The 113,665-nt window shown below is 74.8% G+C and carries 84 protein-coding genes, 1 tRNA gene, 2 rRNA genes and 1 pseudogene (1 of these 88 cut by a window edge); 49 read left to right on the plus strand and 39 right to left on the minus strand.

Going from position 1 to position 113,665, the window contains the following annotated elements; all coding sequences use genetic code 11:
- Positions 1 to 39, plus strand: partial view of a peptide-methionine (R)-S-oxide reductase MsrB gene (msrB, locus tag QSK52_RS08895; protein ID WP_285735374.1) — the final stretch only. The gene continues 366 nt to the left of window position 1, outside the view; the window shows 39 of its 405 coding nt (coding positions 367-405); the start codon falls outside the window, past its left edge; its stop codon occupies positions 37 to 39.
- Positions 40 to 111: 72 nt separating this feature from the next.
- Here msrB and QSK52_RS08900 read toward each other — a convergent pair whose 3' ends face one another.
- Positions 112 to 921 (minus strand): alpha/beta fold hydrolase, encoded by an 810-nt coding sequence (locus QSK52_RS08900; RefSeq protein WP_285735375.1) that lies wholly within the window; start codon positions 919 to 921, stop codon positions 112 to 114.
- Positions 922 to 1,085: 164 nt separating this feature from the next.
- Here QSK52_RS08900 and QSK52_RS08905 point away from each other — a divergent pair, with 164 nt between their 5' ends.
- Entirely contained in the window at positions 1,086 to 3,239 is a 2,154-nt protein-coding gene (locus tag QSK52_RS08905) for a restriction endonuclease (RefSeq protein ID WP_285735376.1), read from the plus strand.
- A gap of 521 nt (positions 3,240 to 3,760) precedes the next feature.
- On the opposite strand, the gene QSK52_RS08910 is transcribed toward QSK52_RS08905, so the two are convergent.
- On the minus strand, positions 3,761 to 4,681 hold the full coding sequence (locus QSK52_RS08910; protein WP_285735377.1) for a GNAT family N-acetyltransferase: 921 nt from the start codon (positions 4,679 to 4,681) through the stop codon (positions 3,761 to 3,763).
- 199 nt (positions 4,682 to 4,880) lie between these two features.
- Here QSK52_RS08910 and QSK52_RS08915 point away from each other — a divergent pair.
- From QSK52_RS08915 to QSK52_RS08925, 3 genes and pseudogenes are all read left to right on the plus strand, one after another.
- A pseudogene (locus QSK52_RS08915) lies at positions 4,881 to 6,150 on the plus strand (DUF692 domain-containing protein).
- Between the two features lie 221 nt (positions 6,151 to 6,371).
- A complete protein-coding gene (locus tag QSK52_RS08920) occupies positions 6,372 to 7,439 on the plus strand; it encodes a TIGR04222 domain-containing membrane protein (RefSeq protein ID WP_285735378.1) in 1,068 nt (355 codons plus the stop codon).
- 138 nt (positions 7,440 to 7,577) lie between these two features.
- A complete protein-coding gene (locus QSK52_RS08925; RefSeq protein ID WP_285735379.1) occupies positions 7,578 to 8,339 on the plus strand; it encodes a TIGR04222 domain-containing membrane protein in 762 nt (253 codons plus the stop codon).
- 75 nt (positions 8,340 to 8,414) lie between these two features.
- Here the strand turns inward: QSK52_RS08925 and QSK52_RS08930 are convergent, their stop codons facing one another.
- From QSK52_RS08930 to hemG, 3 genes are all read right to left on the minus strand, one after another.
- On the minus strand, positions 8,415 to 8,813 hold the full coding sequence (locus QSK52_RS08930; RefSeq protein WP_285735380.1) for a bleomycin resistance protein: 399 nt from the start codon (positions 8,811 to 8,813) through the stop codon (positions 8,415 to 8,417).
- A 139-nt stretch (positions 8,814 to 8,952) separates the two neighbouring features.
- Entirely contained in the window at positions 8,953 to 9,663 is a 711-nt protein-coding gene (gene hemQ, locus QSK52_RS08935) for a hydrogen peroxide-dependent heme synthase (protein ID WP_285735381.1), read from the minus strand.
- A complete protein-coding gene (hemG, locus tag QSK52_RS08940; RefSeq protein WP_285735382.1) occupies positions 9,660 to 11,063 on the minus strand; it encodes a protoporphyrinogen oxidase in 1,404 nt (467 codons plus the stop codon). Before hemG ends, hemQ begins: the two co-directional genes overlap by 4 nt.
- 184 nt (positions 11,064 to 11,247) lie before the next feature.
- Between hemG and QSK52_RS08945 the strand changes: the two genes are divergently transcribed.
- Positions 11,248 to 12,309 carry a DUF4349 domain-containing protein gene (locus tag QSK52_RS08945; RefSeq protein WP_285735383.1) on the plus strand — a complete coding sequence of 354 codons (1,062 nt, stop codon included), beginning with the start codon at positions 11,248 to 11,250 and terminating at the stop codon, positions 12,307 to 12,309.
- 35 nt (positions 12,310 to 12,344) lie between these two features.
- Here QSK52_RS08945 and QSK52_RS08950 read toward each other — a convergent pair whose 3' ends face one another.
- A complete protein-coding gene (locus QSK52_RS08950; protein ID WP_285735384.1) occupies positions 12,345 to 12,674 on the minus strand; it encodes a hypothetical protein in 330 nt (109 codons plus the stop codon).
- 71 nt (positions 12,675 to 12,745) lie between these two features.
- The gene (locus tag QSK52_RS08955) at positions 12,746 to 14,614 is read right to left on the minus strand and encodes an ABC transporter permease (protein ID WP_285735385.1); all 1,869 of its coding nucleotides are present in this window, start codon (positions 14,612 to 14,614) and stop codon (positions 12,746 to 12,748) included.
- 129 nt (positions 14,615 to 14,743) lie between these two features.
- Between QSK52_RS08955 and QSK52_RS08960 the strand changes: the two genes are divergently transcribed.
- Positions 14,744 to 16,054 carry a sensor histidine kinase gene (locus QSK52_RS08960; protein ID WP_285735386.1) on the plus strand — a complete coding sequence of 437 codons (1,311 nt, stop codon included), beginning with the start codon at positions 14,744 to 14,746 and terminating at the stop codon, positions 16,052 to 16,054.
- Entirely contained in the window at positions 15,982 to 16,656 is a 675-nt protein-coding gene (locus QSK52_RS08965; protein WP_285735387.1) for a response regulator transcription factor, read from the plus strand. The genes QSK52_RS08960 and QSK52_RS08965 overlap by 73 nt, the downstream gene beginning before the upstream one ends.
- 22 nt (positions 16,657 to 16,678) lie before the next feature.
- Here QSK52_RS08965 and hemE read toward each other — a convergent pair whose 3' ends face one another.
- A complete protein-coding gene (gene hemE, locus QSK52_RS08970) occupies positions 16,679 to 17,758 on the minus strand; it encodes a uroporphyrinogen decarboxylase (RefSeq protein ID WP_285735388.1) in 1,080 nt (359 codons plus the stop codon).
- Positions 17,759 to 17,942: 184 nt separating this feature from the next.
- On the opposite strand from hemE, the gene QSK52_RS08975 reads away from it, so the two are divergent.
- The 6 genes from QSK52_RS08975 (at position 17,943) to QSK52_RS09000 (ending at position 25,572) form a co-directional block, all read left to right on the plus strand.
- Positions 17,943 to 18,596, plus strand: a complete 654-nt coding sequence (locus QSK52_RS08975; RefSeq protein ID WP_285735389.1) for a DUF3000 domain-containing protein — start codon at positions 17,943 to 17,945, stop codon at positions 18,594 to 18,596.
- Positions 18,597 to 18,969: 373 nt separating this feature from the next.
- Positions 18,970 to 19,710 carry a response regulator transcription factor gene (locus tag QSK52_RS08980; protein WP_285735390.1) on the plus strand — a complete coding sequence of 247 codons (741 nt, stop codon included), beginning with the start codon at positions 18,970 to 18,972 and terminating at the stop codon, positions 19,708 to 19,710.
- Between the two features lie 225 nt (positions 19,711 to 19,935).
- Positions 19,936 to 21,171, plus strand: a complete 1,236-nt coding sequence (locus QSK52_RS08985) for a ribonuclease D (RefSeq protein ID WP_285735391.1) — start codon at positions 19,936 to 19,938, stop codon at positions 21,169 to 21,171.
- 136 nt (positions 21,172 to 21,307) lie between these two features.
- Entirely contained in the window at positions 21,308 to 22,525 is a 1,218-nt protein-coding gene (locus QSK52_RS08990; protein ID WP_285735392.1) for a thiolase family protein, read from the plus strand.
- A 2-nt stretch (positions 22,526 to 22,527) separates the two neighbouring features.
- Positions 22,528 to 24,654: a 3-hydroxyacyl-CoA dehydrogenase NAD-binding domain-containing protein gene (locus tag QSK52_RS08995; protein WP_285735393.1), complete on the plus strand. Its 2,127-nt coding sequence runs from the start codon at positions 22,528 to 22,530 to the stop codon at positions 24,652 to 24,654.
- 120 nt (positions 24,655 to 24,774) lie between these two features.
- Positions 24,775 to 25,572: an alpha/beta fold hydrolase gene (locus QSK52_RS09000; protein ID WP_285735394.1), complete on the plus strand. Its 798-nt coding sequence runs from the start codon at positions 24,775 to 24,777 to the stop codon at positions 25,570 to 25,572.
- Here QSK52_RS09000 and QSK52_RS09005 read toward each other — a convergent pair.
- From QSK52_RS09005 to QSK52_RS09030, 6 genes are all read right to left on the minus strand, one after another.
- Positions 25,559 to 27,076, minus strand: coding sequence for an ArnT family glycosyltransferase (locus QSK52_RS09005; protein WP_285735395.1), 1,518 nt, complete (start codon positions 27,074 to 27,076; stop codon positions 25,559 to 25,561). The genes QSK52_RS09000 and QSK52_RS09005 overlap by 14 nt on opposite strands.
- A 135-nt stretch (positions 27,077 to 27,211) precedes the next feature.
- A complete protein-coding gene (gene dxs / locus QSK52_RS09010; protein WP_285735396.1) occupies positions 27,212 to 29,113 on the minus strand; it encodes a 1-deoxy-D-xylulose-5-phosphate synthase in 1,902 nt (633 codons plus the stop codon).
- Positions 29,114 to 29,314: 201 nt separating this feature from the next.
- Positions 29,315 to 30,568: a sugar ABC transporter permease gene (locus tag QSK52_RS09015; protein WP_285735397.1), complete on the minus strand. Its 1,254-nt coding sequence runs from the start codon at positions 30,566 to 30,568 to the stop codon at positions 29,315 to 29,317.
- A complete protein-coding gene (locus QSK52_RS09020) occupies positions 30,565 to 31,353 on the minus strand; it encodes an ATP-binding cassette domain-containing protein (RefSeq protein WP_285735398.1) in 789 nt (262 codons plus the stop codon). The genes QSK52_RS09015 and QSK52_RS09020 overlap by 4 nt, the downstream gene beginning before the upstream one ends.
- Before the next feature lie 158 nt (positions 31,354 to 31,511).
- On the minus strand, positions 31,512 to 32,609 hold the full coding sequence (locus QSK52_RS09025; RefSeq protein ID WP_285735399.1) for a sugar ABC transporter substrate-binding protein: 1,098 nt from the start codon (positions 32,607 to 32,609) through the stop codon (positions 31,512 to 31,514).
- A gap of 180 nt (positions 32,610 to 32,789) precedes the next feature.
- Positions 32,790 to 33,959 carry an ROK family transcriptional regulator gene (locus QSK52_RS09030; RefSeq protein ID WP_285735400.1) on the minus strand — a complete coding sequence of 390 codons (1,170 nt, stop codon included), beginning with the start codon at positions 33,957 to 33,959 and terminating at the stop codon, positions 32,790 to 32,792.
- A 163-nt stretch (positions 33,960 to 34,122) separates the two neighbouring features.
- Here QSK52_RS09030 and pepN point away from each other — a divergent pair, with 163 nt between their 5' ends.
- A complete protein-coding gene (pepN, locus tag QSK52_RS09035; protein ID WP_285735401.1) occupies positions 34,123 to 36,687 on the plus strand; it encodes an aminopeptidase N in 2,565 nt (854 codons plus the stop codon).
- Positions 36,688 to 36,739: 52 nt separating this feature from the next.
- Here pepN and QSK52_RS09040 read toward each other — a convergent pair whose 3' ends face one another.
- Positions 36,740 to 38,161, minus strand: coding sequence for a sensor histidine kinase (locus QSK52_RS09040; RefSeq protein WP_285735461.1), 1,422 nt, complete (start codon positions 38,159 to 38,161; stop codon positions 36,740 to 36,742).
- Positions 38,162 to 38,286: 125 nt separating this feature from the next.
- Complete coding sequence (locus QSK52_RS09045) at positions 38,287 to 38,997, minus strand: response regulator transcription factor (protein WP_285735402.1); 711 nt, start codon at positions 38,995 to 38,997, stop codon at positions 38,287 to 38,289.
- Between the two features lie 172 nt (positions 38,998 to 39,169).
- Here QSK52_RS09045 and QSK52_RS09050 point away from each other — a divergent pair, with 172 nt between their 5' ends.
- Genes QSK52_RS09050 through QSK52_RS09060 form a run of 3 tightly spaced genes read left to right on the plus strand, consistent with a single transcriptional unit; the run spans position 39,170 to position 41,735 of the window.
- Positions 39,170 to 40,525 (plus strand): ferredoxin reductase family protein, encoded by a 1,356-nt coding sequence (locus QSK52_RS09050; protein ID WP_285735403.1) that lies wholly within the window; start codon positions 39,170 to 39,172, stop codon positions 40,523 to 40,525.
- 12 nt (positions 40,526 to 40,537) lie between these two features.
- Complete coding sequence (locus tag QSK52_RS09055; RefSeq protein WP_285735404.1) at positions 40,538 to 41,008, plus strand: FMN-binding protein; 471 nt, start codon at positions 40,538 to 40,540, stop codon at positions 41,006 to 41,008.
- Between the two features lie 7 nt (positions 41,009 to 41,015).
- Positions 41,016 to 41,735 carry an FAD:protein FMN transferase gene (locus QSK52_RS09060; protein ID WP_285735405.1) on the plus strand — a complete coding sequence of 240 codons (720 nt, stop codon included), beginning with the start codon at positions 41,016 to 41,018 and terminating at the stop codon, positions 41,733 to 41,735.
- Between the two features lie 108 nt (positions 41,736 to 41,843).
- On the opposite strand, the gene psbW is transcribed toward QSK52_RS09060, so the two are convergent.
- Entirely contained in the window at positions 41,844 to 42,065 is a 222-nt protein-coding gene (gene psbW, locus QSK52_RS09065) for a photosystem II reaction center protein PsbW (protein WP_285735406.1), read from the minus strand.
- A gap of 21 nt (positions 42,066 to 42,086) precedes the next feature.
- Positions 42,087 to 44,240, minus strand: coding sequence for a 4-alpha-glucanotransferase (gene malQ / locus QSK52_RS09070; RefSeq protein WP_435053199.1), 2,154 nt, complete (start codon positions 44,238 to 44,240; stop codon positions 42,087 to 42,089).
- Positions 44,241 to 44,537: 297 nt separating this feature from the next.
- On the opposite strand from malQ, the gene QSK52_RS09075 reads away from it, so the two are divergent.
- Positions 44,538 to 48,362, plus strand: a complete 3,825-nt coding sequence (locus QSK52_RS09075) for a beta-N-acetylglucosaminidase domain-containing protein (RefSeq protein ID WP_285735407.1) — start codon at positions 44,538 to 44,540, stop codon at positions 48,360 to 48,362.
- A gap of 89 nt (positions 48,363 to 48,451) precedes the next feature.
- On the opposite strand, the gene QSK52_RS09080 is transcribed toward QSK52_RS09075, so the two are convergent.
- The gene (locus QSK52_RS09080; protein ID WP_285735408.1) at positions 48,452 to 49,063 is read right to left on the minus strand and encodes an HNH endonuclease; all 612 of its coding nucleotides are present in this window, start codon (positions 49,061 to 49,063) and stop codon (positions 48,452 to 48,454) included.
- A 310-nt stretch (positions 49,064 to 49,373) separates the two neighbouring features.
- On the opposite strand from QSK52_RS09080, the gene QSK52_RS09085 reads away from it, so the two are divergent.
- Positions 49,374 to 50,441 (plus strand): mechanosensitive ion channel family protein, encoded by a 1,068-nt coding sequence (locus tag QSK52_RS09085; RefSeq protein WP_285735409.1) that lies wholly within the window; start codon positions 49,374 to 49,376, stop codon positions 50,439 to 50,441.
- 27 nt (positions 50,442 to 50,468) lie between these two features.
- On the opposite strand, the gene QSK52_RS09090 is transcribed toward QSK52_RS09085, so the two are convergent.
- Positions 50,469 to 51,302: a LysR family transcriptional regulator gene (locus QSK52_RS09090; RefSeq protein WP_285735410.1), complete on the minus strand. Its 834-nt coding sequence runs from the start codon at positions 51,300 to 51,302 to the stop codon at positions 50,469 to 50,471.
- Between the two features lie 90 nt (positions 51,303 to 51,392).
- On the opposite strand from QSK52_RS09090, the gene QSK52_RS09095 reads away from it, so the two are divergent.
- The 7 genes from QSK52_RS09095 (at position 51,393) to QSK52_RS09125 (ending at position 59,200) form a co-directional block, all read left to right on the plus strand.
- Complete coding sequence (locus QSK52_RS09095; RefSeq protein ID WP_285735411.1) at positions 51,393 to 52,118, plus strand: SDR family NAD(P)-dependent oxidoreductase; 726 nt, start codon at positions 51,393 to 51,395, stop codon at positions 52,116 to 52,118.
- 208 nt (positions 52,119 to 52,326) lie between these two features.
- Positions 52,327 to 53,520, plus strand: coding sequence for an ROK family transcriptional regulator (locus QSK52_RS09100; RefSeq protein ID WP_285735412.1), 1,194 nt, complete (start codon positions 52,327 to 52,329; stop codon positions 53,518 to 53,520).
- A 93-nt stretch (positions 53,521 to 53,613) separates the two neighbouring features.
- A complete protein-coding gene (locus tag QSK52_RS09105) occupies positions 53,614 to 54,972 on the plus strand; it encodes an ABC transporter substrate-binding protein (protein WP_285735413.1) in 1,359 nt (452 codons plus the stop codon).
- A 1-nt stretch (position 54,973) separates the two neighbouring features.
- Complete coding sequence (locus tag QSK52_RS09110; protein WP_285735414.1) at positions 54,974 to 55,930, plus strand: carbohydrate ABC transporter permease; 957 nt, start codon at positions 54,974 to 54,976, stop codon at positions 55,928 to 55,930.
- Positions 55,931 to 55,936: 6 nt separating this feature from the next.
- Complete coding sequence (locus tag QSK52_RS09115; protein WP_285735415.1) at positions 55,937 to 56,830, plus strand: carbohydrate ABC transporter permease; 894 nt, start codon at positions 55,937 to 55,939, stop codon at positions 56,828 to 56,830.
- Positions 56,830 to 58,119 carry a 6-phospho-beta-glucosidase gene (locus QSK52_RS09120; protein WP_285735416.1) on the plus strand — a complete coding sequence of 430 codons (1,290 nt, stop codon included), beginning with the start codon at positions 56,830 to 56,832 and terminating at the stop codon, positions 58,117 to 58,119. The genes QSK52_RS09115 and QSK52_RS09120 overlap by 1 nt, the downstream gene beginning before the upstream one ends.
- Before the next feature lie 61 nt (positions 58,120 to 58,180).
- On the plus strand, positions 58,181 to 59,200 hold the full coding sequence (locus QSK52_RS09125; RefSeq protein WP_285735417.1) for an N-acetylglucosamine kinase: 1,020 nt from the start codon (positions 58,181 to 58,183) through the stop codon (positions 59,198 to 59,200).
- A gap of 101 nt (positions 59,201 to 59,301) precedes the next feature.
- On the opposite strand, the gene QSK52_RS09130 is transcribed toward QSK52_RS09125, so the two are convergent.
- Positions 59,302 to 61,968 carry a DUF7507 domain-containing protein gene (locus QSK52_RS09130; RefSeq protein WP_285735418.1) on the minus strand — a complete coding sequence of 889 codons (2,667 nt, stop codon included), beginning with the start codon at positions 61,966 to 61,968 and terminating at the stop codon, positions 59,302 to 59,304.
- 209 nt (positions 61,969 to 62,177) lie between these two features.
- Here QSK52_RS09130 and QSK52_RS09135 point away from each other — a divergent pair, with 209 nt between their 5' ends.
- A complete protein-coding gene (locus QSK52_RS09135) occupies positions 62,178 to 63,284 on the plus strand; it encodes a MerR family transcriptional regulator (protein WP_285735419.1) in 1,107 nt (368 codons plus the stop codon).
- A gap of 27 nt (positions 63,285 to 63,311) precedes the next feature.
- Here QSK52_RS09135 and QSK52_RS09140 read toward each other — a convergent pair whose 3' ends face one another.
- Complete coding sequence (locus tag QSK52_RS09140; RefSeq protein ID WP_285735420.1) at positions 63,312 to 65,672, minus strand: Orn/Lys/Arg decarboxylase N-terminal domain-containing protein; 2,361 nt, start codon at positions 65,670 to 65,672, stop codon at positions 63,312 to 63,314.
- Positions 65,673 to 66,088: 416 nt separating this feature from the next.
- On the opposite strand from QSK52_RS09140, the gene QSK52_RS09145 reads away from it, so the two are divergent.
- Complete coding sequence (locus tag QSK52_RS09145) at positions 66,089 to 66,694, plus strand: hypothetical protein (RefSeq protein ID WP_285735421.1); 606 nt, start codon at positions 66,089 to 66,091, stop codon at positions 66,692 to 66,694.
- An 89-nt stretch (positions 66,695 to 66,783) separates the two neighbouring features.
- Here QSK52_RS09145 and QSK52_RS09150 read toward each other — a convergent pair whose 3' ends face one another.
- On the minus strand, positions 66,784 to 67,356 hold the full coding sequence (locus tag QSK52_RS09150) for a nucleosidase (protein WP_285735422.1): 573 nt from the start codon (positions 67,354 to 67,356) through the stop codon (positions 66,784 to 66,786).
- Between the two features lie 362 nt (positions 67,357 to 67,718).
- Here QSK52_RS09150 and QSK52_RS09155 point away from each other — a divergent pair, with 362 nt between their 5' ends.
- The 10 genes from QSK52_RS09155 to QSK52_RS09200 all read left to right on the plus strand — a co-directional run bounded on the left by QSK52_RS09155 (position 67,719) and on the right by QSK52_RS09200 (position 80,776).
- On the plus strand, positions 67,719 to 69,116 hold the full coding sequence (locus QSK52_RS09155) for a hypothetical protein (RefSeq protein ID WP_285735423.1): 1,398 nt from the start codon (positions 67,719 to 67,721) through the stop codon (positions 69,114 to 69,116).
- A gap of 14 nt (positions 69,117 to 69,130) precedes the next feature.
- The gene (locus tag QSK52_RS09160; RefSeq protein WP_285735424.1) at positions 69,131 to 70,081 is read left to right on the plus strand and encodes a glutamate ABC transporter substrate-binding protein; all 951 of its coding nucleotides are present in this window, start codon (positions 69,131 to 69,133) and stop codon (positions 70,079 to 70,081) included.
- 236 nt (positions 70,082 to 70,317) lie between these two features.
- On the plus strand, positions 70,318 to 71,670 hold the full coding sequence (locus QSK52_RS09165; RefSeq protein ID WP_285735463.1) for a hypothetical protein: 1,353 nt from the start codon (positions 70,318 to 70,320) through the stop codon (positions 71,668 to 71,670).
- Complete coding sequence (locus QSK52_RS09170; RefSeq protein WP_285735425.1) at positions 71,663 to 74,020, plus strand: serine/threonine-protein kinase; 2,358 nt, start codon at positions 71,663 to 71,665, stop codon at positions 74,018 to 74,020. Before QSK52_RS09165 ends, QSK52_RS09170 begins: the two co-directional genes overlap by 8 nt.
- A 2-nt stretch (positions 74,021 to 74,022) precedes the next feature.
- Positions 74,023 to 75,237 carry a PP2C family serine/threonine-protein phosphatase gene (locus tag QSK52_RS09175; RefSeq protein ID WP_435053200.1) on the plus strand — a complete coding sequence of 405 codons (1,215 nt, stop codon included), beginning with the start codon at positions 74,023 to 74,025 and terminating at the stop codon, positions 75,235 to 75,237.
- Positions 75,238 to 75,311: 74 nt separating this feature from the next.
- The gene (locus QSK52_RS09180; protein ID WP_285735426.1) at positions 75,312 to 76,637 is read left to right on the plus strand and encodes a vWA domain-containing protein; all 1,326 of its coding nucleotides are present in this window, start codon (positions 75,312 to 75,314) and stop codon (positions 76,635 to 76,637) included.
- 43 nt (positions 76,638 to 76,680) lie between these two features.
- Positions 76,681 to 78,081 carry an FHA domain-containing protein gene (locus QSK52_RS09185; protein WP_285735427.1) on the plus strand — a complete coding sequence of 467 codons (1,401 nt, stop codon included), beginning with the start codon at positions 76,681 to 76,683 and terminating at the stop codon, positions 78,079 to 78,081.
- A 163-nt stretch (positions 78,082 to 78,244) separates the two neighbouring features.
- Positions 78,245 to 79,162 (plus strand): ABC transporter ATP-binding protein, encoded by a 918-nt coding sequence (locus QSK52_RS09190; protein ID WP_285735428.1) that lies wholly within the window; start codon positions 78,245 to 78,247, stop codon positions 79,160 to 79,162.
- Positions 79,159 to 80,286: an ABC transporter permease gene (locus QSK52_RS09195; protein WP_285735429.1), complete on the plus strand. Its 1,128-nt coding sequence runs from the start codon at positions 79,159 to 79,161 to the stop codon at positions 80,284 to 80,286. The genes QSK52_RS09190 and QSK52_RS09195 overlap by 4 nt, the downstream gene beginning before the upstream one ends.
- Before the next feature lie 79 nt (positions 80,287 to 80,365).
- Complete coding sequence (locus tag QSK52_RS09200; RefSeq protein ID WP_285735430.1) at positions 80,366 to 80,776, plus strand: globin; 411 nt, start codon at positions 80,366 to 80,368, stop codon at positions 80,774 to 80,776.
- Between the two features lie 21 nt (positions 80,777 to 80,797).
- Here QSK52_RS09200 and QSK52_RS09205 read toward each other — a convergent pair whose 3' ends face one another.
- From QSK52_RS09205 to QSK52_RS09225, 5 genes are all read right to left on the minus strand, one after another.
- Positions 80,798 to 81,487 carry a hypothetical protein gene (locus QSK52_RS09205; protein ID WP_285735431.1) on the minus strand — a complete coding sequence of 230 codons (690 nt, stop codon included), beginning with the start codon at positions 81,485 to 81,487 and terminating at the stop codon, positions 80,798 to 80,800.
- Positions 81,488 to 81,570: 83 nt separating this feature from the next.
- The gene (locus tag QSK52_RS09210; RefSeq protein WP_352230276.1) at positions 81,571 to 82,014 is read right to left on the minus strand and encodes an acyl-CoA thioesterase; all 444 of its coding nucleotides are present in this window, start codon (positions 82,012 to 82,014) and stop codon (positions 81,571 to 81,573) included.
- Positions 82,015 to 82,129: 115 nt separating this feature from the next.
- Positions 82,130 to 83,794: an energy-dependent translational throttle protein EttA gene (gene ettA / locus QSK52_RS09215; RefSeq protein WP_285735432.1), complete on the minus strand. Its 1,665-nt coding sequence runs from the start codon at positions 83,792 to 83,794 to the stop codon at positions 82,130 to 82,132.
- A 222-nt stretch (positions 83,795 to 84,016) separates the two neighbouring features.
- Positions 84,017 to 85,387, minus strand: a complete 1,371-nt coding sequence (locus QSK52_RS09220) for a Cys-Gln thioester bond-forming surface protein (protein WP_285735433.1) — start codon at positions 85,385 to 85,387, stop codon at positions 84,017 to 84,019.
- Positions 85,388 to 85,703: 316 nt separating this feature from the next.
- The gene (locus tag QSK52_RS09225; RefSeq protein ID WP_285735434.1) at positions 85,704 to 86,342 is read right to left on the minus strand and encodes a single-stranded DNA-binding protein; all 639 of its coding nucleotides are present in this window, start codon (positions 86,340 to 86,342) and stop codon (positions 85,704 to 85,706) included.
- A gap of 659 nt (positions 86,343 to 87,001) precedes the next feature.
- Between QSK52_RS09225 and QSK52_RS09230 the strand changes: the two genes are divergently transcribed.
- A tRNA-Arg gene (locus QSK52_RS09230) sits at positions 87,002 to 87,074 on the plus strand.
- 42 nt (positions 87,075 to 87,116) lie between these two features.
- On the opposite strand, the gene QSK52_RS09235 is transcribed toward QSK52_RS09230, so the two are convergent.
- Positions 87,117 to 87,728 (minus strand): TetR/AcrR family transcriptional regulator, encoded by a 612-nt coding sequence (locus QSK52_RS09235; protein ID WP_285735435.1) that lies wholly within the window; start codon positions 87,726 to 87,728, stop codon positions 87,117 to 87,119.
- A 58-nt stretch (positions 87,729 to 87,786) separates the two neighbouring features.
- Between QSK52_RS09235 and QSK52_RS09240 the strand changes: the two genes are divergently transcribed.
- Together QSK52_RS09240 and QSK52_RS09245 are read left to right on the plus strand one after the other, a co-directional pair.
- Complete coding sequence (locus QSK52_RS09240; RefSeq protein ID WP_285735436.1) at positions 87,787 to 88,404, plus strand: GNAT family N-acetyltransferase; 618 nt, start codon at positions 87,787 to 87,789, stop codon at positions 88,402 to 88,404.
- 74 nt (positions 88,405 to 88,478) lie between these two features.
- On the plus strand, positions 88,479 to 89,324 hold the full coding sequence (locus QSK52_RS09245) for an enoyl-CoA hydratase/isomerase family protein (protein WP_285735437.1): 846 nt from the start codon (positions 88,479 to 88,481) through the stop codon (positions 89,322 to 89,324).
- A gap of 8 nt (positions 89,325 to 89,332) precedes the next feature.
- Here QSK52_RS09245 and QSK52_RS09250 read toward each other — a convergent pair whose 3' ends face one another.
- On the minus strand, positions 89,333 to 90,550 hold the full coding sequence (locus QSK52_RS09250; protein ID WP_285735438.1) for an acyl-CoA dehydrogenase family protein: 1,218 nt from the start codon (positions 90,548 to 90,550) through the stop codon (positions 89,333 to 89,335).
- A gap of 147 nt (positions 90,551 to 90,697) precedes the next feature.
- Here QSK52_RS09250 and QSK52_RS09255 point away from each other — a divergent pair, with 147 nt between their 5' ends.
- Both QSK52_RS09255 and QSK52_RS09260 read left to right on the plus strand, forming a co-directional pair.
- Positions 90,698 to 91,318: a TetR family transcriptional regulator gene (locus QSK52_RS09255; protein WP_285735439.1), complete on the plus strand. Its 621-nt coding sequence runs from the start codon at positions 90,698 to 90,700 to the stop codon at positions 91,316 to 91,318.
- Positions 91,319 to 91,424: 106 nt separating this feature from the next.
- The gene (locus QSK52_RS09260) at positions 91,425 to 92,615 is read left to right on the plus strand and encodes a glycoside hydrolase family 5 protein (RefSeq protein WP_285735440.1); all 1,191 of its coding nucleotides are present in this window, start codon (positions 91,425 to 91,427) and stop codon (positions 92,613 to 92,615) included.
- Positions 92,616 to 92,740: 125 nt separating this feature from the next.
- Here the strand turns inward: QSK52_RS09260 and QSK52_RS09265 are convergent, their stop codons facing one another.
- Complete coding sequence (locus tag QSK52_RS09265) at positions 92,741 to 94,768, minus strand: M3 family metallopeptidase (protein WP_285735441.1); 2,028 nt, start codon at positions 94,766 to 94,768, stop codon at positions 92,741 to 92,743.
- Positions 94,769 to 94,942: 174 nt separating this feature from the next.
- Between QSK52_RS09265 and QSK52_RS09270 the strand changes: the two genes are divergently transcribed.
- Complete coding sequence (locus tag QSK52_RS09270; protein WP_285735442.1) at positions 94,943 to 96,631, plus strand: bifunctional 3'-5' exonuclease/DNA polymerase; 1,689 nt, start codon at positions 94,943 to 94,945, stop codon at positions 96,629 to 96,631.
- 71 nt (positions 96,632 to 96,702) lie between these two features.
- Here the strand turns inward: QSK52_RS09270 and QSK52_RS09275 are convergent, their stop codons facing one another.
- A complete protein-coding gene (locus QSK52_RS09275; protein ID WP_285735443.1) occupies positions 96,703 to 97,884 on the minus strand; it encodes a PP2C family protein-serine/threonine phosphatase in 1,182 nt (393 codons plus the stop codon).
- 127 nt (positions 97,885 to 98,011) lie between these two features.
- Here QSK52_RS09275 and QSK52_RS09280 point away from each other — a divergent pair, with 127 nt between their 5' ends.
- The 3 genes from QSK52_RS09280 to QSK52_RS09290 all read left to right on the plus strand — a co-directional run bounded on the left by QSK52_RS09280 (position 98,012) and on the right by QSK52_RS09290 (position 101,717).
- A complete protein-coding gene (locus tag QSK52_RS09280; protein ID WP_285735444.1) occupies positions 98,012 to 98,962 on the plus strand; it encodes a PrsW family intramembrane metalloprotease in 951 nt (316 codons plus the stop codon).
- Positions 98,963 to 99,167: 205 nt separating this feature from the next.
- Positions 99,168 to 99,386 (plus strand): heavy-metal-associated domain-containing protein, encoded by a 219-nt coding sequence (locus QSK52_RS09285; RefSeq protein WP_285735445.1) that lies wholly within the window; start codon positions 99,168 to 99,170, stop codon positions 99,384 to 99,386.
- A gap of 69 nt (positions 99,387 to 99,455) precedes the next feature.
- Positions 99,456 to 101,717: a heavy metal translocating P-type ATPase gene (locus tag QSK52_RS09290; RefSeq protein WP_285735446.1), complete on the plus strand. Its 2,262-nt coding sequence runs from the start codon at positions 99,456 to 99,458 to the stop codon at positions 101,715 to 101,717.
- Between the two features lie 6 nt (positions 101,718 to 101,723).
- Here the strand turns inward: QSK52_RS09290 and QSK52_RS09295 are convergent, their stop codons facing one another.
- The 5 genes from QSK52_RS09295 to QSK52_RS09315 form a co-directional block, all read right to left on the minus strand.
- The gene (locus tag QSK52_RS09295; RefSeq protein ID WP_285735447.1) at positions 101,724 to 102,443 is read right to left on the minus strand and encodes an SDR family NAD(P)-dependent oxidoreductase; all 720 of its coding nucleotides are present in this window, start codon (positions 102,441 to 102,443) and stop codon (positions 101,724 to 101,726) included.
- Positions 102,444 to 102,905: 462 nt separating this feature from the next.
- Positions 102,906 to 104,195 carry a citrate synthase gene (locus QSK52_RS09300; protein ID WP_285735448.1) on the minus strand — a complete coding sequence of 430 codons (1,290 nt, stop codon included), beginning with the start codon at positions 104,193 to 104,195 and terminating at the stop codon, positions 102,906 to 102,908.
- 233 nt (positions 104,196 to 104,428) lie between these two features.
- Complete coding sequence (recD2, locus tag QSK52_RS09305; protein ID WP_285735449.1) at positions 104,429 to 106,627, minus strand: SF1B family DNA helicase RecD2; 2,199 nt, start codon at positions 106,625 to 106,627, stop codon at positions 104,429 to 104,431.
- 146 nt (positions 106,628 to 106,773) lie between these two features.
- The gene (locus QSK52_RS09310; RefSeq protein WP_285735450.1) at positions 106,774 to 109,728 is read right to left on the minus strand and encodes a hypothetical protein; all 2,955 of its coding nucleotides are present in this window, start codon (positions 109,726 to 109,728) and stop codon (positions 106,774 to 106,776) included.
- Positions 109,725 to 112,166, minus strand: coding sequence for an ABC transporter permease (locus QSK52_RS09315; protein WP_285735464.1), 2,442 nt, complete (start codon positions 112,164 to 112,166; stop codon positions 109,725 to 109,727). Before QSK52_RS09315 ends, QSK52_RS09310 begins: the two co-directional genes overlap by 4 nt.
- Here QSK52_RS09315 and QSK52_RS09320 point away from each other — a divergent pair.
- Positions 112,141 to 113,139 carry a hypothetical protein gene (locus QSK52_RS09320; RefSeq protein ID WP_285735451.1) on the plus strand — a complete coding sequence of 333 codons (999 nt, stop codon included), beginning with the start codon at positions 112,141 to 112,143 and terminating at the stop codon, positions 113,137 to 113,139. The genes QSK52_RS09315 and QSK52_RS09320 overlap by 26 nt on opposite strands.
- A 155-nt stretch (positions 113,140 to 113,294) precedes the next feature.
- On the opposite strand, the gene rrf is transcribed toward QSK52_RS09320, so the two are convergent.
- Both rrf and QSK52_RS09330 read right to left on the minus strand, forming a co-directional pair.
- Positions 113,295 to 113,411, minus strand: a 5S ribosomal RNA gene (rrf, locus tag QSK52_RS09325).
- 84 nt (positions 113,412 to 113,495) lie between these two features.
- Positions 113,496 to 113,665 (minus strand): 23S ribosomal RNA (locus QSK52_RS09330); the annotation flags it as partial.

Genomic DNA, 113,665 nt, shown 5'->3' on the forward strand with positions numbered 1-113,665 from the left:
ATCAACTCGATCTCGCTGAAGCTGAAGCCCGCCGAGTAGCGGCCGCCTCCCGCCCGCCCGAGGGCCCTCCCCGACTGCCGGGGAGGGCCCTCGGCGGCTTCGGGTGCGCGCTCAGGCCGGGAGCCAGGTGCGGAGGAAGTCCAGCAGCGCGGCGTTGAAGCGCTCGGGCTGTTCGGCGCCCGGGAGGTGCCCGGCGTCGGGGACGACGGTCAGCACGGCGTGCGGGACGAGGGCCCGGATCGCCTCGGCGTCGGTGACGGGGGTGTAGACGTCGTCCACGCCGACCAGGAGCAGGGTCGGGACGGTGACGGTGCGCAGGGTGTCCCGGTAGTCGGGGCGCTCGGCCCGGCCGCGGAGCGCGGCGGCGGCGCCGCGCGGGTCGGTGCCGCGCATCATGCCCAGGACGCGGGCCGCGGTCTCCGGGAGGGCGGTGACGTTGTAGGGGGCGAGCATCTTGTCGATCACCTCGTCCGCGTAGCCGCCCATGCCCTCGGCGAGCAGCCGGTCGGCGAGGCGGTTGCGGAAGGCCCGGCCCTCCTCCGTCTCGGCGGGGGCCGAGGTGTCGGACAGCACGAGCGCCAGCACGCGCTGCGGGTGGCGGAGGTGGAACTCCATGGCGATCTGGCCGCCCATCGAGACGCCGCCGACCACCGCGCGCCCGATGCCCAGGTGGTCGAGCAGGGCGGCGGCGTCGTCGGCGAAGTCGGCCAGCAGCACCTTGCCGGGCGTCACCTCGCTCCCGCCGTAGCCGCGCAGGTCGGGGGTGACCACCCGGTACCCGGCCGCGGCGAGCGCCCGGACCTGCGGGTCCCACAGCGTGCGGTCGAACGGGTGCCCGTGGAGCAGGACCACCGGCGTCCCGTCGGCGGGCCCGGCCTCGTCGTAGTGCAGCGTGGCGCCGTTCACCGTCGTGCGGCTCATCGCGGGCCTCCCCCGTCTCGCTCCCCCGTGCCGCGGTCGGCCGGGGTGTCCGGCCAGGGTACGGCGGCGGGTGCCGCGGGTACCGTCCGCGTGGAAGACTGATCGTCTTCCGAACGGACTTGGACGTGGGTGGGGCGGGCGTGGCGCGGCGGCGGTCTTCCGGGGTGTGGTCGGTACTGGCCGAGGCGCAGCGCGAGCAGCACCGGCGCGCCGAGGCGCAGCGCAGGGCGGCGGCCGCCGCGCAGCGCGAGAACGAGCGGGCGCAGCGGGAGGCGCAGCGGGCCGCGGCCCGGGGCGAGCGGGAGGCGCTGAAGGCGTACCAGCAGGGGCGGGAGTCGGACGCGGCCCGGCGGAGCGCCGAACTGGACGCGCGGGTCGCCGAGTTGCGCGGGGTGCTGGCGACCGGGCTGGCCGGGCCCGGGTTCTCGACGGCCGCGGGGGGCCGTCCGGCGGTGCCGCCGTTCGACCCCGGTCCGCTGGGCGTGCCGGTGCCGATGCCGGACCAGAACTGGTACCTGGTGCCGCCCCCGACGGGCCCGCAGGCGTACCACCCGGGGGCGCGGCGGCAGTGGGAGGAGCAGTCGGCGCAGGCCCGGGCCGCCTTCGAACGGGACTGGCAGGCGGCCTGGGCGGCCGAGCAGCAGCGGCAGTACCGGCTCGCCGAGTACCGCGCCCAGTACGAGGCGTGGGCGGCCGAGCGGCACCGGCTGCTGGCCGGGCAGGCGGCGCAGGCCGGGCGGTTGGCGGCGCGGCTGCGGGCGGGCGAGGCGGCGGCGGTCGCCGAGTACTTCGAGGCGGTCGTCGACTGGCGCGAGGACTGGCCGGACGGCTTCCCCGCCGACGGCGAGACCTCCTGGGACGCGTCGGCCCGGCGGCTGGTGGTGCGCTGGGAGCTGCCGCCGTACGAGGTGGTGCCGCCGGTGGGCCGGTACCGGTACGTCCGCTCCGAGGACCGCGAGGACGAGGTGGCCCGGCCGGTCGGCCAGCGCCGGGAGCTGTACCGCGAGGTGCTGGCGCAGTGCGCCCTGCGGGTGCTGGCGGAGGTGTTCCGGGCCGACGCCGACGGGCTGCTCGCCTCGGTGGGGCTGAACGGGGTGGTGGTCGCCACCGACCCGGCGACCGGACGGGAGGGCGAGCGCTGCCTGCTGGCCGTGGAGGTCGACCGGGAGGTCTTCGCGGGCCTGGCCCTGGACCGGGTCGCCCCGCTGGACTGCCTGGTCGACGCCCTCGGCGGGCGGATCGCGGCCCGGCCGGACAAGGGCGGGACGGTGGCCGAGGTGCCGACCTCCGCGGCCGGGGCCCCCTCCCCCGCTCCCGTCCCCTCCCCGGTGGTGGACGGCGAAGGACCCGACCTGTTCGAGATGGACCCGCTGGAGTTCGAGGAGCTGATCGCCGAACTGTTCCGCCGCCGGGGCCTGCGCACCAGCACCACCGCGCGCAGCGGCGACGAGGGCGTGGACGTGCTGGCCGAGGACCCGGACCCGATCACCGGCGGGAAGATCGTCATCCAGGCCAAGCGCTACCGGAAGACCGTCCCGCCGAGCGCCGTCCGCGACCTGGAGTCCACCATGCGGCGGCAGGGCGCCAACCGGGGCATCCTGGTCACCACGGCGGGCTTCGGACCGGGCTCCCGCAAGCACGCCGAGGGGCAGCCGCTCACCCTGGTCGACGGGCCGATGCTGCTCGCCCTGCTGCACGAACAGGGCCTGCCGGGGCGGCTCGGCCCGGCTCCGGCTCCGGCTCCGGCTATGGCCTCGGCTCCGGCTCCGGTTACGGCTGCGGCTGCGGCGATACCCGTGCAGCGGAGCGCCTCCGCCGTTGCCGTCGAACTGGCTCCGGGGCAGAACCTGGTGCTGCCGGGCGAGGAGGTGCGCGTCCGGTTCCGGTCGGGCGGCGCGGAGGCCGACCTGACGCTGCTGCTGCTCGACGCGGACGGCCGGGTCCGCCGTGACGAGGACTTCGTCTTCTACCACCAGCCGACCGCGGAGGACGGCGCCGTCACCCTGCGCCCGGACGACCGCAGCGCGACCGTGCGCACCGGCCGGCTCCCGGACGCGGTACGGCGGGTGGCGATCTCGGTCAACCTGGACGCGGACGGCGACGGCACCTGCGCGGACCTGGTCGACCCGGCGGTGGAACTGGTCTGCGGCGGCGGCCACTGGGTCTTCCGTCCGCCCGCTGACCCGGCGGTCTCCGCGATGCTGGTCGCCGAGGTCTACCGCCACCCGGCGGACGGCTGGAAACTCCGCGCAGTGGGCCAGGGCTGGTCCGACGGCCTGGCGGGCCTGGCCCGCGACCACGGCGTGGACGTCGCGTAACCGCGGAGAGCGCAGCCCACCCAGTGGCGCGGGGAACTGCTGCGCACACCCGGCAAAGCCAGGAACCCGGGACGACCTGCCGCGCACACCCGGCGAAGCCAGGGGCGCGGGGAGACCTGCCGCGCACACCCGGCGAAGCCAGAGGCGCGGGGAGACCTGCCGCGCACACCCGGCGAAGCCAGGAACCCGGGAAGACCCGCCACGCACACCCGGCGAAGCCAGGAACCCGGGACGACCTGCCGCGCACACCCGGCGAAGCCAGGGGCGCGGGGAACTGCGCGAGCAACCAGGCACCCGCCGCAAGATCGCGAGCGGACATCAACTCACCGCCCTCCCCGCGACCTTGCTGGCGTTCACCTGCCGCTGCGCGCAGTTCCCCGCGCCCCTGGATGCACCATCCCGCCGACGCGGCAGCCCTCCCCGCCCCTGGTTGCACCATCCCGCCGACGCAGCAACCCTCCCCACGCCCCTGGTTGCACCATCCCGCTCGCCAAGTCCCGCGCCCCTGCGCGGTTGCGCGGCTACGCGTCGAGCGCCCGGGTGTGCTTCCACTCCGCCGCGCACTCGCGGTAGCCGAGCCAGGCGTTGATCGCGAGCATCGGGGCGTTGCCCGCGTCGTTCTGGGTGTACGCGGCGGTGAGGCCGCGGGCCTTGGCGCGGTGCAGGGAGTGGGCCTTGGCGAGTTTGGCCAGGCCGCGGCCGCGGTGGGTGGAGCGGGTCGCGGTGAAGGCGGACCAGTAGGTGCGGTGGCCGTCGGTCTGGGCGGCGGAGAAGGCGACGGCCTCGCCGTCCACCAGGACGACCGCGGTGAGGGTGTGGTCCTGGTCGGGGCGCTGCCAGATCTCGGCGAGCCAGCCCTCGTACGGCTGGTCGTCGAGGACGAGGTCGCCCGGCTCGGCGCGGGCGCCGTCGATGTCGACCAGGTAGATCGGGTACGGGTCGTCCAGGAAGTCGGCGGCGGTGCGCAGTTCGACGCCGGGCGGGGTGGGCGGCAGCGGGGGCAGTGGGGCGGTGAGGTCGAGGCCGGAGAAGCGGCCGGCCCGGCCGCTGCGCCGGTAGCCGCGGGCGGCGGCGAAGGCGAGGGCCTCGGGGGTGTCGTCGACCCAGCTGTGCGCGTCCCGGACGCCGAGGGCGGTGAGGTCCCGTTCGGCGGCGGTGAGCAGCGCGGTGCCGATGCCCGCGCCGCGGTGCTCGGGGAGCACGCTGACGTTGAGGAAGCCCTGGTGGGGGGTGGTGCTCTCGGGCACCGGGCCGAACCGGGCGGTGCCGACGACCCGGCCGGCCCGCTCGGCGACCAGCAGGTGGTAGTGCGGCAACTCGGCCTGCCAGGCGACCACTTCGGGGGTGGTGACCAGGTGCGGGCGACCGGCCCGGTAGGCCGCGGCGGCCCCGGTGGCGTCAGCGGGTGCGAACGGGCGGATGCGGTACGGCGTCGAAGTCATAGGCATGTCACGTTAGCCAGTCGTTCGTCCGTGCGCTGCTGAATTTCCCCCCACCCGGGCGGGAGTTCGTTCAGCGAGGGTGAAACCTCAAGTTCAGCTCTGAGTTTCCGGTGTCCCGCTTGGCATCGGCGCGCCGCGGATACACCCTCGGCAACGGGGGATCCGGGTGACCGGAAAACCCCGCGAAAGGGGGTGGAATATGTCTTCGTCCGATATTCCGCGATTGGGCACCGGGCTGGGCTGGCGCCCGGAGATCGACACCGCGGTGGAGCGGATGCCCGGCCTGGACTGGGTGGAGGTGGTCGCCGAGAACGTCTGCGCCGACCATCTGCCGCCCTCGCTGGTCGAGCTGCGCGCCCGCGGCGTCAGGGTCGTCCCGCACGGCGTCTCGCTCGGCCTCGGGGACGCCACCGTCCCCGCCCCGGCCCGGCTGGCCCGGCTGGCCGCCGTCACCGAGGCGCTCGGGGCGCCGCTGGTCAGCGAGCACCTGGCGTTCGTCCGGGCGGGCGGCCTGGAGGCCGGACACCTGCTGCCGGTGCCGCGCACCCGGGAGGCGCTGCGGGTGGTGGTCGCCAACGTCCGGATCGCCCAGCAGGAGCTGCCCGTACCGCTGGCCCTGGAGAACATCGCCGCCCAACTCGCATGGCCTGGTGACGAGTTGACGGAGGCGCAGTTCCTCGCCGAACTGGTCGAACGCACCGGCGTCCGCCTGCTGGTGGACGTCGCCAACCTGCACACCAACCACGTCAACCTGGGCGTCGACCCGGCCGCCGAACTCGACCGGCTGCCGCTGGAGGCCCTCGCCTACGTGCACGTCGCGGGCGGCGTCGAGCGGGACGGCGTCTGGCACGACACCCACACCCACCCCGTCACCGCGCCCGTGCTGGACGTGCTGGCCGCGCTCTGCGCCCGCACCGACCCGCCCGGGGTGCTGCTGGAACGGGACGGCGCGTACCCGCCGCCCGCCGAACTGTCCGCCGAACTCGACGCCATCCGCCGCGTCCAGCACCTCCACCGCAGGGAGACCGCCCGTGTCTGAGCAGCACGAGTACCTGATCCGCGACCGTGCCGACGCCGAACTCGCCCTCGCTCGAGTCCAGTTGGCCCACCGACAGGAGCAACTGCTGGCCGCCCTGGTGGCGGGCGGTCCCGCCCCCGCGGGCTTCGACCCGGAGCAACTGCGCGGCCAGGCCGAGGGCCTGCTGGCCAAGCGCCGGGAGACCGTCGGCCACCTGCTGCCCGAGCTCCCCGACCTGCTCGGTCCCGACTTCGCCCCGCTGTTCGCCCGCTACGCCAGCGGCCGACCGCTCACCGGCGGCCACCGCGCCGACGCCCGGGCCTTCGCCGCATGGGCCCTCGACGCCGCCCCCGACGCCCCCTGGCACCCCGCACTGCGCCGCCTGCTGCACCCCACCGCCTCCCGCTGGAGCCGCCTGCTACCGCGCCGGACGGCGAAGGCGCACCCGTAACCGGCCCACCGCCCGCGGCCACACTTCGCTCAGCGCCGCACCGTCCCGCGCGGCCACACTTCGTCCCACGTCACACTGTGCCGCGCCGCCACACTTCGCTCCGCACCGAACCATCCCGCGCCGCCACACTTCGCTCCGCGCCGCACCGTCCCGCACCACCACACTTCGCGCAGCGCCGCACCGTCCCGCGCCGCGCCGCCCACAGAAGGGATCCACGGGGGATGTGGAACTTCCGGTTCTTCCTGGCCTTCGCGCTCGTCGCGCTCTCACTCGCCGTCGCCGCCGTCTTCAACTGGCGCAGCCGTCGGGTCACCGACCCGAAGGGGCTGCCCGGACGCGGCCAGCCGCTGTTGGACGTCGCCTTCCTGGCCGGCGGCCCGGCCCGGGTCGTCGACACCGTCCTGGTCCGGATGGAGCGCGAGGGACGGGTGGTGATCTCCCGGGCCCGCCGGGTCACCGTCACCTCCGAGGGGACGTCCGACCCGGTCGAGCGCGTCCTGGTCACCGCCGTCGGCGGCCGGGCCGGGCGCGACCTGTCGGTGCTGCGCACCTCCGTGACGGGCAGCCCCGAGGTACAGCGGATCGGCGACGCGCTCGCCGCCCGCGGCCTGATGCGCCACCCCGCCGCGCTGAAGGCCGCCTGGCGGGCCCGCAAGCTGGTGGTGCTGGCGCTGCTCGTGACGGTGGTGCTCGGCGTGGTCTCCACCGTCCAGTGGCTGGACGACCCCAAGTGGGACACCACCGCACCGCCGTTCCCCCCGTACGGCGTGCTGGTGCTGTTCACGGTGATCAGCCTGATCGCCACCCGCCCCGCGAGGAGCCGGATCACCCCGGCCGGGCGGCGCCAGTTGCTGCTCGTCCGCGGCAGCACCCCGTGGCGGCCGTACGAGGTCGCCGCCGAGCACGCCGAGTTGGTCGGCGCGTTCGCCCTGGACGGCACCCTCGCGCTCCGCGCGTCCGAGCACCGGGCGCTGCGCGAGGCGCTGACCGGCCCGTACTCCTCCACCCGCCCGCCCCGCTCCTCCCGGGGCTCCGGTTCCCGGGGGAGCAGCGACCCGGGCCTCGGGGGCAGCGCGGGCACCGGGACAGTGGTCTGGTGCGGGTCGACCACAACCTCCTCCTGCGGTTCCTCGGGCGGCCACGGCTCCTCGCACCACTCCTGCGGCGGGTCCTCGCACTCCTCCTGCGGGTCGTCCTCGCACTCCTGCGGGTCCTCGTCGAGCTCGTGCGGGTCGTCGAGCTCCTGCGGGTCGAGCTGCGGGGGTGGCGGCGGGTGCGGCAGTTCCTGAGCCGCGCCCGAGCCCGCACCGAAGCCCGCACCGGCGCCCGCACGGAAGCCCGCATCGGGGCCGCGCCGAGTCACAGTTCGGTATCGCGGCCCGGGTATGCGTTCCGTTCCCGGCGCGCACAGGACTAGAACAAAAAGCATGTGGGTGCTGCTGCTGATCCCGTCCTGTGCCGCCGCGGTGTACTCCTGCCTCCGCCTGGTACGGGTCGCCGCGATCGCCGACGCCCTCACCGGACGGCCCCCGCACCCCGCCCACCGGCTCTCCGGCGTGGGCCTCTACGAGACCGCGTACCTGGCCGGCGGTCCGGCCCGGGTGGTCGACCTGGCGCTGGTGCGGATGGCCGGGGTGGGGCGTCTGCACCTCGCCCACACCGGCTGGACCACCGTCGTGGACCCGCAGGGCCGCGGCCGCCTCGAACGGGCCCTGATCGGTGCGATCGGCCCCGAGGGCCAGTGCCGCACCGCCCAGCTCAAGGCCGCGCTGGCCGTGCACCCCACCGTCCGCGACATCGGCGACCGGCTCACCACGGCGGGGCTGGCGACCCCGGCCGTCGTCCGCGACCACGCCCTGCGGGCGGTCCGGCAGGTCCGCTACGCGCTGGTCGGTGCGGCCGCGATGCTGCTGCTGACCGTCCTGCTCACCGCCCCGGACGGGGACACCGCCCGCACCGCCGCCGCCTGGTACGCCCTGCCCCTGGTCCTGACCGGCGGCACCCTGCTGATGGCCCGGGTCGACGTCCACGCCTACACCGCGTGGGCCGCCCCCGCCGGCCAGACCCTGCTGCGGGCCCTCCCCTGCCGCCACACCCCCGTCACCGACGACGACCTGCTCACCGCCGTCGCCATCTCCGGCCCGGCCGCCGTCCGGGATCCGCGCCTGCGCGCGGCGCTCGGTTCCTAGACCGGTGGCCCCGGAGCCGGACGGCAGCGCGCGGACGCCCGGACCACCGGCCGCGAGCGACCGCCCGCCCGGCGCTCACCCGGCGGCCGCGGCGGAGGAGGAGTGCGGGGATCCGACGCGGTGCAGGGTGCCGTCCGGGTCGACGTAGCCGAACTCGCGCAGCCCGTACGGGGTGTCGGCCGGTCCGGTCAGCCGCCCGGGCGGGTCCGCCGCCGCCCACTCGGCGTGCACCGCGTCGGCGTCCGACACGTACAGGTAGACCACCGCGCCGGTGCGCAGCGGGTCGTGTTCGGCCCACTCGGTCAGGTGGAGCTCCACCGCGCCGCGCGAGACGAAGCCGTACCGGGAGCCGTCCTCGTACGGTTCGGTCGTGAAGCCGAGGCGGCCGTAGCGGGCCAGGGCGGCGGCCAGGTCACGGACCGGGACGACCGGGGCGACCCGTTCGAACACGACGGGGCCGGGTGCTGCGGACACGCGCTCCTCCGGGGGCGGACGGTGGGTGCGCCCGGACCGGACCGCGTCCCGCGGGGGGAGCGTCCGGTCCGGGCCCTGGTGCCGTTCGGTCTCTCCGGTGCGGGCCCGGCGCAAACCCGGGTGCGGGCCCGGTACCGGCCTAGTACAGGCCGGAGAGCAGCTCCGCGACCGGCTTGCGGCGGCCGGTGAAGAAGGGGACCTCCTCGCGGACGTGCAGCCGGGCGCGGGAGGGGCGCAGGTCGCGCATCAGGTCGACGATGCGGTGGAGTTCGTCGGCCTCGAAGGCCAGCAGCCACTCGTAGTCGCCGAGGGCGAAGGAGGCGACGGTGTTGGCGCGCACGTCCGGGTAGCCGCGGGCCATCATGCCGTGCTCGGCGAGCATCGCCCGGCGCTCCTCGTCGGGGAGCAGGTACCACTCGTAGGAGCGGACGAAGGGGTAGACGCAGACGTACTCGCGGGGCCGCTCGTCGGCGAGGAACGCCGGGATGTGCGACTTGTTGAACTCGGCGGGGCGGTGCAGCGCCATGTTGGACCAGACCGGCTCCAGGTGGCGGCCGAGCGCGGTGCGGCGGAAGCGGTTGTACGCCTCCTGCAGGTCGTCGGAGTCCTCGGCGTGCCACCAGACCAGGATGTCGGCGTCGGCGCGCAGGCCGGAGACGTCGTAGGTGCCGCGGACGACGACGTCCTTGGCGGCGAGCTGCTCGAAGAGGCCGTCGACCTCGGCGGCGAGGGCGGCGCGGTCCTCCGGAAGGGCGTCCTTGAGCTTGAACACCGACCACATGGTGTAGCGGATGACCTGGTTGAGGTCGCGGGCCTTCTTCTTCACGGGCTGCTCAGTGCTTTCGGTCATGAGCCCATTGTCCCTTCTGTGCGGGCGGTGCCGGTGCCGGGGGTGAGGAGCTCCGCGGCCCGCCGGGCCCCGGCGACGACGGCGGGGATGCCGACGCCGTCGTACGCGGCGCCGCAGACCGCGATCGCGCCGAGCGCGTCGAGGTGGGCCCGGATCCGGGCGACCCGGTCGAGGTGGCCGACGGGGTACTGCGGGAGCCCGGCCCGCCAGCGGGTGACGGCGTGGTCGTACGGGGTGGCGCGCAGGCCGACGGCGGCGCGCAGGTCGGCGAGGGAGCGGGCGACGAGTTCGGCGTCGTCCAGGTCGAGGGCGGCGTCCTCGCGGTGGCGGCCGAGCGAGGTGCGCAGCAGGAAGGCGTCGGGGGCGGAGCGTTCCAGCCAGCCCCACTTGTTGCTGGAGAAGGTGGAGGCCTTGATGTTGCGCCGGTCGACCGGGGGGACGAGGAAGCCGCTGCCGGTGAGCGGGCTGTCCGCGAGGTCGGCGCGGCGGAAGGCGAGGGTGACCAGGGCCATGGACGCGTACTCGACGGCGCGCAGTTCGGCGGCGGCGCCGGGGGCGTCGTCGGCGAGCAGCGCGGCGGCCTGCGGGGCCGGGACGGCCAGCACGACGGCGTCGGCGGCGAGTCGGCGTCCGCCGGTGGTGACCAGCCAGCCGTCGGGGGTGCGGCGCAGGGCGTCGACCCGGTGGCCGGTGAGCAGTTCGGCGCCGTGCGTGCGGCCGTGGGCGGCGACGGCCTCGGGGAGGGTGCCGAGCCCGCCGCGCAGGCCCTGGAAGACCGGTCCGGTGGCGGTGGCGCGGCTGGTGAGTTCGCGGATCGCGGTGGTCAACGGGCCGCCCTGCCGGGCGAGTTGGAGCAGCTGCGGGACGGCGGCGCGGATCGAGATCTCGTCGGCGTGCCCGGCGTACACGCCGCCGAGCAGCGGTTCGACGAGCCGGTCGACGACCTCGCGGCCGAGCCGGTCTGCGACGTAGCGGCCGATCGGGGCGTCCTCGCCGAGCTCGGCGTCCTGCTCGTGGAAGGCCCGTTCCAGCCCTTCGGGGGTGAGCACGCCGGAGGCTTTGAGGGCGTCCAAGTCGCCCGGTACGCCCATGAGTTGGCCGCCGGGCAGCGGGCGCAGGCCCTCTCTGGTCCAGATCGCGGCCTTGGCGGTGGTGGGCGGTTCGAGCAGGTCGCCGAGGCCGACCCGGCGGGCCAGGTCGACCGCCTCGGGGCGGCGGGCGAGCATCGACTCGGCGCCGAGGTCGACCCGGACGCCGCCGACCTCACCGCCGTGCAGTTTGCCGCCGAAGCGCGTGGACGCCTCCAGCACGGTCACCCGTACCGCTGCGTCACCGAGGAACGCGGCCGCGGCCAGGCCCGCGATGCCGCCACCGATCACCACGACGTGAGGTTTCGCCATGTCGATCAGTCTCCCAGCCCTTATCCGGATCGCCGGGATCGGGCCCGCGACCCTCCGAGACCGGGACGAGTCCGCGGCGTGATCGATCCGGTACCGCGGGGGCGGGTCCGGTCCGGGGGCCGCCGCGTCACAGCTGCGTGGGGGTGGGCGACCGGCCCGCCCCGGACCACGGGGAGGATGCGACATGGACCTGCGGGTACGCAGAGCGGGCGCGGCGGGGGCGGTGGCCGCGGTCCTGCTGCTGGCCGGGTGCAGCGCGGGCTCCGGCCACTCGGAGTCGGCGGCCCCGGCGGTGGCCCCGGCGGGGGGCGGCGCCCAGGCCCAGGACAAGGCCGCGGCGGCCCCCGGCAGCGGTGACGGCGCCGTCGGCAGCGGGGCCGGGCCCGGCTCCGGGGGCAGCACGTCGAACACCGCGGGCACCGCGGGCGCCGCGGGCACCGCGCAGGTGACGGACCGCCAGATCGCCTACCAGGCCAAGCTGACGCTGCGGGTCGACGCCGTGGACGACGCCCGCACCAAGGCCGTCGACCTGGTCACCCGGGCGGGCGGGTACGTCGCCGGGGAGAACCTGCGCGGCGGGAAGGGCGACAGCACGCTGTCCACGCTGACCCTGAAGGTCCCGTCCGCGTCCTACCAGGCCACCCTGGACGGGCTGGGCGGGCTCGGCACCCGGCTCGCCCTCAGCAGCCAGGCGGACGACCTCACCCAGCAGATCGCCGACGTCGACAGCCGCCTGAAGTCGATGCGGGCCAGCGTGGACCGGGTGCGGGCGCTGATGGCCGACGCGAAGAGCCTGTCCGAGGTGGTGTCGCTGGAGAGCGAGCTGACCCGCCGCGAGTCCGACCTGGAGTCGCTGCAGCGCCAGCAGCAGGAGCTGTCGGCCCGCACCTCGCTGTCCACCGTGACGCTGGAACTGGTGACCGCCTACCAGCCCGTCCACGTCGAGCCGGAGGAGAAGGGGACCGGCTTCTGGGCCTCCGTCGGCCACGGCCTCTCGAACGGCTGGCACGCCCTGGTCGGCCTGGTCCGCGTCCTGCTGGTGGCCCTGGCCGCCGTGGCGCCCTTCCTCGCCGTGCTCGCCCCGCTCGCCTGGCTGCTCCGCCGCCGCCTGCGCTCCCGCCGCGCCGGGGCCCCCGCCGTCCCGCCGCGCCCGACGCACGCGCCGGGTGTCGACGCGGACGCCGACGCGGGCTCGGGCTCGGACTCGGACGGGCGCATCGGCGAGGGCGTCGACGGCAGGACGTGACCCGGGCCCGGGCGGCGGGCCGGGCGGCGGGCCGGTCAGCGGGGGTCGGCGGGGATCGCGTCCGGCCCGTCCCCGTCGGAACCGGCCGGGGGCCCGTCGGAACCGGCCGGGGGCCCGTCGGAACCGGCCGGGGACCCCGCGGGGGCCTCCTGCTCCGCCTCCGCCCGGCGCCGCTCGCGCTCCCGGGCCGCCGCGGCCTCCTGCAGGTGGCGGGCCTCGCTCCGGCCCACCTGGTCCGCGACGAAGAGCACGAAGGTCGACACCGGGATGACCAGCCCGGCGAGCGACCAGTCGTGACCGAAGACCCCCATGCCGAACATCCACAGGATGCCCGCCAGGCCGAGCAACCGCAGCAGACAGCTCATGACCCCTCCCGTGATGCACGGTAGCCAGCCGGAAGCTCCGCGTAAATGGGGCCGACGCCGCCCCTGGTCGCCTAACGCGCCTCCACCGCACGGCCCTTGGTGGCGCGCAGGGCCGCCAGGGCCGCGCAGGGGACGGTGACCAGGGCGCAGAACAGGGCGGTGACGGCGAGGGCCGTCCAGGGGAGGGCGAGGGGGACGGGGGCGCCCGTGCGGTGGAGGGCGGCGCCCATGGTGGCGAGGGTGGTGAGGGTGGCGGCGGTGCCGAGCAGGACGCCGACCGCCGTGACGAGGAGCGTCTCGGCGGCGACCAGCCGCAGGACGCGGGCGCGGGTGGTGCCGACCAGGCGGAGCCGGGCGAGTTCGCGGCGGCGGTCGGTGGTGGTGGTGAGCGCGGTGTGGGCGAGGGTGATCGCGGTGTAGAGCAGGGCGAGGCCGAGGACGGCGGCGATCCGGCGGATCAGCTGCGGGTCGGCGGCGGGGTGGTGGGCGTCCAGCCAGGCCGCGCGGGTCTGCGCGGTGGCCCCGTGCGCCCGGGCGGTGGCCGCCGCGTCCGCGGCGGCGCCGCGGACGTCGATCCGGTCGGTGCGGGCGCCGGGGGCGTTGCGCGGGGTGACGTACACCGGGTTGCTGCCGGTGCCCTCGCGCAGCACGGCGGCGACCCGCAGCTCCCGCCGGGTGCCGTCGGCGAGCACCACCGGGACGCGGTCGCCGACCCGCGGGTGCCCCCACTCTTCGGCGAGCACCGCACTGTCGTCGTCGAGCGCCGCGGGGTCGCCCGCGAGGACGGGCAGCCGGGTGGTGGCGGTCAGCGCGGCCGGGTCGGCGACGGCCCGGCCCTCGGCGCGGACGGCGGTGCCGTCGGCCTCGACGACGGCGAGCGGCGTCGCGGCGCTCGGCGAGACGACGGCCCCGGGCAGCGCCCGCAGTGCGGCCGTCAGCGCGTCGGCCCCCTCGCCGCCGGGGGCGGGGGTGAGGACGAGGTCGGCGGCGACCGTGCTGCGGGCCTCGGCGGCGCGGGCGGCGGCGACGAGGGCGGGGGCGCCGGCCAGGGTGCCCGCGAGGGCGGTGGCGAGCAGGACGGGTGCGGCGGTGGCGCCGGTGCGGCGCAGGCCGCCGAGCGCGGCGGCCCGGACCAGCCGGGGCGGCCGGGTGGCGGGACGGGTGAGCAGGCGCAGCAGCGGGCGGACCAGGACGGGGGCGAGCAGGGCGGTGGCGGCGACCAGCAGCATCGGCTGGAGGGTGTAGGTCTTGCGGTGCAGCAGTTCGGCCGGGTCACCGGCGAGCGCGGCGGCCACCACGGCGGCGTACGTGCCGAGCAGGGCGAGGCCGCCGAGCCAGCGACCCGCGGTCATCACCCCCAGGTCGACGTCGGCCTCGCGGAGCGCTTCGAGCGGGCGCACCCGGCCGGCCCGCCGGGCGGCGACGGCGGTGCCCGCGAGGGCGACCAGCGGGCCGGTGCAGAACGCGGTGACCAGCGGCCAGCCGGGGCTGCCGGTGCGGAAGCCCGCGGGGGCGAGGTCGGCGGCGCTCAGCGCGCGGGCCAGCAGCGGGGCGGCGGCGCGGCCGAGCGCGCTGCCGGTGGCGGCGGCGAGCAGGCCCAGCAGCAGGGCCTCCAGCAGGACGGTGCGGGTGAGTTGGCCGCGGGTGACGCCGGCCAGCCGCAGCAGTCCGAACTCGCGGCGGCGCCGGGCGACCGCGTAGGAGGAGGTGGCGGCGACCACGAACCCGGCGGTGAACAGGCTGACGCCGCAGGTGGTGCCGAGTTGGGCGAGCAGTGCGGTGCGGTCCTCGCCGGGCGGGAGGGCGGTGGCCGCGGCGAGGCCGAGCAGGGTGGCGGCGATCAGCGCGACGCCCAGGGCGAGCGCGGTGAACGCCCCGAGCAGGGCGGTCCGTCCGGCGTTGAGGGAGCGCACGGCGATCCTGGTCAGTGGGGTCGTCATGGGTCCAAGCCAAGCGGCGCCGGGCGGTTCGCACATGGACGCCCGCTCCACCGCGAAGAGTGGAGCCAGCTCTACCGACACCGGCCGGGGCGGCGGCCTAGGGTCGGTCCTGGTGAAAGGAGGTGCCCGGTGTCCGACTGCTGGCAGGCGCTGCGCAGGCCCGGTTTCCTGCGGACGGCCTGGCCGTGGCGCTCGGCGGCGTACCTGCTGGCGTGCGCGCTGGCGGGGGCGGTGCTGTGCGCGGTGCTGCTGCTGTGGGCCGCGGTCGGCGGGGCGCTGTCGGTGCTGCTGGTGGGGGTGCCGCTGCTGGCGGCGCTGCCGCTGGCGGGGCTGGTCTCCGGGGCGGGCGAGCGGCGGTTGCTGCGGCTGATGGGCGGGGCGCCGGTGCCCGATCCGCACCGGGTGCCGGACGGCCCGGGCCCGCGGGCCTGGTTGCGCACCCGGTACGCCGAGGGGGCGACGTGGCGGGAGGCCGGCGGCGCGGTGCTGTCGGCGTTCCTGCTCTGGCCGTTGGAGCTGCTGGTGGTGGCGGGCGCGCTGCTGGTCCCGGCCTGGCTGGTGACGACGCCGCTCCAACTGGCCCTGGACGGCGAGCAGGTGAACGTGCTGAAGGTCTGGCAGCTGCACGCGCCGGGCCAGGCCTGGGCGGTGGCGGCGGGGGGCGCGGTGCTGCTGGCCCTGGCGGGCTACCCGCTGGCGGTCGCGGCGGGCACCCGGGCGGCGCTGGCCCGGGCGCTGGCGGGCGGCCAGGAGCGGGTCGGCGAGCTGGTCCGCTCCCGGGCCCGCCTGGTGGACGCGTTCGAGGCCGAACGCCGCCGCATAGAACGGGACTTGCACGACGGCGCGCAGCAGCGCCTGGTCGCCCTGTCGATGTCGCTGGGCCTGGCCCGGCTGGACGCACCGCCGGGCGGCCCGCTCGCCCGCCGCCTGGCCGCGGCGCACGCCGAGGCCGACGCGGCGCTGGCCGAGCTGCGCGAGCTGGTGCACGGCATCCACCCCCGGGTCCTGGCCGACCGCGGCCTGCCGGACGCCTGCGCGGACTTGGCGGACCGCTCGGTGCTGCCGGTCGCGGTGGACGTCCGCCTGCCGGGCCGGCTGCCCGCGGCCGTCGAGTCCGCGGGCTACTTCGCGGTCGCCGAGGCGCTGGCGAACGCGGCCAGGCACGCCGGGGCGTCCGCGGCCCGGGTGCACGGTCGCTGGTCCGCGGGCCGCCTGCGGCTGGACGTCTCGGACGACGGCACCGGCGGCGCCGACCCCGCCCGCGGCACCGGTCTGACGGGGCTGGCCGACCGGGTGGCGGTGGTCGGCGGCAGACTGTCCGTCAGCAGCCCGCCGGGCGGCCCGACCCTGCTGCGTGTGGAGATCCCGTGCACCCCGACGACCGACCCCCGCTCCGCCTCGTCCTCGCCGAGGACTCCGTCCTCCTCCGCGAGGGCCTGATCGGCCTGCTGGAGCGCTTCGGCCACACGGTGGCGGCCGCCGTCGGCGACGCGGACGCCCTGCTCGCCGCCGTCGCCGAGCACCGCCCCGACCTGGTCCTGACCGACGTCCGGATGCCGCCGGGCCTGGCCGACGAGGGCCTGCGCGCCGCCCTGCACCTGCGCGCCGAGCGGCCGGACCTGCCGGTGCTGGTCCTCAGCCAGTACGTCCAGCGCTCGTACGCCGCCGACCTGCTGGCCGGCGGCGGCGGTGCGGGCGTCGGCTACCTGCTCAAGGACCGGGTCGGCCACGTCGAGGAGTTCCTGGCCGCGGTGGACACCGTCGCCGCGGGCGGCACGGTGGTCGACCCCGAGGTGGTCCGCCGCCTGCTGGCCCGCCGCCGCGACCCGCTGGAGCGCCTCACCCCCCGCGAGCGCGAGGTCCTCGAGCTGATGGCCCGCGGCTGCTCGAACGCGGAGATCTGCCGCCGCCTGACGGTCTCCGAGGCGGCGACCGCCAAGCACATCGGCAACATCCTGCTCAAGCTCGACCTCCCCCCGGCCGAGGACACCCACCGCCGCGTCCTGGCCGTCCTCGCCCACCTCGGCGGCGGGGAGGACTGAACGGGGCGCGGGGCCGGGGCCGCTACCGGGCGCTCGCCTCGTGGACGAAGGCGACGAGGCGGGTGAGCGCGTCCGGGTCCATGGTGGGCATGACGCCGTGGCCGAGGTTGAAGATGTGGTGGCTGCCGCCGAGGGCCCGGGCGGCGTGCAGGACCTCGCGGGCCTTGGCCTCGACGACGTGGGTGGGGGCGTAGAGGACGGCGGGGTCGAGGTTGCCCTGCAGGCCCTTGCCGGGGCCGACCCGCTTCGCGGCCTCGTCGAGCGGGACGCGCCAGTCGACGCCGACGATGTCCGCGCCGGCCTGGCCCATCAGGCCGAGGAGCTCGCCGGTGTTGACGCCGAAGTGGATCCGCGGGACGCCGTAGAGCTCGACCGCGTCGAAGACCTTGGCGCTGGCGGGCATCACGGAGCGGCGGTACTCGTCGGGGGCGAGCGCGCCCGCCCAGGAGTCGAAGAGCTGGACCGCCGAGGCACCGGCCTCGATCTGGATCTTCAGGAAGGCGGCGGTGATCTGCGCGAGCCGGTCGACGAGTTCGGCCCACACCTCGGGGGCGCCGTACATCATCGCCTTGGTGTTCTCGTACGACTTCGAGGGCCCGCCCTCGACCAGGTAGCTGGCCAGGGTGAAGGGGGCCCCGGCGAAGCCGATCAGCGGGGTGGCGCCGAGTTCGGCGACCAGCAGGCCGACCGCCTCGGTGATGTAGGGCATGTCGTCGGGTTCGAGCGGGCGAAGCCGCTGGAGGTCGGCGGCGGTGCGGATCGGGTCGGCGATGACCGGGCCGACGCCGCCCTTGATCTCGACGTCGATGCCGACCGCCTTGAGCGGGACGACGATGTCGGAGAAGAAGATGGCCGCGTCGACCTTGTGGCGGCGCACCGGCTGGAGGGTGATCTCCTTGACCAGCTCGGGCTGCATGCAGGCGTCGAGCATCGGGACGCCCTCGCGCACCTTCAGGTACTCGGGCAGCGAGCGCCCGGCCTGCCGCATGAACCACACGGGGGTGTGCGGCACCGGCTCGTTGCGGGCGGCGCGCAGGAAGACGGAGTCGTACGCGGCGCCGCGGGGCCGCTGACCGGACTGGGCTGCGGGGGTCTCACTCACGGGTCACATCCTCGCACGGGGCCGGTGCGCTCCCGTCCGAGCGCCGGCGCGACCAGGCAAAACGGACACCTCGGGCGGTGGCCGTCGGGGCGGGGCCCGCGGCCCGGTCGTTTTCCGGGTCTTCGGCACGCCGGAGGGACGAAAGTGCTCGGCTTGCGGGTCCGCGCCGCCTAGGCTTCCGGTCATGGCAGCGGTCGGCGGGCAATCCGCACAGGGTGGAGGAACGGGCAGGGAGTCGGCGCCGATCGAGTTCCGCGACGCGGTCGAGGCGCTGACCGGGGCGCGGTTGCGCCCCGAGGTACGGCTGTCCCCGCAGCCCGCCCCCCGCCGGCTGGCCCCGTACACCTTCGCGTTCTCCGCCTCGGTCGAGGTGGACGGCGAGGAGCTGGCGGACGGCACCCTGGTGCTGCTGCACGACCCGTCCGCGCCGGAGGCGTGGAACGGGGACTTCCGGGTGGTCACCATGACCCGGGCCGAGCTGGAGCCGGAGATGGCGGGCGACCCGCTGCTGTCCGAGGTCGGCTGGAGCTGGCTGCTGGACGCGCTGCAGGCGCAGGCCGCCGGGTACGCCGAGCCGTCCGGCACGGTGACCCGGTGCCACTCGCAGTACTTCGGCGCGCTGGCCGAGCGCGGTTCGTCCACCGAGATCGAGCTGCGGGCGTCCTGGACGCCGGCCGACCGCCGCTTCGAGCGGCACCTGGCCGCCTGGGCGGACCTGCTGTGCGTGTGCGCGGGTCTGCCGCCGTCCGCCCCGGCGCCGCTGCCCGCGGACGGGCCGGGCGTGCTGGGCGGGGTGGTGCCGATGCCGGCCCGCCGCCGTCCGCGCAACTCGCACTGACGCCGGCGGCACGGCCGCCCGTCACCGGCCGCCGAGCGGCCGTCAGGCGTTCCCGACACCTCAGGGGGACAACCCCGCGCCCCGGGTCCGGCGCCACCCGCAGGGCTGACGGAGTGTGACTTCTCGGGCACTCCAGGTCAATTACCTGCACGTTCGCGATCGACTCGGCGTCGGCAGTGATCGATTCTGTGCGATTTCCAGGCATGTCGTACCGGTCATCTGCACGATTTGTCCGTATTGTTACTCACTAGATCGTGATCACCCGCTAAAGCCGGGCACGGTTGATGCCGAAGGTGTCAGTGACCCTTTCCAGACGCGGAACACTCCGACCGCCCCCTCGGGGTTCGTCCGCCACTCCCCCCGGAGGCCTCAGGTGTCGGTCCTTCTCGAGCACCCCGCAAGCGTGGTCGCCTACCGTCCGACGAAGCCCACCGCCATGGTGGTCATCGCAGATCCCCGGGTCCGGAACACGGTCACCCGGCACCTATGGGCGCTCGGTGTCCGTGACGTCATCGAGGTCTCCTCGATCGCCGAGGCCCGCCCCCGGGTCTCCACCCCGCGCGACATCTGCATCGCCGACGTCCACCTGCCCGACGGCTCCGGCCTGACCGTCCTGGCCGAGACCCGCGCCGCGGGCTGGCCCAACGGCCTGGCGCTGTCCGCCGCCGACGACATCGGTGCGGTCCGCTCGGCGCTGGCCGGCGGCGTCAAGGGATACGTGGTGACCGGCACCCGCACCACCATGCCGATGCCCGGCCGCCCCGGCCTGCCGATCGGCGCGGGCCTGGCCGGGCGGATGCGCCGCCCCGGCCTCCCCGGCCACCACCACCCCGGTGCGCCCGGCCACCACGGCGCCCCCGGCCAGCCCGGTGCCGTCCCCGGCGCGCCGGGTGCGCCCGGCGCGCAGCCCTCGGCGTACCGGGAGCTGTCCGGTCGCGAGGTGGAGGTGCTGCGGCTGGTGGCCGAGGGCCAGTCGAACAAGGCGATCGGCGTGGCGATGGGCCTGTCGGCGCTGACGGTGAAGAGCCACCTGGCGCGGATCGCCCGCAAGCTGGGCACCGGCGACCGGGCGGGCATGGTGGCGGTGGCACTGCGCACCGGCATCATCCACTGATCCGCATCGTCCCTGGTGGCGGCCCGGAGGAACGTTTCCTCCGGGCCGTCGTCGCGCCCGCTCCCGGGCGGTCGGCCCACCGGTCGTGACGTCCCGCCGACCCGCCCGCGCGGTGCGCGGGGGCGGCGGCCGGCGGCCGCGCCGGCCCGGGCTGGCATATGTCCGAACCTGGTCCGACCAGTCAGACAACACTCCCGGCGGCGACGCACGACGTACCCTTGGGGGGTGACCGACGCCGTAGCCTCCATCCCCGAAGAGACCGCCCCGGTTCCGCTCCTCGAACCCCGGGACGGACTCCCACCGGTGGTGGCGGACGACGCGGCCCTCGCCGCCGTCGTCGAGTCCTTCCGCGGCGGCACCGGGCCGGTCGCCGTCGACGCCGAGCGCGCCTCCGGCTACCGCTACGGCCAGCGCGCCTACCTGATCCAGCTGCGCCGCCAGGGCGCGGGGACCGCGCTGATCGACCCGATCGCCTGCCCCGACCTGACCGGCCTGAACGCCGCGCTCGCCGACACCGAGTGGGTCGTGCACGCGGCCACCCAGGACCTGCCCTGCCTGTTCGAGGTCGGCATGCACCCCGGCGTGCTGTTCGACACCGAGCTGGCCGGGCGGCTCGCCGGGTTCGCCCGGGTCGGGCTCGGCCCGATGACCGAGAACGTGCTGGGGCTGTCGCTGGCCAAGGAGCACTCCGCGGTCGACTGGTCCACCCGCCCGCTGCCCGAGCCCTGGCTGCGCTACGCCGCGCTGGACGTCGAGGTGCTGGTCGACCTGCGGGACGCGCTGGAGGCCGAGCTCGACCGGCAGGGCAAACTCGACTGGGCGCACCAGGAGTTCGCCGCACTGGCGGCCGCGCCGCTGCCCGCGCCGCGGGTCGACCCCTGGCGGCGCACCTCCCAGCTGCACAAGGTCCGCCGCCGCCGCCAGCTCGCCGCCGTCCGCGAGATGTGGCTCACCCGGGACCGGATCGCCCGCGAGCGGGACGTCTCCCCCGGCCGGGTGCTGGCCGACGCCGCGATCGTGAACGCCGCGCTCGCCATGCCGGCCAACGCGCCCGCGCTGATCGCCGTCCAGGGCTTCGGGCCGCGGGTGAACCGCCGCCAGCTGGAGCAGTGGCTGGCCGCGATCGAGCGCGCCCGGGAGATCCCGGAGGCCGCGCTGCCGCCCGCGACCGCCCCGCACGACGGCCCGCCGCCGCCGCGCGCCTGGGCCGAGAAGGACCCGGTCGCCGCGGCCCGGCTCAGCGGAGCCCGGGCCGCCGTCACCGCCCTCGCCGAGCGGCACCACCTGCCCGCGGAGAACCTGATCACCCCCGACCTGGTCCGCCGGGTCTCCTGGGAGCCCCCGGCCGACCCGGCCGCCGACGCCATCGCGGAGGCGCTGCGGGCGCTGGGGGCCCGGGCCTGGCAGACCGAGCTGGTCGCCCCGGCGCTGGAGCGGGCGTTCCGGGAGGCGGCGGCCTGAGGGTGGCGCCCGGGCGTCGTCCGGGTCACTTCCGCAGCTCCTTGCCGGGCGTTGTTACTCGCGGGTAGATTGGTGGGCGTAGCGGCGCCGCTCGTGCGTGCGCTCATCGTCATGTCCCCCTGGGAGGAGAGCCCCCGTGCCTCGTACCGCGAGGGACGTCGTCTTCGTCGACGGCGTCCGCACCCCGTTCGGCAAGGCCGGCCCGAAGGGCATCTACCACGAGACGCGCGCCGACGACCTGGTCGTCAAGTGCATCCGTGAGCTCGTGCGCCGCAACCCGAGCCTGCCCGTCGAGCGGATCGACGAGGTCGCCGTCGCCGCGACCACCCAGATCGGCGACCAGGGCCTGACCATCGGCCGCACCGCCGCGCTGCTCTCCGGCCTGCCGAAGTCCGTCCCGGGCTACGCGATCGACCGGATGTGCGCCGGTGCGATGACGGCCGTCACCACCACCGCGGGCGGCATCGCCTTCGGCGCCTACGACGTCGTGGTGGCCGGTGGCGTCGAGCACATGGGACGGCACCCGATGGGCGAGGGCGTGGACCCGAACCCGCGGTTCGTCTCGGAGAAGCTGGTCGACGAGTCCGCCCTGTTCATGGGCATGACCGCGGAGAACCTGCACGACCGCTTCCCGCACATCACCAAGGAGCGCTGCGACGCGTACGCGGTGCGCTCGCAGGAGAAGGCCGCCAAGGCCTACGCCAACGGCGACATCCAGCCCGACCTGGTGCCGATCGCGATCCGCAACACCAACCCCGAGGTCGGCGAGACCGGTTGGGGCCTGGCCACGGTCGACGAGCCGCTGCGCCCGGGCACCACGATGGAGTCGCTGGCGGGCCTGAAGACCCCGTTCCGCCCGCACGGCAACGTCACCGCGGGCAACGCGGCCGGTCTGAACGACGGTGCCACCGCCTCGCTGCTGGCCGCCGAGGACGTGGCCCGCGAGCTGGGCCTGCCGGTCAAGATGCGCCTGGTCAGCTACGCCTTCGCGGGCGTCGAGCCCGAGGTGATGGGCATCGGCCCCGTCCCGGCGACCGAGAAGGCGCTGGCCAAGGCCGGCCTGACCATCGAGGACATCGGCGCGTTCGAGGTCAACGAGGCCTTCGCCGTGCAGGTGCTGGCCTTCCTGGACCACTACGGCATCGCGGACGACGACGAGCGGGTCAACCCGTACGGCGGCGCGATCGCGTTCGGCCACCCGCTGGCCTCCTCGGGCGTGCGCCTGATGACCCAGCTGGCCCGCCGCTTCGAGCAGCGGCCGGACGTCCGCTACGGCATCACCACCATGTGCATCGGCTTCGGCATGGGCGGCACCGTCATCTGGGAGAACCCCCACTTCGAGGGTGGTAAGTGACCATGAGCACCACTGAACTGCTGCAGCGCGCCGCCGAACTGTTCCCCGGCGAGGTCGTCACCACCGCGCACGTGCGCCACCTGGACCTGCCGCTGCAGGCCGGCAAGCTGGCGCTGATCACCCTGGACAACGGCTTCGACCACACCAAGCCGACCACCTTCGGCCCCGGCTCGCTGGCCAAGCTCGCCGAGGCGCTGGACCGGGTCGAGGCCGAGGCCGCCGCGGGCGAGGTGGTCGCGGTCGCGATCACCGGCAAGCCGTTCATCTTCGCGGTCGGCGCCGACCTCAAGGGCGTCGAGCTGCTCACCCAGCACTCCGACGCGCTGGCCATCGGCAAGGGCGGCCACGACGTCTTCAAGCGGATCGCCGCGCTGCCCGTCCCGTCCTTCGCGTTCTACAACGGCGCGGCGATGGGCGGCGGCGTCGAGGTCGGCCTGCACTGCACCTACCGCACCGTCAGCGCGGGCGTCCCGGCGTTCTCGCTGCCCGAGGTCTTCCTCGGCCTGGTGCCCGGCTGGGGCGGCTGCACCCTGCTGCCGAACCTGATCGGCCCCGCCAAGGCGGTCAAGGTCATCATCGAGAACTCGATGGCGCAGAACAAGCAGCTCAAGGGCAAGGACGTCTTCGAGCTCGGCATCGCGGACGCGATCTTCGAGCCGGCCGACTTCCTGGAGCAGTCGCTGCTGTGGGCCGCCAAGGTCCTCACCGGCGAGGTCGCCGTCGAGCGCGAGGAGTTCGACCGCGGCAAGGCCTGGGACGACGCCGTGCTGTGGGGCCGCTGGGTCGCCGACGCCAAGGTGCACGGGGCCGCCCCGGCCGCGTACAAGGCGCTCGACATCATCCAGCAGGTCAAGGACGGCGACCTGCAGGCCGGCTTCGACGCGGAGGACGCCGCGCTCGCCGACCTGATCATGAGCGGCGAGCTGCGCGCCGGGCTGTACGCCTTCAACCTGGTGCAGCGCCGCGCCAAGCGGCCGTTCGGCGCGCCGGACAAGTCGCTGGCCCGCCCGGTGAGCAAGGTCGGCGTGGTCGGCGCCGGCCTGATGGCCTCCCAGCTGGCGCTGCTGTTCGCGCGCCGCCTGGAGGTGCCGGTGGTGCTCACCGACATCGACCAGCCGCGGATCGACAAGGGCGTCGGCTACGTCCACGCCGAGATCGACAAGCTGCTCGACAAGGGCCGGATCGGCAAGGACAAGGCCAACAAGCTCAAGGGCCTGGTCTCCGGCCACCTCGACAAGGCCGTCGCGTTCGGCGACGCCGACTTCGTGATCGAGGCCGTCTTCGAGGAGATGGGCGTCAAGCAGAAGGTGTTCGCGGAGCTGGAGGCGGTGGTCTCGCCGACCGCGATCCTGGCCACCAACACCTCCTCGCTGTCGGTCACCGAGATGGCCTCCAAGCTCCAGCACCCGGAGCGCGTGGTCGGCTTCCACTTCTTCAACCCGGTCGCGATCCTCCCGCTGCTGGAGATCGTCCGGGCCGAGAAGACCGACGACGCCTCGCTGGCCACCGCCTTCGGCGTCGCCAAGAAGCTGAAGAAGACCGCGGTGCTCGCCAAGGACGCCCCCGCGTTCGTGGTCAACCGGATCCTGACCCGCTTCATGGGCGAGATCCAGAGCATCATCGACGAGGGCACCCCGTTCGAGACCGTCGAGGCCGCGGTCAAGCCGCTCGGCCTGCCGATGTCCCCGATCGCCCTGCTGGAACTGGTCGGCCCGGCCATCGCCCTGCACGTCTCCGAGACCCTGCACGGCGCCTTCCCGGAGCGGTTCGCCGTCTCCGCGAACCTCGGCAAGGTCGTCGAGGCCGGCAAGCGCGGCTTCTACGTCTGGCAGGACGGCGCCCAGGTCCTCGACCCCGAGGTGCTGGAGCTGCTCACCTTCGGCGACAGCGTCCTCACCGAGGAGCAGGTGCGCGCCCGCGCCCTGGAGGCCGTCGCCCAGGAGATCGGCCTGATGCTGGAGGAGGGCGTGGTCGGCGAGGCCCAGGACATCGACCTCTGCATGATCACCGGCGCCGGCTGGCCCTTCCACCTCGGCGGCATCACCCCGTACCTCGACCGCGAGGGCGTCTCCGAGCGCGTCAACGGCAAGAAGTTCCTGGCCCCCGGCCTGGCGTCGGTCCCCGCCTGACGCACCGCCTGACGCACCGTCCGCCGCCGGGCGGCACCCCGTTCCTGCCGGGACGGGGTGCCGCCCGGCGGCTCTTCTGTATGCTGCCGGTCTTTCAGGCGTGGAGGGGCGGAGGGGCGCGTGCTGGTGCTGGTGCACGGCGGGCTGTGGGACGAGCCGATGGACGCGGCGGCGTTCTGGGAACGGCCCGGGGTGGTGGACGGCCTGCGGGCGGCCGGGGTCGCGGTGGCCGCGCCCGACCGGGCGATGCGGGCCGGGAGCTGGGCCGCGGAGGCGGCGCACCTGGCCGCGCGGCTGCCGGACGGGCCGCCGGTCGTCCTGGTCGGCGGCTCCAACGGCTGCTCGGCGGCGGTGCGGCTGGCCCTGGCGGTGCCGGACCGCGTCCGGGCCCTGGTGCTGGCCTGGCCCGCCACGGCGGGCGACGAGCGGCTGGACGGGCGGATCCGCGAGGCGCTGCCGGAGGCGGCCGGGCTGCTCGCCGGGGGGACGCTGCGGGGCGTCGCCGACGCGGAGCTCGCCGGGCTGCGGCTGCCGGTGGCGGTCCTGCCCGCGGCCCCGGAGAACCCCGTCCACCAGCGCCGCACGGTCGACGCGCTGCTGGGCCTCGTCCCCGGCGCGGTGGAACTGCCGGGCTGCCCGGAACCGCCGCACCCGGCGTTCCGGCCGGAACCGCTGGTCGCTGCGCTGGCCGGGTGGGCCGCCTGGGCGGACGGGCCGGGCGCGACCAGGGGCCCGGGGAACGGCGGGCCCGGGGCTGCTGCGGGTTCACCGCCGGTGCGTGCCGGTGCTTCGGGTTCTGTTCCCACGGCCCGAAGCGGCGCGGACGCGTCGATGGGCTCCGGCCACCAGCAGCTCGGACTCGCCGTTCCCCGAGCCCCTGACTGCGCATCCCCGGGTGGGGGCCTTACTTCTTCTTGAGACGGTAGATCACGGTGTCCCCGGTGACGCCGACGACCTCGTAGTAGGTGTCGAGGAGGCTGGCGATGCGGGGGACCTTGTCGGGTTGGTAGGGGGCGGTGCCGGAGTCGTCGACGAAGACCTCGGGGAGGCCGTTGGTGGTGATCTCGTTGTCGAAGGTCTGCCAGGCGTCGGAGACGGAGTACTGTTCGCCGACCTTCTCGCCGCCCTTGCCGCCGCTGAAGTTGGTGAGGAAGCCCGCGGTGAGGTAGCGGCTGGCGGGGCGGCGGTCGGCGAGCCAGTAGAGCTCGGGGTGCATGCCCCAGACCAGGACGGTGTCCTTGGGGGAGGTCTGGGCGGCGACGGCGGTGGCGACCTCGGTGGTCTGGGTGAGGCGCTGGCCGGGCCAGAGGACCGCGAGGCCGAGGAAGACGGTGCTGGCGAGGGCGGAGTAGGCGACCACGGGGCGCCAGGGGACGGCGGAGGTGGCGACGGCGCCGATGCCGAGCAGGACCAGCGGGGGCATCAGCTGGAGGTAGTAGTGGCCGAAGAAGTGGAAGCCGACCGAGACCGCGACGACCGAGGAGAGCAGCCACACCCACAGGTCGGCGGTGGAGCCGCGTTCGGGGCCGCGGGCGGGGACGGGGCGGCGGCGGTGGCGCAGCCACAGGCGGTGGGCGTAGGGCAGCAGGAAGGCCAGTCCGGCGCTCATCAGGATGGCCGAGTTGCCGAGGGCGCGGCCGAGCATCTGGGGCCAGTTGGAGCCGAGCCCGGCGTAGTCGCCGGAGCCGGTGACGACCCAGAAGAGGAAGCCCTTGGGCTTGGTGAGGATGGCGGCGACGAGCGCTATCGGGAGGGCGAAGCCGAAGCCGATCTTGGCGAGGGCCGAGGGCCAGCGGACGCCGCGGCGGCGGGTGTCCTGGAGCAGCATCCACAGGACGGGCAGCATGACGGCGCCGCCGGTCTGCTTGGTGAGGGAGCAGAGGGCGACGGCGATGCCGGCGGCCAGCCAGCGGCGGCGTTCCGCGTAGCGGAAGGCGAGCACCATGGCGGGCAGCATGAAGACCTCGAAGGTCGCGGCCTGGGTGTCCTCCGGGGAGAGGCCGATGGAGACCAGGAGGTAGAAGACGCCCGCGTAGCGTCCGGCCCGGTCGCCCCAGCGGCCGCGGGCGATGGAGGCGAGCAGGACGGCGGTGGCGAGGTGGGCGCCGATCGCGAGGGTGCGCAGCGGCCAGAGCGAGACGGAGCCGAAGAGGGCGAAGCAGGCCTCGTACAGCCAGGGCAGCAGCGGGGGCTTGCGGTCGACGACGGTGTCGTAGAGGACGCCGCCGTCGGCGAGCATCCGGGCCTGGGTGGCGAGGTAGCCCTCGTCGGGGCTCCACACGGGGCGCAGGAAGGAGGGGAAGTGGGTGACGGTGGCCAGGACCGCGAGCAGCGGGACCAGTCGGGTCCAGTACCCGGCGCGGACGTGCCCGTGGAGGCGGTCGGCGAGGGCACGTGGGCGGCTCGTGGTGGTGATGGGCACGGGTGACAACCTACCGGGCGCGAACGGGCGGAGGGGTGCCGGTCCGGGAATGAGTGTGACGGTCCGACCATCAGCGCACCGTCCGGGAGCCGTCGTGCGGTTCCCGGACGGTGCGCCCACGGAGGTTCCGGAGGGTCAGCTCCGGGCGAAGGAACGGGCGCTGATCAGCGCTTCGATCTTCTGGGCGATCGCCGGTCCGGTCAACCCGATCTCCGCCATGATCTCGGCACGCGAGGCGTGGTCGAGGAACTCCTGCGGGATGCCGAAGTCGCGCAGCGGGACGTCCACGTCGGCGTCGCGCAGCGCCTGGGCGATCGCGGAGCCGACGCCGCCGGCCCGGCCGTTGTCCTCGACGGTGACCACCAGGCGGTGCTGGGCGGCCAGGCCGGGCAGCGCGGCGTCCACCGGCTTGACCCAGCGCGGGTCGACGACGGTGCTGGTGACGCCCCGTTCGGCGAGCAGGTCGGCGGCCTCCAGGCAGATCGGGGCCATGGCGCCGACCGAGACGATCAGCACGTCGGCGGCCTCGTCCGCGGAGCCGTCCTCGCTGCGGCGGAGCACGTCCATGCCGCCGACCTGGCCGACCGCGGGCACCGACGGGCCGACGTTGCCCTTGGAGTAGCGGACCACGGTGGGGGCGTCGGCCACCTCGACGGCCTCGCGCAGCTGCAGGCGGACCTGCTCGGCGTCGCGCGGGGCGGCCAGCCGCAGGCCGGGGACAACCTGCAGGATCGACATGTCCCACATGCCGTTGTGCGAGGCGCCGTCGGTGCCGGTGACGCCGGCCCGGTCGAGCACGAAGGTGACGCCGAGCCGGTGCAGCGCCACGTCCATCAGGACCTGGTCGAAGGCCCGGTTCAGGAAGGTCGCGTAGACCGCGACGACCGGGTGCAGGCCGTTGGTGGCCAGGCCGGCCGCGCAGACCGCGGCGTGCTGCTCGGCGATGCCGACGTCGAAGGTCCGTTCGGGGTAGGCCTTGGCGAACGGGGCCAGGCCGACGGGGTGCAGCATCGCGGCGGTGATCGCGACCAGGTCGCGGCGCTCGCGGCCGAGCGCGACCATCTCCTCGCCGAACACGGACGTCCAGTCCTTGCCGGCGGTCTTCACCGGCAGGCCGGTGTCGGGGTGGATCACGCCGACCGCGTGGAAGCGGTCCTCGTCGTTGTTCTCGGCGGCGTGGTAGCCGCGGCCCTTCTCGGTGATGCAGTGCACGATGACCGGGCCGCCGAAGCCGCGCGCCTTGGTGAAGGCGGACTCCAGGGCCTGCAGGTCGTGGCCGTCGATGGGGCCGATGTACTTCAGGCCGAGGTCCTCGAACATGCCCTGCGGGGCGATGAAGTCCTTCAGGCCCTTCTTGGCGCCGTGCAGGGTGTCGAACATCGCCTGGCCGACCACCGGGGTGCGCTGCAGCGCGTCCTTGCCCCAGGACAGGAAGCGCTCGTAGCCCTGGGTGGTGCGCAGGGTGGAGAGGTGGTTGGCGAGGCCGCCGATGGTCGGCGAGTAGGAGCGCTCGTTGTCGTTGACGACGATGACGATCGGCAGGTCGCGGCTGTCGGCGATGTTGTTGAGCGCCTCCCAGGCCATGCCGCCGGTGAGCGCGCCGTCACCGATCACGGCGACCACGGGGCGGTCCTTGTGGCCCTGGATCTTGTTGGCCTTGGCCAGGCCGTCCGCGTAGCCGAGGACGGTGGAGGCGTGCGAGTTCTCGATCACGTCGTGCTCGGACTCGGCGCGCGAGGGGTAGCCGGACAGGCCGCCCTTCATCTTGAGCCGGGAGAAGTCCTGGCGGCCGGTCAGCAGCTTGTGGACGTAGCTCTGGTGCCCGGTGTCGAAGAGGATGCGGTCGCGCGGCGAGTCGAAGACCCGGTGCATCGCGAGCGTCAGCTCGACCACGCCGAGGTTGGGGCCGAGGTGGCCGCCGGTCTTCGAGACCTCCTCCACCAGGAAGCCGCGGATCTCCTCGGCGAGCGCCGACAGCTGCGCGGGCGTGAGTCGATCGAGATCGCGCGGTCCCCGAATGCGGGTCAGCAGGGCCACCCGTTCCTCCTCGTCCAAGTTCTCGCGCCCGCATGGGCCCGGAGGGCGTACGCCCCGCTCGAGTCTAATGTCCATTACCGGTCCGTAGTGCGGCGGGCAACCCGTCCAGCTCTTCGGGTGGCCGTGCGCCCAACGCGCCGAACCGCGCGACCGGCCCCTGGTATGGGGCGCGGCTCGCGCGGTTCGGGGTCGGGCCGGGGGTCAGCCGCGGCCGTGGGACTTCTGGGTGCGGCGGGAGACCGAGTCCAGGACCACCGCGGCGAGCAGCACCGCGCCGGTGATCATGTACTGGATGGCCTGCTGCGCGTGGACCATGTCCAGGCCGGTGGTGATGGACTGGATGACCAGCGCGCCGAGCAGCGCCGACCAGGTCTTGCCGCGGCCGCCGAAGAGGCTGGTGCCGCCGATGACGGCGGCGGCGATGGCGCTCATCAGCACGTTGCCGCTGCCCAGCGCCTTGTCCGCGGAGCCCTGCTGGGAGGCGATGAACAGGCCGCCGAAGCCGGCCAGGCCGGCCGAGATCATGTAGACCGAGATCCGGACCCAGGCGACGTTGATGCCCGCGCGGCGGGCCGCCTCGATGCCGCCGCCGACCGCGAAGATCTGCCGGCCGTAGCCGGTGCGGCGCAGCACGAAGTCGCCGAGCGCGACGACGCTGACCAGGATCACCAGCGGCAGCGGCAGGCCGCTGTCCTGGTTGAGCATGTAGGCGGCGACCAGCAGCACGACGCCGATGACGCCGGTGCGCAGCGCGATCTCGCTGATCGGGCGGGAGGGCAGGCCGGCCGCGGAGCGGCGGCGGGAGTCGAGCAGCTGGCCGCCGGCGAACAGCACGATGGCGAGGATCGCGAACAGCCAGGCCCAGACGATGTCGCCGTCGCCCAGGAAGTAGGTGTCCAGGTTGGCGACGACGCCGTCCATCGGGTTGTTGACGGTGCCGAGCTCGCCCAGGACGAGCATCTGCAGGCCGTTCCAGGCCAGCATGCCGGCCAGGGTCACGACGAACGCGGGGACGCCGATCTTGGCGAAGAAGTAGCCGTGCAGGGCGCCGATGGCGATCGCGGAGGCGATGGCCAGCACGATGGCGAGCCACTCGTTCAGGCCCTGGCGCACCGAGAGCACCGAGGTGATGGCGGCGGTGGCACCGGCGACCGAGCCGAGCGAGAGGTCGATCTCGCCGAGCAGCAGCACGAACACCACGCCGACCGCGATCAGGCCGGGGCCCGCGATCCACTTGGTGATGTTGGTGAGGTTGTTGGCGTTGAGGAAGGTGCCGGTCTTGAACTGGAAGATCGCGGCGATGATGACCAGGCCGACGACCACCGGCAGCGAGCCGAGCTCGCCGCTGCGGATCTTGCGGGTGAACTCGTCGAAGTAGCCGGCCAGGCCCTCCTTGCGGACCAGCAGGCGCGGGTCCACCGCGGGGGCGGGGGTGGTGGGGGTCTCGGTGCTCACTTGGCTTCCTCCGCGATTCGGGCCTGACGACGTGTCACCGCGTTGTCGGTGGCGCCGGTGATGGCGGAGATGATCTCCTCGTGCGAGGTGCTGGCCACCTCGAAGCTGCCGTTGTTGCGGCCCAGGCGGAGCACCGCGACGGTGTCCGCGACGGCCTTGACGTCGGCCATGTTGTGGCTGATCAGGATCACGCCGAGGCCGCGCTGGCGGAGCCGCTCGACCAGGTCCAGGACCTGGGCGGTCTGCTCGACGCCGAGGGCCGCGGTGGGCTCGTCCAGGATGACGATCTTGGGGTCGCCGACCAGGGCGCGGGCGATCGCGACCACCTGGCGCTGACCGCCGGAGAGGCCCGCGATCGGGATACGGACGCTGGGGATGCGGATCGACAGGGTGTCGAGGAGTTCGCGGGCGCGCTTCTCCATCGCGACCTCGTCCAGGGTGCCGAAGCGCTTGAGCTCGCGGCCGAGGAAGAGGTTGCCGACCACGTCCAGGTTGTCGCAGAGCGCGAGGTCCTGGTAGACGGTGGCGACGCCGAGCTGCTGGGCGTCCTGCGGGCGGTTGATGTTGACCGCCTTGCCCTCCCACTCGATGACGCCCTCGTCGATCGGGTGGACGCCCGCGATGGTCTTCACCAGGGTGGACTTACCGGCACCGTTGTCGCCGACCAGGGCGACGACCTCGCCCGCGTGGACCTCCAAGTGCACGTCGGTGAGCGCCTGAACGGCACCGAAGCGCTTGGAGACCCCGCGCAACGCCAGTACGGGTGCGCCTGTCACGTGAACCAACTCCTTGAGTCCCGTGCCGGACCTGACGTTTCCGGCACGGCCGTCCCGCGTGCCGGGCCGGGCACGCGGGGTAGTGCGTAGTGCGTGGTGGTGCTGAGGGGTGGAGCGGGCGCGGGCGGGGGCTCCCGGGTGGTCAGGGAGCCCCCGCCCGGCGGGTGTTACTGCAGGCCGGCCGCGGTGCAGGCGGCGGCGTAGTCGGCGGTGCAGATGTCCGCGACCTTGTAGAGGCCGTCGGCGACCACGGTGTCCTTGATGTTCGCCTTGGTGACGACCTTCGGGTCCAGCAGCTTGGCCGGGATGTTCTTGTCGGTGTCGCTGTCGATGGTCGACGAGGCGACGGACTTGATGTCCTTGCCCTGCAGCAGGTCGACGGCGAGCTCGGCGGCCGAGTCGGCCAGCGGCTTGTAGGCCTTGTAGATGGTGTAGGCCTGGTCGCCGGAGACGAGGCGCTGGACGGCGTCGAGGCCCGCGTCCTGGCCGCCGACCGGGACGGAGATGCCCTGGGACTTCAGCTGGGTGATGATCGCGGCGGCCATGCCGTCGTTGGCGGAGTAGACGGCCTGGAAGCCGTCCTTGCCGAGCTGCGAGATCGCGGCGCCGACCTTCTGGCCCGCGACGGTGGGCTTCCACTCGCCGCTCTGCTCGTAGACGATCTTCTTGACCTTGCCGTCCAGGACCTTGTGCGCACCGGCCTTGAACTTGCCGGCGTTCGGGTCCGCGTCGTCACCGTTGATCATCACGACGTTGGCGTCGGCGGCCTTGGCGCCCAGCGCGTCGACCAGGGCCTGGCCCTGCAGCTCGCCGACCTTCTCGTTGTCGAAGGAGACGTAGGAGGAGACCGGGCCGGTGGCGAGCCGGTCGTACGCGACGACCTTGACGCCCTTCTTCGCGGCGTCGGCGACCCAGGCCTGGGTGGACTTGGCGTCGAACGCGTCGAGGATGATCACCTTGACGCCCTGGGCGATCAGGGTGTCGAACTGCTGCTTCTGCTTGGCGGCGGAGCCCTCGGCGTTGTTGTACTCGACCTTGCAGTCGGCGCACAGCTCCTTGACCTTGGCCTCGATGAACGGCTTGTCGAAGGACTCGTAGCGGGTCGAGGACGCGTTCTCCGGCAGGAGCAGGCCGATCGACTTGTTGTTGCTCGAACCTGCGTCGCTGCTCTTCTTGTCGTCGCCGGCCTTGCCGCAGGCGGCCATGGTCAGAGCAATCGAGACAGCGACAGTGCCGACGGCGACGCGACGCATCATTGCGTTCATGGTGGGGGGAGCCTCCCTGACAGAGCCGCGAATGTTGCGGCGAGGTGGGCAGGAGTCAACCCCGTTAACAAGCTTGTCGTCAATAAGTAAAACCGGGAGGCCCGGGATTCAAACCCTTTCGTTATCTTCCTGAAGGCTCACTCGATACCGAGCGAGCCTTCCGGCCGGTCGGCGAGTGACTCAGAGCACTGCCGTCTCGCCCATCTCGCTCATCACCAGGGCCAGCGCGCCGAGCACCTCGGCCCGGCCGCCCAGCGTCCCCGGGACGACCGACAACTGCCGGGCCGCGCTGGGGATCGCGTACCGCGCCACCGAGTCCCGGATCGGGGAAAGCACCAGGTCACCGGCCTCGGCGAGGTCCCCACCGAGGATCACCCGGCGGGGATTGAGCAGGTTGCACAGGGTCGCCACGCCCATGCCGATCTGCCGGCCCGCGTCGGCGATCACCCGGCGGCAGCCCAGGTCGCCCCGCTGGGCCAGCTGCACCACCTTGCTCAGGCTCAGCTCGCCCGGGTGGTTGGCGTTCAAGAGGTTGAGCAGGTAGCGGGAGCCCACGAAGGTCTCCAGGCAGCCGCGGTTGCCGCAGCGGCACACCGGCCCCGCCTCGTCCAGCACGATGTGCCCGATCTCGCCCGCGGTGCCCCCCGGGCCCCGGTAGATCTGGCTGTTGATGACCAGGCCGGCGCCCACGCCGCTGGCCACCTTGATGTACGCCAGGTCGCCCAGGCCCCGCCCGGCGCCCCAGACCAGCTCGCCCAGCGCGCCCAGGTTGGCGTCGTTGTCCACGTGCACCGGCATGCCCAGCCGGACGGACAGCTCCTGGCCCGGCATCACGCCCGTCCAGCCCGGCAGGATCGCGGTCGAGCCGAGCGCCCCGGTCTCCACGTCGATCGGGCCCGGCACGCCCAGGCCCACCCCGATCACCTTGTCCGCCGGGAAGCCGGCCTGGGCCAGCAGCCGCTCCACCATCCGCTCGGCCCGGTCGAAGCCCTGCTGGGCGGAGACGTCCACGTCCAGCGGCTCGCTCTCCTCGGCCAGCACCCGGTGCGCCAGGTTGCCCACGGCCACCCGCAGGTGGGTGTGCCCGAAGTCCACGCCGACCACGATCCCGGCGTCCCCGCTCAGCGACACGCTGCGCGCCCGCCGCCCGCCCGAGGAGGTGTCCGCCACCACCACGGTGCCGGACTCCTTGAGCTCGCGGACGATGTTGGACACCGTCGCGGCCGACAGCCCCGTGCCCCGGGCGATCTCCGCCTGGGTCAGCGAACCGGCCATCCGCACCGCCCGCAGCACCCGTTCGAGATTCGCCCGGTGCAGCGAGGACTGCGATCCCGGTGTGTCCGTCGACATGTTCCACCCTCCAGGGCGCGCTTGCTGTTCGTGAGAAGTTCAGCTTCAACTTCTGAACTCTATGCTCCGGCACTGCTCGGAGGGGGAGTCAAGCCCGAACACGGATCGTTACTCGCATGGGAGGATTCCCGGTAACCCGAGCCCTGACGAAGGAGTCCTGCGAGTGCCTGGCACCAACTTGACCCGTGAGGAGGCCCGCACCCGGGCCGCACTCCTGGCCGTGGACGCGTACGAGATCGAGCTCGACCTGAGCTCCGCGCGCGAGGGCGGCACCTTCCGGTCCACCACCGTGGTCCGGTTCACCGCCGCCGAACCCGGCGCCTCCACCTTCATCGACCTGGTCGCCCCCGCCGTGACCGAGATCGTCCTCAACGGCCGCGCCCTGCCGCTGGAGAACTTCTCCGACAGCCGCATCGCGCTGCCCGACCTGGCCGCCGAGAACGAGCTGCGGGTCGTCGCCGACTGCGCCTACACCAACACCGGTGAGGGGCTGCACCGCTTCGTCGACCCCGCCGACGGCGAGACCTACCTCTACACCCAGTTCGAGGTGCCCGACGCCCGCCGCGTCTTCGCCACCTTCGAGCAGCCCGACCTGAAGGCCACCTTCGCCTTCACCGTCACCGCCCCCGCCGGGTGGGTCGTGGTCTCCAACTCCCCCACCCCCGAGCCCGTCGGCGACGGCGACACCCGGGTGTGGACCTTCGAGCCCACCCCCCGGATGTCCACCTACATCACCGCGCTGGTCGCCGGACCGTACGTCGGCGTCTTCGACAGCTACGACAACGGCTCCCAGCACGTGCCCCTCGGCGTGTACTGCCGCCCCTCGCTGCGCGAGCACCTGGACGCCGACGCGATCTTCGCGGTGACCCGGCAGGGCTTCGACTACTTCCAGGAGAAGTTCGACTTCCCCTACCCGTTCGCCAAGTACGACCAGCTGTTCGTCCCGGAGTTCAACGCGGGCGCGATGGAGAACGCGGGCGCCGTCACCTTCCGCGACCAGTACGTCTTCCGCTCCAAGGTCACCGACGCCTCCTACGAGGCCCGCGCCGCGACCATCCTGCACGAGCTCGCCCACATGTGGTTCGGCGACCTCGTCACCATGGAGTGGTGGAACGACCTGTGGCTGAACGAGTCCTTCGCCACCTTCGCCGAGGTCGTCTGCCAGGCCGAGGCCCCCGGCTCCAGGTGGCCGCACTCCTGGACCACCTTCGCCAACCAGATGAAGACCTGGGCGTACCGGCAGGACCAGCTGCCCTCCACCCACCCGATCATGGCGGAGATCAACGACCTGGAGGACGTCCAGGTCAACTTCGACGGCATCACCTACGCCAAGGGCGCCTCGGTGCTCAAGCAGCTGGTCGCCTACGTCGGCCAGGACGCCTTCTTCCAGGGCGTGCGCGCCTACTTCAAGCGCCACGCCTGGGGCAACACCCGCCTCGCCGACCTGCTCGGCGCCCTGGAGGAGGCCAGCGGCCGCGACCTGCGGACCTGGTCGAAGGCCTGGCTGGAGACCGCGGGCATCAACGTGCTGCGGCCCGAGCTGTCGGTCGCCGCGGACGGCACCATCGAGTCCTTCGCCGTCCGGCAGGAGGCCCCCGCGCTGCCCGCCGGTGCCCGCGGCGAGGCCGTGCTGCGCCCGCACCGGATCGCGGTCGGCCTGTACGAGCTCGTCGACGGCACGCTGGTGCGCACCGACCGGATCGAGCTCGACGTCGACGGCGAGCTCACCGCCGTCCCGCAGCTGACCGGCCGGAAGCGGCCCGCCGTGCTGCTGCTCAACGACGACGACCTCTCCTACGCGAAGGTCCGGCTCGACGCCGACTCGCTCGCCGTCGTCACCGCGCACCTCGGCGACTTCGCCGACTCGCTGCCGCGCGCCCTGTGCTGGGCCTCCGCCTGGGACATGACCCGCGACGGCGAGCTGGCCACCCGCGACTACCTCGCGCTCGCCCTCTCCGGCCTGCAGCGCGAGAGCGACATCGGCGTGGTCCAGTCCGTGCAGCGCCAGGTCAAGCTCGCCCTGGAGCTGTACGCCGACCCCGCCTGGCGCGAGACCGGCCTGCAGCGCTGGGCCGCCGCCGCGGAGAGCGCCCTGCGCGAGGCACCCGCGGGCAGCGACCACCAGCTCGCCTGGGCCCGCACGCTGGCCGGCGCCGCCCGCACCGACGACCAACTCGCCCTGCTGGCCGGGCTGCTGGACGGCAGCGTGGAGATCGACGGCCTGGCCGTCGACACCGAACTGCGCTGGAGCCTGCTCGGCCGCCTGGTCGCCACCGGGCGCGCCGACGAGGCGGCGATCGACGCCGAACTCGCCCGCGACAACACCTCCTCCGGGCAGGAGCACGCCGCGACCTGCCGCGCGGCCCGGCCCACCGCCGAGGCCAAGGCCGAGGCCTGGGCGTCGGTGGTCGACTCCGACACCCTGACCAACTACGTCCAGGAGGCCGTGATCGCGGGCTTCCAGCAGCCCGACCAGCGGGAGCTGCTGGCCGCCTACACCGAGAAGTACTTCGCCTCGGTCAAGCAGGTCTGGGAGACCCGCAGCCACGAGATCTCCCAGCAGATCATCGGCGGGCTCTACCCCTCCTACGCGGTCTCCCAGGCCACCCTGGACGCCACCGACGCGTGGCTCGCCTCCGCGGACCCGGCCCCGGCGCTGCGCCGCCAGGTCATCGAGGCCCGGGCGGGCGTGGAGCGGGCGCTGAAGGCGCAGGCCGCCGACCGCTGAGGAACCGGGGGCCCGGGGAACGGCAGGCTCGGGGCCGCCGTTCCCCGGGCCCCTATTCCGTTGCCAGCGTCACGGTGAAGGTGGTGCGGCCCGGGGTGCTGTCGAGGGTGACGGTGCCGTGGTGGGCGTGGACGACGGCCTGGACGATGGCGAGGCCCAGGCCGGTGGAGCCGGTGCGGCGGGAGCGGGCGCGGTCGCCGCGGGTGAAGCGGTCGAAGACGTGCGGGGCGAGTTCGGGCGGGATGCCGGGGCCGTCGTCGGTGACGGTGAGGCGGCCGCTGGGGTCGAGGTGGAGCGTGACGGTGGTGCCGTCGGGGGTGTGGGTGCGGGCGTTGGCCAGCAGGTTGGTGACGACCTGGGCGAGGCGGTGCGGGTCGCCGGGGACGGTGACGGGCTCGGCGGGCAGTTCGAGCAGCCAGCGGTGGCCGGGGGCGGCGGCCCTCGCGTCGGCGGTGCAGTCGAGGGCGATCCGGGTCAGGTCGGTGTCCTGGACGGCGAGCGGGCGGCCGGCGTCCAGGCGGGCGAGCAGCAGCAGGTCCTCGACGATGGTGCCCATCCGGCGGGACTCGGCGCTGATGCGTTCCAGCGAGTGCCGGACGGGCGCGGGGACGGGGCCGGGGTGCCGGAGGGCGAGTTCGGCGTGGCCGCGAACGGTGGCGACCGGGTTGCGCAGTTCGTGGCTGGCGTCGGCGGCGAACGCGCGCAGCCGCTCCTCGACGTCCTGACGGCGGGTCAGGGCGTCCGCGACGTGGCCGAGCAGGCGGTTGAGGGCGGTGCCGACCCGGCCGACCTCGGTGCGCGGGTCGTCGTCGGGGACGCGTTCGGCCAGGTCGACGGCGCCGCTGGCGAGCGGGCGGGCGGAGACCCGTTCGGCGGTGGCGACGACCCGGTCCAGGGGGCGCAGCGCGATCCGGACGGCGAGGGTTCCCGCGGCCGCGGCGGCGGCGAGGGCGGCGGCGAAGACCACGAGTTCGATCCACAGCAGGTGCCGGACGGTCTCGTCGACGGGGTGCAGCGGCAGGCCGGTGACCAGGGTGTCGTGGTCGTCCCCGGCGACGGCGGCGACCCGGTAGGGGCCGAGGCGGGAGAGCCGGAGGTCGCGGGGGCGGCCGTCGACGGGCAGGGCGCGCAGGGCGCTCAGGTCGGCGGCGGCGAGCGGGACGGCGGCGTCGGCCTCCCCGGTGCTCCCGGTGTCGTCGACGTGGTCGTCCTCGTCCCCGGCCATCGCGCCGCAGACCACCGAGGCGTGGGTGACGCCGCCGCCGACCAGGCGGGCGCCGAAGGTGCCGGGCGCCTGGCCGCGGGTGTCGTGGCCGTCCTGGCCGGGGTGTTCGAGGCTGGCGGCGTAGCGGCCCCCGGCGGCGGAGAGCTGCTGGTCGAGGCGGACGACCAGGAAGTGCCGGAGCGCCTCGCAGGTGGCCACGCCGATGCCCGCGCAGATCAGGGCGAGCAGGACGAGCAGGCCCGCCACCATCCGGGAGCGCAGCGTGCGGGGGCGGAGCCCGCGCCGTCGCCGGACGGGGCGGACGGCGGCGGGGGCGGCGGTGTCCGGGCCGGCGGGAGCGGCGGGAGCGGCGGTGTCGGGGTCGGCGGGGCGGTTCATCCGGCGGCCGCCCGCAGGACGTACCCGGCGCCGCGGACGGTGTGGATCATCGGGGACCGGCCGGCGTCGATCTTGCGGCGCAGGTAGCTGATGTACAGCTCGACCACGTGGGCCTGGCCGCCGAAGTCGTAGGACCAGACGGCGTCCAGGATCTGCGCCTTGCTGAGCACCTGGCGGGGGTGCTCCATCAGGTAGCGCAGCAGGGCGTACTCGGTGGGGCTGAGGTCGACGGGGTCGTCGCCGCGGCTGGCCTCCCGGGTGGCGGGGTCCAGGCGCAGGTCGCCGACGGCGAGGGTGCCGGGGGCGGTGGGGCCGGGGGGCGCGGTGCGGCGGAGCAGGCTGCGCAGGCGGACCACCACCTCCTCCAGGCTGAACGGTTTGGTGACGTAGTCGTCGCCGCCCGCGCTGATCCCGGCGATCCGGTCCTCGACGGCGTCGCGGGCGGTGAGGAACAGGACGCGCACCTCGGGGGCGGTGGTGTGGATGCGGCGCAGCACTTCGAGCCCGTCGAAGTCGGGGAGCATCACGTCCAGCACCACGGCGTGCGGCTGCCAGTCGGCGGCGGCGACGGCGTCCAGGCCGCCGGTGACGCCGCGGGCCTGCCAGCCCTCGTAGCGCAGGGCGCCGCAGAGGACCTCGACCAGGTCGGGTTCGTCGTCGACCACCAGGACCCGCCAGGGGGTGTCCGCGTGCTGCATGGGAGTCATTCTGCCGTTCCGGGATGAGAAAGCGGTGAGATCATCGGACCGCCCCCGGCCCTGGTAGCAGGCGCCCGAGCTGCGCGGACACCCTTCGCGGACCATCGATCGGACGATCCGTTCATAGGGAACTGAGAGCTTCCGGTGCGACCGTGACCGGGTACCACCGAAGGAGGGCCCGTTGACCGCACTTCCCACCCCCGCCCGGGCCGCCCGGCGAGCCGCCCCGCGCCGCACCCTGCACCCGGACGCCGTCCGCCGCGGTGCGCTCGTCCTGGTCGCGCTCGGTGCGCTCGGCGTCCTCGCGCTCTGGTGGGCCGACACCCCGCGGGTGGCGGGCGCCGCCGACTGGCTCACCGGAGCGGGCCGGATCACCGGCCTGCTCGCCGGGTACGCCGCGCCCGTCCTGCTGCTGCTGATGGCCCGGATCCCGCTGCTGGAGCGCGAGGTCGGCGCCGACCGGCTGGCCCGCTGGCACGCGTACGGCGGCCGCTACCTGGTCTCGCTGGTCACCGTGCACGTGCTCACCGTCGTCTGGGGCTACGCGCTGACCGACGGGCGGGGCCCGTGGAGCCAGGCCGTGGAGATCGTGTTCCACTTCCCCGACATGCTGAAGGCCACCGCCGCGACCCTGCTGCTGCTCGGCACCGGCGCGGTCTCCGCCCGGGCCGCCCGCCGCCGGCTCAGCTACGAGACCTGGTACTACCTGCACCTGGCCACCTACCTGGCCGTCGCGCTCGGCTTCGCCCACCAGCTCACCACCGGCGCCGACCTGGTCGACGGCCCCGCGAAGGCCGGCTGGTACCTGCTGTACTTCGGCACCGCCGCCGTCCTGGCCCGGTACCGGCTGATCGGCCCGTACCTGCGCGACCGGCGGCACCGGCTGGAGGTCGCCGAGGTCCGGACCGAGGGCCCCGGGGTGGTCTCGGTCTTCCTGACCGGGCGGCGCCTGGAGGAGCTGCGGGCCGAGCCCGGGCAGTTCTTCCGGCTCCAGTTCCTCACCCCGCAGCTGCGCTGGGCCGCCAACCCGTACTCGCTCTCCGCTCCCCCGCACCCGCGCTTCCTGCGCTTCACCGTCAAGGGCCTGGGCGGCCACAGCGCGGCGCTCGCCGCGCTCGCCCCCGGCACCAGGGTCCGCGCCGAGGGCCCGTACGGGGCGTTCACCGCGCGGCGGCACCGCGGCGGGCCGGTGCTGCTGCTGGGCGCGGGCGTCGGCGTCACGCCGCTGCGGGCGCTGGCCGAGACCCTGCCCGGTCAGCTCACCCTCGTCCAGCGCGCCCGCCGCCCCGAGGACGTGCTGTTCCGCCGCGAGCTCGCCGCCGTCGCCGAGCAGCGCGGCGTCCGCGTGCACGAACTGCTCGGCGGCCGGGCCGAGGTCGGCGACCTCGGAGCGGCCCTGCGCCGACTCGTCCCCGGCCTCGCCCGGCACGAGGTCTACCTGTGCGGCCCCGAGGAGTTCACCGCCGACGCCGTCCGCGCCCTGCGCGCCGCCGGGGTCCGGGCCGACCGCATCCACCACGAGTCCTTCGCCTTCTAGGAGTTCCCCACCATGCGACGCGCCGTCATCACCGCCTCCGCGACCGCCGCCGGGGTCGTCCTGCTGCTCTCCCTCAAGCCCCACGACCCCGCCGCCACCCACGCCATCTCCTCCGCGAACACGAACGCGAACGCGAACTCCGGCACCGGGGGCGGCGGGAGCAGCGGGAGCGGCGCCACGGACGCCGCGCAGGGCGCCGACGCGTCCGCCCGGACCGTCACCGGCAGCGCGGTCAACACCCGGTACGGGCCGGTGCAGGTCAAGGTCACCGTGACCGGCGGGAAGATCAGCAGGATCGACGTGGTCCAGTACCCCACCCGCGACCGCCGCGACCGGGAGATCAACGAGTACGCCGTCCCCGTCCTGAACCAGGAGGCGATCGCCGCGCAGAGCGCGGACATCGACGTCGTCTCCGGGGCGACGTACACCAGCGACGGCTACACCCGTTCGCTGCAGAGCGCCCTCGACCAGCTGGGGAAGTGACCGCCGGATGACCGCGAAGCACGTCGAGCACGTCATGGGGACGGTCTTCTCCTTCACCGTCCGCGACCCCGGGCCGGCGACCGGTGCGGCCCTCCGGCGGGCCGTGCAGCGGCTGCACCGGATCGACGCGCTGTTCTCGACGTACCGGCCGGAGAGCGAGATCAGCCGGCTCGACCGCGGGGAACTCGCCCTCGCGGAAGCCGGTCCCGAGGTGCGGTGGGTGCTGGAACGCTGCGCGGAACTCGGCGCGGAGACCGGCGGCTACTTCACCGCCCGGCCCGGCGGACGGCTCGACCCCAGCGGGTACGTCAAGGGCTGGGCCGTCGAGGAGGCCGCCCGGACGCTGCGCGAGTCCGGCTCCGCGCAGCACTGCGTCAGCGGCGGCGGGGACGTCCAGACCGCGGGCGGGCCCTGGCGGATCGGCATCGCCGACCCGCACCGCGCGGGGGCGGTGGCCCGCGTCGTCACCGGCCACGACCTGGCCGTCGCCACCTCCGGCACCGCCGAGCGCGGCCCGCACGTCATCGACCCGCACACCGGGCTGCCCGCCGCCTCCTTCGCCTCCCTCAGCCTGGTCGGCCCGCACCTGGCCCGCCTCGACGCGCTCGCCACCGCCGCGTTCGCGATGGGCGCGCCGCGGGCCCTGCCGTGGCTGGCCGCGAGGGGCGTCCGGGCCCTGGCGATCCACCCGGACGGGCGACAGGAGACGACGGAGGGGTGGCACTGAGACGGGATGCGCGGTCGGGGGCCCGGACACGCGACGGCGACCGCCGGGTCTCCGACGCGTGGGTCGGGGAGCCGGCGGTCGCCGTCGTCGTCCGGGCCGGGGCCCGGGTTACTTCTTCTTGCTGCCGGGGATCATGCAGAGGCCCGCGATCACCGCGAAGGCGACGATCGGGAGGGCGACGAACAGGCCCAGGGTCTGACCGACGCTCAGGCCGGTGCCCGGGTCGTCGCCGTCGTCGCGCACGAGGGCCATGGCGGGCGACGACATCAGCATCATCAGCGTGGCCGCCGCGGTGACCGCACCGGCGCGCATTGCGTTCCTCTTGTCCACGTTTCCCAAGGTACCGGCCCCCTACACGGTCGCGCCCGGCGGGGTGCGCCTGTCGGCGTGTCCCGGCGGCGGCGCGGTGAGCGGGGCGAGGGTGGCGGCGATGCCCGCGGTGCCGGGGGCGGCGGCGAGGGCGTCCAGGGTGACGGGGGTGCCGGTGGCGTCGGCGATCGGCAGGCGCCAGTTGGGGTACTGGTCCCAGGTGCCGGGGAGGTTCTGCGGGCGGGGGTCGCCGACGGTGTCGGGGAGCCAGACGCCGACCAGCTTGGCGGGGGTGGCGAGCAGGTAGGCGTACAGCGCCTCGGGGGTGGTGGGTTCGCCCTCGGCGAGCAGTCCGATCCGGACCAGTTCGCGCTGCCAGTCGGCGAGTTCCTCGGCCGCGGCGTCCTGCTCCTCGCCCAGCGGGCGGGCCAGCAGGCCGAGGCGGTGGCGGAGTTCGACGTGCTCGCCGGTGAGCCGGGCGGCGGTGGAGGGCAGGTCGTGGGTGGTGAGGGTGGCCAGGCAGCCGGGGCGCCAGCGTTCGGGGGGCAGCACGGCGCCGCCCGCGTGCCAGTCGCGTTCGAACCAGAGCACGGAGGTGCCCAGCACGCCGTGGTCGGCGAGGCGTTCGCGCACGCCGGGCTCGACGGTGCCGAGGTCCTCGCCGATCACGGCGGTGCCGGCCCGGTGGGCCTCCAGGGCGAGGACGGCGAGCATCGCCTCCGCGTCGTAGCGGACGTAGGTGCCCTCGGTGGGGCGGGCCCCCTCGGGGACCCACCAGAGCCGGAACAGGCCCATCACGTGGTCGATCCGGATCGCCCCGGCGTGCCGGGCGGAGGCCCGGATCAGTTCGGCGAACGGGGCGTACCCGGCCTCGGCGAGGGCGTCGGGCCGCCAGGGCGGCAGCCCCCAGTCCTGGCCGTGGGCGTTGAAGGCGTCCGGCGGGGCGCCGGTGGAGATGCCGGTGGCCAGCACGTCCTGCAGGGCCCAGGCGTCGGCGCCGTCGGGGTGGACGCCGACCGCGAGGTCGTGGATCAGGCCGAGCGGCATGCCCGCGTCGGTCGCGGCCCGCTGGGCGGCGCCCAGTTGCTCGTCGACCAGCCAGGCGAGCCAGCGGTGGAACTCGATCCGGTCCTTCAACTCGGCCTTGGCCGCGGCCACGTGCGGGTCGGCGGGGTGGCGCAGGCCCTTCGGCCAGGAGCGCCAGCCGCCGCCGTGCACCTCGGCCAGCGCGTTCCACACCGCGTACCGCTCCAGCCACTCGCCCTCGCGCCGGACGAACGCCCGGTACGCGGCCTCCCGGCCGACGCCGCGGGGCACGGTGTGCAGCAGTTCCAGGGCCTGGCGCTTGAGCGACCAGACCGAGTCGCGGTCGATCAGGGCGTCGTGCTCCAGCACCTCCTCGCGCAGCAGCCGGGCCCGGCGGGAGAGGTCGCGGGCCTCCTCGTGCCGGGCGTACTCGGGGACCGCCTCGACCCGCAGGTGCACCGGGTCGGCGAAGCGGCGCGAGGAGGGGCGGTACGGGGACGGGTCGGAGGGGGCGCCGGGCATGCCCGCGTGCAGCGGGTTGATCTGCAGGAAGCCCGCGCCGAGTTCGGCGCCGGCCCACTGGGCGAGCTCCGCGAGGTCGGCCAGGTCGCCCATGCCCCAGGACTGTTCGCTCAGCACCGAGTACAGCTGGGCGAGGAAGCCCCAGCTGCGCTGCTGCGGCTCGGGGATCCGCGGCGGGGCGACGACCAGGGTGGCGCGGCCGGTGCGGCCGTCCGCCCGGACGGTCAGGACGTGCCGTCCGAGCGGCAGGTCGGCGGGCAGCCAGTGTGCGTGCTCGCCGGTCAACTCCCAGTCGTCGCCGCCCTGTTCGAGCTCGACCCGGACCTCCGCCCCGGCGGGCAGGTCGAGTGCGGTGCGCCGCCCCCGCCAGGCCACCACGGTCGGCGGCAGCAGGCGCTGCGCGCTCTGCGCGCGGTGCCGCTCCAGGGCCCGGGCCGCCAGCTCGGGCGTCCCGGCGTCGACGCCGAGCGCGGCCAGCACCGCGGTCAGCGTCCGCGCCCCGACCTGGACCGGGCCGGACCCGGCGTCGTAGCTGCTGTCCACCCCGTGCGCGTGCGCCAGGGCCACCAACTCCGGTGGGGCGGGCGGGTTGTCCTCCGCCGGGACCTGCTCGAAACCCGCCTGCTCGCGGTCAAGGTATGCGGCCACCCAGCGCACTCCGTCCTCGCTGCTCCCGAACGCCAACAGGCACAGTCCTACCCGCGCCGCACTCCCCCGACCCCGACCGACACGGCCCGCGCCCCGCGCCGGTCGGGTGAACGTTCCGCCGCCCGGTTGCCGCCGCGGTCGACCTCCGGCGCTTTCGGGCGATAACGGACATAGCTGCCAGGGGCGTTGACAGGGACGCGGGGAGCTGGTGGGCTGGGCGGGCCGGACGGCCGCGGGGGGGTCGGGGTCGGGCGGCGGGGGGCCGTTGAGCTGGGCGTTTCGAGCAAGGAGGCTCCGGTGCAGGCGCGGGTGTCGGTGGCGGCCGGGCGTCGGCTGCGGCAGGGGTTGGAGCGGAGCGCGGCCCTGCGCGAGGTGCTGCACCACCCGGCGGCGCTGGCGGCCCGCCGGACGGCGGCGCGGACGGCCCGGCAGATAGCGCCGCGGGCCGCGGACCGCTTCATCGCGGACGTCAAGGGCACCGAACCGCTGCTGGCCTCGGTGCGGGCCGAGCGCCGCACCGGTCGGCGGGCCCGGACGCTGCGGGTGGCGGCGACGCTGTCGGCGGCGGCGGTGGTCGGCGGACTGCTGCTCCCGGCGCCGGGTTTCGCCGTGGAGGCCACCATCCGCCACGACCTGGGCGCCTCCGCGCCGGACACCGCGGAGCCCGCGGCCGTCGCCGAGGCGCCGCTGCCGCTGGGTTCGCTGACCGACCCCCAGGTCTTCCCGCGCCCGCAGGAGCTGCGGGCGGGCGGCAAGCCGGTGGCGGTGCCCCGGCAGGTGACGCTGGTGCTGGCGGACTCCGCGGACGGCCCGGCGGTGGACGCGGTGCGCACGCTGCTGGCCAGGGCGGGCGCCACCCAGGTGGTGGCCGCGGCGCAGGCGCCCGAACAGCCCGCGCCCGGTTCGCTGGTGGTGTACGTGGGCGGCCCGTACGAGGGGGCGGGCGGTGCGGTCGACCGGGCGCTGCGGCTGCTCGCGGCGGCGGACGGGCGCAAGGACACCGAGGTGCCGCAGCTGGCGGGCCTGCCCTCGGGCGGCTACCTGCTGGCGTCCGGCCAACTGCCCACCGCGGGCGGCTCGTACGGCGCGGTGGTGCTGGCGGGCGTGGACGGCGCGGGCACCTTCTACGCGGCGCAGAGCCTGGCGCAGCTGCTGTCGCCCGTCGGCCCGGGCCAGGGGCAGGGCGGCGAGGGCGACCGGGGCTTCCCGGGGGTGCTGCTGCGCGACTGGCCCTCGGGCGCGGCGCAGCGCGGCACCGCGGAGTCGTTCTACGGGGCGCCGTGGAGCAGCGCGCAGCGGCTGGCGGTGGTGGACTTCCTGGGCCGCACCAAGCAGGACTACTTCCTGTACGCGCCGGGCGGCGACCCGTACCGCTCGCAGCGCTGGCGGGAGGCGTACCCGGCGCGGCAGGCGGCCGAGCTGGCCGAGCTGACGGCCCGGGCGCGGGCCAACCACGTGACGGTGGGGTACTCGATCGCGCCGGGGCAGTCGTTCTGCTTCTCCTCCGGCAAGGACGTGGACGCGCTGGTCGCCAAGCTCGACGGGCTGCGCCAGCTGGGCGTGCAGGCCTTCCAGTTGGACTTCCTGGACGTGTCGTACGACGAGTGGCACTGCGGGGCGGACCGGCGCAAGTTCGGCACCGGGCCGGTGGCGGCGGCGAAGGCGCAGGCCGCGCTGACCGCGGCGGTGCAGCAGAAGCTGGCGGCGAAGCGTCCCGGGGCGGTGCAGCTGTCGGTGGTGCCCACCGAGTACCTGAAGCAGGGCACCTCCCCGTACCGGGCGGCGCTGGCGGCCGGGCTGCCGGACGGGGTGCGGGTGGTGTGGAGCGGCGGCGCGGCGATCCCGGCGCAGGTGACGGGCGAGCAGATCGGCGCCACCGCGGGCCTGTTCGGGCGTCCGCTGGTCACGATGGACAACTACCCGGTGAACGACTCGGCGCCGGACCGGCTGTTCCTGGGCGGCTACGCCGGGCGGGACGCCGAGGTGGCGCGGCGCTCGGCGGTGCTGCTGACCGCGGCGATGAGCCAGCCGGTGGCGTCCCGGATCCCGCTGGCGACCGCCGCGGACTTCGGCTGGCAGCCGGACGGCTACCGGCCCGAACAGTCGCTGGCCGCGGCGCTGCGGCTGCTGACCGCGGGGCCCGCGCAGCAGGCCGCGGCGGCGGCGCTGGCGGGCAACAGCGCGTCCTCGCCGCTGGGCGGCAAGGAGTCGGCGTACCTGGTGCCGCTGGTGGAGGCGTTCTGGGCGGCGGCCGAGCCGGCCTCCGGCGCGCCGGCCGACGCGGCGCAGCTGCGGGCGGCCGCGCAGCCGCTGCGCGAGGCGTTCACGGTGATGGCGGACGCGCCGCGGACCCTGGCCGGGGACCCGCTGGCGGCGGACGCGGCGCCGTGGCTGGCCCGGCTGTCGGCGTACGGCGCGGCGGGCCGGGCGGCGGTGGACATGCTGCTGGCGCAGCAGGGCGGCGACGGCGCCGCGGCCTGGCAGGCCCGGCTGGAGCTGGGCCGGCAGCGCGGGGTGCTGGAGCAGAACCCGGTGACGGTCGGCAGGGGCGTGCTGGACGCGTTCCTGGACCGGGCGGCGAAGTCCGCGGACACCTGGTCGGGCATCACCGCGGGCGCGACCCCGACGACCACCCTGGGCACCGCGCACGACCACGGCCCGGCGCTGATGGCGGACGGCTCCGCGGAGACCTTCTACTGGTCGTCCGGGCAGCCGCAGGTCGGCGACAGCTTCGGCCTGGACCTGGGCACCCCGAAGCCGCTGGGCTCGGTGACGGTGCTGATGGGCGGCTCGGGCGACGACCCGGACGCCCGCTCGGCGGCCGACGACTACCTGCACGACGGGGTGCTGGAGTACTGGACCGGCTCGGGCGGCTGGCACCGGCTGGCGACGGTGCACGGGCAGCGGACGGTCCGCGCGAGCGCCCCGGCGGGCACGGTCGCCAGGGCGGTGCGGCTGCGCGCCACCGGCGGGCAGCAGACCGCCGTCGCGGTGCGGGAGTTCACCACCGCCGCGCCGGACGCGGTGGACGCCGCGGTCTCCGGCCCCCCGGCCGCGCCGGGCTCCTCGCCGGAGGCGGTGCTCTCCGGCGACCCGGACTCCGCCTTCCGGGCGGCCGCGCCGCCCGCCGCGGGCGACCGGCCGCTGACGGTGGAGCTGGGCGCGGCCCGGCCGCTGGACCGGCTGACCGTGCTGACCGACCCGACGGTGCGGGCCGAGGCGACCGCGCAGGTGCGCCGCCCGGACGGCAGCTGGGCGGACCTGGGCCCGGTGCGGCCCGGCTACAACGAGCTGCGGGCCGACGGCGGGCCGGTGGAGGCGCTGCGGCTGGTGTGGCAGCCGGGCGGCGAGGCCCCGGTGGTCAACCAGGTGATCCCGTGGTGGGCGGACGTCCCGGCGGCCCGGCTGACGCTGGCCGAGCCGACCCTGGACGTGGTGGCGGGCGCGAGCGCCCCGGCCACCGCCCGGGTCACCGTGGAGTCGGGGCGGCCGGACGCGCTGACCGGCGCGCTGCGGGCCGAGGTCCCGGCCGTGGCGAGGGGCCTGGTGGTGGCACCGGCCCCGGCGGTGACGGTGCCGCGCGGCGGCCGGGCGGACGCGCCGCTGCTGGTCACGGCGGCCGCGGACACCCCGTCGGGCACCTACCGGGTGCCGGTGGTGTTCACCGCGGGCGCGCTGAGCGTGCGCCAGGAGCTGCTGGTGCACGTCGTGCCGCCGGTCGGCGGGCCGGACCTGGCGCCGTCCGCGACCGCGACCGCCTCGGGCCAGGACAGTGCGAGGACCCCGGCGGCGGCGGTGGCCGACGGCGACCCGAAGACCTCCTGGAGCGCCCCGGCCGAGGACGACGCCTGGGTGCAGCTGCAGCTGCCGCAGCCCGTCCGGCTGGGTTCGGCGGTGCTGCACTGGGGCGGCGCGTACGCCTCCGCGTACCGGCTGGAGGTCTCGTCCGACGGCGTGGCGTGGACCACGGCGGCGGAGGTGGACAACGGGCAGGGCGGCACCGAGACGGTCCGCTTCGACGCGCCGGGCGCGCGGTACCTGCGGGTGCAGGGCGTGGCCCGGGCCACCCGCTACGGGTACGCGCTGTCCGGGATCGAGCTGTACGGCGTGCCGCAGGGCTGAGGCGCGGCGGGCCGCCGACGCTCCCGCTGCGGGGTGCGCCGGCGGCCCATGAGGCGTACCGGTTTCGTGTCGGGCAGGCCCTTGTCTGTTCAGGCGGAGAGCGGGGCGTGCTGCTCGCCGCGGCGGATCGGACGGGTGCGGACCGGGGCGGGCAGGACCGCCTCCGGATGGTCGTGGTGCTCGAAGTCCCGGAACTGGTCGAGGCCGCCGTACGGCTCCAGGTAGGGCCGCCAGCGCGGGTCCTTGATCCCGGTGCCGATGACCCGCCAGGCCAGGCCGCTGGGCGCGGCCGGGGGGCGCTTCATCCGCCAGCCGAGGTCGGCGAGGTGCCGGTCGGCCTTGGTGTGGTTGCAGCGGCGGCAGGCCGCCACCACGTTGTCCCACCGGTGCTGGCCGCCCCGGCTGCGCGGGATGACGTGGTCGACACTGGTGGCGGCGGCCCCGCAGTACACGCACCGGCCGTGGTCGCGGGCGAACAGCGCCCGCCTGGTCAGCGGCACGGGGCCTCGGTAGGGGACCCGCACGAAACGGGTCAGTTTGACGACGGACGGTGCCTGGACGGCACCGGTGGCGCTGTGCAGTGTGGTGCCCGCATCCTCCAGGGCGATCGCCTTGTGGTTGAGGACGAGGATGAGGGCGCGTCGCATCGAGACGACACCGAGCGGCTCGTACGACGCGTTGAGGACAAGGACATGCGGCACGGGGCCTCCTTGGACGCCTGCGGCGCGTGGCTCGCGCCGAGTCGAGCGGGTGACCGCGCCCCGCGCGGGGGCGTGATCTCCCTCAGTGTCGCCTTACGCCGTCGTACGACGCCACCATTTCTCCGTGAACGGGCCGCGCGCGTGCGGTGAGCCCCCGCACGACCCGCCATGGTCGGTATGCCCAGCTCGGGCCCCTCCTGCACGTACCGTGCGGGGGGCGGTGCGGTGCGTGTCCGGAACCGGACGGGTGCCCTGACGGGCCGTCCGAGCGGGTGAACGGGCCGGTGGGAGGGCTCGCTACAGTGGGGCGATGCTCGCCGATTCCGCCGCCGACGGCACCACGCCGACGTTCTCCATCCCCACCAGCGCCGCCGATGTGACGGACACCACCCGGCAGGCGGCCGGGTGGCTGGACGAGAACTGGCAGGGCTGGGTGATCAGCGGACTGCGGATCGTGCTCGTCCTGGCGCTGGCGCTGGTGCTGCGGGCCGTGGTGCGCAAGGTGATCGACAAGCTGGTGGCTCGGATGGGGCGGCCCGCGGAGTCCGACAACGACCACGGGGTGCTCGGCGGCCTGCTCGCCAACAGCGGCGTGGTCAACACCGAGCGCCGCCAGCAGCGGTCCGAGGCGATCGGTTCGGTGCTGCGCTCGGTGGCCTCCTTCACCATCCTCGGCACCGCCTCGCTGATGGCCCTGTCGGTGCTCGGCGTCGACCTGGCGCCGCTGCTGGCCTCCGCCGGTGTGGCCGGTGTCGCGATCGGCTTCGGCGCCCGCAACCTGGTCACCGACTTCCTCTCCGGCGTCTTCATGATCATGGAGGACCAGTACGGCGTCGGCGACGAGATCGACACCGGCGTGGCCAGCGGCACCGTGCTGGAGGTCGGCCTGCGGGTCACCAAGCTGCGCGGCTCCTCCGGCGAGATCTGGTACATCCGCAACGGCGAGGTCAAGCGGATCGCCAACATGAGCCAGGGCTGGGGCACCGCCACCGTCGACGTCCAGGTCGGCTACAAGGAGGACCTGGAGCGGATCGAGCTGCTGGTCACCGAGACCGCCGAGCAGCTCGCCAAGGAGAGCCCGTACGACGAGCTGATCTGGGGCCGGGTCAAGGTGCTGGGCGTCGAGTCGGTGTCCGTCGACTCCGTCCAGCTGCGGATCGAGGCCCGCTGCACGCCCGGGAAGTCCGCGCAGGTGGCCCGCGCCCTGCGGGTGCGGCTGAAGGCCGCCTTCGACCTGGCCGGCGTCAAGCTCAAGGAGGAGCCCGCCGCCGCCGTCCCGGCCCAGCCCGCCGCCCCGGAGATCCTCCCGCCCTCCGCCCTGGCCGACCCCAACTCGGCCCGCTCGCTGGCCGCCAAGCCGATACCGACCCAGAACTGAGCCGGGGCCCGGGACCGGCCGGCCCGGTCAGCCGCCCGTCGCCGCCCGCAGCAGGGCGGCCAGCGGGCGGGAGCGGCTGTCGGGGGGCCAGGCGAGCACGGTGGTGACCTGCGGGGCGTCGGGGACGGGGACGGGTGTGACCCCCGGGCCCAGCTGGGCGCGGCAGGACTCCGGGAGGACGGCGCACGTCCGGCCCAGGGCGATCAGCTGGTGGAGCTGGGTGTGGTCGCGGATCGCCGGCCCCGGCCCGTCCGGGTGGCTGCCGTCCGGGCGCGGGTAGCGGGGGGCGGGCAGGTCCGGCAGGTCGGCCAGCTCGGCGAGGCGCAGCTCCCGGCGGGCGGCCAGCGGGTGGGCCGCGGGCAGCAGGGCGACCTGGCCCTCGGTGTGCAGCTCCTCGGTGTCCAGGCCGGCCGTGGAGTCGAACGGCAGGTGCAGCAGCGCGACGTCCGCCTCGCCCCGGCGCAGCAGCTGCCCCTGCTCGCCGTACTGGCACAGCTGCACCTCCACCGGGACCGCGCCGGGCTCGGCCCCGTAGGCGGCCAGCAGCCCGGCCAGCAGGTCGGCGGAGGCGCCCGCCTTCGCCGCCAGCACCAGCCCCGGCTGCCCGGCCCGGCGGGTGCGGGCCTCCGCGGCGGCCACCGCCTCCAGCGCGGCGCGGCCCTCGCGCAGCAGCACCCGGCCCGGGCCGGTCAGCGCCACGCCGTGGCTGTCGCGCTCCAGCAGCGCGGTACCCAGCCGCCGCTCCAACCGGGCGATCGCCCGCGACAGCGGCGGCTGCGCCATGCCGAGCCGCTGCGCCGCCCGGCCGAAGTGCAACTCCTCGGCGACGGCGACGAAGTACCGCAGTTCCCTGGTCTCCACCGGCCCAGCGTACGGCGATACCCGGCGGGTATCGCCGGGTGCCCGGATCGGTCCTGGCCGCGGCCCGGGCGGCGGCCCAAGGATGGGGGCATGGACGAGAAGACGGTTGCGCTGGTCACCGGCGCGAACAAGGGCATCGGGTACGAGATCGCGGCGGGCCTCGGCGCGCTGGGCTGGCGGGTCGGGGTCGGGGCCCGCGACGAGGGGCGGCGCACGGCCGCCGTGGCGGCGCTGCGGGAGGGCGGCGCGGACGCCTTCCCGGTGCCGCTGGACGTCACCGACGACGCCTCGGCGGCCGCGGCGGCCGACCTGTTCGCGGAGCGCTTCGGCCGGCTCGACGTGCTGGTCAACAACGCGGCGGTGACCGGCGGCCCGGGGCAGGAGCCGACCGCGGTGGGCCTGGAGCAGGTCCGGCTGGCGGTGGAGACCAACGTGCTGGGGGTGATCCGGGTGACCAACGCGCTGCTGCCGCTGCTGCGCCGCTCGGCCTCCCCGCGGATCGTCAACCTGTCCAGCCGCGTGGGCTCGTTGACCCTGCAGTCCGACCCGGACGCCTCCACCGGGCCGATCTCGGCCGCGTACGCGCCGTCGAAGTCCTTCCTGAACGCGGTCACCCTGCAGTACGCCAAGGAGCTGCGCGGCACCGGCGTGCTGGTCAACCTGGCCTGCCCGGGCTACTGCGACACCGACCTGAACGGGCACCAGGGCACCCGCACCCCCGCCCAGGGCGCGGCGGTCGCCGTCCGGCTGGCCGCGCTGCCCGACGGCGGCCCCAGCGGCGGGTTCTTCGACGAGGACGGCCCGCTGCCCTGGTGACGGCCCGCCGGTGCGGGCGCCGGGGCCCGCCGGGCGGAGCGGCACCGAGCAGGGGCGCGGGGAACTTCCCCGCGCCCCTGCTGCCGTTCGCCGCACACCCAGTGGTCTCTACCAATGAAGTGCTCCCGTACCGTTGACAACCACGGCTCGCGATTGGAAACTTTCCTAACAGTTGGCCGCAGCGGCGCACGCAGAGGAGGATCGGGCCGTGACCACCACCCGAAAGACGCCCCGCTCCCCGCTGGCCGGTACGCCGAGCCTGCTGCGGGCCATCAACGACCGCGCCGCGCTGGAGCTGCTGCTCGCGAACGGCCCGCTCTCCCGCACCCAGATCGGGAGCCTGACCGGGCTCTCGAAGCCGACCGCCTCGCAGCTGCTGGCCCGGCTGGAGGCGGTCGGGCTGGTGGTGCCGGTCGGGACGACGGCCGGGGGGCCGGGGCCCAACGCCCAGCTGTACCAGGTGAACCCGGCGGCGGGCCACGTCGCGGGCGTGGACGTGACGAGCACCGCGGTGCGGGTCGCGGTCGCGGACATCACCGGGACGACGCTGGCGGAGCACCGGGTGTCGACCAAGGGGTGGCCGGCCGCGGAAACGGTGGCGCGGGTCGCGGAGACGGTCGCGGAGACGGTGCGGCGGGCGGAGCTCGCGCCGGGGTGCCTGCGCGAGGTCGTGATCGGGATCGGCGGTGCACCCGATCCGGTGACCGGCAAGCTGCGGTACGCCTCGCACCTGCCGGGCTGGCACTCGCCGCGGCTGGTGGAGGAGCTGGAGGCGGCACTGGGCGCGCCGGTGTCGATCGAGAACGACGTGAACCTGGCCGCGGTGGCGGAGCAGGCCGGCGGGGCGGCGGCGGGGTGCGAGGACTTCGTCCTGCTGTGGGCCGAGGAGGGCATCGGCGCGGCGATCGTGATCGCGGGCCGGTTGCACCGGGGTTTCACCGGGGGTGCGGGCGAGGTCGGCTACATGCCGGTGCCCGACGCCCCGGTGTCGTTGGGCTCCCGACGGAAGGTGTCCGGCGGGTTCCAGGACCTGGCCGGTGAGCCCGCGGTGCTGGCGCTGGCCCGTCGGCACGGGCTGCGCGGCACCGACGCGGCGCAGGTGGTGGCCGGGGCCCTGGGCACGGCCGGGGGCGAGGCCTTCCTGACCGAGCTGGCCGAGCGGCTGGCGGTCGGGCTGGCGGTGATCGCCTCGGTGGTGGACCCGGAGCTGGTGGTGCTCTCCGGGGGGACGCCGACCGCGGGCGGGGAACGCCTGCGGGAGCTGGTCCAGGAGGCCCTGGGCCGGATGTCCATCCCGCGGCCGGAGGTGCGGCTGTCGGCCGTGCCCGGGTCGCCCGTCCTGACCGGCGCGCTGCAGCGCGCGCTGGCGAGCACCCGGGACGTCCTGTTCAGCACGCACTGATGCAACCGATGCACGTTCGCACGCACGCCCAGGCCCCCACGGGCCGCCGGGCCGTGCCGCCCTGCCCCCGTCCCTCCAGAGGAGTGCCCTTCCGTGGACAAGACCCGTAGATCCCCGCTCGCCCGCCGCCCGCTGGCCGCACTCACCGCGGCCGCCTGCACGGCGCTGCTGGCCACCGCCTGCACCGGCACCAACTCCGGTGGAGGTCAGGACGGTTCGGCCTCCGGCCAGGACGTGACGATCACCTTCTGGCACGGCTGGAGCCAGGACAACGAGGTGAAGGCGATCAACGACAACGTCGCCGCCTTCGAGAAGCTGCACCCCAACATCCACGTCAAGGTGGTCGGCAACATCGCCGACGACAAGGCCGAACAGGCGCTGCGCGCGGGCGGCCCGGACGCGCCGGACGTGGTGTCCTCGTTCTCCACCGACAACGTGGGCAAGTTCTGCGCCTCGCACGTGTGGGCGGACCTCGGGCCGATGCTGCGCAAGGACGGCATCGACCCGGCGAAGACCTTCCCGAGCGCGATGCTCAAGTACAGCCAGTACCAGGGCAACCAGTGCGCGCTGCCGCTGCTCGGCGACGCGTACGGCCTGTACTACAACAAGACCGCGTTCGCGGCGGCCGGGATCACCGCCCCGCCGAAGACCTTCAGCGAGTTCGCCGAGGACGCCGCCAAGCTGACCGTCCCCGACGGCGACTCGTACAAGCAGCTGGGCTTCATGCCGAACTACCACGGCTACGAGACGGCGATCGCGCACTACCTCGGCCAGTACGGCAGCAGTTACTTCGGCCCGGACGGCAAGTCGAACGTGGCCACCGACCCGACCGTGGCGGCGGCGCTGACCTGGCAGAAGCAACTGGTCGACCGGCTCGGCGGGTTCGAGAAGCTGGAGAAGTACCGGACGACGTTCGGCGACGAGTTCAGCAGCAAGAACCCGTTCACCACCGGGCAGGTGGCGATGAGCCTGGACGGCGAGTGGCGGACCGCCTCGCTGGCCGAGGACAAGCCGGACTTCGAGTGGGCGACCGCGCCGTTCCCGGTGCCGGACGACCAGGCGGCCGCCTACGGGCGCGGCTACCAGACCGGCACCATCGTCGGCGTCGCGAACGGCTCGAAGAAGCAGACCGCGGCCTGGACCTTCGTCAAGTACCTGACCACCGACACCGACGCGGTGGTCTCCTTCGCCAACGCGATCCACAACGTGCCGAGCACCCTGGCCGCGCTGGAGTCGCCGAAGCTGGACGCGGACGCGAACTTCCGCACCTTCGTCGACATCGCGAAGAACCCGAACTCCTCGACCACCCCGGCCAGCATCAACGGCGGCGCCTACCAGGTGTCGCTGCAGAACCTCAGCTACGAGGTGGAGTCCGGCCGGCAGACCGACCTCGGGGCGGGCCTGAAGGCCACCGCCGAGGAGATCGACGCCGCCGTCAACCAGGCGAAGTGACATGGCGCTCGTGAACTCCACCGTCCCGCAGGCGCTGCGCCGCAAGCGCCTGCGGGAGCGGGCCAGGACCCTGGCCTTCCTCTCCCCGTGGCTGGTCGGCTTCGGGTTCTTCTTCCTGTACCCGCTGATCTCGACGGTCTACTTCTCGTTCATGCACTACGACGGGTTCACCGCGCCGACCTTCGCCGGTCTGCAGAACTGGACCTACGTCTTCACCGACTACCCCTCCTTCTGGACCGGCATGGGCAACACGCTCTGGCTGGTCGTGGTGATGGTCAGCCTCCGGGTGGTGTTCGGCCTCGGCATCGGCATGCTGATCACCAAGGTGAAGTCCGGCGCCGGGTTCTTCCGCACCGCCTTCTACCTGCCGTACCTGGCGCCGCCGGTGGCCGCGACGATGGCGTTCGCGTTCCTGCTGAACCCGGGCACCGGGCCGGTCAACCACCTGCTGGGGGAGCTGGGCCTGCCGCAGCCGGGCTGGTTCACCGACCCGTCCTGGTCGAAGCCCGCCCTGACCATGCTGGCGGTCTGGGGCATCGGCGACCTGATGGTGATCTTCATGGCCGCGCTGCTCGACGTGCCGACCGAGCAGTACGAGGCGGCCGAGCTCGACGGCGCCGGGAGCTTCCAGCGCTTCCGGTACGTCACCCTGCCGAACATCTCGCCGATCGTGATGTTCGCCGTGGTCACCGGCGTGATCCAGACCATGCAGTACTACACCCAGGCGATCGTCGCCGGGAAGGTCGCCTCCGGCGTGATCGGCGGCTCCGGGCAGCAGTTCGAACCCGGTTACCCGCACGGCTCCACCTGGACGCTGCCGCAGATGGTCTACAACCTCGGTTTCCAGCGCTTCGACACCGGCTCGGCCTGCGTCGTCGCCGTCGTCCTGTTCGCCCTCTCGATGGCGTTCACCTCGATCCTGCTGCGGCGCAAGTCCGGCTTCATGAATGAGGACTGAGGCCCCGTGACCCTCGTCTCCGCTCTCCCCCGCAAGCGCACCGCCCCCGCCTCGGCGGCCGCCCGCGCCGCCCGCCGCCGCGCCGCCCTGCAGTGGGTCGCGGTGCACTCCACCGCGATCGCCGCCGCGCTGTTCTTCCTGCTGCCGTTCGCGTTCGTCTTCCTGACCTCGGTGATGACCGACCGCCAGGCGCTCACCTCCGACCTGTGGCCGCACCAGTGGCAGTGGTCGAACTTCGCCACGGTGTGGAACACCCCCGGCTTCCTCACCTGGTGGCGCAACACCCTGCTCTACGCGGGACTCGGCACCCTGCTGACGGTGGTCTCCAGCCTCCCGGTGGCGTACGCGCTCGCCAAGTTCCGCTTCCGCGGCCGCAACCTCGCCCTGATGGCGGTGGTGGCGATGATGATGCTGCCGCCGCAGGTCACCGTCATCCCGATGTACCTGTTCTGGGCCAAGCAACTGCACCTGACCGGCTCGCTGTGGCCGCTGATCATCCCGATGGCCTTCGGCGACGCCTTCACCATCTTCCTGCTGCGCCAGTTCCTGCTGACCATCCCCAAGGAGTACATGGAGGCCGCCCGGCTCGACGGCTGCGGTGAACTGCGCACCCTGCTGCGGGTGGTCCTGCCGATGACCCGGCCCGCGATCGCCGCCGTGGCGCTCTTCCAGTTCTTCTACTGCTGGAACGACTACTTCGGCCCGCAGATCTACTCCTCGGAGAATCCCGGCGCCTGGACCCTCAGCTACGGGCTGGAGTCCTTCAAGGGCGCCCACCACACCGACTGGAACCTCACCATGGCGGCGACGCTGCTGGTGATGGCGCCGGTGATCGTTCTGTTCTTCTTCGCACAACGCGCCTTCATCGAGGGCGTCACACTGACAGGGGTCAAGGGCTGATGTCCGCACTCAAGTTGGCAATCGTCGGCGGTGGTTCCACCTACACGCCGGAGCTGATCGACGGGTTCGCGCGGCTGCGCGACACCCTGCCGATCGGCGAGCTGGTGCTGATCGACCCGGCGGCCGACCGCCTGGAGCTGATCGCCGCGCTGGCCCGCCGGATCTTCGCCAAGCAGGGCCACGGCGCCACCGTCACCACCGCCACCGACGTCACCGCGGGCGTGCAGGGCGCCGACGCGGTGCTGCTGCAGCTGCGGGTCGGCGGCCAGGCCGCCCGCGACAAGGACGAGACCTGGCCGCTGGAGTGCGGCTGCGTCGGCCAGGAGACCACCGGCGCGGGCGGCCTCGCCAAGGCGCTGCGCACCGTCCCGGTGGTGCTGGACATCGCCGAGCAGGTGCGCCGCACCAACCCGGACGCCTGGATCGTCGACTTCACCAACCCGGTCGGCATCGTCACCCGCGCCCTGCAGACCGCCGGGCACAAGGCCGTCGGCCTGTGCAACGTCGCCATCGGCTTCCAGCGCAAGTTCGCCGCCCACCTGGGCGTCGACCCGGAGCTGGTGCGCCTGGACCACGTCGGCCTGAACCACCTGACCTGGGAGCGCGGCGTCACCCTGCTCGACTCCCCCGGCGCCGCCACCGGCCGCGAGGTGCTGCCGCAGCTGCTCGCCGAGCACGGCGAGGCCATCGCCGCCGACCTGCACCTGCCGCTGCCGGTGTTCCGTCGGCTCGGCGTCGTCCCCTCGTACTACCTGCGGTACTTCTACCAGCACGACCTGGTCGTCGAGGAGCTGAAGGTCAAGGGCTCCCGGGCCGCCGAGGTCGCCGCGATCGAGAGGCAGCTGCTGGAGATGTACGCCGACCCGGCCCTGGACACCAAGCCCGAACTGCTCGGCAAGCGCGGCGGCGCCTTCTACTCCGAGGCCGCGGTGCAGCTGATCGCCTCGCTGCTGGGCACCGACGGCCGCACCACCGTCCAGGTGGTCAACACCCGCAACGACGGCGTGCTGCCGTTCCTGCCCGACGACGCGGTGGTCGAGGTCCCGGCCGAGGTCGACGCCGCCGGCGTCCGCCCGCTGCCGCAGCGCCCGGTCGAGCCGCTGTACGCGGGCCTGATCGCCAACGTCACCGCGTACGAGCACCTGGCGCTGGACGCCGCGCTGCACGGCGGCCGGGACCGGGTCTTCGACGCGCTGCTCGCCCACCCGCTGGTCGGGCAGATCGAGCTCGCCGACCAGCTCACCGACCGGCTGCTGGCCCACAACCGCGCCCACCTGAGCTGGGCGTGACCGGCGCCATGACCGTGCACCGCCCCACCAGCACCCGGCACCACCACGGGGGGACCGGCCGATGAGCCACTCCGCACTCCTGCCCGGCGTCCTCGCCGTCGACGCCGGGAACAGCAAGACCGACCTGGCCCTGGTCGGCGCCGACGGCACCGTCCTGGCCACCGCCCGCGGCGGCGGCTTCCAGCCGCAGCACACCGGCCCGGCCGCGGCCGTCGCCGCGCTCGCCCCGCTGGTCGACGACCTGGCCCGGCAGGCCGGGACCACCTGGCGGCCCGGCGGGCGGCCGCTGACCGACCACGTCAGCGCCTGCCTGGCCAACGCCGACCTGCCGGTCGAGGAGCAGCAGCTGCACGAGGCGATCGCCGGGTACGGCTGGGCGCCGTCCGTGCACGTCGCCAACGACACCTTCGGTCTGCTGCGGGCCGGGACGGACGGGCCGCTGGGCGTCGCGGTGGTCTGCGGCGCGGGCATCAACTGCGTCGGCCTGCGGCCCGACGGGCGCACCGCCCGCTGGCCCGCGCTCGGCCGCCTCACCGGCGACTGGGGCGGTGGCGGCGGACTCGCCGAGGAGGCGATGTGGCACGCGGCCCGCGCCGAGGACGGCCGCGGCCCGGCGACCCTGCTCTCCCCGATGATCGGCGCCCACTTCGGCCTGGCGGGCGCCAACGCGGTCGCCGAGGCGATGCACCTGGGGCGGCTCGACCCGGCCCGGCTGCACGAGGTCTCCCGGGTGCTGTTCGCGGCGGGCGGGGCGGGCGACCCGACCGCGCTCGACCTGATCGACCGGCAGGCCGACGAGGTGGCCCGGCTCGCGGTGGTCGCGCTCACCCGGCTCGACCTGCTGGAGCAGCCGGTGCCGGTGGTGCTCGGCGGCGGGGTGCTGGCCTCCCGGCAGCCGCTGCTGCTGGACAACCTGACCGCCCGGCTGGCCGCCGACGCGCCGCTCGCCGAACCGCGGGTGGTCGTCGCCCCGCCCGTGCTGGGCGCCGCCCTGCTCGGCCTGGACCACCTGGGCGCCGCCCCCGCGGCACACCGCCGCCTGCGCGAGGCGTACCCGACGGCCCGTCCGATCGCGGCCTGACGACCCGGCCCGCAGACCCTCCGGAACGCCGCCGGCGGGGGCGGCCGAGGCACCGCACGTGCCCCGGCCGCCCCCGCCGGCGGCTGCGCGTCCCCCGTGCGTCAGCTCCGTCGGCCGCGGGAGCGCCGGGCCGCCAGCAGCACTCCGCCGCCGACCAGCAGCAGCACCGCGACCGCACCCGCGGCGGCGGCCGACGCACCGGTGCCGGGCAGCTCGGGGCCGTGGTGCGGGTGCGGGGACCGGGTGGGCTCGGGCGCCGGGGTCGGGGTCGGGGTCGGTTCCGGCGACGGGGTCGGGCTCGGGCTCGGGCTCGGGCTCGGGGTCGGGGTCGGGCTCGGTGACGGGCCGTCGACGGTGACGGTGGCGCTCGCGCTGTTGTCGGACGGGTCGGTGTCCCGCTGGTCGAGGGCGCTCAGCCCGGCGGTGTTCACCCGGACGCCGGGCTCGACGGCGCGGGCGGTCAGCAGCAGGCGGGCCCGGTCGCCGACGGCGAGGTTCCCGATCGTCCACACCCCGGTGGCGGCCGCGTAGCTGCCGGTGTCCGGCTCGGCCGCGACCAGTTCCAGCCCGGCCGGGAGCAGGTCGGTGACGGCCAGACCGGTGGCGGGCGCCGGGCCGCCGTTGGTGGCGGTGACGGTGAACACCGCCTGCCCGCCGACCTGTTGGCGCGCCGGGTCGACGCTCTTGCCGATCGCGATGTCGGTCTCGTCCAGCGGCCGGACGGTGGCGCGGGCGGTGTCGTTCTCCCGCACCGGGTCGTACTGGTCGACCGCGGTGACGGTGGCGGTGTCGGTGGCGGGCGCGGCGGCGTCCAGCCGGACCTGCAGGGTGAGCTGCACGGACCCGCCGGAGGGCAGCGCGGGCACGCTCCAGGCGCCGGTGGCCGGGTCGTACGAGGTGCCGGGGGCGGGCGTCGCGGTGAGCAGGGTCGTCCCGGCGGGCACCGGGTTGTCGACGACGGCGCCGGTCGCGTCGGCCGGGCCGTTGTTGTGCAGGGTGACGGTGAAGGTGGTGGTGGAGCCGACCGGCAGCACCTTCGGATCGGCGTCGACCGCGACGGCGAGGTCCGCGACGGCGACCACCGGGACGGTCGCGGTCGACGGCTCGGCCGTGACGGTCTGCCCGATCGGGGAGCGGGCGGCGGCGGTGGCGGTGTTGCGGAACGAACCGGCCGCCAGGTCCGCCTCGGTGACGGTGTGGCTGCCGGTGCAGACCAGCGAGCCGCCGGGCTCCAGCACCGCGGTGGGGCAGGACAGGTCGGTGATCCCCGGGTCCTGGACGACGACGGTGGAGAGCGCGGAACCGCCGGTGTCGGTGACGGTGAAGGTGTAGTCGACCACCTGCCCGACGGTGTGCGGGGCGGGCGTGACGGCCTGCTTGTCGAGCGTCATCGCGGAGACCAGCGGCACCGTGACGGTGGACGGTTCGGCGCGCACCCGGTCGCCGATCGCCGGGACCGCGGTGGCGGTGGCGGTGTTGACCACCCGTCCGGCGGCGACGTCCGCGGCGGTGACGGTGTAGCTGCCGGTGCACACCACGGTCGAGCCGGGCTCGGGGGCGGGCGGCAGGGTGGTGGCCGGGCAGTCCACCGGCGCCAGCCGGTCGTCGACAACGCTCAGCGAACCGACCTCCACCGCACCGGCGTTGGTCACCACGTACTGGTACGGGACGACCGTTCCCGCGGTGATCACCGCGGGCAGCGGGGGGCCGCTCCGGTCGACCTGCTTGACCAGGTCGAGGTCGCCCAGCGGCAGGATCGAGGCGGCGTTGACGTTCCGGATCAGGTGGACGTCGGTGGAGCCGCCGGTGGAGGCGCTGAACCCGAACTTGTACGTGGACGGCAGCCCGGCCGGGGCCGGCTCGTCCAGCACCCGGTGCCAGCCGGTGCCGTCCTCGAAGTCCACCTCGACGATCACCCGGGGCGCGGGCGCCGGGGTGATCTGCACGTTGACGGTGCGCTTGGCGGCCGCCGGGTCGGTGGTGCCGTACGGGGTGCCCAGGCTGCCCGGCAGCGTGGACGCGGCCCGCGGCGGGTCGCCGACCGGCGGCTCGGTGGTGGACGCCAGGTAGCAGTAGCCGGAGATGCCCGCGCCCGGGCCGCGCAGGGTGATCGCGTTGGGCGCGACCGGGCCGTCCACCCTGACCGGCGACTGCTGGCCCGCGGGGCAGTCCGCGCCCCGCATCTCGCCGTCGTTGTAGAAGTTGCCGTACATGTCGAGGCCGATGCCGAGGTAGCCGCCGACCACGCCGGGGCTGAGGTTGCGCTGCGCGTAGCCGAGGCTGCCGCCGTCCGCGCCCTTCGAGTCCAGCGGGGTCGAGCCGTCCACCAGGTAGAACCCGATGCCGTCGCCGGGCTGCTGGTTGCCGCCGTACTGGTACTGCTCGAAGGTCACCGACAGGCCCGCCGAGGCGGGCACCGGGCGGCGGTACAGCAGCGAGCCGCCGACGAACCCGGCCGAGTCGTTCAACTGCAGGTAGCCGGGCGTCGCTCCGGGCACCGGCGCGGCCGGGGTGCCGCCCGCCGGGCAGGACGGGATCGGCGCGTCGGCGGGCGCGGGCGTGCTGCCGGGCGGCGCGCCGGTCAGGCAGGTGTCGCCCAGCGGCTCCCAGGACGGGTCCGGCACCGAGGAGCCGGTGAAGGTCTCGTCGACGATCACCGTCCCGCCGGTCGGCGGGTCCGCCGCCGCGTGCGGCGCGACCACCACCGGCCCCGCCGCCAGCAGCAGCGCCGCCGCCGCCCGCACCGCCCTGCGCGTCCGTCCTGCCATCCGCTCTCCCGCTGCACCCGCCGCCGCCCCGGTCCGGTCCCGGGCCGCCCGAGCGTACGCAGCGCCGACGCGCCCGGCCGGGCAGTGCGCCATCGGTGGGCGCGGCGGGCCCGGGCGGCCGGCCCGCCGAGGGGGTTGACCTTCACCTTCGGGGAAGGACCAGCATCGGTGGGGCCGGTCCGGAGCGGGCCGGTGCGAGGAGGGGCGGGATGGGACTGCTGAGCATCGGGGCGTTCGCCCGGGCCGTCCGGCTGTCGCCGAAGGCGCTGCGGCTCTACGACGAACTGGGGCTGCTGCGGCCGGCCGAGGTGGACCCGGTGACGGGATACCGGTGGTACGCGCCGGGGCAGTCGGAGCGGGCCCGGCTGGTGCTGTGGCTGCGCCGGCTGGGGATGCCGCTGGCCCGGATCCGGCTGGTGCTGGAGCTGGAGCCCGCCCGGGCGGCCGAGGAGGTCGCCCGGTACTGGGAGCGGGTGCGGGCCGAGACCGAGGCCCGCCGGGAGCTGGCCGCCCTCCTCGTCGACCACCTGTCGGGGCGTCCGGGCGATCCGGGCGGCCCCGGGAAGAAGGAGGACACCATGGGACGGACGGGTGCACTGCAGGTCCGCTGCGCGGCCCGGTCGGACGCGGGGCTGGTCCGGGAGCGCAACGAGGACGCCGCGTACGCCGGGCCGGGCCTGGTCGCGGTCGCGGACGGAACGGGCCCGACCGGCGGCGGCGGGGCGGCCAGCGCGGCGGCGATCGCGGCGCTGCGCGAACTGCGGCTCCCGCTCGACGAGTTGCCCGCCGGTGAGCTGCTGAACGCGCTGGAGGACGCGCTGGCGGGGGTGGACGGGCAGGTCGGCGCGGCCGCCGACGAACCCGGCGCGGGGACGACCCTGACCGCGGTGCTGTGGTCGGGCTCCCGGCTGGCACTGGTGCACATCGGCGACACCCGGGCGTACCTGCTGCGCGACGGCGGGCTGTACCAGGTCACCCACGACCACACGCTGGTCCAGTCGCTGGTCGACGACGGCCGGCTGACCCTGGCCGAGGCCGCCTCGCATCCCCAACGCACCCTGCTGGTGCGGGCGCTGACCGGCTCCGGCGACAACCGGCCGGACGTGTCGCTGCACGCCGCCCGGCCCGGCGACCACTACCTGCTCTGCTCGGACGGCCTGTCCCGGACCGTCCCCGAACCGGCCCTGCACACCGTCCTGGCGCAGACCGCCGCGCCCGAGCAGGCCGTGCAGCAGCTGATCGCGCTGGCGAACCGGGCGGGCGGGCCGGACAACATCGCCTGCGCGGTCGCCGACGTGCTGGCGGCGGACGGCTGACCTCCGGGACGGCTGACCTCCGGGGCGTCAGGGTGCGGCCGGGGCGGGCTCCGGACGGAGGCACTCGATCAGGTGGTCGCCGGTGTCGGGGTCGGTGACCACGCCGTGGGCCTCGCTGCCGAAGCCGGGGAAGGCCCGGTCGAAGGACTCCAGGGCGGTCAGGTAGCGCAGCAGCGGGCCGTCCGGCTCGCCGAGGGACTCGCCGGACATCAGCACCGGGATGCCCGGCGGGGTGACGGTGACCATGGCGGCGGCCGTCCGGTGCGCGGCGTCGGCGAGGCGGACGCGTTCGGTGCCGCCGCGCACCAGCCGCTGGTAGCAGTACCGGGGCGGGTGGACGGGCCGCGGCGGGTGCCGGAACGCCTCGTCGAGGGCCTCGACGAACGCGCCGTCGGTCAGGTGCCGGTGCATCCGGGCGCACAGCTCGCGCAGGCCGGTGCCCCGGTAGCGGCGCGGGTGCCCCTCGACCAGGGCGGGCAGCACCCGGGCGAGCGGCGCGTCCTCGTCGTACAGGGCCTTGAAGTCCATCAGGGCGTCCATCAGGGTGCCCCACTTGCCCTTGGTGATGCCCATCGAGAACAGCACCAGGGTGCTGTAGCTGTCGGTCTTCTCCACCACGATGCCGCGGGTGGCGAGGTAGGCCGTCAGCACCCGGGCCGGGATGCCCCACGACCCGGTGCGGCCCTCGGCGGTGACGCCGGGGCAGGTGAGGGTGACCTTGACCGGGTCGAGCAGGCAGTGGCCCTCGCCCAGGCCGTCGAAGCCGTGCCAGGCGGCGCCGGGTTCGAGCCGCCAGCAGGACGCCTCGCCCGCGAGCAGGGCGACCGGGGCGTCCGCGAAGGCCGTCCGGGCACCGGTGGCGGGGTCGGTGACCGTCTCGGGCTGCCAGACGCCGAAGAACCAGTCCGGGCGGTCCCCGGCGGCGGTGATCCGGCGGGCGGTGCGCACCACGGCCTGCCGGAAGCGGACGGCCTCGGTGACGGCCTCGTCGATCAGCCAGCGGCCCTGCGGCCCGTCCATCATGGCGGCCGCCACGTCGAGGGAGGCGATCGCCGGGTAGAACGCCGAGGTGGTGCCGTGCATCATGAACGTCTCGTTGAAGCGGTCGTGCTCCACCGGCGCCCGGGGCGCCGGGCGCACGTGCACCATGGCGCTCTGCGAGAGCGCGGCCAGCAGCTTGTGGGTGGAGTGGGTGGCGAACACGGTGGGCCGCTCGGCGTCCGGCAGGGTGTCCGGGCCGACCGCCATGCCGTAGCGGCCCTCGTACAGCGGGTGGAAGCGGGCGTAGGCGAACCAGGCCTCGTCGAAGTGCAGGCGCGGGGTGCTGGGCGCGAGCGTCCGGGCCACCGCGACCGTGTCGTAGCACAGGCCGTCGTAGGTGGAGTTGGTGACGACGGCGTACTGCGCCGCCGGGGAGACGGCGTCGGCGGCGAGCGGGTTGGCGGCGATCCGGGCCGCGACGGCCGCCGGGTCGAGGACGGCGGGCGGCAGCGGTCCGGCCAGCCCGTAGCCGTTGCGGGTCGGCACCAGGTAGACCGGGCGGGCCCCGGAGACCACCAGGCCGTGCAGGACGGACTTGTGGCAGTTGCGGTCGACCAGGGCGATCTCGTCGGCGGTGACGCTGTAGTGGCCGACCATCCGGTTGCAGGTGGAGTCGCCGTGCAGGACGAAGTAGGTGCGCTCGGCGCCGAACACCCGGGCCGCGTTGCGCTCGGCCGCGCCGATCGGGCCGCTGTGCTCGTACAGCGAGCCGAGTTCGCCGACCGAGATCGACAGGTCGGTGCGGAACAGCCGCTCGCCGTAGTAGTCGAAGAAGGCGCGCCCGGCCGCGGACTTCAGGAAGGCCACGCCGCCGGAGTGGGCGGGGGTGTGCCAGGAGTACTCGTGGGCGTCGTCGAAGCGGCGCAGGGCGCGGAAGAACGGCGGCAGTACCTCGCTGCGGTAGGTGGCGGCGGCGGCCGCGACCCGGCCCGCGATGAACGCGGGGGTGTCCTCCAGCGGCCAGACGTAGCCGACGACGGCCTCGGAGACCCACAGCGGCAGGTGCTCCAGGTCGTGGTCCGAGCCGTCCGCCATCAGCAGGAAGACCGGCAGGTCCTTGAAGCGGCGCCGGATCCGGTCCAGCACCGCGGCGCCGCCGGGGCCGGTGCCGTCGCCGCCGTCGCCGCCGTCGCCGTCCGTGGGGCCCGGCAGGTCCCAGGCGACCACCGCGGCCGCCAGGCCCGCCTCGACCTGGAGCGTCGCCACCGCGTCCCGGGCGTCGCGGGCCCAGCGCAGCTCCAGGCCGCGGCCCTGCAACTCCTTGCCGATCCGGCGCAGTTGCTCGGCGCTCACGCCGCCGCCCAGCGGGTCGTTGCGCACTGCCAGCAGTACCGTGCCGTTCGTCATGGGGCCGCCTGCCCTCGGTCGCGGCCGGTGCCGCGGGGCACCGGGACGTGGGTGGGTGCGCGCCGCGGGCGTTCGGGCCGGGACGCAGCGCCATTGTGGCCTTCGTGCACGACCGACCGGGAGGGTCGAGGACCGGTTTCCGCCCGGACGGGTGGTGCGCCGCCGCGCGGTTGACGAGCCGCCACGGGGACGGCCGGTCCGGCGGCAGGACGCCCGGGGGGAGCGGCGCCGCGAGGTGACGGTACGTCACCTTGCGGACAAGTTCCCCGGTCGGGTATCAGTTCAGTGAAAATCTGGCAAGGTTGCCCGGGATGCCCGCTCTGTCCGTTGAACGCGCCGGGCCCGGTTGTTAGTGTCGCGCGCTCACAGCGCGTCCGACGGGGGCGTGCGGCCGCAACCGCCGGGAGCAGCGCCAGATGGCGATCGTCAAGTCCACGATTCAGCAACAGGTCACCGACGCGATCGCCGCGATCGAGCCCAACGACCGTCCGGTCGCCATCATCCAGACCATCACGGGCCCGAGCCCCTGGCTGACCAACGGCGTGCTCGGCCTCATCGGCCAGCTGATGGTCAAGTACTACTTCGTCACGCTGACCCACCGGGTGGTCGTCATCCACCGCACCTCCCGGATCAGCAACCGCCCGCAGGAAGTCCTGTACGTGATCCCGCTGGAGCAGGCCCGCGCCTCGATCAGCGACGTGCGGCGCAACACCCTGTGGAGCTCGCTGCGCTTCCAGCTCCCGAACGAGCCGAAGCCGACCCGGATGAACATCCACCGCATCTGGCGCGCCGAGATGGACGCCTTCGTCGGCGGCCTGCTCGGCGGCGCCCCGGGCGTCCCCGGCCAGTACCCGCAGGTCCAGGCCCCCGTTCCCGGCCAGTACCCGGCCGCCCCGCCCGCGGCCCCGTACCCGCCGCAGCAGCCCGCCGGCCAGTACCCGCCGGCCCCGGGCCAGTACCCGCAGGCCCCGCCGGCCCCGGGCCAGTACCCGGCGCCGGGGGCCAACCCGTACCAGGGCTGAGCGTTCCGCCGGAGCGCCCGTCCGGCCGCCGAGCAGTGGCGGTCGGACGGGCGCTCCGGCGTTCCCGGGGCCCGCGGGGGCCGGGCGGTTCAGCCGAGGTGGGTGCGGGCCCAGTCAGCGAGCAGCCGGGCGCAGTCGTCGACGGACTCCTGCCAACTGCGCAGCGCGCCCTCGCCGGCCTCGTCGCTGACGTGCTTGACCAGCCGGACGGGGAGCTGGGCGCGGCGGGCGACGGTGGCGATCGCGTAGCCCTCCATGTCGACCAGGTCGGCGGTGCGGGCCAGCAGTTCGCGATCGGCGTCGGCGGAGACGAAGCGGTCGCCGGTGGCGAGCACCGGACCGGTCGGGCCGAGGTCGATCGGGCCGTCCATCGGGCGGCCGGTGAGCCGTTCGAGCAGCGCGACGTCGAGGTCGTGCTGGAGCACCCGGCCGATCTCGTGGGTGCCGCCGAGACCGGGCCGCAGCGCACCCGCGGTCCCCAGGTTGACGATCCCGGCGGGCCGTACGCCCCCCGCCAGCACGGCGGCCAGCGCGGCCGCCGCGTTCAGCTTGCCCATGCCGGTGAGCAGCACCGGCAGGCCGCCGTCGAAGTGCGCGGCCTCCTCGGGCAGGGCGACGACGAGCAGCGGGCGGTCGGGGGCGACGGTTCCGGTCAGACGCATGCCGCCCAGCTTACGAGGCCACCGGAGGCCGCCCGGCGGACGGGGCGCAGCCCGGTGGGGCAGCCGGCGGACGGGGCGCAGCCCGGTGGGCCCTCGGGGCCCGGCCCGGAGGGCGGTCAGTGGACGGGGCGCAGCCCGGTGGGGCGACCGGCGGACGGAGGCACTACCTGCGGGCGGTCCGGCCCCGCCCGGGTGGCCCTCGAAGCCCGGGGCCCGGCCCGGAGGGCGGTCGGTGGACGGGGCGCGGCCGGTCGGGGGCGGGTCGGTGACCGTTGGGCGAACACCCGGCCAACTCCGGCCGTTCGGCCGCCGCGGGTGGCGATACTGCCCGGAGACGTGGCCGGTGGAGCCGAGGGGGAACGGTGGCCGCACAGACCCAGGGGGGCGTCCGCGCGCCGTCCCCCACCCGCGCGCCGGAGCCGGTGCCGGACCCCGGCGCCGACGGGCGGCTGCCCGTCGGGCGGCCGTCCGGCCCGCTGGCGCGCCTGCGGTCGGCCTCCCGGACCCCGCCGGGGCGGCTGCGCACGGCGCTCGCGGGGCTGGTGGCACTGGCGCTGCTGTTCGGCGTCACGGCGGCCTGGCAGTCCGCGCAACGGTCCGCGGCGGCGCGGCAGTTGGCGTCCCGCAGCGAACCGCTCAGCCAGGACGCGGCCGAGATCTACCGCTCGCTGGCGGACGCCGACGCCACCGCCGCCGCGGGCTTCCTGATGGCCTCCGCCGAGCCGCCCGAGGTCCGCAAGCGCTACCAGGACGACCTGGCGACCGCGGCCCGGCTGATCCCGCAGGCCGCCGCGCGCAGCGGTGCGTCCGCCGACGCGCAGCGGCAGTTGGCCGTACTGGGCGAGCAACTGCCGCGCTACGCGGGCCTGGTGGAGACCGCCCGGGCGATCAACCGGGAGGGCCTGCCGCTCGGCGGGGCGTACCTGCGGTACGCCTCGAACTACCTGCAGACCAGCGTGCTGCCGAACGCCCAGCGGATCGCCGACGGCGAGGCCGCCGCCCTGGACGGGGACTACGACGCGGCGGCCGCGGTGCCGTGGGCGGCGCTGGTGCTGGGCGTGCTGCTGCTGGGGGCGCTGGGCCGCCAGCAGGTGCTGCTGTTCCGGCGCACCAACCGGGTGTTCAACCCGGGCCTGCTGACCGCCACGGCCGCGGTGCTGGCCGCGCTGGCCTGGACGGCGGTCGGCACCGTCTCGGCCGGCACCGACCTGCACCGGGCCCGCACCCAGGGCATCGACCCGCTGCGCGACCTGAACCGGGTCCGGGTGGAGGCGCTGCAGGCGCACACCGCGGAGAACCTCGACCTGGTCTCGCGCGGCGCCACCGAGGCGTTCAAGGAGCGCTGGGACGCGCTGGCGAGGACCCTGACCGCCTCCGCCCGCGACACCGGTTCGGTGGCGGGTCTGCTGGCCGCCCCGCCGGAGCGGGCCCGGCAGCAACTGGCCGACGCCCGGCGGTGGTTCGACGAGTGGCAGCAGCGGCACGCGGAGGCCGCCCGGCTGGACGCCGAGGGCAGGTACGAGGAGACGCTGAGCAAGACCCTGGCCCCGGGCCGGGACGACACCGCCGAGGCCGCGTTCAACGCCGCCGGGCAGCAGTGGGCGCAGGCCGGGCGGGCCGAGCAGGCCGCGTTCGACGCGGCCGCGGGCGGCGTCGACGGGACGCTGGCCGTCCAGGCCGCGGCGACGGCGCTGCTGGCCGCGCTGGCGGTCGGCGGGACGGTGCGCGGCCTCGGCCGCCGACTGGCCGAGTACCGGTGACGGGGGGACGAGGGATGCGCAGGCGCAGGGCGAGGACCGGGACGCTGCTCGCGGCGGCGGCACTGCTGGCGGGCCTGCTCGGCACCGGCGGCTCGGCCGCCGGGGCGGGCGGCCCCCGCGGGGAGGCGCTCGTGCACGCCGCGGCCGCCGCACCGCGGAACGCGGTGCAGGGGGAGAACTGCGACACCGGCACGTCGCTGCCGCCCAGGCAGCAGGTCGGGGCCCGGATCCAGGAGATCCGCAAGCGCGGCTACCTGATCGTCGGCGTCGACCAGAGCGCCTACAACTGGGGCTACCGGGACTCCCAGACCGGCCGGATCGAGGGCTTCGACATCGACCTGGCGCGTGCCGTCGCCCGGTCGATCCTCGGCGACCCGGACAAGGTGCGGCTCAAGACCGTCGCCACCGCCGACCGGGTCAAGCTGCTCCAGGCGCAGCCCCAGACGGTCGACCTGATCGCCCGGGCGATGACCATCACCTGCGACCGGCTGGCGCAGATCTCCTTCTCCGCGCCGTACTTCAGGGTCTCCCAGCGGGTGGTGGCGCCGAAGGCCGCGCACGCCCGCAGCGTGGCCGAGGCGCTCGGCGGCAAGCGGGTCTGCGCGGCGCTGAACTCCTCCTCGCACAACGAGCTGAAGGCGGACCCGCACGGCGCGGCCTCGGTCGTCACGCCCGACAACCAGCTGGACTGCCTGGTGCTGATGGAGCTCGGCGAGGCGGACGCCACCCTGTCGGACAGTTCGCTGGCCGCCGCGATGGTGGCCCAGGACCAGACCATGGAGCTGGCCGGGGAGTCCTTCCTGCCCACGTACATGGGCGTGGGGATGAACAAGAACGACACCGACCTGGTCGGCTGGGTCAACCAGGTGCTGGTCGACTGGCGCAACAGCGGTGCCTGGCAGGCCAGTTACGACAGGTGGCTGCGCCCCGGCATGGGGGATCCGGGCCCGTACCGGCCGTGGTGAGCGCGGGGGTGCGGGGCGCGGCGGCGGCTGCGGCAGCGGTGGCGGTGGTGGCGGGCGCGGGGGTCGGCGCGCGGTTCGGGGCGGGGAATCCGGGGGACCGCCGTCCGCGCGGTGCCGGGCGTCGGGGAGACTGGCGGCCCACGGGCCGTCGCTCCGACCGCCCCAGGACCGACGCCCCGTCACCACGACCGTGGCCGAGAGGAGGAACCGCGTTGGCCGGAACGACCCGCCCGGTGATGAACCGTGAGGAGGTCGACCGCGCGCTGACCCGGCTGGGAGCCGAGCGCGACGCGGTCGAGGCGGCACTGCTGGCGCTCCAGGACCACCCGGGACTGCGGCTGCTGACCGGCGCCGAACTGTCCGGACGCACCCGGGAGCGCTGGGCCGTCGCCGAGGGCGGAGTCGCCCTGCTGTGGGCGCTGTTCGACCGGTACGCGGAGGCGCTGGCCTCCGCCCGCGCGGTCCGCTCCCGGCGCGCCCGGCCCACCAACGCCGAACTCACCGAGCTCGGCGAACTGCTGACCGGCCGCTCGGTCACCGTCTCCGGCGGACGGCTCCCACACCCGTCGGGTCAGCTCCCGGCCCCGGCACGGCTGGTCGAGCAGGTCACGCTCGGCGAACTGCTGGAGCGGATGAACGGCTGGTACGCGGTGGTGGTCGAGGTGGTGAGCGCGGTCGACGCGGTCTGGTCGGCACTGCCCGCCCGGATCGACCTGCTGCTCGCCGAACTCGGCCGGGTCCGGATGCTCGCCGGGTCGGTCGGCGTCCGCCCCGGCGGGCACCCGCTGGCCGACGACCTCGACGAACTGGGCCGTCAGTTGACCGCGCTGCGGGCCCTGGTGGTGTCCGACCCGCTCGCGCTGTGGCGGCCCAGCCGGGTGCCCGCGCAGCGCGGCCGGGCCGCCGAGGGCACCGCCTGGGCCGCGCCCACCGGCGCCGTGGACACCGCCGGGTTCGACCGGATGGGACGCCGGCTCGACGACGTGCGCGTCGAGCTGGAGGGCCTGCTGCGACTGCGCGACGAGTCCCACGAGCGCCTCCAGCAGGTCGCCGACCTGCTCCAGCGCGCCGACCTGACCCTCGCCGAGGCCCGCCGGGCCCGCGGCGAGGTGCTGGCCAAGATCGCCGCCACCGAGGTGCCCGCCGTGCCCGGCCCGCCCTCCGCGCTGCGCGAGGCGATCGGCCAGGCCGTCGACTACCAGCAGACCGGCCAGTGGCACCGGCTCGGCCCGCTGCTGGACGCGCTGGAGGACGCCGCCGCCAAGGAGCTCGGCCGGGCCCGGCAGGCGCTCACCGAGGTCGCCCAGCCGCTCGCCGTCCGGGCCGAACTGCGCGGCCGGCTGGAGGCGTACAAGGCGATGGCCGCCCGGCTCGGCCTGGCCGAGGACCCCGAGGTGGTCGAGCGCTTCGAGAAGGCCCGCTGGCTGCTCTGGAGCGCCCCGTGCGACCTGCGGGCCGCCGCCGAGGCCGTCGGCCGCTTCCAGCAGGCCCTGCGCGCGCCCGAACGGCAGCCGCCGCAGCAGCAACCGGAGGTCCGGGACGGCCGACCGCCGGAACAGAGCGACCAGGGGGAGGACAGCGATGGCTGAGGCATGCGCCCGCACGGGCTGCACCGGGGAGATCGACGCCGACGGCTACTGCGACGCGTGCGGCCTCGCCCCGGAACGCACCCCGGCGGCCGCGACCGCCGCCCCGGCCGCACCGGCGGTCGGCGGCCCCTGCGGGCGCGGCGACTGCGACGGCACCATCGACCCGGACGGCTACTGCGACGCCTGCGGCCTCGCCGCCGCCCCCTCCGCCTCCCCCTCCGTCCCGCTGCCCGCCCCGCGGGCCTCCTCGGTCGGCTCCCGGTCGAGCCGTTCCCGTTCCGGCGGCTCGGTGTCGGTGCGCAGTTCGCGCGGCAGCACGGGCAGCGCGAGGCGCGGCAACCTGGGCGCGGGCCTGGTGGCGATCGCCCCGGTGCCGACCGCGGACCCGGCGGGGGCGGTGCTGGCGAACCCGGAGGTGCCGGAGCGCAAGCGGTTCTGCTCGCGCTGCGACCAGCCGGTGGGCCGGGAGAAGGACGGCCGTCCGGGCCGCCCGGAGGGGTTCTGCACCAAGTGCGGCGCCGCGTACTCGTTCAGCCCGAAGCTGGCGCGCGGCGACCTGGTCGGCGGCCAGTACGAGGTGATGGGCTGCCTGGCGCACGGCGGCCTGGGCTGGATCTACCTGGCGGTGGACCGCCGGGTGAACGACCGCTGGGTGGTGCTCAAGGGCCTGCTCGACACCGGGGACGAGGACGCGCTGGCGGTGGCGATCGCCGAACGGCGGTTCCTGGCCGAGGTCGACCACCCGAACATCGTCCGGATCATCAACTTCGTCGAGCACCCGGACGCCCGGACCGGCGTCGCCGACGGCTACATCGTGATGGAGTACGTCGGCGGCAAGTCGCTGAAGGACATCGCCAACGAGCGCCGCACCCCGGACGGGCGGCGCGAGCCGCTGCCGGTCGAGCAGGCGCTGGCGTACGCGCTGGCGGCGCTGCCCGCGCTGGGCTACCTGCACGCCCGCGGGCTGGTGTACTGCGACTTCAAGCTGGACAACGTGATCCAGTCGGACGACATGCTCAAGATCATCGACATGGGCGCGGTCCGGCGGCACGACGACGACGGCCCGGTCTACGGCACCGTCGGCTACCAGGCCCCGGAGATCGCCACCCTCGGCCCCTCCCCCGCCTCCGACCTGTACACGGTGGCCCGCACGCTGGCCGTGCTGACCTTCGACTTCCAGGGCTACACCGACCGCTGGCGGTACGAGCTCCCGGGCCCGGACGAGGTCGAGGTGTTCGCCCGGTACGAGTCCTTCCACCGGCTGCTGGTGCGCGCCACCGACCCGGACCCGGCCCGCCGCTTCGCCTCCGCCGAGGAGATGGCCGCGCAGCTGACCGGCGTGCTGCGCGAGGTGCTGAGCCTGCAGGACGGGCAGCCCAGGCCCGCGTCCTCCGCCCTGTTCGGACCGGAACTGCGGGTCGTCGACACCGAGTTGGCCGAACGGGCGCCGGACGCCCGGGCGGCCGCGCTGGCCCTGCCCGCCCCGCTGGCCGACCCGGCCGACCCGCACGCGGGCCTGCTCGCCACCCTGCCCACCGGCTCCCCCGCCGAGGCGCTGGCCGCGCTCCGGGCCTCCGGCGCCGACTCGCCGGAGCTGCGGCTGCGGGCGCTGCGCACCCACCTGGAGCTCGGCGACACCGCGGCCGCCACCGCGGAGCTGGCCGCGCTGGAGGCCGAACACCCCGACGACTGGCGGGTGGTGTGGCACCGCGGCCTGACCGTGCTGGCCGCGGACCGGGCCGCGGAGGCCCGCGACTCCTTCGAGGCGCTGTACGACGCGTTCCCCGGCGAGGGCGCGCCCAAGCTGGCGCTCGCGGTCTGCGCCGAACTGCTCGGCGACACCGCGGCCGCGGCCCGGTCCTACGCCCAGGTCAACCTGGTCGACCGGTCCTTCGTCGGGGCCGCGTTCGGCCTGGCCCGGGTCCGGCTCGCGGACGGCGACCGGGACGGCGCGGTCGCCGCGCTGGAGGCCGTCCCGGAGAGCTCCGCCCACTGGACCGCCGCCCGGATCGGCGCGGTCCGCGCCCGGCTGCGCGGCCGGGCCGCCACCGAGCCGCTGGCCGCCGAACTCGCCGACAGCTCCGAGCGGCTGGCGGCGCTGACCCTGGACGCCCGGCGGCGCGAGGAGCTGACCGTCGAAGTGCTGGACTCGGCGCTGAACTGGGTCCTGGCGGGGGCCGCCGGGAAGCCCGCCACGCTGACCGTGCTGGGACATCCCGCCGCGGAACGGGAACTGAGGCTCGCCCTGGAACACTCCTACCGGATGTTGGCCCGGTTGTCCGACCGGGCCGAGACGAGGATCGAGTGGGTGGAACGGGCCAACCGGGCCCGCCCCAGGACATGGGTGTGAGCATGCCGCAGCAGACCGAGTGCCCGAACTGTGCCGAACCGCTGGGCTCGCAGGACGCGTTCTGCGGGGCCTGCGGCACCGCCCTGACCGGTCCGCCGACCCTGCGCGACCTGCCCGTCGTGCCCAGCTGCCCGCACTGCGGCTCCGCCGAGCTCGCGGACGGCTGGTGCCAGCACTGCGGGCAGGCCCAGCCGCGCGAGCGCGACCACCAGGAGCTGGAGCTGACCGGCGTCGCGGCCGTCTCCGACCGCGGCCTGCGGCACCACCGCAACGAGGACGCGTTCACCGTCGCCACCGCCGAGGGCCCCGGCGGCGCGTCCGTGGTGCTCGCCGTGGTCTGCGACGGCGTCTCCTCCTCGGCCCGCCCCGACGAGGCCTCCGCCACCGCCGTCACCGCGGCCGCCGACTCGCTGGTCACCGCGCTGGCGGCCGGGCGCGAACCCGGCCAGGCGATGCGCGAGGCGATCGGCGCCGCCAACCGGGCCGTCACCGCGCTCGCCCACGACGGCACCGCCCCCGACGGCCGCCACCACAACGCCCCCGCCTGCACCTACGTCAGCGCGATCAGCTCCGGCGGCCTGGTCACCATCGGCTGGGTCGGCGACACCCGCGCCTACTGGATCCCCGACGACCGCGAGGCCGCCGAGCCGTACCGGCTCACCGAGGACGACTCCTGGGCGGCCCGGATGGTCGCGGCCGAGCTGATGGCCGAGGCCGAGGCGTACGCCGACCCGCGCGCCCACGCCATCACCGGCTGGCTCGGCGCCGACGCCGAGGACCTCGACCCGCACACCGTCAGCTTCACCCCGCACGTCCCCGGCGTGCTGCTGATCTGCACCGACGGGCTGTGGAACTACGCCGAGGCCGCCACCGACCTGGCGTTCTTCGTCCGCACCGACGCCCGGACCGAACCGCTGGCCGCCGCACAGGAGTTGGTGCGGTTCGCGGTCGAGCGCGGCGGGCACGACAACATCACCGTCGCGGTCCTGCCGATCGACCCGCCGACCGCGCCGACCGCCCACGACGCCACCCTGCTCGACGTGCCGCTGCCGCGCTCCGCCGACCCGGACGCCACCGTGCCGCTGCGCCCGGCCGCCCCGCCCGCGCCGGTGTCCGCCCCGGTGCCCACCCCGCCCGCGGCGCCCCCTGCCCCGGCGGCGCCGCCCGCCCCGGTGCCGACCGCCGCCGCCGAGCCCGCCCCGCCCGCCGCGAACTGACCTGCGCCGCTCGCACCACCGTCACCGACACCGACACCGTCACCGCCACCGATCCTCCGACAGGAGCTCTCCGCATGGCCTCGTTGTCCAAGCCCGACGCGCCCCGGTTCGACGTCGACGTCTTCCAGAACGAGTACCTCGCCCAGGGATCCCAGGAGGTCAACGCCATCGTCACGGTCACCGCGACCGGCGGCGGCACCTCCGGCGGGCGGCCGGTCGGCGCCGCGGCGGAGGCCGCGGTGGTGCTGGTGATCGACTGCTCGGGCTCCATGGAGCACCCGGGCACCAAGATGCGGGACGCCCGCGAGGCCACCGCCGCCGCCATCGACGAACTGCGCGACGGCGTCGCCTTCGCCGTGGTGGCCGGCACCCACCGGGCGGAGGAGGTCTTCCCCGGCAACGGCCGCCTCGCGGTCGCCGACCCCGCCACCCGCGAGCAGGCCAAGCTCGCGCTGCGCCGCCTCACCCCGTCCGGCGGGACGGCGATCGGCACCTGGATAGCCAAGGCGCAGCAGCTGTTCGCCTCCCGCCCCCAGGCGTCGATCCGGCACGCCGTCCTGCTCACCGACGGCCGCAACGAGCACGAGAAGCCCGCCGACCTGCAGCGCGCCCTGGACGCCGCCACCGGGTGCTTCACCGCCGACTGCCGCGGCGTCGGCACCGACTGGGAGGTCGCCGAGCTGCGGAAGGTCTCCTCCGCGCTGCTCGGCACCGTCGACATCGTCGCCGAGTCCTCCGGCCTGGCCGAGGACTTCCGGGCCATGATGTCCGCCGCGATGGGCAAGCAGGTCGCCGACGTCGCCCTGCGGGTGTGGACGCCGGTGGGGGCCCGGGTGAGGTTCGTCAAGCAGGCCGCCCCGACCGTCGAGGACCTCACCGGGCGCCGCGCCGACGCCGGGCCCAGGGCCGGGGACTACCCGACCGGGTCCTGGGGCGACGAGTCCCGGGACTACCACGTGTGCGTGGAGGTCCCGGCGGCGGCGGTCGGCAGCGAGATGCTGGCGGCCCGGGTCAGCCTGGTCCTGCCGCACCCCGACGGCACCGCCGAGGTGCTCGGCCAGGGCCTGGTGCGCGCCGTGTGGACGGACGACCTGGCCTCCTCGACCCGGATCAACCCGCAGGTCGCCCACTACACCGGGCAGGCCGAGCTGGCCGATGCGATCCGGGCCGGCCTGGAGGCCCACCGGGCGGGCGACCTGGCGCTCGCGGGCGCCGAACTGGGCGCCGCGGTCAGGCTGGCGTACACCAGCGGCAACGAGGGCACCCTCAAGCTGCTGCGGAAGGTGGTGGACGTGGTCGACGAACGGGAGGGTACCGTTCGGTTCCGTAAGAACGTGAGCGAGGCCGACTCGATGACCCTCGAGACCCGGTCGACCAAGACCGTGCGCGTGAAGAAGTGAGCCGGACACCCGCCGGACCCGAACCTGCTGGAGTGGGGACCTGATGCCGATCTGCCCTAGGGGACACGAGTCACAGGCCGAGGACTGGTGCGACTACTGCGGCTTCCCGATGACGCCGCCGCCCGGCCTGGCGATCCCCGGTTTCCCGAACGGCCCGGCCCAGCCCGGCGGCCACCCCGGTGCCCAGGGGCAGCCGGGCGGCCCCGCCGCGCCGCCGCCGGGCCCGCCCGGGCCGCCGCCGTACACCTCCTCCGGCTACCCGCCGGTCGGACCGGGCAGCACCCCGCCGTCCGGCACCCCCGCGGGCGGGGGCGGCGGCTACTTCGAGCCGCGCCGCACCCCGACCCCGCCCGCCGGCACCCCCACCGGGCCCGCCGCGGGCGCGCCCGGCGTCCCCGGTGCGCCCGGCCCGTACGGCGCCCCGCCGCCGCCCCCGCCCACCACCGGCCTGGTGAACTGCCCGATCTGCCGCAGCCCGCAGACCGGCCGGTACTGCGAGGAGTGCGGCTACGACTTCAACCTGGCCACCTCGGCCCGCCCGCCGGGCACCGCGCCCGGCCCGCTCGGCCACCAGCCGCCGCCCGCGCCGCCGCAGGGCCAGCGGCCCCCGCAGCAGGGCTACGGCTTCCCGCCGCCCGCCGCCGCGCCCCCGGCCGCGCCGCCCGCGTTCGACCCCCCGGCCCCGCCGCCGTACGAGCAGCGCCCGCCGCAGCCGCAGCCCCCGTACGAGCAGCAGCGCGCCCCGTACGAGCAGCCCCAGCAGCCGCCCGCGCCGCAGTCCCACGCCCCGCAGTCCCCGTACGAGCAGCGGCCCGGCTTCCCGGCGGCGCAGGCCGCCGGGGCGGCCCCGGCCGCGCCGTTCGAGAAGCCCGCGGCGGCGGGGTTCCCGGACATCGACTACGAGCGCACCGGCCCGGTGTACCCCGAGCCGTCCGCTCCCCGGCCGGGCCACCAGCCGCAGCAGGGGGGAGACTCCGGGACGTCGTTCCGGCTCAGCCCGCCCGGGCAGCAGCCCGGCGGTGCGCCGCAGCAGCGCGCCACCTGGTACGCCGTGGTGGCGCCCGACCACGAGTACTTCACCGACATGATGACCCGCAGCGGCCCGGAGGCGGCCGGCCTGTACTTCCCGCAGTACACCTCGGAGCGGCGGGTCCCGCTGACCGGCCGCGGCCAGCTGCGGATCGGTCGGCGCAGCCAGCAGCGCGGCACCGTGCCGGAGATCGACCTGTCGGTCTCCCCGGAGGACCCGGGCGCCTCGCACCAGCACGCCCTGCTGGCCGAGCAGCCGGACGGCAGCTGGGTGGTGGTCGACCAGGACTCCACCAACGGCACCACCATGAACGGCAGTCCGGAGACCCTGCCCCCGCACACCGCGATCCCGCTGAACGACGGCGACCGGATCCACGTCGGCGCCTGGACCACCATCACGGTGCACCTGGCCTGACCGCACGTCAGGTCGCCGTCCGCTGACGCTGCGTCACCACCGGCCCGCGGCCGGGGAGCCCGCTCCCCGGCCGCGGGCCGACCCGTCACCTTCCTGACGCAGAACGCTCAAGATTCGCACAAAAGTGCCCGTGGTCAGGGGCGCAACCCCTACGCTTCGCCCCATGAGTGAAGCAATAACCGCGGACGGGATCCGGAAGCGGTACGGGGATGTCCAGGCCGTCGACGGGGTGTCGCTCTCCGTCGCGACTGGCGAGTTCTACGGTCTGCTCGGACCGAACGGGGCCGGCAAGACGACCACCCTGGAGATCCTGGAGGGCATCCGGGAGGCCGACGAGGGACGGGTCGAGCTGCTCGGCCTGTCGCCGTGGCCGCGCAACCCGAAGCTGCTGCCGCGGATCGGCGTGCAGTTCCAGGCCTCCGCGTTCTTCAACAAGCTGAGCGCACGCGAGACCATCCGCACCTTCGCCTCCTTCTACGGCATCGGCCCGCGGGCGGCCGACGCGATGCTGGAGCGGGTCGGCCTGACCGAGTCCGCGAACGTGCTGACCGACAAGATGTCCGGCGGCCAGGCCCAGCGCCTGTCCATCGCCTGCGCCCTGGTGCACGACCCGGAGCTGGTGTTCCTGGACGAGCCGACCACCGGCCTCGACCCGCAGGCCCGCCGCAACCTGTGGGACCTGCTGCGCGACATCAACGCCGAGGGCCGCACCGTGGTCCTCACCACGCACTACCTGGACGAGGCGGAGGTGCTCTGCGACCGCGTCTCGGTGATGGACCACGGCAAGGTGCTGAGGACCGGCGCGCCCGCCGCCCTGGTCCGCGAGATCGACGACACCGTCCGGGTCCGGATCGAGTCCGGGCTGCTGACCGTCGCCCGGGCCCGCGAACTGCTCACCGCCGCGGGCGCGGTGCACAGCAACCTGGAGGACGACGGCGTCACCCTGGCGCTGTCCACCGCCGAGCCCGGCCCGGTGCTCTCCGTGCTGGCCGAGCAGAACGCGCTGCGCGGCCTGGAGGTCCGCGGCGCCACCCTGGAGGACGTCTTCCTCCAGCTGACCGGACGGGAGTACCGGGCATGACCGCCACCGAACGGCCCCCGGCCACCGCCCCGGCCCCGGCCGCCGAGGGCGGGGAGAAGGCCAACGCCTTCGTCGGCCTGTCCCGGGTGATGCTGCTGGGCTTCCTGCGCGACAAGGGCACCCTGTTCTTCACCCTCGCGCTGCCGCTGATGTTCCTGCTGCTGTTCGGCGTCCTCTACAAGGGCGGCGGCACCTCGCACGTCAAGGTCGCCGAGATCGGCCAGGTCAAGATCCTGGACGAGGCCCGCGCCCACGCCGAGGGCTCGCTGGACGCCCTGGAGATCACCACCGGCCTGTCCGAGGCCGACGCCCTCGCCAAGGTCAGGAAGGGCGACCTGGACGGCTTGGTCGCGGAGGGTCCGAACGGCACCCTGGTGCTCCGCTTCAGCCAGGCCGACCAGGTCAAGTCGGCCACCGTGCAGGGCATCGTCAACTCGCTGGTGGACGGCGCCAACCAGGCCGCCTCGAACGCCCCCGCGAAGTACACCCTGGACGCCTCCAAGGTCGAGGACGACTCCACCAAGCCGATCCAGTACCTGACCCCGGGCCTACTCGCCTACGCCGTCGCCATGGGCGCGGTCTACGGCGCCTCCTTCACCCTGGTCACCTGGCGCAAGAAGCGGGTGCTGCGCCGCCTGCGGCTGGCGCCCATCTCGGCGGGCACCATCGTCGGCGCCCGGGTGCTGGTCAGCGTGCTGGTCGCGCTCGCCCAGACCGGGCTGTTCCTGATGGTCGCGCGGATCGACTACTTCGGCCTCAAGCTCACCGGCAACTGGTGGCTGGTGCTGCCGCTGGTGGTCTGCGCCACCCTGGCGTTCATGTCGATCGGCCTGGTCACCGGCTCGCTGGCGAAGACCGAGGAGTCGGCGAACGGCATGAACCAGCTGATCATCCTGCCGATGTCCTTCCTCGGCGGCGCGTTCATCCCGCTGGACTTCGCCCCGAGCTGGCTGCAGGACGTCTCCCGGGCGCTCCCGCTGCGCTACCTGATCGTCCCCGCCAAGTCGGTGCTCAGCCAGGGCGGCGGCCTCGCCGAGGCGCTGCCCGCGATGGGCATCCTGCTGGGCTTCACCGCGGTGCTGTGCGCCGTCGCCTGGCGCTTCTTCAACTGGGACGACGCGTAACCGCCGCCGCCCCGGGACGGGGGTCGTACGCCGGAAGTCCCGGTGTACGACCCCCGTCGGCGTCTGCGACCATGGACGGGTGACTGACACCGGGCGCGAGACCACCACCGCAGCAGAGGAGACCTTCTACGACCAGGTCGGCGGCGAGGCGACCTTCCGCAGGCTGGTCCACCTCTTCTACCGCGGCGTCGCCCAGGACGAACTGCTGCGCCCGATGTACCCGGAGGGGGACCTCGGCCCCGCCGAGGAGCGCTTCGCGCTGTTCCTCATGCAGTACTGGGGCGGCCCGCGCACCTACAGCGAGCGCCGCGGCCACCCGCGGCTGCGGATGCGGCACGCTCCGTTCCGGGTCGACCGGGCCGCGCACGACGCCTGGCTGAAGCACATGCGCGCCGCCCTGGACGAGCTGGCGCTGCCCGCCGAGGCCGACCGCGAGCTGTGGAACTACATGACGTACGCCGCCGCCTCGATGATCAACACCGCGGGCTGAGCCGACGATCGTGCGGGCGGCTCAGCGCAGCGGGCTGAGGCCCAGCCCGGCCCCGGGGGCGGCCGCGGTGCGCAGCGCGACGGACCCGGCGGGCGCGTCCAGCCGCAGCCAGGCCCCGGCCCGGTAGGCGGCGAGCGGGCCGCCGGCCCGCAGGAACCCGATCGTGTGGGCGGCGTGCGCGGCCCGCAGCGGCAGGCCCTCGACGGCGGCCAGCGGCCGGGACCAGATCTCGTCGGCGACCGCGTCGACCGCCTGCCGGGTGCGGTGGTGGTCCGGCATCCCGGCCACCCGGTGCTTGAACTCGGCGACGGCGCCCTGCACCTCGTCCACCACCCGGTCGACCGGGGGCCGCCCGAGCAGCTGCCAGCCGGAGCGCGGCGGGAGCAGACCGGCCCAGGAGGGGCCGGTGACCGGTGCGGGCAGTCCGAGCGCGGCGCCCGGCTCGTCCACGGACTCCAGCAACTGCCCGGCGGAGACGGTCAGGTCGGCGGCCGCGTCGAGCCCGGCCAGCCGCACGGTGCGCACCGCGAGGACCGCGGCCCCGCCGAGCGGCAGCCGCCCGAACACCGCCAGCACCCCGCCCTCCGGGCCGGGCACCGCCTGCAGCCGGACGGCCGCGGCCCGGTCGAAGCGCAGCAGCCGTCCGAGGAAGGCGGCCAGGTCGGCGCCCTCCCGCCGGTCGGCGAGGTCGAGTCGGGTCTGCACGGTCACCGGGGTTCAGCTCGTTTCGTCGGCGCGGAGGCGGTGGCGGCCCGCGGCCCGGGGTGGACGGCCGCGGCGGGGCCCGCGGCTGGTCAGGCGGCGCAGCCGGCCGGCTGCTCGTCCATGAACCGGCTCAGGAACTCCCGCTCGACGGGGCTGATCCGGCGCGGTCGGCCCTCGGCGAGGTTGTAGGGGACGACCACGGTGGAGGCGGTGACGTACACCGTCTCGGTGCCGTCCTCGGCGACGTCCTTGATCTCGTAGGAGACGGTCAGCGAGGCGCCGCCGATCCGCGTCACCCAGGTCTCGATGGTGACCGGCTCGGGCCGGTGCACCAGCGGCCGCTTGTAGTCGATCTCGTGGCGGGCCACCACCGAGCCGCCCGCGAACTCCCCGGCCCCGGCCTCGGCGGCCTGGGTGAACATGAAGTCGATCCGGGCCTCCTCCAGGTAGCGCAGGAAGACCACGTTGTTCACGTGGCCGAAGGCGTCCATGTCGGACCACCTCAGGGGGCAGGCGTAGATGTGGCGGGCCACGGTGTTCTCCTCAGACTTCTCCGTACCCGGAGGTACCTGCTCGGCAGCCTACGGGCCGCGGTCCGGCGGCCCGCCCGCGGGGGGCGGGCCGCCGGACCGGTGTCGCACCCGGGTGTCAGTCGCGGGTCAGCTTCTTGTAGCTGGCGCGGTGCGGGCGGGCGGCGTCGGCGCCGAGGCGCTCGATCTTGTTCTTCTCGTAGGACTCGAAGTTGCCCTCGAACCAGAACCACTTGCTCTCGCCCTCGTAGGCGAGGATGTGGGTGGCCACCCGGTCCAGGAACCAGCGGTCGTGGGAGATGACCACGGCGCAGCCGGGGAACTCCAGCAGCGCGTTCTCCAGCGAGGAGAGGGTCTCGACGTCGAGGTCGTTGGTCGGCTCGTCGAGGAGCAGCAGGTTGCCGCCCTGCTTGAGGGTCAGCGCCAGGTTGAGGCGGTTGCGCTCACCGCCGGAGAGCACCCCGGCCGGCTTCTGCTGGTCCGGGCCCTTGAAGCCGAACGCGGACACGTAGGCCCGGGACGGCATCTCGACCTGGCCGACGTTGATCCAGTCGAGGCCGTCGGAGACGACCTCCCACAGGGTCTTCTTCGGGTCGATGTTGGAGCGGGTCTGGTCGACGTAGCTGATCTTGACGGTCTCGCCGACCTTGACCGTGCCGCCGTCCGGGGTCTCCAGGTCCTGGAGCATCTTGAACAGGGTGGTCTTGCCCGCGCCGTTGGGACCGATCACGCCGACGATGCCGTTGCGCGGCAGGGTGAAGCTGAGGCCGTCGATCAGGACCTTGTCGCCGAAGGCCTTCTGGAGGTTCTCGACCTCGATGACGACGTTGCCCAGGCGCGGGCCCGGCGGGATCTGGATCTCCTCGAAGTCCAGCTTCCGCATCTTGTCGGCCTCGGCCGCCATCTCCTCGTAACGGGCGAGGCGGGCCTTGGACTTGGCCTGGCGGCCCTTGGCGTTGGAGCGGACCCACTCCAGCTCTTCCTTGAGCCGCTTGGCGCGCTTGGCGTCCTTCTGGCCCTCGACCTTGAGACGGGTCTGCTTGGTCTCCAGGTAGGTGGAGTAGTTGCCCTCGTACGGGTAGGCGCGGCCGCGGTCCAGTTCGAGGATCCACTCGGCGACGTTGTCCAGGAAGTACCGGTCGTGGGTGACGGCGACGACGGTGCCGGGGTACTTCTCCAGGTGCTGCTCCAGCCAGTTCACCGACTCGGCGTCCAGGTGGTTGGTGGGCTCGTCGAGCAGCAGCAGGTCGGGCTGCTCCAGCAGCAGCTTGCACAGCGCGACGCGGCGGCGCTCACCGCCGGAGAGCTTGGTGACCGGCCAGTCGCCGGGCGGGCAGCCCAGCGCGTCCATGGCCTGCTCCAGCTGGACGTCGAGGTCCCAGGCGTTGGCGTGGTCCAGGTCCTCCTGGAGGGTGCCCATCTCGGCGAGCAGCTCGTCGGAGTAGTCGGTCGCCATCAGCTCGGCGATCTCGTTGAACCGGTCGAGCTTGCCCTTGACCTCCTTGACGCCGTCCTGGACGTTCTCCAGGACCGTCTTGGACTCGTCGAGCGGGGGCTCCTGCTGGAGCATGCCGACGGTGAAGCCCGGCGAGAGGAAGGCGTCGCCGTTGGAGGGCTGGTCGAGGCCCGCCATCATCCGCAGCACGGTCGACTTACCGGCGCCGTTGGGGCCGACGACGCCGATCTTCGCCCCGGGGAGGAAGCTGAGCGTCACGTCGTCAAGGATGACCTTGTCGCCGTGTGCCTTGCGCACCTTGCGCATGGTGTAGATGTATTCCGCCACGTTGAGATCGCTCCGGCGTCGTCGTGAGTAATCGGCTTGCAGCCTTCCATTGTGCCGTAAGGCCGGGGCCGCCCCGAACGTCCACCGGGGCGGCCCCGCGGCCCCCGGGCCGCCGGCTGCGGGCGCCCGGTCAAGCGAACGGCCCCGCCTCCCTGCTCCGGGAGGCGGGGCCGTTCCCGTCCCGCCCGGCGCACGGCCGGGCGGGCGGGTTCAGCTCGTCGTTCAGGAGGCGCGGCTGTGGCGGCCGCGGCGGCGCAGGCCGTAGACCGCGGCACCGCCCGCGACGACCAGCGCACCGGCCATGGCGGCGGTCAGGCCGGTGCCCATGCCGCCACCGGTGGAGGCCAGCTCGGGACCGGTCGGGCTGGCCGAGGGGGCCGGGGCGGAGGCGGGGGCCGACGGGGCCGGGGACTGGGTGGAGCTGTCGGTCTTGCAGTTCAGCAGGCCGGTGAAGGTCTTGGAGAAGTTGTCCGGGCCGGTGACGGTGACGGTGTACTTCTCGTCCTCCTTGGCGGGGACGCTCACGGCCTGGGTGCCGCCCGGCTTGACGGTGTACTCCTTGCCGCCGACCTTGAAGACCGCGTCCTTGTCGCCCTTGTTGCCGAGGGTGACCACCACGGCGCCCTTGGCGCAGTCGACCGCGACGTCGGCGGTCGGAACGGCGCCCAGCCCCCAGCTGAGGGCCGCGCCGGCCGCGACCGGGACGGTGCCGTGGCCGGCCAGGATCAGGGTCTGGCTGCGCTCGTTCTTGGCGTTGTGGCCGACGAAGGCCCGACCGACGGAGGTCTTGGCGGTGCCCGTCGCGGTGATGGAGGCGGTGCCCGCGGGGGCGTCGGCCGGAACCTTGGCGTAGATCTTGTCGCCGGACTTCACGTTCTTGACCGGGGCGCCCTTGTCGTCGACCAGGGCGACCTTGGCGGCGGTGCCCTTGTCGTCCAGGGCGACGCTGACCTCGGCCGCTCCGCCGCCCGCGGTGACGGTGATCGGGCCCAGCGTGGTGCCCGACTTCCCGCCGACGGAGGCGGGGACGAGGCTCAGGGTCGGCTTGGGCTCCTCGGCCTTGCCGTTCTGGTTCGCCTGGTCGATCAGCCAGGTGGTGAGCTGCTGGGCCAGCGGGTGTTCCTTCTGCGTGATCTTGACGTTGGGGTCGGAGAAGGACCAGATCGCCACCTGGGTCGCGGCGGCGGCGTCCTGCTCGCTCAGGCCCTTGATCTTCGAGGCGGCGGCCAGCTGGTCGGCGCTGACGGCCGGGTAGGAGTGCTGGAGGATCCAGAGGACCTTGGGCCCGGCTCCCGGATTGTCCTGGAGCGAGCTGGAGTTCCAGTCGGTCTCCTGGTACTCGGCGTCCTCCTTGGTCTGGTTGAGCAGGTCGATGCAGTAGACGGGGAGCTTCTCGTCGCTGTCGCCGATGGAGATGTAGAACGGGCCCGCGTGGAGGCTCACGTCCCCCTGGGTGTCCGGGTCGAAGCGCTGGACGTTCTCCCAGACGTCCGACCACTTGGTGATCTTCGCGGTGACCGGCTTCGTGTCGGCCGCAGCCGCCGCACCGGCCGCGAACAGGCCCGAGCCGACCGTCAGGCCGGACGCGAGCATGACAGCAACGATGCGGGAGACAGCCCGCCCCTGCTTGTGGAACATGTGGGATCCCTCCGGGCGGCGACGTGCCTCTGGCAACCCGCCCCCTGCAAAGCGGCACCCCCTGTGGCGCCGCTGCACGTGTGTGGACCAGACGCATCCTATTGACGCGGTCCGACCACTCCAGGCCCGTAGCGAATCAGGACGATATCGTGGCTGTTCCGTTATCAAGGAGCCGACCGTCCGCGCGAGTTGATGAGTCGACATAAAGCCACGGGGCGCCACCGCGACAATCAGGATTGCACTCACCGGCTCAACAAGTGCCCCGTTTCCGTCACTTCAGAACCTCCTGCGCCACATCCGCACCTCCCTCCCCCGCCGCACCGCCGGACCCGCCACCGGCCCCGCCCGCCTCCTCCGCCCGGCGCCGGGCCGCCACCGCCGCCACGATCCACTCCGGCACCGCCTCCTCCACCAGTCGCACCGCGCGCGGCCCGCCCCCGGCGGGCGCCCGCCCGTCCGCCCCCGAACCACCGCCCGGCACCGGCCCGCCGGCGCCCGGGCCGACCGCGCCGCCCGGCCCCGAACCGCCCGGCGGCGGGGCCGACGCGGCCTCCAGCCCGCGGCGGAACGCGGACGTCCCGCGGGCGAGGTCGTGGCCGACCGCACGGGCGTCGATCTCCACCTCCACCCTCCGGTTGCCGTCCTGCTCCCACTCGCGGACCCGCAACCGGCCGCTCACCAGCAGCGGGTCGCCCTTGTTCACCGAACTGACCACGTTGACCGCGAGCCGCCGCCAGGCCACCACCGTCACCCAGGTCGTCTCGCCGTCCGCCCAGTCGCCGCGCTCCCGGTCGTAGCGCCGCTCCCGCGCGGCCAGCCGGAAGTTCGCCACCGACACCCCGCCGGGCGTCTCCCGGTACGTCACGCCCGACGCGGCGTTCCCGACCATCGTCACCAGGGCCTCGTCCATTGCGGATCCTCCGTTCCCGGCCGTGCCGACCGGCGCTCCTCCCGCGGCGGAATCTCCGCCGCGGGAGGATCCTCCGCTTTCCGGGAAATCCGCACCAGGCCCTTCCGTTCCCCTGTGGAAAAACCCGGCCTGTGGAAAACCCACTTCCCTCTCCGGAGTGAATTCCCGGCCTTTTCCGGCCCGAAATCGACCATTTCGGCGCCGCGCCCGCGGCAACCCCCCGGACTCCGCCCGCCGGGAGGGCCGTTCGGACACCTCCCGGCCACGCCCCCTTCCGGTGACCGCCCGCACACCCGGCGGCCACCCCGGGTCCACCCCCGAAACCACGAACGGGTGGTCGCCGACTCGCCCCGTCCATGTCATCCGACCGGTGGAAACCCCTAAACACGCCCCCACCGCGGGCCGCTCCGGGCGATTGCCCCGCCGAATCCATAACGGGTGAGGTTGCAGCCCCGTAACGACTGCACAACGTCCCGCCCCGGAAGCCGGTAGACCGCTGCACACCACGGCACTACCTGCGATTATCGGACCGCCCCGCGGAGGCCGACACACCCCGGTCCGGCCTTCGAAGTCCAGGCGGCGGAACTGAACACCCGTATCCTGTCCCGGAACATCCCGTCCCGGCCCAGGCCCGGCAAGCGGGCCGACGTCAGACCCCGGCCCCCATAGCTCAGCGGATAGAGCACCCGCCTTCTAAGCGGTAGGTCGCAGGTTCGAATCCTGCTGGGGGCGCCCACCCGGCCCGACCGGTAACGCCACCCCTCCCTCCCTCCGTCAGCGCCCCGTCGCGAGGTCCGCCAGGAACCCGTCCAGCAGTGCGCGTTGGCGCTCCGGCGGGAACTCCCCGGGGGCGAACAGCGCCTGCACCACCAGCCCGAGGACGAACGACTGCGCCTGCGCGGCCAGGTCGGCGGCCGGGCGGGCGGCCGGGAGCTCGCCGAGTTCCTGGGCCTGGGCGCAGAGTTCGGCCATCCGCCGCCGCGCCCGGCGGTAGCGCTCGGCGTGCCCGGCGGTGAGTTCGGCGTCGCCGAGGGCGGCGTCCCAGGAGCCGATCCAGATCCGGTTGTCGGCGGCGGCCGCCGCGTCCAGCGGCAGGACGTCGAGCAGGGCGGCGCGCAGCGCGGGCAGGCCGCGGGCGGCGCCGACGGCCTCGGTGGCGGGCCGGCGGCGCCCGACGGCCTGCCGGTCGAGGACCTCCAGCGCGTGGGCGACCAGGGCGCGCTTGTTGGGGAAGTAGTGGGTGAGCAGGCCGGTGGAGGCGCCGAGCTCGGCGGCCACCGCGCGCAGGGTCAGCCCGCCGAATCCGCGGTCGGCGAGGACCCGCCCGACCGCCTCCGAGACGTCGCGGCGGCGGGCTTCGTGGTCGCCGCGTGCAGGGGGTGTCATGCGCGCTAGGGTACCTACCAAACGTTTGTTACGTACGCTGTCGCCGGAGGGGAAGCCGATGTACGCCGTAGCGCTCGCCGAGGACGCCGAGCTGCGCCCGCTGGAACCGTGGCAGGCCGGGGAGTTCCTGGAGCACATGGACCGGGCCCGGGCCGGAATCGATCCGTGGATTCCGTGGGCCACCCGCAGCACCGATCCGGAATCCGCCCGCGCGACCCTGCAGAAGTTCGCCGACAAGCAGGCCGCCGACACCGGCCGGATCTACGGGATATGGCTGCGCGGAACGCTGGTCGGCGGCGTGATGTTCGTGCAGTTCGACGCCGCGGGCGGGGTCTGCGAGATCGGCGTGTGGACGGAGCCCGCCGCCCAGGGCCGCGGCCTGGTCTCCGCGGCCGTCCGCCGCCTGCTGGACTACGCGCTGGTCGAGCGCGGCCTGTACCGCGCCGAGTGGTGGAACAGCACCGTCAACCTGCGCAGCCGGGCCGTCGCCCGGCGCCTGGGCATGACCCTGGACGGCACGCTGCGCGCCCACACCGAGCACCTGGGCGTCCGGCTCGACCTGGAGGTCTGGTCGATGCTGGCCCCGGAGTGGCGGGCCGCCCGCGAGGCCGGGGCCGCCGCGGCCGGAGCCCCCGCGGCCGGGGCCGCCGAGGACGGCGCCCCGGCCGGGAGTTGACGCGGATCACCTGGCCCGCCCGGCCGCCGCGTGAAAGCCTGGGGGAACACCCGCCGCCCCCGAGAGGCCCCGCCATGCCGTCCGTGCCCGCCGCGCCCGCGCGCACCGTCCCCCCGCTCGACCGCCCGGGCCCCGGGGACGTCGAACTGCCCACCGGCGCGGCGGGCCTGCGCTGCTGGGTGGGCCCGGAGCGGGTGGCGACGCTGCTGCTGGAGCGCCCGGAGCGGCGCAACGCGGTGACCGGCGCGATGTGGCGGGCGCTGCCGGAGGTGCTGGCGGCGCTGGCGGAGCGCCCGGACGTCCGGGTGCTGGTGCTGACGGGCGCGGGCGGCGCGTTCTCGGCGGGCGCGGACATCGCGGAACTGGCCGGGGTGTACGCCGATCCGGCCTCCGCGGACGCGTACCACGCCGCCAACGTGGCGGCCGAGCAGGCGCTGGCGGCGTTCCCGCGGCCGACGCTGGCGGTGGTCCGCGGCGCCTGCGTGGGCGGCGGCTGCCAGTTGGCGCTCGCCTGCGACCTGCGACTGGCCGCCGCGGACGCCCGGCTGGGCATCACCCCGGCGAAGCTGGGCGTGGTGTACCCGGCGGTGCCGACGCTGCGGCTGGCCGCGCTGGTCGGCCCGGCCCGGGCCAAGTACCTGCTGTTCTCCGGCGAGTTGCTGCCCGCCGACCGGGCGGAGCGCTTCGGCCTGCTGGACGAGGTGCTGCCGCCCGCCGGACTGGACGCCCGGGCGCGGGAGTTCGCCGCCCTGCTGGCCCGCCGCTCGCCGCAGACGATCGGCGCGGTGAAGGCGGTGCTGTCCGTCGACCCGGCGGACGCGGCGGCCGCCCTGGCGCCCTGGGAGCGCGCCTCCCGGACGGCGCCGGACGTCCGGGAGGGCCTGGCCGCGTTCCTGGAGCGCCGCGAGCCGCGGTTCTGAGGCCGGGGTCAGCGGATCGGCGCCCCCGAGATCGCCCGGGCGATCACCAGCCGCTGGATCTCGCTGGTGCCCTCGAAGACGGTGTAGATGGCGCTGTCGCGGTGCATCCGCTCGACCGGGTACTCGCGGGTGTAGCCGTTGCCGCCGAGGATCTGCATGGCCTGCGCGGTGACGAACTTGGCGGTCTCCCCCGCGTACAGCTTGGACATCGAGCCCTCGGCGCTGGTGAACGGCTGGTTGTTGACGGCCATCCAGGAGGCCCGCCAGACCAGCAGCCGGGCGGCGTCGATCCGGGTCTTCATGTCGGCGAGCTGGAAGGCGACGCCCTGGTTCTCGATGATCGGCTTCCCGAACTGGACGCGGGTCCTCGCGTAGTCGAGGGCGACCTCGTACGCGGCCCGGGCGATGCCGATGGCCTGGGCGCCGACGGCGGGGCGGGAGGCTTCGAAGGTGGCCATGGCGGCGTTCCTCCCGCCGCCCTTGGCGCCCTCGCGGGCCCGGGCGAGGCGGGCGTCGAGCTTCTCCTTGCCGCCGAGCAGGCAGTGGCCGGGCACGCGGACGCCGTCGAGGACGACCTCGGCGGTGTGCGAGGCGCGGATGCCGTGCTTCTTGAACTTCTGGCCCTGGCTGAGGCCCTTGGTGCCGGGCGGGACCACGAACGACGCCTGGCCGCGGGAGCCGAGTTCGGGGTCGACGGTGGCGACCACCACGTGGACGTGCGCGATGCCGCCGTTGGTGGCCCAGGTCTTGGTGCCGTTGAGCACCCACTCGTCCTTGGCCTCGTCGTAGACGGCGCGGGTGCGCAGCGCGGAGACGTCGGAGCCGGCGTCGGGCTCGGAGGAGCAGAACGCGGCGACCTTGACGTCCTCGGGGGTGCCGAACATCTGCGGGGCCCAGGTGCCGATCTGCTCGTCGGTGCCGTTGGCGAGCACGGCGACGGCGGCCAGGGTGGTGCCGGTGATGGCGAGGCCGATGCCCGCGTCGCCCCAGAACAGCTCCTCCATGGCGATCGGGATGCCGACGCCGGACGGGTCGAAGAACTGCTGGGCGTAGAAGTCGAGGGAGTAGATGCCCAGCTTGGCGGCCTCCTGGATGATCGGCCAGGGGGTCTCCTCGCGCTCGTCCCACTCCGCCGCGGCGGGGCGGATCACGTCGGCGGCGAAGCCGTGCAGCCAGTCGCGGACGGCGATCTGGTCCGGCCCGGGGTCGAGCGAGAAGGTGGTCATGTCGGCCTCCAGGAGACGGTCGTACGGGCCGGAGGGTCCGCGCCACTGCGCTGTTACCTCCGGTAACATGGCGGCGAGTCTGCTACCGATAGGTAACCGGTGTCAACGCCCGACGAGCCGCCTACCCGCCCGCACCAGGAGCAGCGCATGACCACCGAACCCCGTCTCGAACCCCGCCGCGAACAACTGCTCAACGCCGCCGACCGGGTCATCCAGCGCGAGGGCCCGAGCGCCAGCATGAACGCGATCGCCGCCGAGGCCGGCATCACCAAGCCGATCCTGTACCGGCACTTCGGCGACCGGAACGGCCTGATCGGCGCCCTGACCGAGCGCCACACCGCCGGACTGCTGGCCGCCGTCCGGGCCGCCCTCCACGAGCCGCTGGAGCGCCGCGACCGGGTCGAGCACGTGCTGGACGTCTACCTGGCCGCGATCGAGTCCCGCCCGCAGGTGTACCGGCTGCTCACCCACCCCGAGCCCGGCGACCCCACCGGCGCGGGCAACGCGCTGGCGCCCGCGCTGCGGCAGATCGCCGAGGAGATCACCCGCGCCATCCAGCAGCAGGTCGACCTCGGCCAGGACGGCCCGCTGCTCTCCGAGACCTGGGGGCGCTCGATCACCGGCATGGTGCTGGCCGCCGGGGACTGGTGGCTGGAGACCCGCCCCTGCCCGCGCCCGCGGATGGTGCAGGCCCTCGCCGACCTGCTGTGGGGCCGGCTCTCCGCGGCCGCCGACCTGCCGCCGATGCTGGCCGCCCCGGAGGTCTGAGCCCCCGGCGGCCCACAGAACATGAGCAGGTCTCACCTCTTGTGCGGCGGGAGCGGCTCCGGCAGGATCGGCGCACCCCGCCCCGCCCACGCCGTGAGGTGCCCCCGTGCGCGTCCGCCGCTCCGCCGCCGCCCTGCTGCTCACCGCCGCCGCCCTCCTCGGCACCGTCTCGGCCGGCCCGCCCGCCGACCGCGCCCCGTTCGACGCCCGCAAGGTCTCCGCGACCACCCTCGCCGACGGTCGCACCGCCTTCACCGACGCCCGCGGCCGCGTCCTGGACCTGCGGGGCTTCAACCTCGACAAGTACGACGAGACCACCGAGGCCGACCTGCGGGACCTCTCCGCGCACGGCTTCGGCCTGGTCCGGATCGCGGTCTCCTGGTCCCGCCTCGAACCCGCCCGCGGCCACTACGACCGGGCCCAGCTCGCCCGGCTCGGCCGGCTCCTCGACTGGGCGGCGCAGTACCGCCTGTACGCCGTCGTCGACTTCCACCAGGACGTCTACGGCCAGTACTTCCTCGGCGGCGACGGCGGCGCCCCCGCCTGGGCCACCCGCGACGACGGCCTCCCCTTCACCCCCGACCCGGACGACTGGTTCGCGGGCTACTTCCAGCCCGCCGTCCAGGCCGCCTTCCGCCACCTCTACGACGACCCCGACCTGCGGCGCGCCCAGGCCGACCTCTACACCACCGTCGCCCGCGAACTGCGCGGCAAGCGCGCCCTGCTCGGCTACGACCTGTTCAACGAGCCCTTCGGCCCGGTCGACGGCGACCCGACCGACCCGGCCGTGCTGGCCGCCGCCTCCGCCGCCCTCGAAGAGGGCCGGCTCGCCGCCATGTACCGCCGCCTGGTCAGCGCCGTCCGCCGGGCGGACCGCGACGCCTGGCTGTTCGTCGAACCCACCGTGCTGGTCGGCCAGGGCGTCCCCACCCGGCTGCCCGCCTTCACCGACCCCCGCCCCGGCCCCGACCGGATCGGCTACGCCCCGCACTTCTACGACACCGCCGTCGAAGCGGGCCGGGACTGGGACCCGTCCGGCGGCTTCGTCGAGGCGTACACCGCCGCCGTCACCGCCTACCCCACCGCCCACCACCTGCCCGTCCTGGTCGGCGAATGGGGCCCGCCCTCCGCCGCCACCCCCGGCAACGCCGAACTGGTCCGGCGCCAACTCGCCGCCATGCGCACCTTCGCCGCGGGCTGGACCATGTGGTACTGGTGCCGCGGCACCGGCGGCTACTGCGCCCTCACCCCCGACGGCCGCCCGGCCCCCGGCTACGGCCCCGTCTTCACCGGGTAGCCCACCGCGCCCCCGCACCCCGTCAGGGGCGCGGGGGAACTGCGCGAGCAGCCGCGCACGGCCGGTGCCGGGGGCACCGCAGCACCCCCCGCAGGCCGTGCGGTCCCGCCCGCTCCGGGTCCCTCCTACTCCAGGCCGCGCCGCACCAGCAGCGGCCCGATCCGCGGCTCCCGCCCCAGCACGTCCCGCACGCACTCCAGCGCGTCCCGGCTCCCGCCCCGCGACAGCAGCCGCTCCCGGAACAGCTGCCCGCTCTCCCGCACCCCGAGCCCGTTGGCGCCGAACCACTCCACCGTCTCCGCGTCCAGCACCTCGGACCAGATGTACGCGTAGTACCCGGCGCTGTACCCGTTCGAGAAGACGTGGTTGAAGTACCCGGTGCGGTACCGCGGCGGCACCGCCGCGACCGCGACGCCCGCCTCCGCGAGCGCCCGCGCCTCGAAGCCCTCCGGGTCCGCGACGACCGGGTCGCCGGGCCGACGGGTGTGCCAGGCCCAGTCGAGCAGGGCCGCGGCCAGGTACTCGACCGTCCGGAAGCCCTGCCCGTAGTTCTCGGCGGCGAGCATCCGCCCGACCACGGCGGCGTCCAGCGGCTCCCCGGTGACGTGGTGGCGGGCGTAGTGGGCGAGCACCTCGGGCCGGGTCATCCACATCTCGTTGACCTGGGACGGGAACTCGACGAAGTCGCGCGGCACCTCCGTCCCGGCGAAGGACGGGTACTGCACGTCCGAGAACAGCCCGTGCAGCGCGTGCCCGAACTCGTGGAACAGGGTGCGCACCTCGTCCCAGCTGAGCAGCGCCGCCTCGCCGGGCGCCGGGCGGGCGATGTTGAGGTTGTTGACGACCACCGGCCGGGTGCCCAGCAGCCGGGACTGCGGGACGAGTTCGTTCATCCAGGCGCCGCCGCGCTTGGACTCGCGGGCGTGGAAGTCGCCGATGAACAGGCCCAGCCCGGAGCCGTCCGCGTCGAACACCTCGAAGACCCGCGCGTCGGGGTGGTACGCCGTCAGGTCGGGCCGCTCGGCGAAGGTCAGCCCGTACGCGAGGTGGGCGGCGAAGAAGACGCCGTCGTGCAGCACCCGCTCCAGCTCGAAGTAGGGGCGCAGCGCCGCGGTGTCCACGTCGTAGCGCTCGGCGCGGACCTTCTCCGCGTAGAACGCCCAGTCGTGGGCCGCGAGTTCGTCGATCCCGTCGGCGGCCGCGGCGGCCGCCAGGTCGGCGGCCTCGCGCTCGGCGTTGGCGACGGCGGGGGCGACCAGGCGGCCGAGCATCGCGGCCACCGCCTCGACGGTGCCCGCGGTCTCGTCGGCGACCACGTACGAGGCGTGGGTGGGGTGGCCGAGCAGGGCGGCGCGTTCGGCGCGCAGGGCGGCCATCTTCGCGGCGAGCGGGCCGTTGGTGTCGAGGCCGCGGCGCAGCGAGGCGGTGAGCAGCCGCTCGCGCAGGGCGCGGTCGGTGAGCCGGGCGAGTTCGCCCTGGTGGGAGAAGTTCTTCAGGCTGAGCACCCAGCGGCCGTCCTGGCCCAGCGCGCGGGCGTTCTCCGCGGCCGCGGCGACCGCGGCGGCGGACAGGCCGTCGAGGGCGTCGGCGCTGTCCACGGCGACCGCCCCGGCCAGCGAGGCGTCGTGGGTGTTCTTGCGGAACGCGGCGGCGTCGGCGGCGAGTTCGGCGTTGATCTCGCGCAGCCGCTGCTGCCCGGCGGCGTCGAGCCGGGCGCCGGCCCGGACGAAGGCGGTGTGCCGGCGTTCCAGCAGGCGCAGCGACTCGGCGTCCAGGCCCAGCTCGTGGCGGGCCCCGTGCAGGGCGTCGAGGCGGGCGAACAGCGCGGCGTCGAGGTGGATCGCGTCGGCGTGCGCGGCCAGCAGGGGGCTGATCTCGGCGTCGAGCGCCTGGACGCCGGGGGTGGTGTCGGAGGAGTCCTGGTTGAAGAAGACCGCCGAGACCCGGCGCAGCACCGCTCCCGAACGCTCCAGCGCCACCACGGTGTTGTCGAAGGTCGGCGGCTCGGGGTTCGCGGCGATGGCGGCAACCTCGGCGAGCTGGTCGGCCATGCCCCGCTCGAAGGCGGGGCGGTAGTGCTCTTCCCGGATCTCGGCGAAGGGCGGGAGCTCGTACACCAGGGTGCTGGGCGAGAAGAAGGGATTGTCGCTCATGTCCGCGACCCTACGGGCCGCCGGGCCCTGGCGGAACACTGTCACGACAAGCCGCCGCCCCGCCCGTCCGCTCGCGCCGCAACGCCGCTTGTCACCGCCACCGGCTACCGTCGACAGGTCCTGCCCGCACGCCCGAACCCCCGTCCGGAACGCCCCCGAGAGGAGCCGCCGCCCGTGCGCTACGCCCTGGTGCCCGATCCGCACGGCCCCGGCGGCCGCCTGCAGCCGCTCGACGAGCAGGGTGCGCCGCTGGGCCCGCCCGAGCCCGCGCCGCGGCTGGCCGAGGCGGTGGCCGCGGTGGAGGCCGCGCACGCCCCGCGCTGGGTGTGGCCGACGGCGGACACCGCGTACGGCCCGCTGCTGGCGGCCCTGCCGGTGCGGCTGGCGCGCTGCCACGACCTGCGGCTGACGGAGGCGCTGCTGCTGGGCCGGGAGGGCCGGTTCGGGTCGCCGCGTTCGCTGGGCGCGGCCTGGGCGCGGCTGCGCGGGCTGCCGGTGCCGGCCGACCTGCCGGAGGGCGCGCTGCCCGACGAGGACGGCCTGTTCGCCCCGGACCGGCTGCAACTTCCGCCGGGCACCGACCAGTTGGAGGCCGTGGTCGCGGTGCACGCGGAGCAGCTGCGGCGGCTCGCGGCGATCGAGGACGCGGCGGCCCGCGCCCGGTTCCGGCTGCTGGTGGCGGCCGAGTCGGCGGGCGCGCTGCTGGCCTGCGAGATGGCGCACGACGGGCTGCCCTGGCGCGCCGACGTGCACGACGCGCTGCTGACCGAGCTGCTGGGCCCGCGTCCGACGATCCCGGGCACCCAGCCGACGAAGCTCGCCGAACTGGCGCTGGAGGTGCAGCAGGCGCTCGGCGCCCGCCCGTTCAACCCGGACTCGCACACCCAGGTCATCAAGGCGTTCGCGGACCGCGGCGTCCACCTCTCCTCGACCCGTTCCTGGGAGCTGAAGTCGGTGGACCACCCGGCGGCGGCCCTGATGGTCCGCTACAAGGAGCTGTCCCGGCTGCACGCCGCGCACGGCTGGGCCTGGCAGGCGGCCTGGGCGCGCGGCGGGCGGTTCCGCCCGGAGTACGTGGTCGGCGGGGTGGTGACCGGCCGGTGGGCCTCGCGCGGCGGCGGCGCGCTGCAGATCCCGCGGACGATGCGCCGCGCGGTGGTGGCCGACCCGGGCTGGCTGCTGGTCGTGGCGGACGCGGCGCAGCTGGAGCCCCGGGTGCTGGCCGCCCTCTCCGGCGACGCCGGGCTGGCCCGGACGGCCGCCGGGGGCGACCTGTACGCGGCGCTCGCCGCGAGCGCCTTCCAGGGCGACCGGGAGAAGGCCAAGCTGGGCCTGCTGGGCGCGATGTACGGCCAGACCGGCGGCGGCATCGGCCCGCTGCTGAACACGCTGCGCCGCCGCTACCCGGCCGCGATGGGGTACGTGGAGGCGGCGGCCCGCACCGGGGAGGACGGCGGGGTGGTCTCCTCCCGCCTGGGCCGGGTCTGCCCGCCGCCCTCCGCCGACTGGCTGGACCTGACGGAGGCGCCCGAGCCGGGCGAGGCGGCCGGCCGGTCGGCCCGCGCCCGCGGCCGCTTCACCCGCAACTTCGTGATCCAGGGCAGCGGCGCGGACTGGGCGCTGGCCCTGCTCGCGGCCCTGCGCCGCCGACTGGCCGCGCTGAGCTCCGGCGAGGACCGTCCGCACCTGGTCTTCTTCCAGCACGACGAGGTGGTCGTGCACACCCCGGCCGACCTGGCCGACACCGTCGCCGCCGCCGTCGGCGAGGCCGCCGAGGAGGCCACCGCCCTGGTCTTCGGCGACACCCCGGTCCGCTTCCCCCTCACCACCGCCGTCGTCGACTGCTACGGCGACGCCAAGTAGACCCCGCCCGGAACACCCCCACCGGCCTGCGCCCCGCCGCACGCAGCGCCCCCGCCTCCCCGCTCCGCCGCTCACTCCACCGCGTCGGGCCCGGGCCGGGTGACGAGCAGCAGCAGGGCGTCGTCGCCGAGTTCGCCGCCGGTGTGCGCGAGCAGGTCCGCGTAGAGGCGGGCGACGGCGGCGTCGAGGTGGGCGAGCGAGCGCCAGCCGTCGCGCACCAGCGGCCCGGCCCGTTCGGCGAGCGGGTAGAACTCGCCGCCGCGGGCGCCCCTGGCCTCGATGACGCCGTCGGTGCACAGCACCAGGACGTCCTGCGGGCCGAAGGGCACGGCGGTGGGGCGGGGCCGGCCGGGGACGAGGTGCCCGAGGCCGAGCGGCACCCAGGGGTCGGCGAAGTCGACCACCTCGCTGCTCCCGTCGGCGTGCACCCGCAGCGGCGGGACGTGGCCGCGGTGCAGCAGGTCGACGCTGCCGGGTTCGCGGAAGGCGGCGAACACCGCGGTGGTGAACTCCCCGTCCGGGACGTGCCGGTGCACGCTGGCCTCGATCCGCCCGGCCACGGCGGGCAGCGACTCCTCGTCGTAGGCGGCCTCGCGGAACGCGCCGAGCACCACGGCGGCGGTCTGCACCGCCCCGAGCCCCTTGCCGCGGACGTCGCCGACCAGCACCCGGGTGCCGTACGGGGTGTCGAGGACGGAGTACAGGTCGCCGCCGATCCGGGCGGCGTCCGCGGCGGAGACGTACCGCACGGCCAGCCGCAGCGGCCCGACCACCGGGTCGGGCTGGCGCAGCAGCGCACGCTGGGCGGCCTCCGCGACCGAGCTGACGGCCGCGAAGGCCGCGGCTCGTCGCATCCGCAGTTCGGCGATGCCCGCGCTGAGCGCGGTGACCGCGACGTAGCTGACCATCGCGCCGTACAGGAAGCGGCTGTCGGCGAGGTTGTCGACCTGGTCGTAGCGGCTGAGGCCGAGCAGGGCCATCAGGCCGAGGAAGCAGACCGCGAGCAGTTCGCGCGGCCGCAGGGTGAGCGCGGCGACGGAGGGGACGACGACCATCAGCGGGGCGAGGTACCGGTCCTGGCCGGAGAGGTAGTCGGCGAGCGAGACGACCACGATGGCGGTCAGCGCGGGCGCGGCGCGGCGCAGCAGCGAGAGGTCCTGCAGGTCGGTCACCAGCAGGGCGCTGCGCTGTCGGCTGGGCGGTACCCCGCCGGTCTGGCCCGCCGGTCCGCCACCTCCGCGTCGAAGGTGCACCTTCCGAACATATCGGACCCCCGGGCGCCCTGCTCCACCCGGGCGAGGTTCGGACATTCCGGGCCAACAACACCAAATTGTCATACCGTACGTTCACCACTGGTCCGCGGCGACGGAAGGCTCCCGGATGTCCGGTTACGGCACGACACCCCCGAGTTACGGCAACCCGAGCGGCCGCCCGAACGTACCCCCGCCCCGCCGGGGCACCGCCGCACCCACCCGCTACTGGCTGAAGATCCTCCTGACCGGCCTGGCCCTGTGGGTGGCCACCGTCGCGGTCACCTTCGCGACCTCCAACAGCAACCTGGTGCCGACCGTCGTGCTGCTCGGCAGCTTCCTCGTCCCGGCCACCTTCACCGTCTGGGCGTACGAGCGGTTCGCCTCGGACGTCGGGCCGGGCCGGATCCTCGCCTGCTTCGGCGTCGGCGGGATCATCGGCGTGCTGGGCGCCTCGGTGCTGGAGGCGTACCTGCTCTCGCCCTCGGTGTGGATGTACCTCGGGGTCGGGCTGATCGAGGAGGCGGCGAAGCTCTTCGCGCTGGTGCTGGTGGCCCGCAACATCCCGGTCCGCGGCCTCAGGCACGGCCTGGTGCTGGGCGCCACGGTCGGCGCGGGCTTCGCCGCGTTCGAGAGCGCGGGCTACGCGTTCAACGCGGTGCTGACCATCCACGGCCTGTCGCTGAAGAACCTGGTGGAGACCGAGGTGCTGCGCGGCCTGCTCGCCCCGGTCGGCCACATCCTGTGGACCGGCATCCTCGGCGGCGTGCTGTTCCGCGAGCGCCGCGGCCCGCACTTCCGCCTCACCGCCCCGGTGCTGCTCACCTACCTGGGCGTGTCGCTGCTGCACGCGCTGTGGGACAGCACGAGCGGCATCGCGGTCTGGCTGGTGGTCCGCACCACCAGCACCGACCTGCAGGAGCAGCTGTTCGCCAACGGCTACCTGCCGCACCCCACCCAGCAGCAGGTGCACCTGTACACGCTGTACGACGTGCTCGGCCTGGTGGTGGTCTCGCTGCTCGGCCTGGGCTGGCTGCGCCTGCTGGTCCGCCGCGAGGAGCGGGCGCCGCTGGCGACCTGAGCCGTTCGGAGGAACGGACGGCGGGCGGCCCGGTGCGGGCCGCCCGCCGTTGCGGTTCCCGGCCCGGCGCGGACTACCCTCGGGACGGGCCGCGGGCCGCCCGCGCCGGAACGCGCCCCCCTCTGGACGGAATACCCCCAGGGGGTACTGTGGTGGGGAGACGGGCACCCGCCCCACCAGCAGCACCGCGCGTTCGGAGGTCCCCATGTCCAGCACCGTCACCTACACCGTCAGCGGCATGAGCTGCAGCCACTGCGAGAAGGCGATCAGCGGCGAGGTCTCCGCCCTGCCCGGCGTCACCGCGGTCGCCGCCGACGCCGCGGCCGGCACCGTCACCGTCACCGCCGAGCCCGCCCCCAGCGACGAGCAGGTCGCCGCCGCGGTGGACGAGGCGGGCTACGAACTGGTCGGCCGGGCCTCCTGACCCGCCCGCGGGGGCGGCCCGCGCCGCCCCCGCCCCCTCACTCCTGCACCGAGCGAAGCGGACGAGCTGATGAGCACCACCACCGACCCCGCGGCCGCCCCCCGCGACCGCGTCGAGCTGTCCATCGGCGGCATGACGTGCGCGTCCTGCGCCGCCCGGATCGAGAAGAAGCTCAACCGGATCGACGGCGTCGAGGCCAGCGTCAACTTCGCGACCGAGCGGGCCCGGGTGGATTTCGGCCCCGGCACCAGCGTCGCCGACCTGATCGCCACCGTGGAGCGGACCGGCTACACCGCCGAACTCCCGCCCCCGCCCGCCGAACCCGATCCCGTCCCCGAGGCCGCGGCGGAACCCGCCCGCGAGCCCGACCCCCTGCGCGACCGGCTGCTGGTCAGCGCCGCGCTCAGCGTCCCCGTCGTACTGCTCTCGATGGTCCCGGCCCTGCAGTTCGACGACTGGCAGTGGCTGGCCTTCGCCCTGACCGGCCCGGTCGTCGTGTACGGCGGGTGGCCGTTCCACCGGGCCGCCTGGACCAACGCCCGGCACGGCGCCGCCACCATGGACACCCTGGTCTCGCTCGGCACCCTGGCCGCCTTCGGCTGGTCGGTGTGGGCTTTGTTCTGGGGCCACGCCGGGATGCCCGGCATGCGGCACTCCTTCACCCTCACCGCCGACGGCGTCGACGCCTCCTCCACCCTCTACCTGGAGACCGCGGCCGCCGTCACCACCCTGATCCTGCTCGGCCGCTGGCTGGAGGCCCGCTCGAAGCGGACGGCCGGCGCCGCGCTGCACGCCCTGCTCGGCCTGGGCGCCAGGGACGTCGCCGTGCTGCGCGGCGGCCGGGAGACCCGGGTGCCGGTGGCGCAACTGGCCGTCGGGGACCGGTTCGTGGTGCGGCCCGGCGAGAAGGTCGCCACCGACGGCACCGTGGTCGAGGGCAGCTCCGCCGTGGACGCCTCGATGCTCACCGGCGAGTCCGTCCCCGTCGAGGTCGGCCCCGGCGACACCGTCACCGGCGCGACCGTCAACGCGGGCGGACGCCTCGTCGTCGAGGCCACCCGCATCGGCGCCGACACCCAACTCGCCCGGATGGCCAAGCTCGTCGAGGACGCCCAGAACGGCAAGGCCGCCGCCCAGCGCCTCGCCGACCGGATCTCCGCCGTCTTCGTACCCGTCGTGATCCTGATCGCCCTCGGCACCCTGGTCGGCTGGCTGCTGGCCACCGACAGCCCCACCGAGGCGTTCACCGCGGCGGTCGCGGTGCTGATCATCGCCTGCCCGTGCGCCCTCGGCCTGGCCACCCCCACCGCCCTGCTGGTCGGCACCGGACGCGGCGCCCAGCTCGGCATCCTCATCAAGGGACCCGAAGTCCTGGAGAACACCCGCAGGGCCGACACCGTCGTCCTCGACAAGACCGGCACCGTCACCACCGGACAGATGACCCTGCTCGCCGTCCACACCGCCGACGGCACCACCCGGGACGAAGCCCTGCACCTGGCCGGCGCCCTCGAACACGCCTCCGAACACCCCATCGCCCAGGCCGTCGCCACCGCCGCCCGGGAACGGTTCGGCGACCTGCCCCCCGTCGAGGGCTTCCGCAGCCACCCGGGCCTCGGCGTCGAGGGCACCGTCGACGGCCGCACCGTCCGGGCCGGCCGCGCCACCCTGTTCGACGCCCCCCTGCCGCCCGCCCTCGCCACCGCCGGGGCCGCGGCCGAGCGGGCCGGGCGGACCGCGATCGCGGTCGGCTGGGACGGGGCGGCCCGCGCCGTCCTGGAGGTCGCCGACGCGGTCAAGCCCACCAGCGCCCGGGCCGTCGCCGAACTGCGTGCCCTGGGCCTGCATCCCCTCCTGCTCACCGGCGACAACCGCCAGGCAGCCGAGACCGTCGCCGCCGAGATCGGCATCCCCGCCCACGACGTCATCGCCGAGGTCCTGCCCGAGGACAAGGTCGCCACCGTCCGACGCCTGCAGACCGAGGGCCGCACCGTCGCCATGGTCGGCGACGGCGTCAACGACGCCGCCGCCCTCGCCCAGGCCGACCTCGGCCTCGCCCTCGGCACCGGCACCGACGCCGCCATCGAAGCCGCCGACCTCACCCTGGTGCGCGGCGACCTGCGCTCCGCCGCCGACGCCATCCGCCTCTCCCGCCGCACCCTCGCCACCATCAAGGGCAACCTCTTCTGGGCCTTCGCCTACAACCTCGCCGCCCTCCCCCTCGCCGCCGCCGGACTCCTCAACCCCGTGATCGCCGGCGCCGCCATGGCCTTCTCCTCCGTCTTCGTCGTCACCAACAGCCTGCGGCTGCGCAACTTCCGACCCGCGGGCTGAGGAGCGTCAACGGCCGAGCAGTTCCCCGCCGTTGCAGTGCAGGATCTCCCCCGTGATGAACCCCGCCTCCGCCGAGGCGAGGAAGTACACCGCGGCCGCGACCTCCCCCGACTCGCCGATCCGCCCGAGCAGGGTGCGCGCCGAGCGGCGCGCCACCTCGGCGTCGTCCAGGCGGGGGCCGAAGAACTCGGTGCCCGCGACGGTGCCGGGGGCGACGATGTTGGCGGTGATGCCGGACGGGCCGAGCTGGGCGGCCAGGAAGTGGTTCCAGGCGTGCAGGGAGGCCTTCGCGGCGCCGTAGGAGCCCGCGCCGCGCAGGGCGGCGATGGAGGAGACGGTGACCACCCGGCCGGAGCCGGGGGTGAGCCGGTCGCGGACGGACTCGGTGAGCAGCACCGCGGTCAGCACGTTGCGTTCGAAGTCGCCGCGCCAGCGGGCCAGGACGGCGTGCGGTCCGGCGCCGAGCACGGTCTCCCGGCTGCCCGCGTTGTTGACCAGGACGTCGATCCGGGCGGGCAGGGCGGGCAGCGCGGCCTCCACCGCGTCCGGGTCGGCGAGGTCGCACACCAGCGGGGTGACGTTCGTGCCGATCTCCTGCGCGGCCTGGTCGAGGACGCCGGGGCGGCGTCCGACGATCACCACGCGCTCGCCGGCCTCGGCGAAGCGCCGGGCCACCTCCAGGCCGATGCCGGTGCCCCCACCGGTGACTACGACGTTCCTGGCCATTGCGCACTCCCTCCCTGACCGTTGCCGCGCCGCGCGTCGCAGGCGGTCCGTACCGGATTGCCACGATTCCTATCACGCTGGGTTGCGATGGCTGCGGGGTGGGTGACGCCGCGCGGCGGGCGTGCGGTGTGATATGCACCCGGCCGCCGGGTGCGCGGTTGCACACGGAGAGTGGAGAGAGGCAACTCACACCCCCCTGGCGTAACTCTGCGCCCCCTGGTACGTCTTACCTTTTGTAGAGCGGGGCTCCGGCGGGCCCCGGACGGGCCGTCGATTCGTCGACTGCCCTCGCGCACGGCAACCGGGCCGGACCCGGACCCCCCGGGAACGCTTTGAGCGGCCGTTCCCGACCGGGGCCGTCCCGGGCGCCGTGCGCCCCAACGAGGCAGACGCGAAGGGGCCCGGCCCCGCCCCCTGTACGGGAGGGCGGGACCGGGCCCCTTCGGCGTCGCGGCCGACGGCTCAGCGGGCGTCGAGCGGCACGTAGTCGCGGATCTCCACGCCGGTGTAGATCTGCCGCGGGCGGCCGATCCGGCTGGTCGGGTCCTTGATCATCTCGTGCCAGTGGGCGATCCAGCCGGGGAGCCGGCCGAGCGCGAACAGCACGGTGAACATGCTGGTCGGGAAGCCCATCGCGCGGTAGATCAGGCCCGTGTAGAAGTCCACGTTCGGGTAGAGCTTGCGCGAGACGAAGAAGTCGTCCTTGAGCGCGTGCTCCTCCAGCTTGAGCGCGATGTCCAGCAGCGCGTCGGACTTGCCGAGCTGGGCCAGCACCTCGTGGGCGAGCACCTTGACCTGCGCGGCGCGCGGGTCGAACGCCTTGTAGACGCGGTGGCCGAAGCCCATCAGCTTGACGCCGTCCTCGCGGTTCTTCACCTTGCGGATGAACGCGTCGACGTCGCCGCCGTCCTTCTGGATCTGCTCCAGCATCTCCAGCACGGCCTGGTTGGCGCCGCCGTGCAGCGGGCCCCACAGCGCCGAGATGCCCGCCGAGATGGAGGCGAACAGGTTGGCGTGCGAGGAGCCGACCAGGCGCACCGTCGAGGTGGAGCAGTTCTGCTCGTGGTCCGCGTGCAGGATGAGCAGCTTGTCCAGGGCGTTGACCACGACCGGGTTGAGCTCGTAGTCCTCGGCCGGGACGGCGAAGGTCATCCGCAGGAAGTTCTCGACGTAGCCGAGGTCGTTGCGCGGGTAGACGAAGGGCTGGCCCATCGCCTTCTTGTACGCGTACGCCGCGATGGTCGGCAGCTTCGCCAGCAGCCGGACGGTCGACAGGTTGCGCTGCGCCTCGTCGAACGGGTTGTGGCTCTCCGGGTAGAACGTGGAGAGCGCGCCGACCACCGAGGAGAGCATCGCCATCGGGTGCGCGTCCCGGGGGAAGCCCTGGTAGAAGCGCTTGACGTCCTCGTGCAGCAGGGTGTGCTGGGTGATCTCGTTGCTGAACGCCGCCAGCTCGCCCGCCTTCGGCAGCTCGCCGTTGATCAGCAGGTAGGCGGTCTCGATGAAGTTGGCCTCCGAGGCCAGCTGCTCGATCGGGTAGCCGCGGTAGCGCAGGATGCCGGCGTCACCATCGATGAAGGTGATCGCGGACTTGTTGGCGGCGGTGTTGCCGAAACCGTTGTCCAGGGTGACCAGGCCGGTCTGCGGGAGCAGCTTCGAGATGTCGAAGCCGGAGTTGCCCGCAGTGCTCTCGACGACGGGGTACTCGTACTCGCCGTCCTGGTACCGCAGTACTACCGATTTGTCGCTCACGTCTTCCTCACCGACGAAATTGATCCTCATCCGACTGCCCTGACTGTCTCAACGATCCCCCACCCGAAGGACGGCCGCGCACCCGGGGGTGGCCCCGGGAAGGACCGGGGCCTACAAACTCCGCCGCTCCCACCGGTGTGAACCGGACAAGATCGGCGGCGGCACCGGACCAGGTTCCGCCCTAAATCTCTTCACGTCAAGACAACCTCTGAACGTACCGTACCGCCTCGAACTCAGCCCGCAGCCAATCTGTGGTCCAGCGCGGAGTGCCGCCGTCCGGCGCTCACCGCCCGCACCGCCTGCCCGATGGCCTTGCGCGAACCGACCAGCACCACCAGCTTCCTGGCCCGCGTCACCGCCGTGTACAACAGGTTCCGCTGGAGCATCGTCCACGCCGACGTGGTGACGGGAATCACCACCGCCGGGTACTCGCTGCCCTGCGAACGGTGGATCGTCACCGCGTACGCGTGCGCCAGCTCGTCCAGCTCGTCGAAGTCGTACGGCACCTCCTCGTCCTCGTCGGTCGTCACCGTCAGCTTCTGGTCGTCCACGCTCAGTGCCGTCACCACGCCCACTGTGCCGTTGAAGACCCCGCTGCGCCCCTTGTCGTAGTTGTTGCGGATCTGGGTGACCTTGTCGCCGACCCGGAACGTCCGCCCGCCGAACCGGCGTTCGGGCAGACCCTCGCGGGCCGGGGTCACCGCCGACTGGAGCAGCGTGTTCAGCGCGCCTGCCCCCGCCGGGCCGCGGTGCATCGGCGCCAGCACCTGGACGTCCCGGCGCGGGTCGAGGCCGAAGCGCTGCGGGATCCGGCGGGCCACCACGTCCACCGTCAGGCCGGCCGCGCGCTCCGCGTCGTCCTCCACGAACAGGAAGAAGTCCGGCAGGCCCTCGGTCAGCGGCGGCAGGCCCTCGTTGATCCGGTGCGCGTTGACCACCACGCCGGACTGCTGGGCCTGCCGGAAGATCCTGGTCAGCCGCACCGACGGGACGGGGCTGCCGGGCGAGAGCATGTCCCGCAGCACCTCGCCCGCACCCACCGAGGGCAACTGGTCGACGTCCCCCACGAACAGCAGGTGGGCGCCCGGCGCGACCGCCTTGACCAGCTTGTTCGCCAGGATGAGGTCCAGCATCGACGCCTCGTCGACCACCACCAGGTCCGCGTCCAGCGGCCGGTCCCGGTCGTACGCGGCGTCCCCGCCCGGCTTCAGCTCCAGCAGCCGGTGCACCGTCGAAGCCTCCGCCCCGGTCAGCTCCGCCAGCCGCTTGGCCGCCCGCCCGGTCGGCGCGGCCAGCACCACCTTCGCCCGCTTCGCCAGCGCCAGCTGCACGATCGACCGCACCGTGAACGACTTGCCGCAGCCCGGGCCGCCGGTCAGCACCGCGACCTTCTCGGTCAGCGCCAGGCGCACCGACTGCTCCTGCTCCGGGGCGAGTTCGGCGCCCGTCCGCTTCGCCAGCCAGCCCAGCGCGGCCGGCCAGTCCACCTGCCGGAACCACGGCAGCCGGTCCTCCTCGGCGCGCAGCAGCCGCAGCAGCTGGTTGGCCAGCGAGACCTCCGCCCGGTGGAACGGCACCAGGTACACCGCCGTCACCTCCTGCCCGTCCGCCCCCGGCAGCCGCTCGCGCACCACGCCCTCCTCCGCGACCAGCTCCGCCAGGCAGTCGATCACCAGGCCGACGTCCACCTGCAGCAGCTTCACGCCGTCCGCGATCAGCCGCTCCTCGGGCAGGTAGCAGTTCCCGTTGTCGGTGGACTGCGACAGCGCGTACTGCAGGCCCGCCTTCACCCGCTCCGGCGAGTCGTGCGGGATGCCCACCGCCTGCGCGATCCGGTCCGCCGTCAGGAAGCCGATGCCCCACACGTCCGCCGCCAGGCGGTACGGCTGGTTCTTCACCACCCCGATCGAGGCGTCGCCGTACTGCTTGTAGATCCGCACCGCCAGCGAGGTCGACACCTGCACGCCCTGCAGGAAGACCATCACCTCCTTGATGGACTTCTGCTCCTCCCAGGCCCTCGCGATCATCTTCGTCCGCTTCGGGCCCAGGCCCGGCACCTCGATCAGCCGACCCGGCTCGTTCTCGATCACCTCCAGGGTCTCCACCCCGAAGCGCTCCACGATCCGCTCGGCGAACCGCGGCCCGATGCCCTTGATCAGCCCCGAGCCCAGGTACCGCTGGATGCCCTGGACGGTGGCCGGCAGCACCGTCGTGTAGTTCTCCACCGTGAACTGCCGCCCGTACTGCGGGTGCGAACCCCACCGCCCGAACAGCCGCAGGCTCTCCCCCACCTGCGCCCCCAGCAGCGCCCCCACCACCGTCAGCAGGTCGTTGGCCCCGCGCCCGGTGTCCACCCGAGCGACCGTGTAACCGGTCTCCTCGTTGGCGTACGTGATCCGCTCCAGGACCCCCTCCACCTGAGCCAGCTGCACCGGACACCTCACCCGCGATCAGGAACACGCCACCGGAAAGGTACTCCGCCCCGCCGACACCCCGGCGCGCACGACCGCACCGACGGGCACGGCGGGGTCGTGCGCCCGCGGGCGCACGACCCCGCCGCCTCCCGGAGCAGCAGCCGCTACTGCGCGCCCTCCCCCAGCCGCAGGACCTGCGGCACCCGGCCGCGCCCCGCCAACCCCTCCAGCGCCGCCGCGCACGGCACCAGCACCAGCAGGCCGAGCGCCGCCACCGCGACGCCCGCCCAGTCCGGGGCGAACGCCGGCGCGCCCGGGCCCTGGGTGAAGACCCGCAGCTCCAGCGCCGGGCCCAGCAGCCAGGGCAGGGCCAGCCCCAGCAGCGTCCCGCCGACCACGGCCGCGACCACCACCGGGAGCAGCTGGACGAGCTGGACCCCCGCCGCGGCCCGGCCGCCGAGCCCCAGCGTCCGCAGGTGGGCGAGCATCCGCCCGCGCTCCGCCGAACCGAGCAACAGCTCCAGGACCACCGCGACCAGCCCCAGCAGCAGGCCGACCGCCGCCGACACCCGGAACGCCGTCTCCAGCGCCGCCACCAGGCCGTCGCCCGCGGAGACCTCCACCTGCTCGTCCAGGTAGCGGACCTCGATCGGCGCGCCGCGGCTGATCGCCCCGCCCGGCGCCCCGCCGCCGCCCGCGCCCGCGGCCGCCGCCGAGCCCTCCACCACGGCCTTCACCCGGCCCGCGTCGATCCGGGCCGCCCCCGCCACCGAACCCGGTCGGCCCGGCTCCGCGAACAGCACGGCCGCGTTGCGCTGCCCGTTCTGCCGGGGCAGCAGCTCCGCCCCCGGGCCGCCGAACACCAGCAGCCCGCCCGCCGTGCCGACGTCGCCGACCACCGGGCCGATCGCCCGGTCCGCGACCGTGCCGTCCGGGATCACCCCGACGATCCGCACCCGGAACCCGGCGCTGCCCGCGGTCGCGTCGAACGAACCGTCCGGGAAGCGCGCCGCCGTCGCCCGGTCCGCCAGCGCCGGGAGCTCCGCCCCCGCCGACAGCGGCCCGGACAGCTCCGGCGCGGACAGCGCCGCCACCAGCGGTGAGGAGGGCTCGTACCGGGCCAGCTCCGCCGGATCGACCCCGACCAGGCCCACCCCCTTCACCGTCGTCCCGTCCTCGTCGGAGGTCAGCGACGCCTGCCCGCCGCGCACCCGGAGCACCCCGGCGACACCCGGCACCTTGCCCAACTCCTCGTTCGGCAGCGCGCGTTGCGAAGGCCCGAGGACCACCGCGTCACCGCCGACCCGCCACTGCGCGCTCTCCACCCGGCCCTGCCGGACGGTGCCCGACACCAGCGCGCCGAACACCGCACAGGCCAGCGCGGGCACCAGCACCAGCAGCGCCGTCGCCGCCGCGCCCGAACGCCGCCCGGCCTGCGCCAGCCCGACCAGCGCGACCGCACCGCGGCGGCGCCGCGCCCAGCGGGTCGCCCACCGCAGCGGCACCGGGTACGCCCGCAGCACCACGACCACCGCCGCCATGCCCAACGCCACCGGCACCAAAGCCAGTTGGGGATCCGTCTCGGCCCCCGCCGGAGCCGCGCCGCGCAGCCGCAACTGCAGCACGCCCGCCCCCGCCAGCAGCAGCACCGCACCCTCCACCACCAGCCGCGCCGACAGGCCCAGCGCCCGCTTCAGCCCCCGTCGGCGCACCGGCTCCCGGCCCGCCCGACGCGCCGCCCGGCCCTGCCACCACACCGCGACCGCGGGCGCGCACGCCACCAGCCCCGCCGACAGCAGGGCCGGCCACCACGCACCCAACGGCCGCCCGTCGGACCACCGGGCGGCCACCGCCCAGCCCGCCAACAGGCCCACCAGGGCCGCCGGAACGGCCTCCAGCAGCCGAACGGCAGCAAGTGCGGGCTCACCCGCCCCCCGGGCCCGCTGCAGCGCCAGTGCCGCCTCCCTGCGCCGCGCCCCGAGCCGGGCCGCGGCCACCGCCGTGGACACCCCGACCGCCAGCAGCCCCGCCAGCGCGAACGACTGCAGCACGACCGTCCGGGAACGCTGCGCCACGAACGCGTCCACCAGCGGCGAGAGCTGCTGGTTCAACTGCGGCGTGGCCATCCGGCGCGCCCGGATCACGCAGGCGTCGTCCAGGCCGGAGACCGCCCCACCGCACACCTTGTCCGCGATCGCGCTCCCGAACACCCTTGCCGAGGACGACAGTTCGGCCGCCCCGCGGGCCGTGCCGCCACCGCCCCAAGGCTGCTCGGCCAACCAGAACACCCAGGAGGCCGCCGTGGTCCGCGACCCGCGCGCCTCCATCGCCTCCACCCCGGCCGGGGCCACCATCGCCTGCCCGTAGCGGACGTAGCCGTTGGGCACCGGCGAGTCCATCGGCGAGTTCAGCAGCGGCAGTTCCCGCCACAGGTCGTCCGACCCCTCCAGCGGCTCGAACTCGCCGACCACCACCGCCTCGGTGAACTCCGGCTCCCCGGACAGCAGCACCCGCTGGCCGACCGACACCCCGAGCAGCTCCAACGACTTGGCGGAGAGCCCGAGTTCGATCGGCGCCGTCCTCGCGTCGACCGGCCGCCCCGGCGCCCGACCGGCCACCCAGCGCACCCGGTCCGCCGCGTCCTGGGCGTACACCAGCGACACGCTCGGCGGGCTCCCGAACGGCCTGGGCACGTGGACGCCGGTCAGCTCCATGCCCTCGACCTGCGTCCACCCCGACACCCGCACCAGGGACCGCGCCAGCTCGCCCCCGGACGCCTGCCGCATCTCCTCGCCGACCTCGGTCAACTCCGCGTCCAGGGTGTCGAACTGCGGCGCGGTCGACGCGTGCATCGGGTTCAGCGGCCCGGTCAGTTCGGTGCGCACCGTCATCAGCGGCCCGTTCACCTGGGCCACCGTCAACCGGCGCGCCAGCTCCCGGTTCGCCGAGCGGTCGAACAGCGGCGGCCACAGCAGCACCGCGACCGTCAGCACCGCCACCAGCCCCGCCAGCACCACCAGCACCGGCCAGCCCGTCCGGGCCTCGCGCGCGGCCGGCCGCCAACCGCCGAACCCGCCCGGTCGCAGCCCGCGCCACCCCGGTCCACCCCGCCCGCTCATCCGCTCTCCCCCGCCCGAAGCTCACGCGCCAGATCCACCCGTGCCAACATCCGCGACAGCACCAGCACCACCGCACCGGCCCCCAGGCCGGTCGCCAGCACCACCACCGCCGTCCACCCCCAACCCACCGTCAACCGCAGGGCCGGGAACACCGCCAGGCCACCGCCGTCGACCATGATCAACGGGAGCACCACCGCCGCCAGCGCGACCCCGAGGACCCCGCCCAGCAACACCGCGAACCCGACCACCACCAACTGCTCCAACCGCAGCACCCCGGACAGCTGCCGACGCCGCACCCCCAACGCCCGCAGCACCGCGAACTCCCGCCGCCTGGCCCGCGCCGACCCCACCGCGTGCACCGTGAACCCGGCCACCGCGAACACCGGCGACAACGCCAACGACAGCAGCAGCGCACTGCGCCGCCCGTGCCGGAACGGGTCCTCGGCCAACGCCGCCGCCCGCGCCCGCACGCTGTCCACCACGCCCAGCCGGGGATCGGCCGCGACCGCCCGCTCCGCCTGCGCCGCACCCTCCTTCGAGGACGCCGCCAGCAGCCACGCCTCGTCCGCCACCGGATCCAGCCCCAGCCCCGCCCGGGCCGCCGACAGCGCCCGCACGTCCACCAGCGCCTGCGGCACGTCCCGGCCCCGGCCGCCCGGAAGGTCCGCCACCACCCCGACGACCTGCAGCTTGAACTGCTCCTCCTCCCCGAACACCAACCGCGCCTGGTCACCCACCGCGTAGTGGGTCTCCCGCAGGAACGCCGCGTTCACCAGGGCCGGTACGGGCATCACCTTCGCCGCCCCGCCCGTCGGCGGCATCCCGAACGACACCGTGTCCGTCCCCGCGCTCAGCGCGAACGCCTCCGCCCCGGGCCCCTGGTCCACCCCGATCTCCGGGAGCGCCCCGCGCACCACCGCCGACAGCACCCCGCCGTCCGGCTCCGACTCCTCGCACACCCCCGCACGGCTCACCGCGGCCGCCTGGTCGGCGTCCGAACGCCCCGGACACCCCAGCCCCGTCCGCACCGGCCCCCCGGGAGTGACGTCCGACCAGTGCGTGCCCGGCGGCAGCGACGCCCCCGCGACGCCCGACACCGTCAGCGTCAGCGTCGCCCGCGGGAACTGCCGCACCGGCGTGCTCCGCAACGACAACCGGGTCACCTGCAGCGGGTGGTGCAGCGCCCCCGTCCCCAGCGGCAGCGACACCGTCCGGGACACCCCGTCCGGCGTCAACCGCCCCTGCACCGTCGTCACCAACCCGCTCGCGTCCTCCACCTGCGCCGACAACCACACCGGACCGGTCCGCTCCGGCGGCGCCGCCGAAGCCACCGACACCTGCACGTCCACCGACGACGGCCGCCCCGCGAGCACCATCCCGTGCACCGGGACGTCCGCCCCCAACCGCCCCAACTGCTCGGCCAGCGAACCCCCGTCGAGGTCCGAACGCAGCGCCGGAACCGCGTGCGTCCACGCCCCCGACGCCATCCGCTCCGGCGTCGCCGACGACCGCACCGCCGCCGTGTCCACCCCCAGCACCGTGGTCGACGCGTCGCGCACCGTCCCGGGCACCGACACCAGCGGCGTCACCGCCGCCACCCCCGGCAGCCCCGCCAGCGCCCCGTACCGCTCCCCCCGCGGCAGCTCACCGCCCGTCACCCGCAGGTCCGCCCCCAACGCGAACGCCGCCCGGTCCCGGTCGCTCGGCGGCTCACCGGCCACCACCGTAGTGGTCAACGCCCCCACCGCCAGCGCCAACGCCATCAACAGCACCGGCGCCCCCTGACCCGAACGCCCCCGGCTCACCTGCCACCCGCTCAACGGAGCCACCAGACCCCGCCCGCGCCGCGCCAGCGCCTCCAACCCCCGCCCCAGCGGCGGCAGCAACCGCAACAGCAGCAGCGCCGCCGCCACCGTCATCACCACCGGCGCCAGCACCAGCACCGGATCGAACCCGACCGCACTCGACGCCGGACTCAACAACCCTTCGTACTGCCGCAGTTGCAGGTACGCCAGCACCGCCACCGCGGCCAGCACCAGGTCCGCCCCGGCCCGCTGCGCCACCACCCGGCGGGCACTGCGCGATGGCGTCTCCCGTTCGCCACCGTCAGCCGCCCACACCACCGGCAGCAGCGCCGCGCACCCGTGCAGCAGCAACGCCGTCCCCGCCACCACCCACGCCGCCGGACCGACCGCCTCCGCGGCCGCCCCCTCCACCGGCAGCCCCGAGCGCTCCAGCACCCGCAGCAGCGGCCCCGCCGCCCACACGCCCACCAGCGCGGCCGGCACCATGCACGCCGCCCACTCCACCGCGGCGACCCCGAACAACCGGGCCCGCCCCGCACCGCGCGCCAACTGCAGCACCAGCTCCGCCCGTCGGAAGTCCGTCAGTTGACGCACCGTCAGCACCATCGTGACCGCCGACAGCACCCCCAACATCGTCACCGGCACCAGCATCCCCGACCGCGCCACCATCATCGGCGACCGCAGCGCGTCCAACGCCGCCGGAACGTCACTGACCGCCCGCAGCGCCCGCACCGGCGGCTCCGCCCCGCGGAACACCGTCCGGGCGGCATCACCCTTGGTCAGCCGCTCCACCTGCTCCCGCAGCGCCCCCAACCCCTCGACCCGCAACTGCCCCGGCGACGGCAGCGCCGTCCACTGCACGTCCACCTCCTCGCGCAGCGACGGATCCGTCCGCAGCAGCTCCCGCGACACCAGCGCCAACCCCGACGAGGCGTCCAACCCCGACGACACCTGCCACGCCCGCCACAGCGGAGCCGCCCCCGGCGCCTCCCGGTACACCCCGCTCACCCGCAGCGGCAGCACCTTCGTCACCTTCACCACCGAAACCGTCCCGCCGACCGACACCCCCAGCCGCCGCGCCGCCGTCTCCGACAGCACCACCTGGTCCGGCCCCGACGGCCAACTCCCCTGCACCAACTGCGCCAACCGCTGCGGATCGGCCACCGAGATCGGCACCACCGGCAACCCCGCCCCCGCCGGCCTCCCCGTCGACACCGCCCCACCCGGCAACGGCACCGTCAACGGACTCGAAGCCCGCAACACCTCCTCCACCTGGGCCGACGTCCCCGGCAACGCCCGCCGCAACGCCCCCCGCACCTGGGCGTCCGCCTTCTCGTCCGCCCCGTCCGCGTACCGCCCCACCAGGGAGACCGACACCCGCGGATCCTCCGCCAACCGGCTGCGCATCCCCTCCGTCACCGAGCTCGCCGTCAACGCCGTCAACGCCGTCAGCACCGCCACGGCCAACCACACCGTCACCGCCGCCGCCCCCAGCACCACCCCGTGCTGCCCGGCCCGCCGCACTCCGGCGGGCGAACCCCGCCCGTCCACTCCCATGTCCCCCGAAGCCCTTCCGTCGCCATCCGATGGTCTGGACCAATCCTGATGACGGGCAGTCTGCCGTCAACCCCTCACCCAAACAACCGCCCGACGATCACGGACCGGACTCGTTCGCCCACCCCTCTCCGGAACTTCCGCTTCCGGTCCGGAAACGCGAGAAAGCCCCCTGACATCCCGTCAGGGGGCTTTCTCTGAAAGATTGTTCGGCGGCGTCCTACTCTCCCACAGGGTCCCCCCTGCAGTACCATCGGCGCTGTGAGGCTTAGCTTCCGGGTTCGGAATGTAGCCGGGCGTTTCCCTCACGCTATGACCACCGAAACACTATGAAACTATCCGCCACCCCGCCCGTGACCTGGGCAAGGGGGTCGTTGTTTCAGAACAACACAGTGGACGCGAGCAACTGAGGACAAGCCCTCGGCCTATTAGTACCGGTCAACTCCACCCCTCACAGGGCTTCCATATCCGGCCTATCAACCCAGTCGTCTACTGGGAGCCTTACCCTCTCAAGGAGGTGGGAGTGCTCATCTCGAAGCAGGCTTCCCGCTTAGATGCTTTCAGCGGTTATCCCTCCC

This window comes from Kitasatospora phosalacinea, assembly GCF_030268885.1.
Taxonomy (GTDB): Bacteria; Actinomycetota; Actinomycetes; order Streptomycetales; family Streptomycetaceae; genus Kitasatospora; species Kitasatospora phosalacinea_C.

What these genes read in the sequence shown, in the direction of transcription:
- QSK52_RS09160 (WP_285735424.1), top strand. Translation starts at nt 69,131, where the DNA reads ATGCGCAGGCGCAGGGCGAGGACCGGGACGCTGCTCGCGGCGGCGGCA.
- QSK52_RS09165 (WP_285735463.1), top strand. Translation starts at nt 70,318, where the DNA reads ATGAACCGTGAGGAGGTCGACCGCGCGCTGACCCGGCTGGGAGCCGAG.
- QSK52_RS08950 (WP_285735384.1), bottom strand. Translation starts at nt 12,674, where the DNA reads ATGAGCTGTCTGCTGCGGTTGCTCGGCCTGGCGGGCATCCTGTGGATG.
- QSK52_RS09085 (WP_285735409.1), top strand. Translation starts at nt 49,374, where the DNA reads ATGCTCGCCGATTCCGCCGCCGACGGCACCACGCCGACGTTCTCCATC.
- QSK52_RS09125 (WP_285735417.1), top strand. Translation starts at nt 58,181, where the DNA reads ATGAGCCACTCCGCACTCCTGCCCGGCGTCCTCGCCGTCGACGCCGGG.
- QSK52_RS08920 (WP_285735378.1), top strand. Translation starts at nt 6,372, where the DNA reads ATGTGGAACTTCCGGTTCTTCCTGGCCTTCGCGCTCGTCGCGCTCTCA.
- QSK52_RS09040 (WP_285735461.1), bottom strand. Translation starts at nt 38,161, where the DNA reads ATGGTGGCGGGCCTGCTCGTCCTGCTCGCCCTGATCTGCGCGGGCATC.
- QSK52_RS09225 (WP_285735434.1), bottom strand. Translation starts at nt 86,342, where the DNA reads ATGGACGAGGCCCTGGTGACGATGGTCGGGAACGCCGCGTCGGGCGTG.
- QSK52_RS09145 (WP_285735421.1), top strand. Translation starts at nt 66,089, where the DNA reads ATGGCGATCGTCAAGTCCACGATTCAGCAACAGGTCACCGACGCGATC.
- QSK52_RS09150 (WP_285735422.1), bottom strand. Translation starts at nt 67,356, where the DNA reads ATGCGTCTGACCGGAACCGTCGCCCCCGACCGCCCGCTGCTCGTCGTC.
- QSK52_RS09315 (WP_285735464.1), bottom strand. Translation starts at nt 112,166, where the DNA reads ATGTTGGGGGTGCTGTCGGCGGTCACGATGGTGCTGACGGTGCGTCAA.
- QSK52_RS09195 (WP_285735429.1), top strand. Translation starts at nt 79,159, where the DNA reads ATGACCGCCACCGAACGGCCCCCGGCCACCGCCCCGGCCCCGGCCGCC.
- QSK52_RS09170 (WP_285735425.1), top strand. Translation starts at nt 71,663, where the DNA reads ATGGCTGAGGCATGCGCCCGCACGGGCTGCACCGGGGAGATCGACGCC.
- QSK52_RS09285 (WP_285735445.1), top strand. Translation starts at nt 99,168, where the DNA reads ATGTCCAGCACCGTCACCTACACCGTCAGCGGCATGAGCTGCAGCCAC.
- QSK52_RS09120 (WP_285735416.1), top strand. Translation starts at nt 56,830, where the DNA reads ATGTCCGCACTCAAGTTGGCAATCGTCGGCGGTGGTTCCACCTACACG.
- QSK52_RS09185 (WP_285735427.1), top strand. Translation starts at nt 76,681, where the DNA reads ATGCCGATCTGCCCTAGGGGACACGAGTCACAGGCCGAGGACTGGTGC.
- QSK52_RS09025 (WP_285735399.1), bottom strand. Translation starts at nt 32,609, where the DNA reads ATGAACGCAATGATGCGTCGCGTCGCCGTCGGCACTGTCGCTGTCTCG.
- QSK52_RS09110 (WP_285735414.1), top strand. Translation starts at nt 54,974, where the DNA reads ATGGCGCTCGTGAACTCCACCGTCCCGCAGGCGCTGCGCCGCAAGCGC.
- QSK52_RS09180 (WP_285735426.1), top strand. Translation starts at nt 75,312, where the DNA reads ATGGCCTCGTTGTCCAAGCCCGACGCGCCCCGGTTCGACGTCGACGTC.
- QSK52_RS08910 (WP_285735377.1), bottom strand. Translation starts at nt 4,681, where the DNA reads ATGACTTCGACGCCGTACCGCATCCGCCCGTTCGCACCCGCTGACGCC.
- QSK52_RS09245 (WP_285735437.1), top strand. Translation starts at nt 88,479, where the DNA reads ATGCCGTCCGTGCCCGCCGCGCCCGCGCGCACCGTCCCCCCGCTCGAC.
- QSK52_RS09045 (WP_285735402.1), bottom strand. Translation starts at nt 38,997, where the DNA reads ATGACTCCCATGCAGCACGCGGACACCCCCTGGCGGGTCCTGGTGGTC.
- QSK52_RS09030 (WP_285735400.1), bottom strand. Translation starts at nt 33,959, where the DNA reads ATGTCGACGGACACACCGGGATCGCAGTCCTCGCTGCACCGGGCGAAT.
- QSK52_RS09310 (WP_285735450.1), bottom strand. Translation starts at nt 109,728, where the DNA reads ATGAGCGGGCGGGGTGGACCGGGGTGGCGCGGGCTGCGACCGGGCGGG.
- QSK52_RS09295 (WP_285735447.1), bottom strand. Translation starts at nt 102,443, where the DNA reads ATGGCCAGGAACGTCGTAGTCACCGGTGGGGGCACCGGCATCGGCCTG.
- QSK52_RS09140 (WP_285735420.1), bottom strand. Translation starts at nt 65,672, where the DNA reads ATGACGAACGGCACGGTACTGCTGGCAGTGCGCAACGACCCGCTGGGC.
- QSK52_RS09235 (WP_285735435.1), bottom strand. Translation starts at nt 87,728, where the DNA reads ATGACACCCCCTGCACGCGGCGACCACGAAGCCCGCCGCCGCGACGTC.
- QSK52_RS09060 (WP_285735405.1), top strand. Translation starts at nt 41,016, where the DNA reads ATGACCGCGAAGCACGTCGAGCACGTCATGGGGACGGTCTTCTCCTTC.
- QSK52_RS09055 (WP_285735404.1), top strand. Translation starts at nt 40,538, where the DNA reads ATGCGACGCGCCGTCATCACCGCCTCCGCGACCGCCGCCGGGGTCGTC.
- QSK52_RS09220 (WP_285735433.1), bottom strand. Translation starts at nt 85,387, where the DNA reads ATGCTCGCGTCCGGCCTGACGGTCGGCTCGGGCCTGTTCGCGGCCGGT.
- QSK52_RS08995 (WP_285735393.1), top strand. Translation starts at nt 22,528, where the DNA reads ATGAGCACCACTGAACTGCTGCAGCGCGCCGCCGAACTGTTCCCCGGC.
- QSK52_RS09250 (WP_285735438.1), bottom strand. Translation starts at nt 90,550, where the DNA reads ATGACCACCTTCTCGCTCGACCCCGGGCCGGACCAGATCGCCGTCCGC.
- QSK52_RS09240 (WP_285735436.1), top strand. Translation starts at nt 87,787, where the DNA reads ATGTACGCCGTAGCGCTCGCCGAGGACGCCGAGCTGCGCCCGCTGGAA.
- QSK52_RS08975 (WP_285735389.1), top strand. Translation starts at nt 17,943, where the DNA reads ATGGCAGCGGTCGGCGGGCAATCCGCACAGGGTGGAGGAACGGGCAGG.
- QSK52_RS08925 (WP_285735379.1), top strand. Translation starts at nt 7,578, where the DNA reads ATGTGGGTGCTGCTGCTGATCCCGTCCTGTGCCGCCGCGGTGTACTCC.
- QSK52_RS09095 (WP_285735411.1), top strand. Translation starts at nt 51,393, where the DNA reads ATGGACGAGAAGACGGTTGCGCTGGTCACCGGCGCGAACAAGGGCATC.
- QSK52_RS09255 (WP_285735439.1), top strand. Translation starts at nt 90,698, where the DNA reads ATGACCACCGAACCCCGTCTCGAACCCCGCCGCGAACAACTGCTCAAC.
- QSK52_RS08900 (WP_285735375.1), bottom strand. Translation starts at nt 921, where the DNA reads ATGAGCCGCACGACGGTGAACGGCGCCACGCTGCACTACGACGAGGCC.
- QSK52_RS09265 (WP_285735441.1), bottom strand. Translation starts at nt 94,768, where the DNA reads ATGAGCGACAATCCCTTCTTCTCGCCCAGCACCCTGGTGTACGAGCTC.
- QSK52_RS08945 (WP_285735383.1), top strand. Translation starts at nt 11,248, where the DNA reads ATGGACCTGCGGGTACGCAGAGCGGGCGCGGCGGGGGCGGTGGCCGCG.
- hemQ (WP_285735381.1), bottom strand. Translation starts at nt 9,663, where the DNA reads ATGACCGAAAGCACTGAGCAGCCCGTGAAGAAGAAGGCCCGCGACCTC.
- QSK52_RS09135 (WP_285735419.1), top strand. Translation starts at nt 62,178, where the DNA reads ATGGGACTGCTGAGCATCGGGGCGTTCGCCCGGGCCGTCCGGCTGTCG.
- QSK52_RS09130 (WP_285735418.1), bottom strand. Translation starts at nt 61,968, where the DNA reads ATGGCAGGACGGACGCGCAGGGCGGTGCGGGCGGCGGCGGCGCTGCTG.
- QSK52_RS09175 (WP_435053200.1), top strand. Translation starts at nt 74,023, where the DNA reads ATGCCGCAGCAGACCGAGTGCCCGAACTGTGCCGAACCGCTGGGCTCG.
- QSK52_RS09290 (WP_285735446.1), top strand. Translation starts at nt 99,456, where the DNA reads ATGAGCACCACCACCGACCCCGCGGCCGCCCCCCGCGACCGCGTCGAG.
- QSK52_RS09280 (WP_285735444.1), top strand. Translation starts at nt 98,012, where the DNA reads ATGTCCGGTTACGGCACGACACCCCCGAGTTACGGCAACCCGAGCGGC.
- QSK52_RS08955 (WP_285735385.1), bottom strand. Translation starts at nt 14,614, where the DNA reads ATGACGACCCCACTGACCAGGATCGCCGTGCGCTCCCTCAACGCCGGA.
- QSK52_RS09190 (WP_285735428.1), top strand. Translation starts at nt 78,245, where the DNA reads ATGAGTGAAGCAATAACCGCGGACGGGATCCGGAAGCGGTACGGGGAT.
- hemG (WP_285735382.1), bottom strand. Translation starts at nt 11,063, where the DNA reads ATGGCGAAACCTCACGTCGTGGTGATCGGTGGCGGCATCGCGGGCCTG.